The 115,343-nt window shown below is 31.8% G+C and carries 105 protein-coding genes and 3 tRNA genes (1 of these 108 running past the window's edge); 61 read left to right on the top strand and 47 right to left on the bottom strand.

The window, feature by feature from the left end; genetic code table 11:
• The coding region (locus tag ABDH49_03965) for an adenylate/guanylate cyclase domain-containing protein (protein MEN3046122.1) at positions 1–648 on the bottom strand (648 nt) is incomplete at its 3' end.
• Between the two features lie 99 nt (positions 649–747).
• On the opposite strand from ABDH49_03965, the gene ABDH49_03970 reads away from it, so the two are divergent.
• Together ABDH49_03970 and ABDH49_03975 are read left to right on the top strand one after the other, a co-directional pair.
• Positions 748–2,922 (top strand): penicillin acylase family protein, encoded by a 2,175-nt coding sequence (locus ABDH49_03970; protein MEN3046123.1) that lies wholly within the window; start codon positions 748–750, stop codon positions 2,920–2,922.
• A 114-nt stretch (positions 2,923–3,036) separates the two neighbouring features.
• Entirely contained in the window at positions 3,037–3,165 is a 129-nt protein-coding gene (locus ABDH49_03975) for a hypothetical protein (GenBank protein ID MEN3046124.1), read from the top strand.
• Positions 3,166–3,323: 158 nt separating this feature from the next.
• Here ABDH49_03975 and ABDH49_03980 read toward each other — a convergent pair whose 3' ends face one another.
• A complete protein-coding gene (locus ABDH49_03980) occupies positions 3,324–5,975 on the bottom strand; it encodes a hypothetical protein (GenBank protein MEN3046125.1) in 2,652 nt (883 codons plus the stop codon).
• 38 nt (positions 5,976–6,013) lie between these two features.
• On the opposite strand from ABDH49_03980, the gene ABDH49_03985 reads away from it, so the two are divergent.
• Genes ABDH49_03985 through truD form a run of 3 tightly spaced genes read left to right on the top strand, consistent with a single transcriptional unit; the run spans position 6,014 to position 10,253 of the window.
• The gene (locus tag ABDH49_03985; GenBank protein ID MEN3046126.1) at positions 6,014–7,093 is read left to right on the top strand and encodes a hypothetical protein; all 1,080 of its coding nucleotides are present in this window, start codon (positions 6,014–6,016) and stop codon (positions 7,091–7,093) included.
• Positions 7,081–9,066: a hypothetical protein gene (locus tag ABDH49_03990; protein MEN3046127.1), complete on the top strand. Its 1,986-nt coding sequence runs from the start codon at positions 7,081–7,083 to the stop codon at positions 9,064–9,066. Before ABDH49_03985 ends, ABDH49_03990 begins: the two co-directional genes overlap by 13 nt.
• Entirely contained in the window at positions 9,066–10,253 is a 1,188-nt protein-coding gene (gene truD, locus ABDH49_03995) for a tRNA pseudouridine(13) synthase TruD (GenBank protein MEN3046128.1), read from the top strand. Before ABDH49_03990 ends, truD begins: the two co-directional genes overlap by 1 nt.
• Here the strand turns inward: truD and ABDH49_04000 are convergent.
• The gene (locus ABDH49_04000; protein MEN3046129.1) at positions 10,197–10,613 is read right to left on the bottom strand and encodes an EamA family transporter; all 417 of its coding nucleotides are present in this window, start codon (positions 10,611–10,613) and stop codon (positions 10,197–10,199) included. The two genes, truD and ABDH49_04000, sit on opposite strands and share 57 nt — an antisense overlap.
• Before the next feature lie 48 nt (positions 10,614–10,661).
• On the opposite strand from ABDH49_04000, the gene ABDH49_04005 reads away from it, so the two are divergent.
• Genes ABDH49_04005 through ABDH49_04060 form a run of 12 tightly spaced genes read left to right on the top strand, consistent with a single transcriptional unit; the run spans position 10,662 to position 23,576 of the window.
• Entirely contained in the window at positions 10,662–11,894 is a 1,233-nt protein-coding gene (locus ABDH49_04005; GenBank protein ID MEN3046130.1) for an aminotransferase class I/II-fold pyridoxal phosphate-dependent enzyme, read from the top strand.
• Positions 11,895–11,896: 2 nt separating this feature from the next.
• On the top strand, positions 11,897–12,292 hold the full coding sequence (locus tag ABDH49_04010) for a PH domain-containing protein (GenBank protein MEN3046131.1): 396 nt from the start codon (positions 11,897–11,899) through the stop codon (positions 12,290–12,292).
• Positions 12,261–12,944 carry a YggS family pyridoxal phosphate-dependent enzyme gene (locus ABDH49_04015; protein ID MEN3046132.1) on the top strand — a complete coding sequence of 228 codons (684 nt, stop codon included), beginning with the start codon at positions 12,261–12,263 and terminating at the stop codon, positions 12,942–12,944. The genes ABDH49_04010 and ABDH49_04015 overlap by 32 nt, the downstream gene beginning before the upstream one ends.
• Positions 12,945–12,974: 30 nt before the next feature.
• A complete protein-coding gene (locus ABDH49_04020; protein ID MEN3046133.1) occupies positions 12,975–13,454 on the top strand; it encodes a DivIVA domain-containing protein in 480 nt (159 codons plus the stop codon).
• Positions 13,451–14,239, top strand: coding sequence for a purine-nucleoside phosphorylase (locus ABDH49_04025; GenBank protein MEN3046134.1), 789 nt, complete (start codon positions 13,451–13,453; stop codon positions 14,237–14,239). Before ABDH49_04020 ends, ABDH49_04025 begins: the two co-directional genes overlap by 4 nt.
• On the top strand, positions 14,215–15,081 hold the full coding sequence (locus ABDH49_04030; protein MEN3046135.1) for a hypothetical protein: 867 nt from the start codon (positions 14,215–14,217) through the stop codon (positions 15,079–15,081). Before ABDH49_04025 ends, ABDH49_04030 begins: the two co-directional genes overlap by 25 nt.
• Position 15,082: 1 nt before the next feature.
• A complete protein-coding gene (gene asnS / locus ABDH49_04035; protein MEN3046136.1) occupies positions 15,083–16,375 on the top strand; it encodes an asparagine--tRNA ligase in 1,293 nt (430 codons plus the stop codon).
• Entirely contained in the window at positions 16,372–19,539 is a 3,168-nt protein-coding gene (locus ABDH49_04040) for a hypothetical protein (protein MEN3046137.1), read from the top strand. The genes asnS and ABDH49_04040 overlap by 4 nt, the downstream gene beginning before the upstream one ends.
• Positions 19,536–20,288 (top strand): polyprenol monophosphomannose synthase, encoded by a 753-nt coding sequence (locus tag ABDH49_04045; protein MEN3046138.1) that lies wholly within the window; start codon positions 19,536–19,538, stop codon positions 20,286–20,288. The genes ABDH49_04040 and ABDH49_04045 overlap by 4 nt, the downstream gene beginning before the upstream one ends.
• Positions 20,276–20,701 (top strand): SLBB domain-containing protein, encoded by a 426-nt coding sequence (locus tag ABDH49_04050; GenBank protein MEN3046139.1) that lies wholly within the window; start codon positions 20,276–20,278, stop codon positions 20,699–20,701. Before ABDH49_04045 ends, ABDH49_04050 begins: the two co-directional genes overlap by 13 nt.
• Positions 20,698–22,827 (top strand): polysaccharide biosynthesis tyrosine autokinase, encoded by a 2,130-nt coding sequence (locus ABDH49_04055; protein MEN3046140.1) that lies wholly within the window; start codon positions 20,698–20,700, stop codon positions 22,825–22,827. The genes ABDH49_04050 and ABDH49_04055 overlap by 4 nt, the downstream gene beginning before the upstream one ends.
• Before the next feature lie 5 nt (positions 22,828–22,832).
• On the top strand, positions 22,833–23,576 hold the full coding sequence (locus ABDH49_04060) for an MBL fold metallo-hydrolase (GenBank protein MEN3046141.1): 744 nt from the start codon (positions 22,833–22,835) through the stop codon (positions 23,574–23,576).
• Here the strand turns inward: ABDH49_04060 and ABDH49_04065 are convergent, their stop codons facing one another.
• The 5 genes from ABDH49_04065 to ABDH49_04085 form a co-directional block, all read right to left on the bottom strand.
• Positions 23,577–24,323: a hemolysin family protein gene (locus ABDH49_04065; GenBank protein ID MEN3046142.1), complete on the bottom strand. Its 747-nt coding sequence runs from the start codon at positions 24,321–24,323 to the stop codon at positions 23,577–23,579.
• The gene (locus ABDH49_04070; GenBank protein ID MEN3046143.1) at positions 24,298–24,858 is read right to left on the bottom strand and encodes a DUF502 domain-containing protein; all 561 of its coding nucleotides are present in this window, start codon (positions 24,856–24,858) and stop codon (positions 24,298–24,300) included. Before ABDH49_04070 ends, ABDH49_04065 begins: the two co-directional genes overlap by 26 nt.
• Positions 24,859–24,948: 90 nt before the next feature.
• On the bottom strand, positions 24,949–25,440 hold the full coding sequence (locus tag ABDH49_04075) for a BCAM0308 family protein (protein ID MEN3046144.1): 492 nt from the start codon (positions 25,438–25,440) through the stop codon (positions 24,949–24,951).
• A gap of 40 nt (positions 25,441–25,480) precedes the next feature.
• On the bottom strand, positions 25,481–28,444 hold the full coding sequence (secA, locus tag ABDH49_04080; protein ID MEN3046145.1) for a preprotein translocase subunit SecA: 2,964 nt from the start codon (positions 28,442–28,444) through the stop codon (positions 25,481–25,483).
• Entirely contained in the window at positions 28,437–29,411 is a 975-nt protein-coding gene (locus ABDH49_04085) for an HD domain-containing protein (GenBank protein ID MEN3046146.1), read from the bottom strand. Before ABDH49_04085 ends, secA begins: the two co-directional genes overlap by 8 nt.
• A gap of 142 nt (positions 29,412–29,553) precedes the next feature.
• Between ABDH49_04085 and ABDH49_04090 the strand changes: the two genes are divergently transcribed.
• From ABDH49_04090 to ABDH49_04205, 24 genes are all read left to right on the top strand, one after another.
• On the top strand, positions 29,554–30,141 hold the full coding sequence (locus ABDH49_04090) for a hypothetical protein (protein ID MEN3046147.1): 588 nt from the start codon (positions 29,554–29,556) through the stop codon (positions 30,139–30,141).
• 14 nt (positions 30,142–30,155) lie between these two features.
• Positions 30,156–31,859: a type IV pilus secretin PilQ gene (gene pilQ, locus ABDH49_04095; GenBank protein ID MEN3046148.1), complete on the top strand. Its 1,704-nt coding sequence runs from the start codon at positions 30,156–30,158 to the stop codon at positions 31,857–31,859.
• Positions 31,860–32,266: 407 nt separating this feature from the next.
• Positions 32,267–32,968 (top strand): glycosyltransferase family 4 protein, encoded by a 702-nt coding sequence (locus ABDH49_04100; protein MEN3046149.1) that lies wholly within the window; start codon positions 32,267–32,269, stop codon positions 32,966–32,968.
• 2 nt (positions 32,969–32,970) lie between these two features.
• On the top strand, positions 32,971–34,203 hold the full coding sequence (locus ABDH49_04105) for a pitrilysin family protein (protein MEN3046150.1): 1,233 nt from the start codon (positions 32,971–32,973) through the stop codon (positions 34,201–34,203).
• Positions 34,197–35,492 carry a pitrilysin family protein gene (locus ABDH49_04110; GenBank protein MEN3046151.1) on the top strand — a complete coding sequence of 432 codons (1,296 nt, stop codon included), beginning with the start codon at positions 34,197–34,199 and terminating at the stop codon, positions 35,490–35,492. The genes ABDH49_04105 and ABDH49_04110 overlap by 7 nt, the downstream gene beginning before the upstream one ends.
• A gap of 107 nt (positions 35,493–35,599) precedes the next feature.
• Positions 35,600–35,857 carry a hypothetical protein gene (locus ABDH49_04115; GenBank protein MEN3046152.1) on the top strand — a complete coding sequence of 86 codons (258 nt, stop codon included), beginning with the start codon at positions 35,600–35,602 and terminating at the stop codon, positions 35,855–35,857.
• Positions 35,802–36,341: a hypothetical protein gene (locus ABDH49_04120; GenBank protein ID MEN3046153.1), complete on the top strand. Its 540-nt coding sequence runs from the start codon at positions 35,802–35,804 to the stop codon at positions 36,339–36,341. Before ABDH49_04115 ends, ABDH49_04120 begins: the two co-directional genes overlap by 56 nt.
• 110 nt (positions 36,342–36,451) lie before the next feature.
• Positions 36,452–36,865 (top strand): cytochrome c maturation protein CcmE, encoded by a 414-nt coding sequence (locus tag ABDH49_04125; GenBank protein ID MEN3046154.1) that lies wholly within the window; start codon positions 36,452–36,454, stop codon positions 36,863–36,865.
• A 42-nt stretch (positions 36,866–36,907) separates the two neighbouring features.
• The gene (locus ABDH49_04130; GenBank protein ID MEN3046155.1) at positions 36,908–38,608 is read left to right on the top strand and encodes a HAMP domain-containing sensor histidine kinase; all 1,701 of its coding nucleotides are present in this window, start codon (positions 36,908–36,910) and stop codon (positions 38,606–38,608) included.
• Between the two features lie 55 nt (positions 38,609–38,663).
• A complete protein-coding gene (gene rplU / locus ABDH49_04135) occupies positions 38,664–38,984 on the top strand; it encodes a 50S ribosomal protein L21 (GenBank protein ID MEN3046156.1) in 321 nt (106 codons plus the stop codon).
• Positions 38,985–38,997: 13 nt separating this feature from the next.
• Entirely contained in the window at positions 38,998–39,264 is a 267-nt protein-coding gene (gene rpmA / locus ABDH49_04140) for a 50S ribosomal protein L27 (protein MEN3046157.1), read from the top strand.
• Positions 39,261–39,812: a cob(I)yrinic acid a,c-diamide adenosyltransferase gene (locus ABDH49_04145; GenBank protein MEN3046158.1), complete on the top strand. Its 552-nt coding sequence runs from the start codon at positions 39,261–39,263 to the stop codon at positions 39,810–39,812. Before rpmA ends, ABDH49_04145 begins: the two co-directional genes overlap by 4 nt.
• The gene (locus ABDH49_04150) at positions 39,781–41,868 is read left to right on the top strand and encodes an acetate--CoA ligase family protein (protein ID MEN3046159.1); all 2,088 of its coding nucleotides are present in this window, start codon (positions 39,781–39,783) and stop codon (positions 41,866–41,868) included. Before ABDH49_04145 ends, ABDH49_04150 begins: the two co-directional genes overlap by 32 nt.
• Positions 41,869–41,929: 61 nt before the next feature.
• Positions 41,930–42,004, top strand: a tRNA-His gene (locus tag ABDH49_04155).
• A 12-nt stretch (positions 42,005–42,016) separates the two neighbouring features.
• Positions 42,017–42,092 (top strand) — tRNA-Arg (locus ABDH49_04160).
• A gap of 18 nt (positions 42,093–42,110) precedes the next feature.
• A complete protein-coding gene (locus ABDH49_04165) occupies positions 42,111–43,832 on the top strand; it encodes a succinate dehydrogenase/fumarate reductase flavoprotein subunit (protein ID MEN3046160.1) in 1,722 nt (573 codons plus the stop codon).
• Positions 43,833–43,845: 13 nt separating this feature from the next.
• A complete protein-coding gene (locus ABDH49_04170) occupies positions 43,846–44,298 on the top strand; it encodes a hypothetical protein (protein ID MEN3046161.1) in 453 nt (150 codons plus the stop codon).
• Positions 44,299–44,307: 9 nt separating this feature from the next.
• Positions 44,308–44,667: a hypothetical protein gene (locus ABDH49_04175; protein ID MEN3046162.1), complete on the top strand. Its 360-nt coding sequence runs from the start codon at positions 44,308–44,310 to the stop codon at positions 44,665–44,667.
• Positions 44,664–45,476, top strand: a complete 813-nt coding sequence (locus ABDH49_04180) for a succinate dehydrogenase iron-sulfur subunit (protein MEN3046163.1) — start codon at positions 44,664–44,666, stop codon at positions 45,474–45,476. The genes ABDH49_04175 and ABDH49_04180 overlap by 4 nt, the downstream gene beginning before the upstream one ends.
• An 8-nt stretch (positions 45,477–45,484) precedes the next feature.
• A complete protein-coding gene (locus ABDH49_04185) occupies positions 45,485–46,195 on the top strand; it encodes a DUF3108 domain-containing protein (GenBank protein MEN3046164.1) in 711 nt (236 codons plus the stop codon).
• On the top strand, positions 46,185–47,105 hold the full coding sequence (locus tag ABDH49_04190) for a spermidine synthase (protein ID MEN3046165.1): 921 nt from the start codon (positions 46,185–46,187) through the stop codon (positions 47,103–47,105). The genes ABDH49_04185 and ABDH49_04190 overlap by 11 nt, the downstream gene beginning before the upstream one ends.
• The gene (locus ABDH49_04195; GenBank protein MEN3046166.1) at positions 47,098–47,550 is read left to right on the top strand and encodes an arginine decarboxylase, pyruvoyl-dependent; all 453 of its coding nucleotides are present in this window, start codon (positions 47,098–47,100) and stop codon (positions 47,548–47,550) included. The genes ABDH49_04190 and ABDH49_04195 overlap by 8 nt, the downstream gene beginning before the upstream one ends.
• Positions 47,551–47,620: 70 nt before the next feature.
• Positions 47,621–48,769 (top strand): methionine adenosyltransferase, encoded by a 1,149-nt coding sequence (gene metK, locus ABDH49_04200; GenBank protein ID MEN3046167.1) that lies wholly within the window; start codon positions 47,621–47,623, stop codon positions 48,767–48,769.
• Between the two features lie 585 nt (positions 48,770–49,354).
• The gene (locus tag ABDH49_04205) at positions 49,355–52,561 is read left to right on the top strand and encodes a T9SS type A sorting domain-containing protein (GenBank protein MEN3046168.1); all 3,207 of its coding nucleotides are present in this window, start codon (positions 49,355–49,357) and stop codon (positions 52,559–52,561) included.
• A gap of 17 nt (positions 52,562–52,578) precedes the next feature.
• Here ABDH49_04205 and ABDH49_04210 read toward each other — a convergent pair whose 3' ends face one another.
• The 5 genes from ABDH49_04210 to ABDH49_04230 all read right to left on the bottom strand — a co-directional run bounded on the left by ABDH49_04210 (position 52,579) and on the right by ABDH49_04230 (position 57,780).
• Positions 52,579–53,373 carry a phosphatidate cytidylyltransferase gene (locus tag ABDH49_04210; protein MEN3046169.1) on the bottom strand — a complete coding sequence of 265 codons (795 nt, stop codon included), beginning with the start codon at positions 53,371–53,373 and terminating at the stop codon, positions 52,579–52,581.
• On the bottom strand, positions 53,354–54,040 hold the full coding sequence (locus ABDH49_04215; GenBank protein ID MEN3046170.1) for an isoprenyl transferase: 687 nt from the start codon (positions 54,038–54,040) through the stop codon (positions 53,354–53,356). The genes ABDH49_04210 and ABDH49_04215 overlap by 20 nt, the downstream gene beginning before the upstream one ends.
• Complete coding sequence (gene frr, locus ABDH49_04220) at positions 54,037–54,591, bottom strand: ribosome recycling factor (protein MEN3046171.1); 555 nt, start codon at positions 54,589–54,591, stop codon at positions 54,037–54,039. The genes ABDH49_04215 and frr overlap by 4 nt, the downstream gene beginning before the upstream one ends.
• 64 nt (positions 54,592–54,655) lie before the next feature.
• Positions 54,656–55,510 carry a spore photoproduct lyase family protein gene (locus ABDH49_04225; protein MEN3046172.1) on the bottom strand — a complete coding sequence of 285 codons (855 nt, stop codon included), beginning with the start codon at positions 55,508–55,510 and terminating at the stop codon, positions 54,656–54,658.
• Complete coding sequence (locus ABDH49_04230) at positions 55,507–57,780, bottom strand: AAA family ATPase (GenBank protein MEN3046173.1); 2,274 nt, start codon at positions 57,778–57,780, stop codon at positions 55,507–55,509. The genes ABDH49_04225 and ABDH49_04230 overlap by 4 nt, the downstream gene beginning before the upstream one ends.
• Before the next feature lie 44 nt (positions 57,781–57,824).
• Here ABDH49_04230 and ABDH49_04235 point away from each other — a divergent pair, with 44 nt between their 5' ends.
• Positions 57,825–59,159 (top strand): undecaprenyl-phosphate glucose phosphotransferase, encoded by a 1,335-nt coding sequence (locus ABDH49_04235; GenBank protein ID MEN3046174.1) that lies wholly within the window; start codon positions 57,825–57,827, stop codon positions 59,157–59,159.
• On the opposite strand, the gene ABDH49_04240 is transcribed toward ABDH49_04235, so the two are convergent.
• Entirely contained in the window at positions 59,156–60,448 is a 1,293-nt protein-coding gene (locus ABDH49_04240) for an oligosaccharide flippase family protein (GenBank protein ID MEN3046175.1), read from the bottom strand. The two genes, ABDH49_04235 and ABDH49_04240, sit on opposite strands and share 4 nt — an antisense overlap.
• Positions 60,449–60,465: 17 nt before the next feature.
• On the opposite strand from ABDH49_04240, the gene thiE reads away from it, so the two are divergent.
• The 4 genes from thiE to ABDH49_04260 all read left to right on the top strand — a co-directional run bounded on the left by thiE (position 60,466) and on the right by ABDH49_04260 (position 62,886).
• Positions 60,466–61,101, top strand: coding sequence for a thiamine phosphate synthase (gene thiE / locus ABDH49_04245; protein ID MEN3046176.1), 636 nt, complete (start codon positions 60,466–60,468; stop codon positions 61,099–61,101).
• Positions 61,079–61,912: a 4-(cytidine 5'-diphospho)-2-C-methyl-D-erythritol kinase gene (gene ispE / locus ABDH49_04250; protein ID MEN3046177.1), complete on the top strand. Its 834-nt coding sequence runs from the start codon at positions 61,079–61,081 to the stop codon at positions 61,910–61,912. The genes thiE and ispE overlap by 23 nt, the downstream gene beginning before the upstream one ends.
• Positions 61,898–61,969 (top strand) — tRNA-Gln (locus ABDH49_04255). The genes ispE and ABDH49_04255 overlap by 15 nt, the downstream gene beginning before the upstream one ends.
• A gap of 17 nt (positions 61,970–61,986) precedes the next feature.
• Positions 61,987–62,886 carry a hypothetical protein gene (locus ABDH49_04260; GenBank protein MEN3046178.1) on the top strand — a complete coding sequence of 300 codons (900 nt, stop codon included), beginning with the start codon at positions 61,987–61,989 and terminating at the stop codon, positions 62,884–62,886.
• On the opposite strand, the gene ABDH49_04265 is transcribed toward ABDH49_04260, so the two are convergent.
• Positions 62,872–63,168 (bottom strand): hypothetical protein, encoded by a 297-nt coding sequence (locus ABDH49_04265; protein ID MEN3046179.1) that lies wholly within the window; start codon positions 63,166–63,168, stop codon positions 62,872–62,874. The genes ABDH49_04260 and ABDH49_04265 overlap by 15 nt on opposite strands.
• Positions 63,169–63,303: 135 nt before the next feature.
• On the opposite strand from ABDH49_04265, the gene ABDH49_04270 reads away from it, so the two are divergent.
• From ABDH49_04270 to ABDH49_04280, 3 genes are all read left to right on the top strand, one after another.
• Positions 63,304–63,924, top strand: coding sequence for a V-type ATP synthase subunit D (locus ABDH49_04270; protein ID MEN3046180.1), 621 nt, complete (start codon positions 63,304–63,306; stop codon positions 63,922–63,924).
• A 10-nt stretch (positions 63,925–63,934) separates the two neighbouring features.
• Positions 63,935–65,689, top strand: a complete 1,755-nt coding sequence (locus ABDH49_04275) for a SurA N-terminal domain-containing protein (GenBank protein MEN3046181.1) — start codon at positions 63,935–63,937, stop codon at positions 65,687–65,689.
• Positions 65,690–65,870: 181 nt separating this feature from the next.
• A complete protein-coding gene (locus ABDH49_04280; GenBank protein MEN3046182.1) occupies positions 65,871–67,367 on the top strand; it encodes a BamA/TamA family outer membrane protein in 1,497 nt (498 codons plus the stop codon).
• Positions 67,368–67,395: 28 nt separating this feature from the next.
• Here the strand turns inward: ABDH49_04280 and ftsZ are convergent, their stop codons facing one another.
• The 15 genes from ftsZ to ABDH49_04355 are packed head-to-tail and all read right to left on the bottom strand — an operon-like array spanning position 67,396 to position 82,572.
• Positions 67,396–68,478 carry a cell division protein FtsZ gene (ftsZ, locus tag ABDH49_04285; GenBank protein ID MEN3046183.1) on the bottom strand — a complete coding sequence of 361 codons (1,083 nt, stop codon included), beginning with the start codon at positions 68,476–68,478 and terminating at the stop codon, positions 67,396–67,398.
• A 40-nt stretch (positions 68,479–68,518) separates the two neighbouring features.
• Positions 68,519–69,754: a cell division protein FtsA gene (gene ftsA, locus ABDH49_04290; protein ID MEN3046184.1), complete on the bottom strand. Its 1,236-nt coding sequence runs from the start codon at positions 69,752–69,754 to the stop codon at positions 68,519–68,521.
• A gap of 3 nt (positions 69,755–69,757) precedes the next feature.
• Positions 69,758–70,237, bottom strand: a complete 480-nt coding sequence (locus ABDH49_04295) for a hypothetical protein (protein MEN3046185.1) — start codon at positions 70,235–70,237, stop codon at positions 69,758–69,760.
• The gene (murB, locus tag ABDH49_04300; GenBank protein MEN3046186.1) at positions 70,227–71,111 is read right to left on the bottom strand and encodes a UDP-N-acetylmuramate dehydrogenase; all 885 of its coding nucleotides are present in this window, start codon (positions 71,109–71,111) and stop codon (positions 70,227–70,229) included. Before murB ends, ABDH49_04295 begins: the two co-directional genes overlap by 11 nt.
• Positions 71,095–72,501 (bottom strand): UDP-N-acetylmuramate--L-alanine ligase, encoded by a 1,407-nt coding sequence (murC, locus tag ABDH49_04305; GenBank protein ID MEN3046187.1) that lies wholly within the window; start codon positions 72,499–72,501, stop codon positions 71,095–71,097. The genes murB and murC overlap by 17 nt, the downstream gene beginning before the upstream one ends.
• Positions 72,444–73,475, bottom strand: coding sequence for a UDP-N-acetylglucosamine--N-acetylmuramyl-(pentapeptide) pyrophosphoryl-undecaprenol N-acetylglucosamine transferase (locus ABDH49_04310; GenBank protein ID MEN3046188.1), 1,032 nt, complete (start codon positions 73,473–73,475; stop codon positions 72,444–72,446). The genes murC and ABDH49_04310 overlap by 58 nt, the downstream gene beginning before the upstream one ends.
• Positions 73,457–74,551, bottom strand: coding sequence for an FtsW/RodA/SpoVE family cell cycle protein (locus ABDH49_04315; GenBank protein MEN3046189.1), 1,095 nt, complete (start codon positions 74,549–74,551; stop codon positions 73,457–73,459). The genes ABDH49_04310 and ABDH49_04315 overlap by 19 nt, the downstream gene beginning before the upstream one ends.
• Entirely contained in the window at positions 74,533–75,789 is a 1,257-nt protein-coding gene (gene murD, locus ABDH49_04320; GenBank protein MEN3046190.1) for a UDP-N-acetylmuramoyl-L-alanine--D-glutamate ligase, read from the bottom strand. Before murD ends, ABDH49_04315 begins: the two co-directional genes overlap by 19 nt.
• A complete protein-coding gene (mraY, locus tag ABDH49_04325; GenBank protein ID MEN3046191.1) occupies positions 75,786–76,862 on the bottom strand; it encodes a phospho-N-acetylmuramoyl-pentapeptide-transferase in 1,077 nt (358 codons plus the stop codon). Before mraY ends, murD begins: the two co-directional genes overlap by 4 nt.
• Positions 76,852–78,138: a UDP-N-acetylmuramoyl-tripeptide--D-alanyl-D-alanine ligase gene (gene murF, locus ABDH49_04330; protein ID MEN3046192.1), complete on the bottom strand. Its 1,287-nt coding sequence runs from the start codon at positions 78,136–78,138 to the stop codon at positions 76,852–76,854. Before murF ends, mraY begins: the two co-directional genes overlap by 11 nt.
• Complete coding sequence (locus ABDH49_04335) at positions 78,119–79,588, bottom strand: UDP-N-acetylmuramoyl-L-alanyl-D-glutamate--2,6-diaminopimelate ligase (protein ID MEN3046193.1); 1,470 nt, start codon at positions 79,586–79,588, stop codon at positions 78,119–78,121. The genes murF and ABDH49_04335 overlap by 20 nt, the downstream gene beginning before the upstream one ends.
• On the bottom strand, positions 79,566–81,071 hold the full coding sequence (locus ABDH49_04340; protein MEN3046194.1) for a penicillin-binding protein 2: 1,506 nt from the start codon (positions 81,069–81,071) through the stop codon (positions 79,566–79,568). Before ABDH49_04340 ends, ABDH49_04335 begins: the two co-directional genes overlap by 23 nt.
• Positions 81,058–81,279, bottom strand: coding sequence for a hypothetical protein (locus ABDH49_04345; GenBank protein MEN3046195.1), 222 nt, complete (start codon positions 81,277–81,279; stop codon positions 81,058–81,060). The genes ABDH49_04340 and ABDH49_04345 overlap by 14 nt, the downstream gene beginning before the upstream one ends.
• On the bottom strand, positions 81,276–82,163 hold the full coding sequence (rsmH, locus tag ABDH49_04350) for a 16S rRNA (cytosine(1402)-N(4))-methyltransferase RsmH (protein MEN3046196.1): 888 nt from the start codon (positions 82,161–82,163) through the stop codon (positions 81,276–81,278). Before rsmH ends, ABDH49_04345 begins: the two co-directional genes overlap by 4 nt.
• Entirely contained in the window at positions 82,132–82,572 is a 441-nt protein-coding gene (locus ABDH49_04355; protein MEN3046197.1) for a division/cell wall cluster transcriptional repressor MraZ, read from the bottom strand. Before ABDH49_04355 ends, rsmH begins: the two co-directional genes overlap by 32 nt.
• A gap of 145 nt (positions 82,573–82,717) precedes the next feature.
• On the opposite strand from ABDH49_04355, the gene ABDH49_04360 reads away from it, so the two are divergent.
• The 6 genes from ABDH49_04360 to ABDH49_04385 all read left to right on the top strand — a co-directional run bounded on the left by ABDH49_04360 (position 82,718) and on the right by ABDH49_04385 (position 90,324).
• A complete protein-coding gene (locus ABDH49_04360; protein MEN3046198.1) occupies positions 82,718–85,123 on the top strand; it encodes a TonB-dependent receptor in 2,406 nt (801 codons plus the stop codon).
• 18 nt (positions 85,124–85,141) lie between these two features.
• Positions 85,142–85,897, top strand: a complete 756-nt coding sequence (locus tag ABDH49_04365) for a hypothetical protein (GenBank protein ID MEN3046199.1) — start codon at positions 85,142–85,144, stop codon at positions 85,895–85,897.
• A gap of 2 nt (positions 85,898–85,899) precedes the next feature.
• Entirely contained in the window at positions 85,900–87,303 is a 1,404-nt protein-coding gene (locus tag ABDH49_04370) for an HD domain-containing protein (GenBank protein MEN3046200.1), read from the top strand.
• Between the two features lie 65 nt (positions 87,304–87,368).
• Entirely contained in the window at positions 87,369–88,148 is a 780-nt protein-coding gene (locus tag ABDH49_04375) for an enoyl-CoA hydratase-related protein (GenBank protein ID MEN3046201.1), read from the top strand.
• Entirely contained in the window at positions 88,130–89,611 is a 1,482-nt protein-coding gene (locus tag ABDH49_04380; protein ID MEN3046202.1) for a transglutaminase domain-containing protein, read from the top strand. Before ABDH49_04375 ends, ABDH49_04380 begins: the two co-directional genes overlap by 19 nt.
• On the top strand, positions 89,611–90,324 hold the full coding sequence (locus tag ABDH49_04385) for an ABC transporter ATP-binding protein (protein MEN3046203.1): 714 nt from the start codon (positions 89,611–89,613) through the stop codon (positions 90,322–90,324). The genes ABDH49_04380 and ABDH49_04385 overlap by 1 nt, the downstream gene beginning before the upstream one ends.
• A 15-nt stretch (positions 90,325–90,339) precedes the next feature.
• Here the strand turns inward: ABDH49_04385 and ABDH49_04390 are convergent, their stop codons facing one another.
• The 6 genes from ABDH49_04390 to ABDH49_04415 all read right to left on the bottom strand — a co-directional run bounded on the left by ABDH49_04390 (position 90,340) and on the right by ABDH49_04415 (position 95,475).
• Positions 90,340–91,128 (bottom strand): metal ABC transporter permease, encoded by a 789-nt coding sequence (locus ABDH49_04390; GenBank protein MEN3046204.1) that lies wholly within the window; start codon positions 91,126–91,128, stop codon positions 90,340–90,342.
• Positions 91,125–91,994, bottom strand: a complete 870-nt coding sequence (locus tag ABDH49_04395) for a metal ABC transporter substrate-binding protein (protein MEN3046205.1) — start codon at positions 91,992–91,994, stop codon at positions 91,125–91,127. Before ABDH49_04395 ends, ABDH49_04390 begins: the two co-directional genes overlap by 4 nt.
• Positions 91,995–92,015: 21 nt before the next feature.
• Positions 92,016–92,945, bottom strand: a complete 930-nt coding sequence (locus ABDH49_04400) for a hypothetical protein (protein MEN3046206.1) — start codon at positions 92,943–92,945, stop codon at positions 92,016–92,018.
• A gap of 395 nt (positions 92,946–93,340) precedes the next feature.
• On the bottom strand, positions 93,341–94,189 hold the full coding sequence (locus ABDH49_04405) for a hypothetical protein (GenBank protein ID MEN3046207.1): 849 nt from the start codon (positions 94,187–94,189) through the stop codon (positions 93,341–93,343).
• 116 nt (positions 94,190–94,305) lie between these two features.
• Positions 94,306–94,635: a hypothetical protein gene (locus tag ABDH49_04410; protein MEN3046208.1), complete on the bottom strand. Its 330-nt coding sequence runs from the start codon at positions 94,633–94,635 to the stop codon at positions 94,306–94,308.
• A gap of 105 nt (positions 94,636–94,740) precedes the next feature.
• The gene (locus tag ABDH49_04415) at positions 94,741–95,475 is read right to left on the bottom strand and encodes a ZIP family metal transporter (GenBank protein MEN3046209.1); all 735 of its coding nucleotides are present in this window, start codon (positions 95,473–95,475) and stop codon (positions 94,741–94,743) included.
• A gap of 27 nt (positions 95,476–95,502) precedes the next feature.
• Between ABDH49_04415 and ABDH49_04420 the strand changes: the two genes are divergently transcribed.
• Positions 95,503–96,687, top strand: a complete 1,185-nt coding sequence (locus ABDH49_04420) for a DegT/DnrJ/EryC1/StrS family aminotransferase (protein ID MEN3046210.1) — start codon at positions 95,503–95,505, stop codon at positions 96,685–96,687.
• Here the strand turns inward: ABDH49_04420 and ABDH49_04425 are convergent.
• The 4 genes from ABDH49_04425 to ABDH49_04440 are packed head-to-tail and all read right to left on the bottom strand — an operon-like array spanning position 96,666 to position 102,691.
• Positions 96,666–98,045 (bottom strand): NAD-dependent epimerase/dehydratase family protein, encoded by a 1,380-nt coding sequence (locus ABDH49_04425; GenBank protein ID MEN3046211.1) that lies wholly within the window; start codon positions 98,043–98,045, stop codon positions 96,666–96,668. The two genes, ABDH49_04420 and ABDH49_04425, sit on opposite strands and share 22 nt — an antisense overlap.
• Positions 98,045–98,644 carry a TIGR00296 family protein gene (locus ABDH49_04430; GenBank protein MEN3046212.1) on the bottom strand — a complete coding sequence of 200 codons (600 nt, stop codon included), beginning with the start codon at positions 98,642–98,644 and terminating at the stop codon, positions 98,045–98,047. Before ABDH49_04430 ends, ABDH49_04425 begins: the two co-directional genes overlap by 1 nt.
• Complete coding sequence (locus ABDH49_04435; protein ID MEN3046213.1) at positions 98,631–101,630, bottom strand: hypothetical protein; 3,000 nt, start codon at positions 101,628–101,630, stop codon at positions 98,631–98,633. The genes ABDH49_04430 and ABDH49_04435 overlap by 14 nt, the downstream gene beginning before the upstream one ends.
• Entirely contained in the window at positions 101,627–102,691 is a 1,065-nt protein-coding gene (locus ABDH49_04440) for a glucose-1-phosphate thymidylyltransferase (GenBank protein ID MEN3046214.1), read from the bottom strand. The genes ABDH49_04435 and ABDH49_04440 overlap by 4 nt, the downstream gene beginning before the upstream one ends.
• A gap of 115 nt (positions 102,692–102,806) precedes the next feature.
• On the opposite strand from ABDH49_04440, the gene ABDH49_04445 reads away from it, so the two are divergent.
• Complete coding sequence (locus ABDH49_04445; protein ID MEN3046215.1) at positions 102,807–103,355, top strand: flavin reductase family protein; 549 nt, start codon at positions 102,807–102,809, stop codon at positions 103,353–103,355.
• Between the two features lie 21 nt (positions 103,356–103,376).
• Here the strand turns inward: ABDH49_04445 and ABDH49_04450 are convergent, their stop codons facing one another.
• Positions 103,377–104,300: a radical SAM protein gene (locus ABDH49_04450; protein ID MEN3046216.1), complete on the bottom strand. Its 924-nt coding sequence runs from the start codon at positions 104,298–104,300 to the stop codon at positions 103,377–103,379.
• Positions 104,301–104,882, bottom strand: a complete 582-nt coding sequence (locus ABDH49_04455) for a SagB/ThcOx family dehydrogenase (protein MEN3046217.1) — start codon at positions 104,880–104,882, stop codon at positions 104,301–104,303. It lies immediately after the preceding gene.
• A gap of 21 nt (positions 104,883–104,903) precedes the next feature.
• Here ABDH49_04455 and ABDH49_04460 point away from each other — a divergent pair, with 21 nt between their 5' ends.
• Genes ABDH49_04460 through ABDH49_04475 form a run of 4 tightly spaced genes read left to right on the top strand, consistent with a single transcriptional unit; the run spans position 104,904 to position 110,432 of the window.
• Positions 104,904–106,313 carry an OmpA family protein gene (locus ABDH49_04460; GenBank protein ID MEN3046218.1) on the top strand — a complete coding sequence of 470 codons (1,410 nt, stop codon included), beginning with the start codon at positions 104,904–104,906 and terminating at the stop codon, positions 106,311–106,313.
• Positions 106,314–106,318: 5 nt separating this feature from the next.
• Entirely contained in the window at positions 106,319–108,040 is a 1,722-nt protein-coding gene (locus ABDH49_04465; protein MEN3046219.1) for an ABC transporter ATP-binding protein, read from the top strand.
• Positions 108,040–109,776, top strand: a complete 1,737-nt coding sequence (locus ABDH49_04470) for an ABC transporter ATP-binding protein (GenBank protein ID MEN3046220.1) — start codon at positions 108,040–108,042, stop codon at positions 109,774–109,776. The genes ABDH49_04465 and ABDH49_04470 overlap by 1 nt, the downstream gene beginning before the upstream one ends.
• Entirely contained in the window at positions 109,776–110,432 is a 657-nt protein-coding gene (locus ABDH49_04475) for a DUF92 domain-containing protein (protein MEN3046221.1), read from the top strand. The genes ABDH49_04470 and ABDH49_04475 overlap by 1 nt, the downstream gene beginning before the upstream one ends.
• Here the strand turns inward: ABDH49_04475 and rimI are convergent.
• The 5 genes in view from rimI to hprK are tightly spaced (at most 32 nt apart) and all read right to left on the bottom strand, a layout consistent with a single transcriptional unit that may run on beyond the window.
• The gene (gene rimI / locus ABDH49_04480; protein ID MEN3046222.1) at positions 110,379–110,843 is read right to left on the bottom strand and encodes a ribosomal protein S18-alanine N-acetyltransferase; all 465 of its coding nucleotides are present in this window, start codon (positions 110,841–110,843) and stop codon (positions 110,379–110,381) included. The genes ABDH49_04475 and rimI overlap by 54 nt on opposite strands.
• Positions 110,812–111,417, bottom strand: coding sequence for a hypothetical protein (locus ABDH49_04485; GenBank protein ID MEN3046223.1), 606 nt, complete (start codon positions 111,415–111,417; stop codon positions 110,812–110,814). The genes rimI and ABDH49_04485 overlap by 32 nt, the downstream gene beginning before the upstream one ends.
• Positions 111,405–113,240, bottom strand: coding sequence for an Ig-like domain-containing protein (locus ABDH49_04490; protein ID MEN3046224.1), 1,836 nt, complete (start codon positions 113,238–113,240; stop codon positions 111,405–111,407). Before ABDH49_04490 ends, ABDH49_04485 begins: the two co-directional genes overlap by 13 nt.
• Positions 113,237–114,868, bottom strand: coding sequence for a transglycosylase SLT domain-containing protein (locus ABDH49_04495; protein MEN3046225.1), 1,632 nt, complete (start codon positions 114,866–114,868; stop codon positions 113,237–113,239). The genes ABDH49_04490 and ABDH49_04495 overlap by 4 nt, the downstream gene beginning before the upstream one ends.
• 32 nt (positions 114,869–114,900) lie before the next feature.
• Positions 114,901–115,343, bottom strand: partial view of an HPr(Ser) kinase/phosphatase gene (hprK, locus tag ABDH49_04500; protein MEN3046226.1) — the 3' portion only. Its footprint extends 508 nt past the window's final position; the window shows 443 of its 951 coding nt (coding positions 509–951); its start codon lies off the right edge, out of view; its stop codon occupies positions 114,901–114,903.

Genomic DNA, 115,343 nt, shown 5'->3' on the forward strand with positions numbered 1-115,343 from the left:
TGGTTCAATAACTTTATATAAATTTATTTCTTCTTTTTTGCCTTTAAGTAAAAATTTCCCTTTTTCTTTTAATTCAAAAATTTTTGAAAGCTTTTTTGAAAGGGCTTCTGTTATGACTATTTCATCTTCTCCTGCTACCTCCTTAACTCTTTGAGCTGTATTTACGGTGTCCCCTATTAAGGTATATTCTTTATAGTCTTTGTTTCCTAAAAGGCATAGAACTGCCTCTCCATAGTGTACCCCTGCCTTTATAGATATATTTACATTCTTTATATTAGATATCTCTTTTATCTTATTTTTGATATCAAATATTGATAGGATAACCCTTTCATAGGGATTTTCAACTATCTTTGGAGCACCAAACCATATCATAATCTCTGGCCACATAAATTTACCAACTTTACCTTCATATTTTTCAACTGAAGAATTTATTTCTTGGGAGAGGATTAATAAGAAATCCTTAAATTCCTCTTCAAGTATAAATTCATCTTTTAAATCTTCATAATTTGAGATTTCAAGAAAAGAAATACAACACCTTTTTATTTCTCCTTTTAGTTCAACTTCTTCTAATTTTGTTCCACAGCCAGAACAATACTTTGCTTCGTATACATTTTTAAAACCACACCTTGCACATATTTTAAAATTCATTGTTAAAAAGCACCTATCTCAAAGTCTAAAAGAATAATGTATTAAGAATTTCAGATTGCATTTTTAAAATTCTAAAGGATTATAATTAAAATTATTCATATGTTGAGGAAAGTGCTTACTTTTATCTTTCTTTTCTTTATATTTTTAATTATATTCTTGTCCTTTTATTTTCATTTAACCCTTCCAAAAAGGGAAGGTTCTTTAATCCTCAAAGGATTAAAAGATACTGTTATTGTAAGATTTAACGAATACGGTATTCCATGGATTCAGGCAAAAAGTGCTCATGACCTTTTCTTTGCTCAAGGCTTTATTCACGCCCAAGATAGACTCTTTCAAATGGACATTTGGCGAAGAATTTGTGAAGGAAAACTCTCCGAAATATTCGGCGAAAAATTATTTAAAACTGATTCCTTCTTTAGATTAATTGGAATAAAAAGAAACAGTGAGTCGTTATTTGAAAATTTGTATCCTCTTGAAAGGGAGATCCTTAAAAGCTACTCAGAGGGTGTAAACGCTTTTATAGAAAGAAGTAAGAAACTTTTGCCCATTGAATTTTTAATTTTAAGATATTCTCCAGAAAGATGGGAGCCAGTTCACTCAATAGAAATAGGTAAATTAATAAGCTGGAGTCTAAACTTCTCTTTTTTGGGTGACCTTCTCTTTTCAACAATAAAAAATAAAAAGGGTGAAGAGGTCTTAAAAAAAGTTTTACCTTATTATCCGGAAGATGCACCATTTGTGAGTGATGTTAACTTTGAAAGGGAAATAGAAGAAATTAAAGATATTTCACTAAATTTGAGAAATTTTTACTATTTTGATATGTCGTCAAACGCATGTGCTGTAAAAAATCCCACTTTTCTTTTAAATGATCCTCACCTTGCCTTTACATTTCCTCCTATTTGGTATTTCAATATTTTACAAATCGATACCTTGATTTTAATGGGTTTTTCTATTCCAGGAATCCCAATAATTATAGTAGGGAAAAATTCAAAAATTGCTGTCGGAGTTACCTCTTTAATTCTTGATGAAGGCGACTTTATAAAAATAAAAAAAGAAAACATAGATACAATCTTCGAAGAGATAAGAGTTAAAGATAAAACTAAAAAAATAAAAATTTTATTAAAAGAAAACTTACCTGTTATAAAAGAAGAAAAAGATTATGTCCTTTGTTATTTTTGGCGTGGATTTCTTTTATCCCATGAATTTTTCTCAATTTATAACCTATACCTATCAAAGAATGTTTTTGAGGCAAAAGGATCACTCAGAGAATTTAGATCTCCTTCTCTGAATTTTATTATCGCTGATAACTCAGGAAACATTCTATACACTCCATGCGCCTGGATCGAAAGAAAAAGGGAAATGTCTATTTTAGAAAGAGAGAGCATTCCAAAAGATTTCTTATCACCTGATGAAATTCCGTATATCTTAAATCCTCCTTATCTTTTTTCTACAAATAATCCACCATTTAGAGGTTTCCCCTATTATCTTTCTATTTATTTCTCCTTTTCTGCTCGGGCAAAAAGATACGAAAAAAATTTAAGGAGAATGAAGGAGATAAATCTTGACTCTTTAAAAAATATTCAAAACGATATTAAAAGTGAATTTTCAAAATTCGTTCTTGAAAAAGTTTTTAAAGCCTGTGAAAAAATAAACTTAAATGAAAAGGAAAAGGAGATTTTAGAGCTCCTTAAAAATTGGGATCATTCTTTCGATAAAAATAAGGTCGAACCATACTTATACACAAAACTAATTTTAAAAATTATGGAAGAATACTTTAGACCACTCTTAGGCGATACTCTCTATAAGGAATTTATGGATTTTTCCTCTATACCTTTTTCTTCCTTTGAAATAAACCTAGAAAATGGAAATATAAATGATGAAATTATTGTATCAGCATTTAGGAAGCTTGCAAAAGAAGTAAAATTTGAAAAATATGGGAAATATGCAAAGGCTAAATTTAGACATCCCTTTTCAAACATTTTCTTTCTTGAAAAATTCTTTACAAAGGGACCTTTGAGTGTTTCTGGAAGTTTAGAGACACCAAATAAAATGGGTTATTCTCTTTTAAAACCCTTTGAAATAATTGAGGGACCCTCGATGAGAATGATTGTTGATCTAAAAAACGACGACATTTATATAGTGCTGCCACCAGGTCAAAGCGGAAATTTTATTGATAAAAACTCTTCTGACCAACTTAAATTGTGGGAAAGGAGAGAATATATAAAGATTGAAGAAAAAGACTTTACGAAAGTTCTAAAGCTTTTACCTAAGTAATTAATAGCGTTTGAGAGAAAAAAGATTACAAATTTAGGTGTTTTATTGTTCGTAATTCGGCAAACTTCAGTTTTTTGTTTAAACTCAATTCATCCTTTTTATTTGAAAGGGAAAATGGAAATAAAAATTTTCGAGGTCTTAGATAATGTAGAGAAACTTGGAAGAATAATTTCAAAGTTAGAGAGTGTTAAAATAGATAGGAACGAGATCAAAGAGTGGATAGATGCAAAAATAAGAAAATAAATAATAAAGGGAAAAGAAGGAGAAAATTCGAAGAGTTTGAGTAAGTTCATTACTCGTAAGTCACCTGTTTTTCTATGCGAAGTGCTAATCAAAAGAGAATTTCGGATTCTTCATGTAACAGATCAAGAAAGATAACCTCTTTTAAAAATTGAAATTACTTAATTTATGTCTTTTAAGAGCCATTGCAAATAGTAATTTTTTTCAGCTGCTTTAATTTCCCTTAATTTTTCTTCAACTTCCTTGTACTTTTTAAATTTATTTAAACCCCTTATCGCCTCAGCCCTCAATCTTGCACTGCCACTATTTAAAAAACTTAAAAAAATTTTAGCTATATCCAAAGTTGTATCCTTAACTCCCTGAAGAATCCTTAAATAATGAAAAAGAACTCTTTCTTCACTCTCTTTTTCCATACTTTTGATGATAAAGTCCCTAATAGAATCTGCATTACTAAATAAAACTTTTTCTGTAGCAAATCTTATCAGAGCATTTTCATCCTTCAAAAGATGCAAAATTTTTAATAAGAACTTTTTCTTCTTTATCTCGCCAGCAGCCCTTATCACCGAAATCCTTAAATCTAAATTTTTTTCTTTTAAATAACTAAGAAAATTTTCATAATCATCAGTCTTGATTTTAGATAGCGAATAAATGATATTTGCTTTTATATGATCCTTCTTTTCCCTTTTTAAAGTTTCCCATAAATCTTGTTCCATTTCCTCTAACTCAACCTCACCAACAAGATATATAACATTCTGCTTTATAGTATCATTTCCACTTTTTAAGGCATCCCTAAGATACGGCACGCTTATTTCTTTATTATTTTTAATAACTTCTCTGATAGTCCTAAGCTCTAAGCCCTTCAAAGTTTTTATCTTTTTTTCAAAAATATAATCTAAAGCTTCTTTTTTTCTTTCAGAAAGCTTTTTTCTTGCTTCAGGAACAATTTTTTTATAAATTCCGACCTCCCACTCTGAGGCAATCTTAAAAAGAGAGTCAATCTCCAAATTCTCCGGTATCTCCATAAAAATTCCCTCTTCCTCTTCGTAAAGTGTTTTAAGTGTATCGGTATCTAAACCAAATCCTAACTCTCCCCTTGTCCATATAAAAGGTTCATTTTTAAAATACTCCCCCTTGTAATTATCTTTTCCTTTTAAATCCACAAAAAGTCCTATTCCTATTTTTCCCCTTGACATTTTACCCCCTCCTTGACCAAACTCTTCAGTTGTAACGTAAATGTCATTTCCCTCCGAATCTATAAATATTCCAACTGAAGTATTTAGACCTATCCCTTGCCCCCCAGAAACTTTATAAGTATCATGACCCCTTTTATCAACTAAAATTCCAACGGAGTAATCATGGCCTGTGCCTTGAGCCGGTCCAAATCTTGAAACATAATCATCATCTCCATCCAAATCAAATAATCCTCCAACTGCTAAGTGAATACCTGCTCCTTGACCGTACTCTGCAATGTGATAAAGATCATTCCCCTCTCCATCTATTAAAATCCCTGAACCATAGAAGTAACCGCAACCCTGGCCATATACCTCACAGTAATAAACGTCATTACCTTCTCTATCAATTAGAAAAGAAACACCTCCTCCAAGATAGGGCCTTATCCCTAAAGAAAAACCTTGTGCAAATGACTTACTTTCATCTGGCAATAAAGGTATAAAAAAATTTTTTCCGTAAGCTATATAGGAATCGTTTCCCTTTTTGTCAAAAAGTATCGAAAAGCCCTCTGTGCTTGAAAAACTCTGTCCCATCTCGGTTAGCCTATATATATCATCACCATCTAACTCAAAAAGCAAAGATTTACCGAAAAAGGAAGAGGCTTGAGAAAAAAAATCTGATTCATAAATATCTTTTCCATTTTTATCCAAAAGGAGAGATATACCGAACATTGAAGAGGAGCTAGAAAAAGCTTTGCCTCTTCTAATGTCATCTCCCTCTAGGTCAAAGCTAACTGAAACTCCGAAGAAAGATGAGGTGATTGCAAGAATCTTGTTAGAAAAGTAGAAATCGTTACCCTCTTTGTCAATAGTTATAGAAAATGGCACGGAATAGAAAAGAGAGGAAGTACCTACTCTACCTAAGTATTTATCTTCACCTTTTAGGTCAAAAATAATAAAAAAGCTATCACCATCATAGACATTGTTTTCTTTTTTTAAGTTTATTAATATATATCCTAACTCAGTTTTTATAAGCGTATCTCTAAGGTTTTCGGTTGTCAAGAGAGAGTAAGCTAAATTTAAAAGGTTAATAAAGGCAAGATTAAGTCCTTCAAAAAGTTTATTTTTATCGATTTTTAAAAGATATTCAGAGATTTTCTTTTCATCCCATATTATTTCATCTATTTTCTTTTTCTTTTCTTTCTCAAAGGCTGCGTACAGCTCCTTTTTTTCCTTACTTTTTTCCTCAGCAAATAAACTTGTTAAATTAAGGATTAAAGTATCTAACTTTTCTTTTTTTATCTTGTCAACAGATTCTTTAATTAAAGTTTTGGCTCTTTTTAGATCTTTCAATGAGCCCGGCAGAAGTTCATAGAAATTTTTTTTCTCTATCTTGAAATTAAAAATTCTTTCCAAAATTAGCTTTTCTTCTTTGAAATTTTTATAGAAACTCTCCGAAAACAGAGCAAATTTTATCGGATCTTTGAGAAAACTTAAAGTTAAAGTGTCCTTAAGATTTGTATATATACTTTTATCCTTTTCAAAACCTAAGTCCTTAATTTCAAGAAATTGATAGGAAAGTAAGTCTTTTAAAGTTTCGATTTCGTTCTCCGAAATGAATAGAAAAATCAAAAAGACTATCATATTTAAATTTTAAGGCGCCTATCTTTAAAATATCTTTTATGAGACTAAGAGAAATTCCGATTGGTTCTGATTACTATTTTGAGTTTCCCTTTTTATTTAAGAGAAAAAATAAAATTTTCTCTTTTTGGAAAGGTTTTTTGAAAAAAATAAAACTTTTCTTTTCTGGAAGAGATGCACTCCGCTTTCTTTTAAGTGAGATTGGAGATAAATACTTTTTTCTTTTACCAAGTTACACATGCTATGAAGTAATTAGACCTTTTGAAGAATTTAATCTAAATTTTGATTTTTATAGAATTAACTTTAAACCAGAGCCAGAAATTGATTTTGATGATTTAGAAAAATTGGCCTCTAAGCGCAAAAATCCGATTGTCTTAATAATAGAATACTTTGGTTTTCCTCAAAACTACCAGCTTCATATCCCTTTTATACTTGATATTAGCCACTCCCTTTTAACCTTTAAAAAAAGAAAATTTAAGATTAATCCAACTTACATTTTTGGATCACTGAGAAAAATACTCCCTATACCAGATGGCGGCATCCTCCTTTATAACGATAAAATTTCTGGTAAAACAAGAAGTTATAACAAAATTTATTTTACCTTAAAGTTAGCCTCAAGTCTAATAAAAAATATACACTATTTAATACCTGGAAAAACCCAATTTCTGCTTCCTTTTTCCTATTTTCAATTAGATAAAAGATTTGAAAACTATCTTTCTTACAAAAGAGTTCCTGAAAGAATTTCTTCTATCTCGAAATTCATGTTAAAGAGTATTCCCTATAACTTTTTAATTAAAAGAAGAAGAGAAAATTTTTTGTACTTTTTAAAAACTCTCTCTTTTGATGAAATAAAACCGCTTTATAGCTCTTTACCAAGCGCGGTTTGTCCACTAAACTTTCCCTTTTTTACTAACTCTAAGAAAAAAATCAAAGAAATCTTAATTAAAAATAGAATATTTCCCCCAACCATCTGGGATTATGTTCCGCCTATAATTAATAAAGAAAAATTCCCTGAGATACATACAATTCCTGAGAGAATCCTCTCTTTACCAATAGATCATCGCTATAATATTAAACATATGGATAAAATAAAGAAAACTTTAGAAAAATGCTTGAAATAGTCTTAATTTTTCACATATTTAAATTTAACAACTTCACACACTCCGATTCATTCTTTTCTTTTTACTTAAGAAACGATACTCTTTTTATAGCAGCTGACCGTGGACTTTATATTGCTAATACAGAAAAAGATTCTGTAATAAACAAGTTTACAAACTCTGACTCAATTCCCCCGCATCCATACTATTCAGTTTACCTTCATGATAAACTTTTAATTTTTACTACTCCTGAAAATCTTGTTTACTTTGACTTAGAGAATCAAAAAAAGTATTTCTATCCACCACTTTTTTTAGAAAAAGACATTTATAGAGTAATTTTAATAGAAAAAGATACTGTTTTTATTGGCGGAAATAAGGGGCTAAAAGGCATAAAGAGAAATAGTACACTAGATACCTATGATGATATTATCTTTTTTGAACGGAGAAATTACTTTCCAAATGACACAATTTACTCTCTTTTATCAAGGGGAGATTCTATTTTTATAGGTACAAAAAGAGGCTTATATAAGGTAAAAAGGAGCCAACTGGGGACTTTACCTCCAACTCTACATACCGGCATAAAAAAGGGAAAAATTAAAATTTTAAGAGAATTTGACAAAAAGATATTTGTCTCCGCTGACAGTTTCCTATACATTTATCCAGACTCACTTATAACGGTTTTCCCCTCAACCATAAACTCGATGTTTTTTAGATTTGATACGATATTTGTGGGAACAGATGAAGGTATTTTTATTTTCTATAACAATCAAAAAATAAAACTGGCGGATTTATACGTAAATTCCTTAGCTAAATTTGAGAACAAAATATACGTAGGGGGTCTTGGAGTTAAAGTATATGACTATGGTAGAAATAGTTTTTTAAACTTCAAAAATCTTTATAAAGAGCTTTCTTCAAACAATGTTTCATCTTTGAAAAAATTTGGAAAATACTATATTGTATCAACTGATAATGGTATCGATATTTTCAATGAAAAATATGAAAGAGTAGGTAACCTATTATCAGGATGGATTAGAACTTTTGACATAAGTAAAAATAATATGATAGCCTCGGTTTGGTGCGGAAATCTTTATAAGATTGATTCTTTGTTCCAAGTTTATGACACTACAAATCTTTTATTCTGTATTCAACTTTTGAAATTTATCGATGATTCAACCTTTTTTGTCTTAAAACCTGCCCAAGGCTCTATAGAAATAAGAAATTTAAAAGATAAAGTGCTACACGAAATTCCTAACCTCATGTATTCTACGGATATAGAAATTTTTAACGGAGTCTACTATGTTTCAAATACAGATGGAGACGTTTTTAGCATAGATAAAAACCTGAGAGCAACACTTTTACATACCTTAAGTTATCCTATCTATGACATTTATATAAATGGGAATAAAATTTATTTGGCAACCAATTCAGGTCTTTTTAGATATAGTTTCCCTGATTTTAGATTTGAGAAATTATACCAGACACAAGATCCGTACACTACCTCAGTTATTGGTGATAGATCTGGAAATATATACGCTTTAGCAAGAGGGGGGCTTTTATTTATATCAAATAGTGATGAAACAAATATCTTAGAATATGGTCCAAATAGTATTCTGAGTACTAAAAACATAGATTTTAATTCACAATGCTCTGCCTCACTTTTATATTACGAAGCTACTAAGAATGAGATTTTAATCGGCACAAATGACGGATTCTCTATATTAACTATAATAGAAGATACTTATACCTTACCGACAGAAGAAATAGTAATATTTCCAAATCCCATCAAAAAAGAAGATAAACAGTTTTTTATAAAAACAAATAGAGAAATAAAGGAGATCTATATTTACTCACCCTCCGGACTATATAAAAAACTAGATTTTCTTAAATTGGATAAGGAAAAGTATTCAATAGGCACTTTGGGGATCGAAAGAGGCTTTTTTATACTTTATGTTAAATTTATTGATGGGGCAAGGCCTTTTAAAATAATATGTGAGTGATGAAATTTAAGGTTTTCCCTGAAGATTTTTTTGTAGAGGAAGTCCTAAAGGAGGGAGTTTTAAAAGAAAAAGGCATATTTAAGCTTTATAAGGCTAAAAAAGTTTTTTTAGAAAGTTTTTATCTAAAAAAATTAATCGAGAGAGCTTTTAATGTTAAAATTAGCTTGGCAGGTTTAAAGGATAAAAAATCAGTTAGCATCTTTTACTTTACTGCAAAGGGAAATTTACCAAACTTTATCAAGTTTAAGGATTTCTCAGCAGAACTTGTTGGTTTTTCAGATAAGGAGCTCTCTGGTAGTGACATAGAAAAGAATAATTTTAAGATAACTATGAGAGAAATAAATGAGGAAGAACTAGAAAGTTTAATAGAGGTAATTGAAGATTTAAAAGTGAACGGGTTTCCTAACTACTTTGATATTCAGAGATTGTCATACGAGCCGGCAAGTCTCTTTTTTCCTTATATTTTAAAAAGAGATTATAAAGAGGCAATTAAAGTTCACCTTTTATCTCTTTCGCCAGAATCAAGAAAAAATTTAAGAAGATTTAAGAAAATTTTAAAAAGATCTTTTTATGAACCAGCAAAGCTAATTTATTTTGCACCATCAAAAAAAGAAAGAGAAATAATAAATAAATTAATAAAAGGAAAATACATAGAAATTTTAAAAAGTATTGAACCTGAAATTTTAAAAATTTACTTTGAAAAATTCTCTTCTTACCTCTGGAATAAATGTGCAAGTAAATTTCTTTCAAAAGGTAAAATAAGTGGTAAAGTTGGTTTTAAATTAAAAATAAAGAATGTCTATCTTTTTGTACCAGAAAAAATTAACGAAAGCGCAAAAAGGATTGTTGAAAGCTCCCTTTTTCCAGTTCTTGGTACAGATAAACTTGTTTCCCATCCCGAATTTGAAGAAATCTTAATAAAGGAATTAAGAAAAGAAAACATAGATTATCCACTAAATATTCCAGATTTTCTACGTAATTTCTCTTATAAAAGTTATCCGAGAAAATTATGGATATATCCACAAAACTTAAGTTATGACTATAAAGATAAAAATTTAATTCTAAATTTTTCACTTGATCCTGGTGCTTATGCCACTCTTTTTATAAAATTACTTATAAAAAAACTTAAACTATGTATCCTCCGACGAAAGAATAAAAATGGCAATGATTGCAAGAATTATTCCTAAGGATTTCCTTAGTGTTAACTCTTCTTTTAAAAAAAATTTTGCAAGAATAACGGTAAAGGCAGGATATAGTGAAGTGAGAGGAACAATTATTGAAGCCTTCCCTTTTGTAAGCGCTAAGTAGAAGGTTATTGTCCCTGTTGAGCCAGTAAAAAGCGCAAGAAATAAATATAAAATTCCCTCTATTTTTAAACTTATTTCATTCCTAAAAGCAAAGAAAAGACAAAGAGAGAAAAAAAGGGATATTATAGTAGAAAAAATATAATATTCATACCACTTAAAAAATTTCGTCGATATCTTTGAAAAAAAACCCCAAAGCCCCCAACCCAAAAGAGTAATAAAAGGCAAAATTATATTACCCATAACAAATTTTACGCTATCTTATCTTATAATAACAAAAAGGAGGCTATCATGGGAACTGAAAGACTAAGAAACGCCTTAATGAGAGAATATGAAAAACTTAAAGATGAAGGAAGGCTTAAGGGAAAAGAGTTTATTATCACTGATATAAAAAAGCCAGAAAACGGCAGGGGACCTAGGTATATCCTTAAAGGTTTTAAGGATAAAGAGTTCATCAGGATGAATTCTAACTCTTACCTCGGGATGTCCCTTCATGAAGAGATAATAAAAACTGATGAAGAATACGTAAGAAAATTTGGTGTAGGACCAGGAGCAGTAAGATTCATAAGCGGAACCTTCGAACCACATAGGTTACTTGAAAAAAAATTAGCAGAATTTCATAAAAGAGAAGACTGCATGATCTACAGCGCTGCCTACGTAACAGTAATCGGAGTACTCGCCGCTCTCATAACAAATGAAACAATTGTTCTAAGTGATGAGTTAAATCACAACTGTATTATTAATGCTATAAGACTTTCAAGACCAAAAGAAAAATTTATCTATAAACATCTTGACATGGTAGACCTTGAAGAAAAAGTAAAAAATTCAATCGGTAAAGCAAAAAGACTCATTATTGTCACAGATGGTGTATTTAGTATGAGAGGGGACTTTGCTCCCCTGAAAGAGATTGAAGAAATCTCTAATAAATATGATAAGTATTTTGAAGAAAATATTATTGTAGTAGTGGACGATTCTCACGGTGTGGGAGCCTTTGGAGAAACAGGAAGGGGAACTGAAGAGTACACAGGTTCAAGATGCGACATACTAATTGGCACACTTGGTAAAGCTTTTGGAGTTAACGGTGGATATGTTGTTTCCGATGAAATCATAATAAATTATCTTAAGGAAACAGCAATTACCTACGTTTATTCAAATCCCATTACACCAGCAGAAGCAGCTTGCTGTCTTAAAGTTCTTGAGTTTCTCGACAGTGAAGAGGGAAGAAATAGACTAAAGTATCTAAGAGAAATAACGAGATATTTTAGAGAGGGAGTTATTAAACTAGGATATGAAACTATTATGAGTGACCATCCGATTGTGCCTCTTTTAATTCGTGACACTTGGAAGACAAAAAAACTCGTTGATTACTTAGTAGAGCACGGCGTTTTAGTAACAGGTCTTACCTATCCTGTGGTTCCAAGAGGTGACGAGACAATAAGATTTCAAATAAACGCAGATCACACCTATTATGATATCGATTATGTCCTTGGTGTTCTAAGAAAGTTTAAGGAAGAAAATACTTAAATATGGAGTGGAGGGTTTGGCTCTTAGCTGAGCACAAATTAAAAGGTATACTTGTCTCCTTACTAGTCCTCCTTGTTTCATTTTTAATTTTTATTTCATTCGGTAAGTTTTTTTCGTTTCTATCACTTTTAATTCTTGTTTCCTCACTTAGTAACTTTTTCTTTCCCATTAAATATAAGATAGATAACGATAAAATAGTAGTTGAAAAACCTTTTTGGAGAAGAGAAATAAGTTTAAAAGAAATAAAGAGGGTAGAGAAAATAAAGGCTGGAATTTTTGTTTCCCCCTATAAAAAAAGCGGAATTTTAGATAATTTTAGAGGACTTATTATAATAACCAAGGAAAAAGATACTGTATATGGATTTATTGAAAAAGCTAGAACGTCTCACAATACCTGAGAGAATTGAAATTATAAAAGAAATTATTGAAAAAGAAGCTGAGTATCCTGATAAAGTTAAGATACTTGGGGCAACAAAGGGAATAGACCTTGAGAGAATAAAAGTTGCCTTTGAACATGGCATAAAACTCTTTGGAGAAAATAGAATCAAAGAGGCTGAGACAAAAATAAGTAGCTTCAGAGAACCAGAGTGGCACATGATCGGACACTTACAGACAAATAAGGTTAAAAGAGCCTTAGAACTATTCGAAGTGATTGAAAGCGTAGATTCCTTTAGACTACTGGATGAGATTGATAAAAGAGCCGCAGTCTCTAAAAAGATAGTAAAAATCTTAATTGAAGTAAATACCTCCTGCGAACCAACAAAGTTTGGTTTTAAAAAAGAGGAACTCCTTGAAAATTTCCATAAATTTTTTGAATATAAAAACGTATCTATAAAGGGTCTTTTTACAGTAGGCCCCTATCCGGTAAACGAAAAAGCTACAAGGAAAAGTTTTTCTGATCTAAGAGAGTTGAGAGATAAACTAAACAGCGAGTATAATGTAAACTTGGAGGAGCTATCAATGGGGATGAGTGAGGATTTTGTATTTGCCCTGAAAGAGGGAGCAACAATAATAAGGCTTGGTAGAATTTTATTTGGAGAAAGGAATTAGGGTTCAAATCCCAATTCTACTGGAATTTGTATGAAAATTGCACCAATTGAAATAAGAAACGCAGAGTTCCCTAGAACTTTAAGGGGTTATGATCCTGAAAAAGTAAGAGAGTTTTTAAGAACTGTAGCAGATCAGATGGAGGAACTTGTAAGAGAAAATTTAACTTTAAACGAAAGGATAAGAGATCTAGATAGTAAGGTTGAAGACTATAGGAGAATGGAAAATATTATGAAAGAAGCACTCCTTACGACCCAGAAAACTACAGAAGAGCTTAAAAGGAATGCACAAAAGGAAGCAGAACTTTTAATATCAAATGCTAAAATTGAATCAGAAAAGATCTTAGAAAACACAAGAAAAGAGCTGAAGAAGTTAAAGGAAGAAATTGAGTTTCTAAAATCAAAAAAAGAAGGGTTTCTTTGGGAACTAAAATCACTCCTTGACACTCAAATTGAATGGCTAAACGCTCAATTTAGACTACTTGAGGAACAAAAGAGAAAATCTGATCGATGAAAAATATAGTTGAATTCCTGAAAGATAATGGTATTTCAAAAGCTGAAATCGGAATTTTGGCTGGTTCCGGCTGGTCTAAATTAGAAGACTTTATAAATCCTCAGAAACGATTAAAATACTCTGAAATTCGAGACTTTCCCATAAGTAAAGTAAAAGGTCATAAGGGAGAACTTATATATGGAACTATAGGTGGAAAAAGGGTGGTTTTATTTTCAGGAAGATTTCATTACTATGAGGGTTACAGCATGGAAGAAGTTACCTTACCCGTGAAAATTCTAAAGGAGCTCGGTGGAAAAGTGCTTATAGTGACAAATGCTGCTGGTGGTTTAAATCCTTCCTTCGATGTTGGAGATTTAATGATAATAACTGATCATATAAATTTGTTTCCTGAAAACCCATTAAGGGGAAACCCTATATTCCCATCTATGCTTGAGGCCTATGACGGTAAGATAATAGAGGAGATTGAGAGTATAGCGAATAAAAAAAATATAAAAATAAAAAGGGGGGTATATGTAGGTTGGCAGGGGCCTTCGCTTGAAACAAAGGCAGAGTATAAGTTTTTAAGGATAATAGGGGCAGATGCCGTGGGACTTTCCACTGTTCCTGAAGTTATCATGGCTAGAGCCTTAGGCCTAAAAGTTATAGGTTTTTCAGCTATAACAAATATGGGCTTAGGCGAAAAGGCTAAAGACGTTACACACGATGAGGTTTTGAAAGTAGCAGAGGAGTGTGCTAAAATGGCTGGAGAAATTATAAAAACATGGATAGAGGAGCACTTTTCCTGATTTCTCTTATTCTCTTTAGTTGCTCTAACCCAATAGAAAGGAGTAAAAGACTTCTAGAAAAGGGAAGATATAATGAGGCTGAAGGTATTCTTCTTTATTCTTTAAAAAAGGGAGAGAGTTCTCAAGAGATTTTTCTTTTGCTTGGCGAGATCTATGTTAAAAAAGGACATTATCTTTCGGCTATCAACTATTTTGAGAAAATTCTAGATAAGAAAAAATATAAAGATAGGTTAGTGAAGAATTTGAGAGAGATTTTTAACGAAACAAAAAGTAGGGGATCTGAAATTGCAAAAAGGGCAATTTCTTTAATTTTTTTAATATCTCCTGAAAGTTTAACTTTTGATGAAAAAAAATTTGTTGCTTACTTACTTATCGAAAAAGAGCAGTCCGAACTTTACACTTTTATTGAGAATCTCTTAAGTGAAAAATTTGATGATGAACTTTACTTAACTTACATAAAATTTCTGTACGAAAAAGGAAAAAATAGTAGTATTTTTTACGTTTTTGATAAGTTTAAAAACAATGTCTTGAATTCAGAGCTTAGATTAAGTATCTTATTTTATGTAGGAACAGCCTACTATAAAGAAGGTGAAAGATGTTTTGATCAAGGAAAAGTTGATTCTTCAAATTACTATTTGTCAAAATATATTGAAATGGGGGTTCCCGAAATCTATTTGCCTAAAGCCTATTTTCTAAGAGGAAAATTAAATTTAATAAAAGAGGACACCATGCTCGCCCTCTATGATCTTAGAAAGGTTATCGAAATTTTACCATTTAAAAACTCTGATATTGCTCAAGAAGCACGCGAACTAATTAAAGAACTGAAACTAAAGGGTTTTTAACATGGAATTTATAGACATAGCTAGTGCCGGTAAATATTTAGGTAAACTGGTAAGTATAAAGGGCTGGCTATATAACAAAAGATCTAAGGGGAAAATTCATTTTCTCATAATAAGGGATGGGACAGGCTTCATCCAGGGTATCGTTGAAAAAAACGAAGTTGAAGAGAGAGTATTCAGAATTTATGATGAACTAACACAAGAATCCTCAATTATTGTAAGTGGAATTATAAGGGAAGATGAGAGGTCTCCCTATCGCTACGAAATCTCTGTGAAAGATATAAAACTAGTTCAGAAATCTCATGACTATCCAATACAAAAAAAGGAACACAGCGTTGGATTTCTCTTACCACATAGACACCTATGGTTAAGATCAAAGAAACAATGGGCTATAATGAGAGTAAGGCATGAAATAATAAGAGCAATAAGAGATTTTTTTGATAACGAAGGTTTCGTGTTGATAGATGCCCCTATTTTAACGCCTTCTGCCTGTGAGGGAACTACAACCCTTTTTGAAACAGACTATTTTGGAGAAAAGGCCTATCTTTCTCAATCAGGGCAACTTTATATGGAAGCAGCCTGTATGGCTCACAAAAAGGTCTATTGCTTTGGCCCTACCTTTAGAGCCGAAAAAAGCAAAACTAAGAGACACCTAATGGAGTTTTGGATGGTTGAACCTGAGATTGCCTATGCTGAACTTGATGATATAATTGAACTTTCTGAAAGATTTGTAACTTACATTGTCGCAAGAGTCTTAGACAAAAAAAGAGAGGAACTTAAACTGCTCGAGAGAGACACTACACTGCTTGAAAAGGTGTCTCCACCTTTCCCAAAAATAACTTATACTGAGGCAGTTAATAAATTAAAAGAGAAATTTCCCAAATTTGAGTGGGGAGAGGATTTTGGAGCTCCCCATGAATACTTCCTTTCGACACTTTATGAGAAACCACTTGTAATAACGAGATATCCTAAAAAAGTAAAGGCTTTCTATATGAAACCTGATCCACAAAATAGTGAAACAGTTTTATGTATGGATGTTTTGGCACCAGAAGGTTATGGCGAAATAATAGGAGGTAGTCAAAGAGAGGATGACTACGATGCCCTTTTAAAGAGAATGGAAGAGGAAAATATGCCAATTGAATACTATAGGTGGTATTTAGAACTAAGAAAATATGGTTCTGTTCCCCATTCTGGCTTTGGACTTGGTCTTGAAAGAACAGTTAGTTGGGTCTGTGGACTCGAGCATATAAGAGAAGCAATACCTTTTCCTCGTTTACTCGAAAAAATCTATCCTTGATACTTTTTTTAATAATTATTCAGGCTCTTATAAAACCAGGACACTTTGATAAAAAAATCCTTAATTTTCAAAGAAAAGTTGAAATTGTTGAAAGAAAATTTTTAAAGTTTTTCCCGTACTCTGCAGTAAAAGATAATTACATGCCTTTTAAAAATAAAAAAGTTGAGTTAGATTTAAAAAAGACCCAAGATACAGTTAAGTTCAATATTCTTGCGATCAGAGTTGGTTTTCAAAAAGAGGAGCCAGACGATCCCTATACAACTGGAAATGGTTGGTTTGATTTTTCTAAAAGGGGTAACCCTGACTCAGTGCCCTTTTTTTCTGAGCCTCCCCATGATAAAAAGTTTTTTGAAACTTACCTTGAATCACTTAAGGCATATCTATCTTCAGTTGGATACGGAAAAATTAAACTTGAAAAATTTGTAGTTAAACCAGATAAAAACGATTCTTTCTATATTTTACCTTATCCAATAAGATATTATGGTAATCCAATTTATTTTGAAGAGGGGCTCATCAGACTCTTTGTTGATGCTATGCATCTTGCAGATTTAGATGAAAGCATAAGTTTTATGGACATTGACAATAATGGGATTAAAGATTATAAAGAGGGAAAAAAAGATGTATATATAATTTTTCACGCCGGTTCAACTTGGCAAAGTGACTTAGGGGATACTCCATATGATATAGCAACTGTAACTATACCGCAAGGTGCAATTTATTACTATACTAAAGAAAATTACATAATTCTTAATGGAGGTAGAGATACTGTTACCTCAGGAATAATTCTTCCAGAGCAACCTTCTCAGGATGGTTTAGAGGTAGAACTTCAAGGGCTTCTCTTTCATGAGTTTTTCCATGATGGCTTCTATGCTACAGATTTATACGGTGTCAATGGATTATCCTCTGGAGTTGGTTCCTTTTGTATTATGGGAACAGGAGGATGGAACGAGGCCCTTTCAAAAAATCTAAACGGTGAGTACCAATCAGTTTTTGGTGTTATCCCCTCTTTCCCTTCTGCATGGATGAGAATGTGGATTGATTACATTGTCCAAGTAATACCTCAGAGATTTTTTGTTCCAGAGGAGTGGTCTAAGATTCCTATTGTGCCGTTGTGGGGTTTTCCAATTTATAGCGGCATGGTTGACACTTTTGTACCTAACTTAGAAAAAAGAAAATTTAAAATTTATGAGGCTACTGAAGTTTCCACTGATACGATTAACTTTTTACCTGATTCAATCAGATTTCCAAAGATAATTTTTATACCTATTGATGACTATGAGTATTATCTTATAGAATACAGAAATGAGTTTTTATTTTCAGATAATCAAATTAAGGGTTTTTTCAAAAATGGAACTTTAGTTTCTCCAAATGGGAATTGGGACTACCTTTTACCGGGTTCAGGGCTTCTTATTTGGCATATTGATGAAAAAACTATAATTGAGCATTATCATGAGGTAAACTCTTATCCGCCTTATAAGGGAGTTGACGTTGTAGAAGCGGATGGTGTTCAAGATTTTGATAAATGGACAGAGTCTCCTGAAACTTTCTACGGAAGTGAATTTGATTTATTTTTTAAAGGTTATAAAGATGAGTTTTCCTATAAAACTTTTCCGTCGTCAAAAGCAAAATCAGGTGGAAATACCTTTATTGAAGTAATTGAGATTGGTGAAAGAAGAAAACGTAAGGTTGAATTTAATTTAAAAAATAGTTTTTTAAAGCTACACATAAGAAACTATTTGCCCCAGTATACAAGGCCCTTACATGGTTTTGTGGCAAGAAAGGGGAAGTTTATAGTTTCGTTAATAGGAGGCTTTTTGAATTTTGATGGGGATACAGTGTATTTTACTGATGGCTTAAATAATTATTATTCCGCCTTTTTTATATTTGATACTTTCTCAAATCTTTTAAAAGAAATTTATTTAAAACCTATAATTGAAAAGCCCTTTGCTCTCACAGATATCGACAATGATTCAGTTTATGATATACTTTATTTAAAAGATAGAAAGTTAAGTCGAATAAAACTTAATCAAAGTTTTGACACTATAACTTATAAAAATTTACCTTTATTTTCCTCTGTTCCAGCAGTTTATGATGTAGATAAAGACAACATAAAGGAGATCTTTTTAGTGGGTGAGGATTATTTTTTATACTTATTAAGTGGAAAAAAGTTAGATAGTGTTATTAAAAGAGAGTATGCTGGTTCAAAGTCTTTATATGGTGTTTCAATTTCAGAAAATCCAAATATTATTTACTTTACTGGGACTGAAGGGATTCTTAGAGTTTTTGATTATACTTTAAATAAAGTTGGTGAAGTTTTTAGTCCACTTTATGATATAACGAGTTTGCCTTCAATAGTTGCTGATTACGACGGTGATGGTTTCAAAGAAATAATGGGTATTAGAGGGAAAGACATCATCTTTTATTTTGACTATTTAGAAAATGAATTTTATGAGAGAAAAGTAGAGGATGAAATTAAAAGCTTTCCTTGTATCTTTGATTCTGACGGTAACGGTCTCCCCGATTTTGTTTTTAAAACAGCAAATAATGTATATTCTTTTAACTACTTGCTTGCACTAAATAGTGGTTTTCCTCTAAAAGTTTTGAATACTCCAGAAAATTCAAATTATAGTTCAATTTTGTCAACTGAGACCGATTTTATCTATTTAGAGAAAAATCGTTTAAATTCGTTAAAACAGAATGAAGAACTTAATATAGCTGTTTCAAGTTTTGGTCTTAAAGATATGGCTTTTGACGAAAATGGTGACTTATATCTTTTGTTAGGGACTGGTGAGATCAAAGTCTTAAGTTTTAACGTCACTCCCCTTTATTTTACTTACGGAGTGAATTTTGAAAGAAACTTCCTATTTGATAAAAGACTTGAGTATAAAAATTACGATAAAAAAGTTTATCTTATTATCTACCCCTCAGTAATAAAAAACAAAAGCGGATATATAAGAATTTTTGCGAAGGAGCGTGGTGAACTAAATTTGAGTTTTTACACTTTTTCAGGACATAAAATTAAAGACTCAAAAATTTACATAAACGATACAAATATAGAAAGGGATATTCCTTACGATTTTTCCTTTTTAACTCCTGGCCCATATATCTTAAGATGGAATTTAGGGCAAAATAGCGGTATTTTTAAATTTTTTGTAGAAAAGTGAAGATTCTTGTGATTATTCCGACATTTAACGAAAGGGAAAATATTTTTGAGTTAATAAATAAAATTTTTTCTCTTGGAATTGATCTTGATATTTTAGTAGTTGATGATAATTCCCCAGATAGGACATGGGAGGTGGTTCAAGATTTGACTAAAAAGTACAGTAAACTTAATTTACTTTTAAGAAAAAAGAAAGAAGGTCTTGGTTATGCCTATAGAGATGGTTTTAGGTGGGCAATTGAGAGAGATTATGATATTATAATTCATCTTGATGCTGACTTTTCACATGATCCTTCAGAAATACCAAATTTTATAAAGAAAATTAACGAAGGCTATGATGTTGTTGTAGGCTCTAGATATGTAAATGGTGTCAGAGTTATAAATTGGCCTATAAAAAGACTACTTCTTTCGTATTTTGCAAATTTGTATGCAAGAATTTTAACAGGAGTGAAAATAAAAGATCTAACCTCTGGTTATAAAGCTTTTAAAAGAGAGGTTGTTGTCAATATCCCTTGGAAAGAAGTTTCATCTGGCGGATACGGTTTTCAAATAGAGACAGTATTTTATCCTTATTTTTTAGGATACAAAATACATGAAATTCCAATTGTTTTTATAGAAAGGAGAAAAGGAAAATCTAAGATGTCTAAAAGAATTATAGTAGAAGCTTTTTTTCTTGTTATTAAGCTTTTTTTGAAAAGATTTTTCAAAAGATTATATAATAAAAAATATAATAAAAAATTATGTTTTTTTTAGTTTTTTTAGCACAGATTATTTCTGGTCCATCACCCTATGTACCCGAGTATTATGTTTTTCCTACAGAAGATAAGGTATTGATAGAGGTGCAATTATGGGGACACATCGCCAAACCCGGTCTTTATCAAGTTCCTTTAAGGACAGATTTGGTTAAGCTTATTTCTCTTGCAGGTGGACCTCTTCCCAGTGCTGATCTTAAAAAAGTTAGAATAATAAGAAATGGAGAAAATAGGACTGTTAACGTAGAGAAAATTTTTGAGGCAAATAAGATCTATGTTGAGCCTGGAGATGTGATTATTGTTCCCATGAATACTTCTACTAAATTTAGAGATTTTATAAATTTTTTACAAAGTACTATCACTTTATTGGCACAGGTAATACTTATATACACTTTTGTTAAGGCACAGAAATGACGCCGGAAACCTATACCCCTATTGATGTTAGAAAATACCTTGATGCGCTATGGAAGAGGAAATGGGTTTTTCTTTTGTTTTTCTTAGGAGTACCAGTGGTTACAATGATTTTTACCTTTGCAACAAAGCCTGTTTACGAAGCAAAATCTGTATTAATTGTTAGAACTCAAGAGACTAACCCTCTTAATTTAGGAACCTATCAGAATCCAATAAAAAATCAGATTTATATTTTAAATACTTTAAATTTTGCCGAAAAAGTTTGGAATAGAATAAATGAAGACGAGAACTTAAAAAAGAGCTTTACCTTTTTTTTGAAAGATGGAGATCCAGTTTCTAATATAAGATCAAGAATATCCTACACCTTTGATGAGCAAAATAATCTCTTATATATCAAAGTAAGAGGTAATTTACCTAAGGAAACAGCTATCCTTTGTAATCTTGCTGCTGATGTTTTTGTAAAGACTTCTGAAGAGATAGCTAAGTCATCTGCTCAAGAAGTTGTAAATTTTTTGGAAGAGCAGATACCAAAGGTTGAGGCTAATCTCCAGAAAATCCAGGATTCGCTTAAAAATTTCAAGATTAGAGAGAAAATAACAGACATTAAGCTCCAGGGTGAATACTTAAGTAGTAAGATGAAGTTAATTGATGAGATGTCTGCTGAAGTAGAGGTAGATATTAAAGAAAAAGAGGGGATTTTAAGAGCCTGGGAGAAAAGAAGGGAAGATTTAGTGAAAAAAATTTCAGAGGGTGAGGGGAGTGGTACAAAAGAGATAATAAATGCTCTTTATGAAAAAATTGTAAAGCTTGAAACGCAGAAAACTTCCCTTTTACTTGAGGGGTTTAACGAAAATAGTAAAGAAATTAGAGAACTTGAGGAAGGAATAAGGCAAGTCAAAAAAGAACTTAAGGAAAAACTTGAAGAGAGTGCCTTTAAAGAAGTTAGTGTTACCGAACCTATTAATGAGATCTCGGAGGTTATAAAAAATATAGTCTCTTTAAGTGCAGAATTAAGAGCTCTTCAGGCAAAAAGGGAAGCTCTATTTTTCTATAAGGAGTCTTTAATGAAGGAGTTCTCAAAATTTCCTGAAAAAGAAATAACTTATTTAACTTTGCAAAGAGATTTTAATATAAATGAAGAAATTTTGATGATGCTTAAAAAAAGGTATGAAGAGGCAAAACTCCAAGAGGTTGGTCAAGTTTCAAGTTTTGTTATTGTAGAGCCTTCTGTACCTCCGAGGTTTCCTGTTTATCCTAAAAAAAGACAGAATTTACTATTTGCTATTGTCATTGGTTTTGGTCTTGCTCTCTCCCTTGTTTTCTTACTTGAGTATCTTGATACAAAAATAAGGGACGTAAATGAAATTAAGACAATTTATCCGGATTTCCCTATCCTTGCTACCATTCCTTTTATAAGGATAAACACCAAGGAAAAAACTTTACTGATCTCTCATAAGAAGGGATCGCTATATATGGAGAGTTTCAGAACTTTAAGAAGTAATCTAAAATTTTTAAAAGTAGGTGAAGAAGTTAAATCAATTTTGGTAACAAGTAGCCAACCTAATGAGGGTAAGACCACAGTCTCTGCTAATCTTTCAATAATTTTTCAGATGACAAATACCAAAGCTGTGATTATTGAGGGTGATCTAAGAAAACCTGGTCTTCCTCAGATATTTGGAGAAAAAGAAAAGGGACTTACAGAGTATCTAATTGGAGAAGCAGAGATTAATGAAATTATTTATGATACTTATCTAGAGAATTTGTATTACGTTCCCCCAGGCAAGATTCCTCCTAATCCAACAGAACTTATTTCCTCTGAAAAGTTTAGAAACTTAATAGAGGAGTTAAAGAAAAGATTTGATATTATAGTGATTGACTCACCTCCCTTGACTCTTTTTGTTGATGCAGCTGTAATTGCTTCACAGGTTGATGGTTCCCTTATAGTTTTGCAATTTGAACACACAAGAAGAGAAACCCTCGAATATACAGTCTCTTCCCTTTTAAGATCGGGAGGAAAAATTTTAGGATTTGTAGCTAATAAAGTTACCCCCTCACCCTTTAAAACAAGGGGTTATTATTATTCCTATTATAAACCTTACAAAGATTACGGATATAACGTTGAATATTAGGTTGTGTGAGTAAAGTAATTTTTTTAGGAACAGGTGGGGGAAGAGTAGTAGTTTTTCAGGGTTTAAGATCAAGTGGAGGTTTATTGATAAGTAATAAAGATTTTCTAATTCACATAGATCCTGGACCAGGTGCTTTAAGCGCACTTTTGAAAAATGGGATTTATCCAAATAAGATAGACTGTATTTGGATAACACATAAGGATTTAGATCATACAGGCGAATTAAACATCATAGTAGAGGGGATGACAGAGGGAGGATTAAAGAAAAGAGGAACCCTATACACTCCTGAAGAAGTCTTAAAAGAGCATGTACTCCTTGACTATTTGAGAGATTATCTAAACGAAATTGTAGTTATTAAGAATGAAAGTGTTTATCATATAAAAGATTACAGATTTATCACTTCACCACCACACAATCATAGGGGGGTAGAATGTTACGGCTTTATTATCGAGAATTACTCCTTTGGGTACCTTGTTGATACACGACCAGAAGAAAAAATTTTAAACTTTTATAGGGGCTTAAATTATTTGGTTGTAAATTGTGTTCTTTTAGAACCAAAAGAGGACGTATATCACATTAGCTTAAAAGATGTTCCTTATATATATGAGATTGCAAAACCTAAAAAATTAATTTTGAACCATTTTGGAATGAGACTTTTAAAGTATGGCTATAAAAACATTTCAGACTATCTCAATAAATTTAACATTCCCTTTTTAATAGCTTATGATAATATGAAGATTGAACTGTAATTACTTTACTTTTGAAATTTTAATCTTCTTTATGCGTGATTCAGAGGCATCAAGTATTTCAAAAATATATTTCCCTATCTGAATTTTCTCACCCTTTGAAGGAATTCTCTTTATCTTTTTAATTATATAACCTGCTGCTGTCACAACCTCCTCTTCATCTTCTTTTTCTAACTCAATTAAATTTGAAAGCTCTTCTATTGAAATTCTACCAGGTATTATATATCCATCTTTAGTTTTTTGAGGTTTTTCAATAGGTTCTCTATCAAACTCACTAGCTATGTCACCCACTATTTCCTCAACAAGATCTTCTAAGGTTACAAATCCAGTTACACTTCCAAATTCATCAACAACAAGTGCAAAATGAATTTTATTATTTCTCATTTCCTTTAGTGCTTCAAGCGAATTCTTATTTTCCGTAAAGTAGAAGGGAACCTTCATAATTTCAGTGACCTTTTTGGTTTCATATTCATTGAAATCAATCAAAAGTAGTTCTTTAAAAAAAAGAATACCTATTACTTCATCTTTATCTTCTTTTATTACAGGTATTCGTGAGTAGGGATGTTTTCTAAACACCTCAAGTGCTTCTTTAAGAGTCGCATTATGTTTTATACATACCATATCTATCCTAGGAGTCATTACCTCTTCTATTCTTTTTTCAGAAAGTCTTTTTATTCCCTCTATAAAATCTTCTACTTTTTCTTTTTCTAGTGTTTTTTGTTTTTTATTTCTTTTGAATATTTTGAACATATTCCTTAATTAAGTTAAAGATGTTTTTATTATCAGGTAAAACTATTCCTGCAGAAACTATAGCTTTAAGAGCATCTTCTACAGAAAGGTCAAGGTAAATTATTTTATCTTCAGGGACAATTAAATACCAGCCGCTTGTTGGGTTAGGTGCAGTTGGAATAAATATATTCAAATAATTTTTACCGTTAATTTGCCATTTTTTCTCTGAGGTAACAAAGGCAAACGTATAGTTGCCTTCTTTTGGAAATTCAACAAGAATAACCTTTTTAAAAGCTGTCTTTTCTGAAAATATAGCATCAGTTAATTTTTTAGAGGCTGAGTAAAAACTTCTAATAAAAGGGAGCTTTGTTAAAAGATTTTCACCATAATCTAGTATTTTCTTACCTATTATAGTTGTTACAAAAAAACCAATGGCATATATAAAAATAAAGGATAGAACTAATCCTGTTAATGTTGTGATTAAAACATTTTTTGTTTTGATTAGCCCAATGTCTACGAGTATTTCCCCAATATTTGTACCTAAAATTTTTATCAAAAACAAAATTATATATAAAGTTACAAAAAAGGGAAGAATTACAACGATACCGGTTATTAAGTATTTTTTAATTTTTAAATTTGCCCCCTTCTACTCACTAACAAAGACTCTTACAAATTTATCAGTTTCTGAGAAAATGATTTTTATATTTTTTTTAAATGTCTTAGCTATATTCTTTCCAATTTTTTCAGCAAGGTGCTCTGTAGTTGTTTCAATTGTAATCTTATCTCCCTCTTCTTTTACATCAATTATTCTTTCAAGTGGATTATGTATGTATTCGTCTGCTGCTATATGTTTTACCCGTGAGTGAATTTCCTCATTTTTTTTAATAACAAAATCTCCCCTTATTTCCACTATGCCAAGAGGATATTTATCTTTTATTTTTCTGCAAGCAGGACAGTCCTTATGTTCAACCCTTTTTTCATTCTCTTTAATTTTTTTTAATAATTCTGGATTATTCACCCATCTTTTCTTATGGTAAATAAGACCGCACGTCGGGCATATAGTAGGATCTGAGTATAAGCTCTTATCCATATACGGATCCCTAAGTTTATAGGTAAATCTCTTATCGGTTCTCCTCATTTTTTACCTCCTTCCCGTTAATAACAAATAAGTTACTTTTTCAAATATTTCTACCATGACACTTTTTATATTTTTTCCCACTACCACACGGACAAGGATCATTTCTCCCAACTTTTGCAAATTCTCTTCTATAAGTTAAATTTTGTGCCACAGGCTTTATTTCTTCCTCACCTTTTTCCTTTAAAGTTGTTAAAGATCTCACAAGCTCTGGTCTTAACTCTCTTAACTTACCTATATCTAATCTTCTTTCTGACTCTACAATTCTACTGTGGAAGATTCTGTTAATCGTTTCGTTCCTTATTCTTCTTAAAAGCTCATCAAACATCTTGTACGCCTCTTGCTTGTATTCTAAAAGTGGTTCTTTTTGTCCATAAGCCCTTAAATATATACCTTCTCTTAAATTATCAAGAGAGTAAAGGTGTTCTCTCCAAGCCGTATCTAGCGTAAAAAGTAGAGCTGCCCTCTCAAGCTCCCTCATTCTCTCTTTCCCAAAAAGCTCTTCTCTTGCTTCATACAGCTCCCTTATCTTCATCAGGATGAATTCTTTTATTTTATGCTTTTCATCATAATTTTTAATTTCTGAGAAATCTGAAAGAAAATGATAATAAAGCTCGGATAAAAGCTCATTTATGTTCCACTCCTCCTTAAACTCACCTTTTAGGTATTTTTCAGTTAATTCCTCCACCAAATCATTAACATACTCATTTAAAATAAGTTCCTTCATGTCCTCGCCTTCAAGGATTTCATTTCTTAGTCCGTATATAACTTCTCTTTGTTTATTCATTACGTCATCATATTCTAATAATCTCTTTCTTATTTCAAAATTTTGCATCTCTACCCTTTTTTGTGCTGTTTCAAGGGCTTTAGTAACAAGTTTACTTTCAATGGGACCTTCGTCTTTTTTTCCAAATCTTTCCATAAGCTCTTTTACTTTATCTGAGCCAAAAAGCCTCAAGAGATCATCTTCAAGAGAGAGGAAAAATCTTGTTGTTCCAGGATCTCCTTGTCTTCCTGCTCTACCCCTCAACTGTCTATCGATTCTTCTTGCCTCATGTTTTTCTGTTCCAATTATATAAAGGCCACCAAGCTCCCTTACACCTTCTCCGAGTTTTATATCAGTTCCTCTTCCTGCCATGTTTGTAGCGATTGTCACTGCGTATTTTTGACCTGCTCTTGCAACAATTTCAGCTTCCTGTTGATGATATTTAGCATTTAACACATGGTGTGGAATTCCCTCTCTTTTTAACATTCTGGAGAGAAGCTCTGATACCTCCACTGAAGTTGTGCCTACAAGAACAGGTCTTCCTATCTTAAAGTTTTTCTTAATTTCATCTATAACAGCCTGATATTTTTCTTTTTTAGTTTTGAAAATAATATCTGGAAGATCCACTCTTATTACAGGTTTATTTGTAGGTATTGAAACGACATCAAGCTTATATATTTCCCAGAATTCCTGAGCCTCAGTTGTGGCAGTTCCCGTCATGCCAGCAAGTTTCTCATACATTCTGAAATAATTTTGAAGGGTAATAGTTGCAAGAGTTTGAGTTTCCCTTTGTATTTCAACACCCTCTTTAGCCTCTATTGCCTCATGTAATCCATCTGACCATCTTCTTCCAGGCATCAGTCTACCTGTAAACTCGTCAACTATAATAACTTTACCGTCCATAACAACGTATTCATCGTCTTTTTCAAAAAGAGAATAGGCCTTAAGAAGTTGTTTAATCGCATGAATCTTTTCAGACTTTTCGGAGTATTCTCTTATTATTTTTTCCTTTTCGTAAAATTTTTCTCTTGCAGACAAAGCCTCGTCCCTGTCGATTTTGGAAAGTTCAACCGATAGGTCAGGTAAAGTGAATAGCTCCTTATCAACGCTCAAAAATTCCCTTCTTCCCTTTTCCGTAAGATCCACGGTGTTTGATTTTTCATCTATAACGTAGAATAACTCACTTTCAAACTCTCTTAGCCTTTTTTCCTTTAAAAGTTCAAGTTCAATTTTTTCTGTGAGTTTAAGTATATCTGGTTCTTGTAAAAGTTTAAAGAGTTTTCTTGATTTTGGAGCTCCCTTTTTGGCAAGAAGCACCTTTCTTGCAGTTTCCTCTAAGTTACCATCTTTTAAACTCTTCTCTGCTTCATTTAAAACACTATTTATAAGTAAAGTTTGTTTTTTGACAACTCTTTCTACGTGGGGCTTCATTTGCTTATATAAGTAGTTACTCGTTCTTTCCACAGGTCCAGAGATTATAAGAGGTGTTCTTGCTTCATCTATAAGTATAGAATCTACCTCATCGATTATGGCGTATATGTGTCCCCTTTGCACCTTGTCTTCTTTTCTAAACACCATGTTATCTCTTAAATAGTCAAAACCAAATTCATTATTTGTTCCATAAGTTATATCTTTGTTATATTCAGGCTTTCTTTCGTGTGGCTCCATACCGCCTTGGATTACCCCTACTTCAAGTCCGAGCATCTCGTATACAGGGCCCATCCATTCTCTATCTCTTCTTGCCAGGTAATCGTTTACTGTTACGAGGTGATTTACCCCCCTTGGAGAGCCGTTCACCAGAAACCTTTTATCACCCTTTAGTCCTCTTGCTCTTCCTATTATTGCGTTTAGGTAAAGTGGCATGGTAGCAACGAGTGTTTTTCCCTCTCCTGTTGCCATTTCAGCAATTTTACCCTGGTGCAAAACCACTGCACCTATTATCTGGACATCAAAGGGAATCATATCCCACTCGTAATCAATCCCTGTTATTTTCCATCTTTTCCCGACAAGTCTTCTGCAGGCCTCTTTTACTAAGGCAAAGGCTTCAGGAAGAATGCTACTATCAGGTTCGCCATCTCTAATTCTATACGTAAATTCCTCAGTCTTTTTTATTAGATCCTCTGGTTTAAGATGGTGGTAGGTATTATAGATCTCGTTTACTTTTTTGACGATTGGCCAGATTTTCCTTATTACCCTCTCGTTCCTAGAGACAAATATTTTTTTAAAGATTTTACTAATCATTTTCTTTTTTACCTCCTAAAAAGATTGATTTTTTTAATTTATTATGGAAAGGGGTCCACCTATCGCCCTCTTGGCTCATTTTTATTGCTTCCTCAAATTTATAGATCTCTGCGTCAAGTAAATCTGCTATGTGTAAAATATATGCCTCTTTAGTCATTGGTTCTGTGAGTGAACCCTTCTTTTTTGAACCATGGTGAGATGCAAGAAGATGTAAAAGGTTTAATCTGAGATCCTCAGGGAATTTAGTGGGAAAAAGTTCATTTGATGAAAGTTCCCTATTTAATTTTTCTATTTCTTCGTCAACTTTTTTCATTCCCAGGTAAATATGATCAAGGAGTTTTCCCTCGTCCGTCATTTTTAATTTAAAACCTATCTTATAGGTTAAAACTTTTCCGATATCATGTAAAATTGCCCCTGCAATAAGTAAATCGGTATTTAACTCTTTATAGCAGCCTGATATGGTTTTAACTAATTTTAAGACATTCAGTGTGTGTTCTGCTAAACCTCCTAAGTAGGCATGATGATATTTAAAGGCAGCGGGTGCCTCCACGAAACTTTCAATGAACTTTTCATCAAAAATTCTTAAAAGCAGTTTCTTTAAAAATTCATTTTTAATGTTATTTATTTCCTCTAAAATCTTTCTTTTTAACATTTCTTTTGGAATTTCCGAGCTTGGAAGAAGTTCCATTTTTATAGAATCATAATCCTCAACTTTTTCAGCTTCCTTTATAATAACTCTTCTTTCCTCATTAAAACTTCCCGCTTCCCCTTTTATTTTATAAACCCCCTCTTCTATGACCACATCCAGATTAAACAAAAAAGCCTTTAATTCTCCAGTTTTGTCAGAAATTACAAGCTCTATATATTCACCCTTTCTTCCTACGTTGTTTCTTAGGGTGTGAAGGATAAAATAATCTTCAAAAATCCCATCATATTTTTGTAAATCACTAACATATATTTTTTTCATTTAGATTCGTAGTCTGTCTTTAATAAAAGATAAAGCATTTTTTTATAAATTTCAAGTTGACAAAATAAATTACTTACTTTAAAATTTTAAAATAAAAGCGCCGGAAACTGGTTCAAACCCTGCTTGTAGAAGGGAGGGTAGTGTGAAGAAAATTCTTATTATAGTTTCCAGTTTACTCTTATTTCTTTCCTGTAGAGAAAGGGAGGGGCAATTTATTTTGAGAGTATCTCTACGAAATTATAAGTTGGGAATTGATGTTGTAAAAGTAATTGATTCTATATACGTTTTCACTTATGATACAATTTCCGCAAGTTTTACTTTTGAGGCGGTAAACACCACTTTAGAAGAGACTGAACCTGTGCTTATAGTTGATAGCTTTAAAATTGAGTTTTTTGATCTTTCTTCTTCTCCTCCACAAAAGATATCCTTTGATGTTTCCCCACCCTATAGAGACAGCGTCTCTATTACTACATATCCTTATTTACTTTACAAACTTCCTTTTGAGGTTTTGCTTAATGAAACAGTTACTTTACCAATACCTGTTTTACCATCTTATGTTAAGCGTATGTATCAACCCTTTTATAATTTATGGCATAATCGAGATCCACAGGTATTAAATTTAAAGGCCGTTTATACTTTTTATTCCCATGAACACTATACAGGTAAAAAACTTGATCCTGTGAACTTGGAATTAACTCTTGAAGTTTCTGATTTTGCTGACGAAGAATAAAAAAGGGGGTTTTTATGCACAAATTAACACAAAAGTTAATAATTTTAAATTTTATTTATTTATCTCTGCTTTACGGTCAGTTATCTGACATTAGAATTTTTGGTGAAAAATCAAATACTGTTATAAACATACAAGTAACAGAGGAGATCTCATATACAGTTTTTAGACCTACACCTACTGTTATAGCTATAGATGTACATACAAACAAAGTTATGGTTGCACCAGGTTCCTACGAATTTAAAAGGGGTGGAGTAGAAAGAATTACTCTTGAAACTTTTCAGCGTGTTCCTCTGACTAGGATTTTTATTTATATGACTTCGTCTTACGAAAATTACGATGTAAGGACAAAAGATGGCATATCTTTTTATCTTGTGAATACCGGAGGTATTGGGGAGGCTTATTCACTAAAGGGTGAAAAACCTGAGTTTATCACTGAAAAAAAAGAAGAAAGAGTTCTTGAGAGAGTAGCCATTCAGAGAGCTGAACCAAAAGAGCAGAGAATTTCCCTTAATCTTGAAAATGCAGATGTTGTAACTGTTATAAACGGTATAGCAGAATATGTAGGTTTAAACGTGATATATACAACTGATGTTAAAGGGAAGGTTACAGTGATGGTTAGTGATATACCTTGGAGAACAGCTCTTGATCTTGTTTTAAAAACGGTTGGTCTTTCTTATATAGAGGAAGATGGGGTTTTAAGGATAGCTCCTCCTGACAAATTGAAAAGAGAAGAAATAGAAAGGAGAAAGGCTGAACAGGAAGCACTGTTACTTAAGCCTTTAATTACAAGACTTTACAGACTTGAGTTTACAAAGCCAGAAGAGGTAGCGACGTCAATTCAAAAGCTTTTAACAGAAAGGGGTAAGATAGAAAAGGATGTACATACAAATTCAATTGTAGTAACAGATGTAGAGGATATTCATCAAAAGATTGAGCAGCTAATTAAACACCTTGATGTAAGGACTCCGCAAGTTGCTATTGAGGCTAAAATTGTAGAAATTAATACAAGGAAACTAAAAGAACTCGGAATCAGATGGGGTGCACGATACACAGGTATAATTCAGAGAGATCCCTCTCAAAAGGTCTACGTTGGAGAAAATCCAAGTGAAAGTCCTACAGCACCTCCTCCTCAAGGAACAGACTATGCAAAATTTGGAACTGTTGCATTACCAGCTGCACCATCTTTGAAATTCACAGTAGGTTATCTTGGCCCACAGATAGATCTTTACTCAACCTTAGCAACCCTTGAGTCTGATGAATATGCAAGAGTTATATCATCTCCCAAGATAACAGTTGCAGATAATAAACAGGCAAGAATTGTTGGTGGAGTTAAGATACCTTATATTACTACAGATATAGGAGGTAACCCTATTACAAGACTTGTTGATGTTGGTATAAAGCTTGAGGTTACTCCTCACGTTAATTCTCAGAACCAAGTTACCCTTGATTTAAGAACAGAGGTTTCTCAAGCTGGTGAACCAACTCCTACAGGTCAGCTTACGATTCTTACAAATGAGGCAGAAACAAGAATTTTACTCGGAAACGGAGAAACCGCTGTGATTGGAGGACTTGTAAGTGCTAAAAGATCAAGAGCTTCAGCTGGTGTACCGATATTAAGGCACATTCCAATAATTGGCACTCTTCTTGGTGGTAAATCTGCTTCAGTAGAAGAAAGAGAGATTGTAATTTTTATAACACCACACATTATAGCTGATTAATTAATCGTCTTTTTATTTTAAATCACGCCTCCTTACTTAAAAGAAACCGTGAGGTCTTTCATTTTTTAAAAAAATATGTAAGGGAGATAAAAATTTTTATTCCCTTTAAGTGGAAAGGTTCTCTTGGTGAAATTAGTAGGGTAAGGGCAAAATTCGTCGAAAATGAAAGTGAAGTAATACCTATAAACTGGCGTTATTTTAAAAACATTCAACTTCAATATATATCATTAGGTTCTCTTAGGTTAATAAAAAAATTAAAACCGGATTTTGTTATCTTTTTAGAGGAAAGTTACTCAACTTCAACTTTTGAGTTTGCCACTATTTTCAAGGACATACCATTTGTGTTTTTTTCAGCTCAAAATATAAACAAAAAATTTCCCTTACCAATAAGGATTATTCAAAACTATGTGTTCAGAAAATCTAAGGGGGCTCTCACTCTCTCTCAAGAAGGCGAAGAAGTCTTGAGAAAATGGGGATATGATAAAAAAATTTTTAGGTTTTACTTAGGAATCGATCCTAAAAACTTTGAAAAAACAGAAAAATATCCACTTGTTGAAAAATTGGATAGGCCAATTTTCTCGTATATAGGAAGGTTTACCAAAAAAAAGGGTATATATGTACTAATAGCAGCCTTTGAAAAATTTTACCGAAAATATAAAAGGGGAACACTGCTTTTGGTAGGTGAGGGAGAAGAAAGGGAAAATTTGAGAAGGGAGTTAGAATCAAAAAAATTAAATTTTTACATTTTACCTTATGTTTCCCATGATGAAATTTATTCAGTTTATAAGAGTATTGATTGTCTTGTTTTGCCCTCACTTACTACAAAAAGTTGGAAAGAACAGTTTGGAAGAGTTTTAGTTGAAGCAATGTGTGCGAAAGTTCCTGTAATAGGATCTAGTTCTGGAGCAATACCTGAAGTGATAGGTGATGCAGGACTTATATTTAAAGAAGCTGATCCAGATGATCTTTTTATTTCCATGGAAAAACTGTATCTTGATGAAAATTTAAGAAAAAATCTTATAGAAAAAGGTTTTGAAAGAGTAAGGGAGAATTTTACCTATGAAGTAATTGCCGAAAAGCTATATAATTTCTTAAAATCCTTGATTTAAAAATGAAACTTAAATTTAAAGTTAAAAAATTTACCCTTGATAATGGATTAAAAGTTATACTTGTGCCATTTGATAGGGAAATAACAAGTTTTTATCTGATATACAAGGTAGGTTCAAAGTACGAATACGAGGGGAAAAGGGGAATTTCACATTTTCTTGAGCATATGATGTTTAAAGGCACAAAGAGGCTAAAACCTGAAGAATTTTCAAGAATTATTCAAAGGATGGGAGGTGTTGATAACGCCTTTACAACTGAAGATTTCACCTTTTATCATTCAACAGTTCCAAAAGATGAGATATATAAAGTTATAAAGCTAGAAGCTGATAGGATGGAATACGTTACTTTCAAAGAATTTGAGTCAGAGAAAAAAGTTATAATTGAAGAAAGAAGGGAAAGTGTTGAAAATTCACCCTATGGTAAGTTTTGGGAAAATTTTCTACTTCTTTCCTATGTTGTACATCCCTATCGATATCCAATTATAGGCTTTGAGCCAGATATCCTAAGTATTACTAAAAACGATTTAAGAAATTGGTATAATAAATTTTATACTCCTTCAAATGCCTTTATCGTTATATCAGGAGGAATAGATGAGAAAAAAATTATAAGGTCTATTGAAAGGAATTTTTCGAAAATAGATAAAAAGGACAGGGTAGAAAGAAGGGAGTTTTATGAGCCGGAGCAGAATTTTGAAAGAAAAATGGTTTTAAAACTTTTTGGTTCTATTAAAATACTGGGAATGAGCTTTCATTCAGTTCCCTTTAGTCACCCTGATTTTATAAAACTTAACTTATTTTCTGCTTTACTTGGAGGAATTGAAAGTTCAAGATTGTATAAGACCCTTGTACTTGAAAGAAATCTCTGTAACGAAGTTTCTACTTTTTGCGAAGAGAAAGTAGACAAGGGACTTTTTATATTTTACTGTGTATTAAATAAAGATGCTGAATTTGATGAAGTTATAGATATCTTTTGGAAGGAGGTTGAAAAAATTTTTCAAAATTCTATAGAGGAAAGTGAGCTTATTAAGGTTAAAAATATAATTTCAGCTGAGTTTCTATATAAAATGCAGAGTACAGCAGGAAGAGGTAGAATCGTTTCTGTTTTTGAACTAAACGGTATTTTTGATAAAATTTTCTCTTACTTAGATGAGTTAGAAAGTTTAAAGGCTGAAGAAATAATTGAAACCGCCAAAAAATATATAAAAAAAGAACGTTGTAACTATTTGATGCTATGTTAAAAAGAGTTTATAAAGTTGAGTTAGAAAATAAAATTAAAATTCTTTATGCTGAAAATAAAGAACTTCCAATAGTTTCTTTTGCAATTGGATTTGATACAGGTAGTTATTTGGATCCGATCGGTAAAGAGGGACTCTTTTACTTAACGTCAAATTTGATAGATAAAGGGAGCAATCTATACTCCTCCTATAGCATAAGAGAGTTTTTTGATAGTCTTGGGGCTAAGTTTAATATCATAACTTCAAAAAATTTCCTAATTTTTAAAATACTTTGTAAGGCGGAAGATTTTGAAAAGATCGTTGATTTTTTAGAGAATATTCTATTTTATCCTTCCTTTGATGAAGTAGAGATTGATAAAGAGAAAGATGCTATTATTTCGGAGATTTTGCAGGACGAGGATGAGCCAGAGGCTATAATTTCAAAAAAGTTTTATGAAGTTTTATATAAAGATACTCCCCTATATCACCCTGTTGATGGATATGTAAACACCATAAGAGAAATTAGTAAAAGTGACATAGAAAATTTTTATAGAGAAAAAATTTTAGGAAGAAAAGTATTTGTTGCAGGTTCAGGTTATTTAAACTTTGATAAATTCTTAAAAAAATTTGAAAAACTGTTTAAGAATTATAAAGTTCTCTCAGATAATTACCCTGAAATAAAGAAAAATAAAACTGAGAGAAAAATCTTGATAATAAAAAAGAGGGTAAATCAGGTTTTTTTAAGAATTGGGCATTTTTCAATAAAAAGGAAAGATAAGAATTTTCATTATCTGATCATTTCAAATTATATTCTTGGGGGTGGTGCCTTTGCATCTAGGCTATTTAATAAGATAAGAAACGAACTTGGATTTGTCTATTCTATTTACTCTAAATTCAACACTCTTGACCCTTTTATCGGCTCCTACTCATATATCTTTCAAACTAGCGAAAATAACTTTAAAGACGCTTTGAAAAAACTTGTTGAAGAAATAAAGAAGTTTAAATTAAAGGGAGCAACTAAAAGAGAACTAAGTGATGCAAAAGGATTTTATAAGGGCTATATTCCAAGAGAACTTGAAACCTATTCTCAAGTTACAAATCACCTACTTTCTGCCTTACAATACGGACTTAAACACTCCTATGTTTTCGAGACACTAAAGAAAATTTTAGATACAAAAATTGAAAATTTAAACACTTTTATAAAAAATTTCTATGACTATGAGAATTTAAGTGGAGTTATTTTAGTCCCAAATGAATATGATTTTAGCTTTTTAAGAAACATCTTTTCACAGCATACCTTTGAAGTACTGTGACAAATTTCAAATTAATATTCTTGCCAGAACTTTAGCTCATTTCAAAGACTTTGAAAGGGTTTTAAGCCCTCTAAAAGTCAAGGAGGTTTAAAATATTTTTATTTTATATGTATTTAATCATTATTGCGGCTGAAGAATATAAAATACACAAAAATAAAGTTATTATTAATAAGTCTGACACTTTAATTGGTGATATTTCTGTAATTGGTAGGGACGTGGAAGTTCGTGGAGGAATTAAAGGCGATCTTGCGGTTATAGGAGGAAATCTTAAGGTAGATGGTTTTGTTCAGGGTAACGCTGTAGTTATAGGTGGAGATTGTAGAGTTAGCGGGCAAAGTTTATATCGAAGAGGGTGCAAAAGTTGAAGGCGGAAAAGTAATTCTTAATCCTGGACCTATATTCTCTCTTTTGAAAATTTTGAGTTTTATTGGAAAGGGTGTTTTTATTAAAAGAGAAAAGCCTGAAAGTGTAGTGGAAGAAAAAGAAGAAATAGAAGAATATCTATCAGTGGAGACAGAAGAACTTCCCTCTAAAAATTTTTTCAATTTTCTTTGGTTTATCATTTTAGTTCTCTTTTATTCTTTCTTAGTTTTTTTAGTCAAGATTATTTTTCCTGGAACTGTTGAAAATATGAAAAGGGAACTTGAGTTAAGACCATTTCTATCTTTAGCCCTTGGTTTTTTAGTACAAATTCTTTATTTTCCCATTATACTCATTTTAATTGTATCTATTCTCGGTATACCTCTTGCCTTAATGATACTTCTTTTGACCCCTTTCTTTTTAATTTATGGCTCTTCACCTTTTTATTTTTATACTTCGATTACAGGGGTTTCTTTTATAATCTTATAAAATTCTTTCTCCTTTTCTTCACCTTTGCTGCTGGAATTATTTTTTCGGCAAAGCTTGGTATAAGATAATTAATCCTTGAAAAACTTAAAAGTATAATCTATAATAAAGCTATGAAAGACAGAAATATAAAAATAGCGATTATAGGTATTCTTTTTGTGGTTGGCATCATATATTTAATCTTAAGTGGATTGAAAAGAACCTGGGTTTATTACTATACAGTTGATGAGTTTTTTCAAAAGAACCCCTCTGTTGATGGAAAGGTAATTAGACTTCAAGGCAAAGTTATAGAAGGAACTGTAAAAAAAACAGGAAATCAGGTTGAATTTAAAATTGGAACAAAAGAAAGGGGAATTAAAGTTATATATAAGGGAACAGTACCTGATATGTTATATCAGCCCGAAGCACAAGTCGTTGTTGAAGGGGTCTATTTAAAGGTTGAAAACACATTCAAAGCTCACTTTCTTTTAACTCAATGCCCTACAAAGTATCAAGCTGAAGAAGGAGTAAACAAAAAGGACAAATAAGTCTAATTTCTTTTAGAATAAATAGCTGAGAGCTGAGATATAATGCGATTTTATAAATTTATTTTTCTTAAATTCTTTTTGATTACATTTACCTTAATTTTAATTTTTCTGTTGAGATTCAAAGAAGAGAGGGAGATCAAAAAAGAAGCAGGCGAATTAATTGACCTTTTTGAACCGCTCTTTGAATCAATTTTGAGTGCCTCCTATTATATTGATGATCTTTATTTTAAAAACCTGGAAGGATTATCTAAACTTATCGTTCCTGATCTTAGAAGCGATTCAATTATGAAAATTGCACTTTCAAGCGGTTTCTACGAAATAACTATTTTAGATAAAAACTTAAAAGTAATAAAATCAACAAGCAGAAAAATTAATCAATTTTTAGAAAGCGAAATTCTAAGAAAAGCTAGAGACGAGATGATAAATAACGACTCTCTATTTTATCTTGTGGAAAAAGAAGGCTATTATGTTTTTATGATAAAGAACATAAAAGATTTGATAGAAAAAAAGAGAGAAGCGGGATTAAAAAAAGTTTTAGAAAGGTTAGGTCAAGAAAAAAAAGTTGAATACGTTGCCCTGGAATCAGAAGGTGAAATAGTATTTTCTTCAAAAAAGATTTCTCCAATTAAGGATAAAAAAATTTTTTCCGATATAATAAATCAAAACAAAGTAGTTGTAAAAAAGGCAAAAATAAATGAGGAAGAAGTCGTTGAGGTTTTAAAACCCTTCTTCTTTAAAAACAGCCCAGTCGGGATACTAAGACTAGGAATATCTATGGATAGTCTAAAAACAAAATTTCTTTTAATTAACTGGATAATAGCCCTCAATATTACTATCTTCCTAATTTTATTTGGCTTAGTGCTCTATTACTTTTTCGGAGGCAAAAAGTATATTTTAAGTGACGTTGTTGATGATCTCTCTATCTATAAAATTTACGATTCTCAGATAAGAAAAATTTATGGCAAAAGTCTCCCACTTCTAAGTTCTGATTTTAAAGATAAAAGTCAGTTTTTATACCGCTCTGGCAACGACTATTATCTTGCGATAAGAAGTAAAGACTTAATACTCTTTTTTAAAATAAACGAGTTTATGAAGATTTTCTTAGAAAAAGAAAAGAAAAAAGAAGAAGAAAGCATTTTGAGAATATTATCTTCTTTTGCTCATGAATTAAAGAATCCACTAAATTCCCTAAAACTGATGGTCTATAGACTAAAAGAAAAGCTTAAGGACGAATATCCACAACTTGAATCTGCTATTAACTCTCTAACAGTCTCAATTGAAGAGTTTATGAACTTACTTAGACCCTTTTATTTAAACAAGGAAAAAGTGATGATAAAAGAATTCATAGAAAAAATAATTAAAAAAATGGAGCCAGAATTAAGGGAAAATAGGATCGAGGTCAACTTAAAGGGTATAGATAAAGAACTACTTTTCGATCCTATTCAAATGGAAAAAGTTTTTTTGAATCTATTTAAAAATGCCATAGAAGCCCAACCAGAAGGAGGAAAAATAGACATAGAAATTTATGAAAAAGATAGCACTGTTTTTATAAAGATAAAAGATTACGGCATCGGAATAAAAAAAGAGAATTTAGAAAGAATTTTTGAACCCTACTTTACAACTAAAAAGAAAGGAACAGGTCTTGGCCTTTTCACCGTAAAAAAAATAATTGAAAGCCATGGATTCGAAATCTTCGTAAGTTCAGAAGAGGGCAAGGGAACAGAATTTATCATAAAAACCTAAAACACTTGAAATCTTAACTAATTTTCTTTATAATTTTCTTTAAAAAGGAGTAACCATGTGGGCAGTAATCGAATTTAAAAACTCACAGTACTACGTAAAAGAAGGAAAAAAAATTGATTTACCACTTCTAAAAGGCGTTAAGGAAGGGGAGGAGGTTCTTATCGACAAAGTTTTATTGCTCAAAGAAAATGGAAACCTCAGAATTGGTTATCCTTACTTACCTAACGTAAGAGTTAAAGCAAGAGTAACAAACCCACTTAAAAAACTGAAAAAAATAATAGTTTTTAAGATGAAACCTAAAAAAAATTATAGAAGAAAAAAGGGACATAGACAAAAGGTTACTGAAGCTATTATAGAAAAAATAGAAATTATTTAAAAAAGGAGGGGAGATGGCACATAAAAAAGGAATGGGATCTTCTAAAAATGGAAGGGACTCAAATGCCAAATATCTCGGTATAAAAAGATGGGAAAATATGTTTGTAAAGTGTGGCGAAGTCCTTGTTAGACAAAGAGGAACAAAGTTTTGGCCTGGTTGGAACGTAAAAAGAGGGGGAGATGACACTCTCTACGCTACAAAAGATGGATACGTAAAATTTGAGAAAAGAAAAAATAGAGTATACGTCTCTGTCTACGAAAAAAGTGAATTACCTCATTGAGAATAACAAAGGTTTTCACAGGAAAAGGAGACGAAGGTTTCTCTTATTACTGGAAAGATAAGAAAAAAAGAAAAGACGATAAAATTTTTGACGCACTCGGAGACCTTGATGAATTAAATTCAATTTTAGGTTTCTGCTATTTTTATAGTAAAGATGATGACGTAAAAGAGGAAGTCGAAAAGATCCAAAGATTAATTTTTATTGCTTCTGCCCAGCTTATAATACCTGAGGAAGAAAAAGGCCCTGTTATTGAAGATAAAATCCTTACTGAATTGGAAGAAAAAATTGAAAAACTTAGTAAAAGTTTAGGTCCACTTAAGGAATTTATCATTCCTTCGGGAACCCTATCTTCTCTTTACTTTCATCTCGCAAGAACCGTTGCAAGAAGAGCAGAAAGGAGTGTAGCCTCTCTTTTAGACGAGCACAAGTCTGCACAGGTTGTCCTTAAATTTTTAAATAGACTCTCAGATTATCTCTTTTTACTTGGTAGGGAAGTAAATAAAAGGGAGGGGGGAATTGAAAGAAATCTACAAGCTTTTAAACCCTAAAAGTGTCGTCCTTATTGGTGCATCAAGAAAGGAAGGAAGTGTAGGATATGTTACCCTAAAAAATCTAATACTCGCGGGTTACAAGGGAACTATTTACGTTGTGAATCCCACAGCTGAAAGTATTTTAGGATATAAATGTTACAAGAAAATTTCAGACTTAGAAGAAGTCCCGGATGTTGCCTGTATTTTAGTACCAGCTGCTTATGTACCTCAGGTTCTAAAGGAAAGTGCAATTAAGGGAATTAAAGTCTCAATCATAATAAGTGCCGGATTTAAAGAATCTGGACCCGAAGGTGAAAAGCTTGAAAAGGAAGTTGAAAAGATATCAAAAGAGTTTGGAATAAGAGTTTTAGGTCCAAATTGTATTGGAGTTATAAATACCGATCCCAATGTGAGATTTACTACAAATTTTGCAAGTGATATGCCAAAAGAAGGAAATATTTCCCTTATATCTCAAAGTGGTGCTATCTGTGTATCTATTCTTGATTTTGCAAAATCAAGAGGAATCGGTTTTTCAAAAGTCATCAGCATGGGCAACCGTGTTGATATAGACGAAGTTGAACTCCTTGAATACCTTGGTGAAGATGAAAAAACAAAAGTAATCTTAATGTATATAGAGGAACTAAAAAGGGGAAGAGAATTTATCGAAGTTGCAAAGAATGTCTCGAAAAAGAAACCAATTTTGGCTCTAAAGGCAGGAGTAAGTCCTGAGGGTGCAAGAGCCGTTTCTTCTCATACTGGATCACTTGCAGGTGAACCAGTTGTCTATAGGGCTGTTTTTAGACAAGCAGGAGTCATAGAAGTTCAATCACCTTTAGAACTTTTTGAGTATGCCTCACTTCTTGCTTCTCAACCTTATCCAAAAGGTAACAGAGTCGGAATAATTACTAACGCAGGTGGTCCAGGAATTGTTGCAACTGACTCTTTGATTGAAAGCGGTTTAGTAGTGAATGAACTCTCAGATTCTACTAAAAACAATATAAGACCATTTGTTTCACCTCATGCATCTTTAAAAAATCCCGTTGATCTTTTAGCTGAGGCTGATGCGGAAAAATTTGAAGTTGCTATTAAGGCCCTTTATAACGACAAAAATATTGATGCGATTTACTTTCTGATGGCACCTCAAAGAATGATAGATATAGAAAAAGTAGCAGAGGTAATTTCAAAGTATGCAAACAAAAAAGAAAAAACTTTTGTTACTGTTTTAATGGGAGTTGTTGATGTTGAAAAGGGAGCTGAGGTCTTAAGAAAAGAGGGTGTCCCCTTCTATAGATTTCCAGATGTGGCTGCAAAGTCTCTCTCTATTATGCTAAGATATTCAAATTTCATAAAAAAAAGAAAAGAAACTTATAAAGATTTTAGTTTTCCTTCAAATTTAAAAGATTTTCTAAAGCCAGAAACAGATACAGGTTTTATTGATCTTGACATATGTTTTAAAGTTCTTGAAGAAGCAGGTTTTAATGTAGTTCCATGGTTTAAAGTAGAAAGTGAGGATGACCTCTTGGAGGGCGCAAAAAAGTTAGGTTTTCCCCTTGTCCTAAAAATAGCATCTGGAGAAGTTGTTCATAAGATGGATGCTGGAGGGGTTATACTTAATATTGAAGATGAGGAAAATCTCTTTAAGGCCTATGAAAGTCTAAAAAGTAGATTTAAGAGAAAAATCAAAAAATTTAAAAAGGCAGTTTTACAAAAAATGGTCAAAGAAAGTCACAAAGAGATAATAATAGGACTAAAGAAAGATGATAGGTTTGGTTATCTTTTACTTTTTGGTTTAGGTGGTATTTTTGTAGAAATCTTTAAGGATGTTACTTTTAGGTTAGTTCCTGTTTCAGTTGAAGAAACTGAGGAAATGTTGAGGGAGATCAAATTTTATCCTCTTCTTAAAGGTTTTAGAGGTGAAAAAGAGTCAGATCTTGAGAAAATAAAGGAGTTTATTTTAAGAGTTTCTTCTTTTGCAGAATTTATGGGAGAAATTAAAGAAATGGATTTAAATCCTATTTTTGTTTTTGAAAAGGGAAAGGGTGCACTTATTGCGGATGCGAGGATAAGAGTTTGACTTTATGTAATTTTAGAAAGTATATCTTATAATAAAAAATAGGGTCTGGGGAAGGGAGGTGGTGGGCGTAGCTCAAGTTGGTTAGAGCACTGGACTGTGGCTCCAGAGGTTGGGGGTTCGAGTCCCCTCGCCCACCCCTTTTTAAAATGCCCCCGTAGCTCAATTGGATAAAGAGCGCCTGGCTTCGGACCAGGAGGTTGCGGGTTCAAGTCCCGCTGGGGGCCCATAAATAAAATTTTAAAATGCAAGTTTACTATTACGATCTTATTATCATCGGATCTGGACTTGCCGGTCTAAGAGCAGCTCTTGAGGCATTGAGAAAATCAGACGATAAAGTAAAAGTAGCCCTAATTTCAAAGGTTCACCTTATGAGATCTCATAGCGTATGCGCCGAAGGAGGAACAGGAGCCGCTCTTAACTACGCAGACGGAGATTCAACATTGCTTCATGCCTGGGACACTGTAAAAGGCTCTGATTTTCTCGCTGACCAAGACGTCGTATTTAGATTCGTTGAAAAAATTATTGAAGAGATATATTTACTTGAACATTGGGGCATTCCATGGTCAAGAAAAAAAGACGGAAGAATTGATCAAAGACCATTTGGAGGCCACTCCTATCCAAGAGCTGTGTTTGCAGAAGATAAAACTGGATTTTTTGAGATGCATACACTTTATAACAGGTTACAAAAATATAATAATTGGGATAGGTTCGATGAATTTTTTGTTACTAAACTTTTAATAAAAGATAAAAGATTCCACGGATGCGTAGCCTATGACATGAAAGGTGGAGAAATGGTAGTATTTTATGGAAAAACTGGTATAATAGCGACAGGAGGCGCAGGAAGAATATACTCCTTTACAACTTTCTCCCACACAGTAACTGGTGATGGACAAGCTCTTGCTTTCAGAGAAGGAATACCACTTAAGGACATGGAATTTATGCAATTTCACCCAACTGGTCTTGTTCCCTCCGGAATTCTCATTACAGAGGGAGCAAGAGGTGAAGGAGGTCACTTGAAAAATAATAAAGGAGAAAGATTTATGGAAAGGTATGCCCCAAAAATGATGGAACTTGCACCTAGAGACATTGTTTCAAGAGCAATGATGAGCGAAATTAGAGAAGGTAGGGGCTTTGAAAGATCTGATGGATTAAATTACTTACATCTTGATCTTACCCACCTTGGTAGGGAGAAGATTTTAGAAAGATTACCTCTTGTTAGAGAAGTAGGGATTAAATATTTAGGTTTAGATATAATAGATAAACCGCTACCTGTGAGACCTGTTCAACATTATAGTATGGGTGGTATACATTGTGACATTGACGGTAAGGTTCACGGTATAGATAATATGTGGGCTGCTGGTGAAGTTGCTTGTACTTCACTTCATGGAGCAAATAGGTTAGGTACTAATTCAACAGCCGAGTGCCTTGTCTGGGGTGCAATTACTGCTCAAAAAGCTCTTGAATTTTTAAAATCAGATGGAGGAGAACCGAAAAAAGTGGATGAAGTTGTAAAAGATGAGGTTGATAGAGTATTTAATAGATTGTTAAATAAAAACGGTAAAGAAAACTTATACGAGATAAGAAGAGAATTGAGGAGAACCATGGATTCAAATGTGGGGGTTTTCAGGGAGAAAAGGGGACTTGAGGAAGCCATTAAGAAAATTAAAGAGCTAAAGGAAAGATTTAAAGATATAAAAATTCACGATAAAAGTAAGATATATAATACTGAGCTTATTAATGCATTAGAACTTGAAAATATGCTAGATGTTTCAGAGGTAGTAGCAATTTCAGCTTTGAAAAGAGAGGAGTCAAGGGGAGCACATGCAAGACTTGATTTTCCAGAGAGAAACGATAAGGATTTTTTAAAACATACGCTAGCTTTTAGAGATGAAAAAGGTGAGGTAAGAATTGAGTATATTCCAGTAACAATCACTTACTGGAAACCAGAAGAAAGAAAATATTAATTGGGGGGTAATTATGATGAAAAAAAACTATAAAGGAATGAAATCTTGGTTTTTTCCAGGTTTTAAGGTAAATATTGAAAGATGGCTTTTTTCTTTCCATAGATTAACTGGAATTATACTTGTTTTTTATCTATGTCTCCATATTATAGTCGTGGGATCAAGAGCCTATGGCAAAGATGCTTGGATAAGAACGATGAAAATTGTAGGAGTAATGGGCGAGGGTTTCTATCGCAACCTTGTTCATTTTTTTGAATATTTACTTGTTCTTGCCGTTGGTTTTCACGCGCTAAATGGGTTAAGACTACTTATAACAGAGTTTGGATTTTTACTTGGAAAACCGAGAAGGCCTGAGTATCCCTATGTTGCTCTCTCCTTGAAAGGCCCCCGAGCCTTTCTCTATTTTTTAATGATTTGTTTTTTTGTGTATCTGATATTAGGATTTAAAGAGTTTTTTATTTTTAAGTAGGGGGTTAAAATGAGGGAGAAATATTGGGTCCTTCACTATTTATCAGGGGCTTTCCTCTTTTTTTTGCTTTTAAGTCACATATTAATTATGCACTTTTATAAAATTTTAGAGAGATTGGGATTTTACCAGAATCCTCTTGATTGGGAAAAAGTAGTAGAAAGGGCTAGTAATGTGACACTTACTTTTATTTATATTCTTTTTTTGATGTTTGCCCTTTTTCATGGATTTTACGGTTTAAAAAATATACTTTCAGAAACAGGTTTTGGAAAAAAATATAAAAAACACATTGTTATATTTCTTTGGTTTTTAGGTTTAATTTTGTTCTTTTATGGAACTTTTACAACAGTTAAGGCAGGAGGAATAAGGTGAAAATCAAGGTAGCTATTAAAAGGTACGTTCCCGAAATTAATAAAGAAGGTTTTGAAATTTTTGAAATAGATTATGAGGAGGGAATGACTGTTCTTGATGCTCTTCTTAAAATTAAAGAAAATTTTGATTCAACACTTGCATTTCGCTACTCCTGTAGGATGGGTATATGCGGATCCTGTGGCATGATTATAAACGATAAGCCTGATCTTGCATGCCATACACAAGTTAAAGAGGTGGCTAAAAAGGGTGTTATAAAAGTTGAACCAATCCCAAATTTATTATTAATTAAAGATCTTGTCCCTGATTTCACCAGTATCTTTGAAAATTATAAAAAAATTAAGCCTTATTTAATAAGAAAGGATGAAAAAGAACAAGAAAATCCAACAAGAGAATACACTCAAACTCCGGATGAGCTTTTAGAATACTTACAGTTTAGTTACTGTATACAATGCGGTCTTTGTATATCCTCCTGTCCTGTATCTTCCTCTGATGAGTTTTTCTTTCAACCCCTTGTTTTGGCACAAGCTTATAGGTTTTCAGCAGACAAAAGGGATGAAGGAGTTTTGGAGAGGTTAAATGCTGTAACTAAAGATCACGGAGTTTTTAACTGTCATTTTGCCGGTGGGTGCTCAATGGCATGTCCTAAGGGTGTTGATCCTGCTTTAGCAATTCAAATGCTCAAGAGACTTGTTCTTAAGAAATCTCTTGGGCTTTTAAAAGAGAGAAAAGGTAGAGAAGTTGTCCCACCGTATCCAGAGGGGCCTAACAGGGACAAGATTCCAAAAGCTCCCCCGAAAACTGTAGAGTAAGAGGTTCTATGCTTTTACTTTTCCTATTTAGTCTTGCCTTTTCTGAGGGAGAAGAACTTGTATTTCATGTTTTCTATGGTTTTATGGGTGCAGGTATTGCCTATTTGAGAGTTTTAAGGCAGGATTCCCTATATCATTTTCAAGCTCAAGGTCATACCAACAAATTTTTTTCTCTTATTTTTTATGTAAACGATAGAATAGATACTTATACTGATAAAAATTTTTTACCCATAAGACAAGAGAAAGACTTACATGAAGGAACATGGAAGAAAAAAATGTGGTATAAGTTTGATTATGACAGTTTAAAAGTTTACGATTCGGATGGTAAAATAAGTAAACTTGAGAAAGGAGCATTTGATGTTTTATCAATTTTTTATAAATTAAGAAACGAAGAATTTAAAGTAGGGGATACATTAGATCTTTTACTTTTTGCGGACAGAAAAATTTATAAAATTTATGCCTTAGTTGAGAAAAAGGATACACTTAATACTTCACTTGGAAAGAGAGAAGCTTATAAAGTAGTTCTGATAATGGAAAAATCTGGTGAATATAGGGGAAAATCTGGTTTGGAAGCAATTTTTGGTGGAAAGGGAGGTTTAGAGATCTGGGTCTCTAATGACGAGAAAAAGGTACCACTTTACATTTCTACAAAAGTTTGGTTTGGTTCTATAAGAGCAATCTTAAAAGAAATGAGGAACAGGAAAAGAAATGATAATTAATGAATTTTACGTTGAATCCTTTTTAAATAAGATCCTATTTTACTATAAAATAGACGAGATTTTATACACAGGATTTACTAAATACCAAAAAGTTGATATTGTAAGGCTTGCAATTTTTGGAAAAACTGTTTTTCTTGATGAAAAGATTCAAAGCTCAGAGTGTGACGAGTTTATATTTCATGAAGCCCTTGTGCATCCTGCCCTGTTTTTACATAATAATCCTGAGTATGTGTATTTGGCGGGTGGAGGAGAGGGTGCAACTTTGAGAGAAATCTTAAAACATGAGGGGGTTAAAAAAGTTAGAATGTGTGACCTAGATGAAGAGTTCGTAAACCTCTCTAAAATTTATCTTCCTGAGTGGCATAAAAACTCCTTTTACGATAGTAGAGTAGAGCTTATTTTCTGTGATGCAAGAAAGGATGTTGAAGCACTTGGAGATGATACAATCGATGTTTACATTTCTGATCTTACTGAACCAATTGAAGGTGGTCCATCGACACTTTTATTCACTAAGGAGTTCTTTGAGATTTTGTATCGTAAACTGAGAGAAGGAGGAATATGTGCTTTTCAAGCTGGATCTACCGTCATTTATTATAATAGCTTTATCATTTCTCTTTTTAAAACCTTAAAAACTATTTTCCCCTCTGTTTTTGTTTACGAGGTCTTTGTTCCCTCATTTAATATGTCTTGGGGATTTGTTATTTCCTTAAAAGAAATTTTAAATATGGAGGAAATTTTCAAAAGATTTGACAAAAGGAGAGAAGATAAGGTTTTTAAGACGTGTAGGTTCTTAAATTCTGAATATATTAAAAAAATTTTTAGTTTACCTAGTTATTTGGAATCTTCTTTGAGAGAAAGTGGTAGAATTATAACAGATAAAGACCCATTTATTTGGGAGAAAAGTGTTTAAGTATTACTTTTTAACGAAGGGGTACGGGGTTGGTGATAAGAAACTTTTATCATTTGATAGGGCTTTAATAAGTGCTAAAATAGGCAATTTTAATCTTGTTAAAGTTTCAAGCATATTACCACCTGGAGTTAAAAGGTCAAGAAAAATACATTTACCTTTTTCTTCAATCCTTCATATTGCTTATGGATATTTAATTTCCGATAAAAAAGGAGAAACTATTTCAGCTGTATGTGGTGTAGCTATTCCTCAGAAAGAAGAGGAAATAGGTTTAATAATGGAGTGGAGTTCTTACGGAGAAAAATTTAAGGGTATAGAGGAGGTAAAAAGTATGCTTGAAAAATCGATGTCAGATAGAAATATAAAAATAAAAAAAATTGAGATTGTTTCAATTGAAAAAAAAGTAAAGGAGTATACGTGTGTTTTTGCTGGTTGCGCAATATTTTAATTAGATTAGTTATAATAAAAATGTTTAATAAAGGGTTCAAATTCCCTTTAAAAAGAATGGAGTTAGTAAGTTGAGAAAAACAAAAGGTCTCTCTTATTTTACTTCAGAGTCTGTAACAGAGGGTCATCCAGATAAACTTTGTGATCAGGTTTCTGATGCGATCCTTGATGCTATAATTGAAAAAGATCCTGATGCAAGAGTAGCCTGTGAGGCTATGACAACAAGGGGAATATTCATTATTGCTGGAGAGATAACAACTGAGTGTTATGTAGAGATACCAGATATTGTGAGAGAAACTATAAGAGAAGCTGGATATACTAATCCTGCCTACGGGCTTGATTATGAAACAGTGGCTGTTTTAACAGCAATTCAATCTCAGGCCCCAGACATTGCCATGGGTGTAGATATAGGAGGAGCAGGTGACCAAGGAATGATGTTCGGATTTGCCATAAGAGAAACTGAAGAACTAATGCCTCTTCCCATAATGCTCTCCCATAAACTTGTTAAAAGACTTGCAGACGTGAGGAAAAATGGAACCTTGCCCTATTTAAGACCAGATGGAAAATCTCAAATAACTGTTAGGTATGTTGACGGTAAACCCGACAAAGTTACTGCAATAGTACTTTCTGCTCAACATGATCCTGATATTTCTATAAAAGAGTTAAGAGAAGACTTACTAGAAGTTGTTATAGAAAAGGTTATTCCAAGGGAGATGATGGATGATAATGTTAAGATTTTTATAAATCCCACAGGAAGATTTGTGATAGGGGGGCCTCAAGCTGATACTGGATTAACAGGAAGAAAAATTATGGTAGATACTTACGGTGGTTATGCACGACATGGTGGTGGCTGTTTTTCTGGAAAAGATCCTACAAAAGTTGATAGGTCAGCTACATACATGGCAAGATATCTTGCTAAAAACATAGTTGCCTCTGGTATAGCTGACATTTGTGAAGTACAACTTGCTTATGCAATTGGAGTCCCAGAGCCTGTTGCAGTTTATGTAAATACATACGATACCGGTAAAGTTCCTGAGGAAAGAATTATTAAATTTATAAAAGAGAGATTTGATCTAACCCCAAGAGGAATAATTAACTTTCTAGATCTTAGAAGACCCATATTTAAAAGGACAGCCTGTTATGGCCATTTTGGTAGAGAAGAGGAGGGTTTTACCTGGGAGAGATTGGATAGTAAAGAAGAATTTAAAGAATTGTTGTAATTGTTTTGATACAAACATTATTATGTATTGTATAAAAGGAGGTAGAGTAGGTGGTGGTTACTCTTAACACTTAGTATAGGCGATTTAATAAGGTTTGAGCTAAAGGACATCACTCAAGAGTTTGAAATTGATACGTTTATAACAAGGAGAATTGCTCATACTGCTCTTCAAAGATTTCTTGATATTACGTATAATTATGTTGATCGGGAGTTTCTTATTGTTTGGGCAGATGCAAGATCTGGACAGTATGAAATTTATGGAACCATAATAAATGAAAGAGGAAAAGAAAAAATTAGAGGGGGTTTTAAGATATCACCTGGAAGAGGAGATTTTCCCTCCTGTGCTTTTGATGGAGAAAACTACTTAGTTGTTTATATAGATTACAGATTTGATGCTAATGGTGATGTATACGCTGTCAGAGTAAAAAGAGATGGGAGTATAATCGATAATAATGGTATATTAATAAACTACGGAATTTCATTTCTAGATAGAACTGATGTTGCTTTCACTAATGGGTATTATCTTGCAGTTTGGGATGAAGCAGATGCATCAATTAGAGGAGCAAGAATCCTACCTAATGGAAATGTGTTAGATCCTGGCTCTATTTTAATAATTGATGCAGCAAATGCCCAATATGGAGCAAGCGTTGATGGAGATGGAACACGATTTCTAATTGCTTGGCAGGATTATAGAAATGGTGCAAACTGGGATTTATATGCTACCTTTTTAGATCCGGTAACAGGTTCTCTATCTCATCCTTCGGGTTTTCCCATTATGGCAACAGGTTCGCACTCTGTATGGCCAAAGGTTACCTTTCATCCAGTTTTAAATAGATACGGAGTTGCCTTTATGGATAATACCCCTGGTTACTATCAGATTTATGGATGTATAATTAGAAGGGATGCTACTATTGCTCTAGCTCCAAAAAGAATAACAACAACTACCACTAATGATCAATTTGGGTTTCTTGTTCCTCTATATAATAAAAACTTTTTGCTTGCTGTTACTCAGGGTTATAGTATAAGCGCTTCCGGTGAAGTATACGTAGGAATTACTGACTCCCTCTTGAATATGCTTGGTATCCAGGTTTTAACCTCAACTACGTATAATGAGGGGTATGAAAACTATACTTTACCTTTTGCTACTACTTTAGATTCTGTAATAATTATAGGTTACAATGTTTATCATTCAGGAAATTACCAAGAAGTTGGCATTGCTAAAATTTTACCAACTTTAACAGTACGTTTTACCGATTTTTACATGGGGTGGCAAGCACCAAGTCAATCTGGAATAAGAGCTGCAAGAGCAGGAGATAGGCTTATAGTTGTTTATTCACAAGTCGGTCCAGCTGGAAATTTGGATATATATGGTCGTATTTACAGTTTTTCAGGATTGCCTTTAACAGGACCTTTTGTAATCTCGAGCGCTGCACACGATCAAAGGAATCCAGTTGTCACTTACAATCCAGTCACAGACAACTTTGTTTGTGTTTGGGAAGATTATAGAAACGGTAACTGGGATATATACGGTACTAGAATTTCTCCATCTGGTGTTGTAATTGATCCAGCTGGTTTTTCAGTTGTTGCCTTTACACAGGACCAATTGAGACCATCTATAGCTGTAAGTTCCTTAGATGGTAATTTCTTTGTTTCATGGTCCGATTATAGAGCTGGTTGGTGGGATCTGTATGGAAAACTTTTTAGTTCAACTGGATCTCCTTTAACTGGTGATCTGATTCTCTCAAATGCAGGTGGAACTCAAGATTATTCAACAGTCACATTTATTCCTGCCTATAATAGATACTTTATAATCTATGAAACTGATCAAAATGGAAGATGGGATCTTTACTTTAATGCTGTAAGTGGAGCTGGATCTGTTCTATACGGTTCTGGTGGTTCACCTCTTTTCACGTTGTATTCTCAAAAAAGGTTTCCTTCTTCTATTTTTAATGGCATAAATATAGTTTTGACTTGGAGTGATTATAGAAGTGGTAACTGGGATATATATGCAGCAAGAGTTTCACCATTTGGCGCCTTACTCGATGGAGATGGAATTCCAGTTTCAAGAGGTTCTTGGCAAGAGGCTGTTTCAACTGTTGTTAATTTAGGTGATCATCTACTTATTATTTGGCAGGATTCTAGAAGCGGTAGAATGGATATATATGGAAAAATTCTTGATTTTACTTTAAACCAACTCCCTGAAGAATATTTACTCTCTAATCTAAGAGTTAATGGTTTTATATTTTCACCTAATGATTATCCAATACAGATTGCTAATTTGGTACCTTTGACTGACTCAACTTTCGCACTTGTATATGAGAGATTTAAAACTTCACCTTACAATAATAAAAGAGCTCACATAATTCTTTTTAGGGATAATTCACCCTCCTTTTCAATTTTACCTTTCGCTGATACTTTTCTATACACAAATCAAGTTGCAAACATAAGGTGGACAACAAGGGGTTTGATAGAGAGAGTTTCTCTTTTATATTCCCCTGATAACTGTCAAAATTTCTTCTATTTAAAAAGTGATACTTTAAATACTGGTAATTTTAATTATATTGTTCCTCAAACTCCAACCAGAAATTTCTTCCTAAAGCTTGAAAGTAGAGGAATGTGGAATATCTTTAGGATATCAAGGAGATTATATGTCTCAGATAAGATAGATATTACTTATCCTAACTCTCTATCTGATACCTTACAAATTGGAAATTCTTACATTATAAAATGGAAAAAGAGTGGTATAGGTGGATTCGTAAAAATAGAGATTTCCTATGATGGAGGATCAACATTTTCAATTATTGAGAGTGCTTGTCCAGATACAGGTGAATACCTTTGGAACTGCCAAGGAATCCCAACAAATAACGCTGTTTTAAGAATCACTCATAATGAATTTATGCAAAATAGAGATGTTTCAGGTAAGTTTGTAATAAAAGGTATTCAACCTCCTTCTCCTTATATACAAGTATTGAATCCAAATACAAGGATAACAAAATATGTTGGTGATACTCTTAATATAAGGTGGAGTTATGCAAATGTAAACAATTTTAGAATACTTTTAACTCCTGATAGTTCATTAAGTTATGTAGTGATTAGTCCTTCAATATCAGGTACGAGTAATTACGTATGGACTGTTTCTAATTATGAGACCCCCTTTGCTAAAATTAGAGTTGAAAATCTTAATGATCCTTTAATTTATGATGAAAGTGACGATTACTTTATAATAAAGCAGCCGATTTTAATCACTTCACCCTCTACCGGTGATACCTTTTTAGGTGGAAGTAACCTGAATATCACTTGGAGTATTTTAGAACCTCGACTTGTTGATACTGTAGATATTTTTATCTCTTACGATGGAGGTAAAAATTTCCTGTTAATAGGGAATGATATTGAAGCTTCACAATCTTCCTTTAGTTTCCTATTACCTAATCAAAACTATGATTCCTGTAAAATTAAAATAGTACACCATAAAAGAGAATGGTTAATCAAAAAGGAAAGCGAAGGTTATTTTAAAATTATTGCGGCTTTAAATGTATCTGAAAAAGATGCTAAAGAGCTCTTTATAAACTGCACCTATGATAAAGACTTTATACTCCTTTACCTTGACTCAGATAGAAAACTCTCTTTTGAGATTTATGACACTGGTGGAAGGAAAGTGTTAAAAGGCTCACGATTATTTGAAAAAGGTGAAAATAAGATTGATCTAAAAGGTTTGAGACAAGGTTTATATATCCTTAAAGTTTATCATGGAAAAGATCAAATTTATGAATCTAAATTTATTAAAGTTAATTAAAGGAATTTTATAAGGGGTTAGGGCAAAGGATATAAAACTACAAGGTATAAGAAATAAAAGTAAGTAGAAAATATTAAGGAATCTACTCTGTCAAGAAAGCCGCCGTGACCCGGTAAAAAGTTTGAAGAATCCTTAACACCCATTTCTCTTTTAAACATTGATTCCCATAAGTCTCCCGCAAGCGCCGATAAAGAAATAAAAGTCGCGGGTATTAATCTTTTAAGTAAGTTTTCTCTTAGTAAAATAGCAAAAATTATAGAAAAAACTAAGGTTGAAAAAAATCCACCTATTAAACCCTCTATAGTTTTACCTGGCGATACTCTTTCCCATAGTTTTCTTTTACCAAAATATATACCAGTAAAGTAAGAAAAAGAATCAAAAACCCACACAGATCCAAAAAGAAAAAATATTTCTTTAATTCCGTATATTACCTTTAACTGAAAAATTAGATAAGACGGTATTACTAAATAAAAAACTGAAACTAAGGCACAGGATACAAAGTTTAAACCCTTTCTTTTTTCTGCGTAAACTAGAGAGATTATGAAAAATATGAAGATTAAAGAGAAAGTTAAGAGAATTCTAATATTTGGGAGCAAAATCAATAGGGGAAAAAAGATTAGATTTAGTATAAGAATAAGATGAGGTTTAATTATAAACTCAGCTCTTTTAAGAATGCTTAAAAATTCGAAAAGAGAGAAAAAGAGAAATATGTACAAAAGAATAAAAAAAGTAAAGTTACCTAAGAGTGTTAGGGCTAAAGTTAGAGCAATACTGATGACAGCCGTCAGTAATCTAAGGGATAACTTCTCCAAATCTTCTTACTCTTTTTGAGTATTCTTCAATTGCATTTAAAAAATCTTCTCTTCTAAATTCAGGCCAATTCTTCTTCGTAAAATAAAGTTCAGTATAAGAAAGCTGAAAAAGAAAAAAGTTAGAAATTCTCATTTCTCCACTTGTTCTAATCAGAAGATCTGGATCAGGAATATCCGGTATATAAAGATACTTTCTGAAATCTTCCTCATTTATCTCCTTTTTTCCATTTTTTAAAATTTTATTCACCGCATCTATAACTTCTCTTTTTCCACCATAGTTTATCGCAAGAATAAGAACCATATCTTTATTTTCCTTAGTTTTTTCAATTACTTCCTCAATGACTTTTTTTGTACTTTCGGGTAACTCATCTATTCTTCCCATCACCATTACTCTTATTCCGTTTTCAATAAGATTCTTAAGTTCTTTTCTTGCAACAGACTCAAGTAAATTAAAGAGTCCCTTAATTTCTTCTTCTGATCTTTTCCAATTTTCTGTTGAAAAGGTAAAAAGTGTGAGGTATTTTATCCCAAGTTCTCTTGCTGCTTTTATTATCTCTCTTACTGATTCTACTCCTTCTTTATGTCCAAGAAGTCGCGGTAAATTTCTTTCTTTTGCCCATCTTCCGTTCCCATCCATTACAATTGCCACATGTTCCGGGATTTTCATTCTTCCATTATTTCCCTTTCTTTAATCTTAATTATTTCCTCTATTTCTCCTATCTTTTTCTCCGTTAAACTTTCAATCCTTTTTTTCAAAATTTCTGCTTCATCTTCTGATATTTCCCCATTTTCCTTTTTTTGTTTTATTTTCTCCATTAGATCTCTTCTTATATTTCTTAAGGCAATTTTTGATTCCTCACCAAATTTTTTAACAAGTTTAACAAGTTCTTTTCTTCTTTCTTCTGATAAAGGAGGAATTGGAATTTTTATTATACCACCTTCAACCTTTGGGGTAAGACCTATTCCACTTTTAAGTATTGCCTTTTCAATCTCTGATACAATATTTTTGTCGTAGGGCTTTATTACAATCATCTTAGGTTCAGGAACACCTATTCCTGCAATCTGAATAATCGGAATCTCTTGACCATAATAATTAACTTTTATGCTCTCTAATATATGGGGTGAAGCCCTTCCTGTTCTTAACTTTTTCAGCTCCTCCTTTAAAGTATTTATACTTTTCTGCATCCGATTTTCACCGTCCTTTATTATTTCTTCCATTTTGATCTAATTTTTAAAAGGGACTTGAACCTTCCATTCATTTTATCAAAAATATCCCCCTATTTCAACTGAAATAAACTTCAAAAATAGGATCACATGACTTTGTGTTTTTTAATTTATCTATTCCTTCTCTACATAAGCCTATCTTCTCTGTGAAATTTTTTGCTTCTTCCATAAGCTCTTCTAATATCTCTCTTCTATAACTATAACTTAAGTACTTGTAACCTCTTAATGCTTTCTCTTTCCACGGAAAATTTTCAATACTAGGGAAAATCTTCTTAATCCTTAAAAAATTGTCAGGCTTTGCCTTATAAGTTGAAAAAACCACCATAAATATACCTTCTAAATCTCTTAAAATATTTCTGACAACTTCTCTCTTGTCATTATATAAAGGTATAATAGGATCAATTCTTATGCATACTTTGACTTTTTCCCTTAAGAGTTTTTTCGCTGCTTCTATCCTTTCACTCACTGGGGGAGCATTTGGTTCAACTTTTCTTGCAGCTTCGTCAGAATAATGGGTTATAGTGAAAGAAACAGTGGCATCTAATTCTTTTATTATATCAATATCTCTTAGTACTAGCGGTGATTTGGTTATTATTGAAACTTTAAAATCTCTCTCACGTAAAAGCAAAAGTGTTTTTCTTGTTAAAAGCATAAAACTTTCTATTTTAGGATAAGGATCAGATGATGAAGATAAATTTACTGGATGCTTTTCTTTTATTTTTTCAATTTCTCTTTTTAAATTTTCTATCAAATTTTGCTTAGGTCTTATTTCAAATCCATCTTTTATGTAGCTTGTTATATAGCAGTAAGAGCACTTATGATTACAACCTGTATAAGGATTTATTGTATATTTCCTCTCACAGCTACATAAAGTTTTACTTTTGAAGGGATCAAAAAAGTTAAAATATTTCATAACTCAGTTTTAAGAATTTTATAATACCTTTTAAGTTTTGTAATGACCCTTTTATGAACTATCTCAGGCTTTTTATTGAAAAGAACTTTTATAGCTTCGTCAATATTTTTAATTGCAATAAGTTTTAATACTCTTTTTTTGATCAAATCAAAAACCTCATCTTGAAGACATAGATTTTTTAAATTAGACTCAGGGAAAAGGATATTAAAAGTACCTTTATAGTCAATGTATCTAAGAGCCTTTGCAATTCCTTCAATTTTCTCATTTATCCCACCTATCGCTTGTATCTCTCCAAATTGGTTAATTGAACCAGTTATTGCACAGTTTTGACGTATTGGGAGTTCTGAAAGAGAAGATATTATTGCTACAAGCTCAGCAGCTTGTGCACTATCTCCCTCAACTCCAACATATGTCTGTTCAAAGACAATTCTTGCAGTCATATATATAGGTATTTTCTGCCCGTACTTATACCCTAAGTAACCACAGAGTATCTGTGTTCCCTTGGTATGAATGGGTCCTGATAATTCTGCCTCTCTTTCAATATCTATAACTCCCTCTTTACCTGCAAAGCAGGTAGCTGTAATTTTAACTGGCCTACCAAAGCTTATTTCTCCGTAACTTAAAACTGTAAGTCCATTAACCGTGCCTATTTTTTCTCCCTCGAAATTAATTGATATTACTCCATTTTTAATCCACTCAAAATAGGTTTCTTCTATTTCACTTTCTTTAAATCTATTTTTTAAAACTTCTATTACGTGACTCTTTTCTATTTTTGTTTTATTTTCTTTTCTGGCAAAAAAATCAGCTTCTCGTAGAAGATCACATATTGCACCAAAGTTAGTCGAAAGTTTACTTTGATCACCAGCTAATCTCGATGAGTACCACACTATTTTCTTTAAGGCTTTTCTGTCGGGATATAAAAGATTTTCTTTATCACAGAATGTCTTTATAAATCTCATATAGTCATTTAGATTTTCTCTGTTTAAATCCATTGAAGACTTAAACTCCACATGGACTTTAAAGAGTTCGTTAAAGTCTGGATCGTTCTCTTTCAAATTAAAGAAAGTAGAGGATGAACCTATAAGAATTACTTTTCCATTAAAAGGTATTGATTCAGGTTTTATTGTTTTTGTTGTGTGGATGTTTTCTTCTTCAGATACATTTTCTATGAGGATTTTACCTGATTTTAATGTCCACTTTAAGAATGTATAGGCAGGTTCAATTTTTAATAACTCTTCGGCAGGTATTATTAGAAAGCCACCGTTAGCTTTGTGGAAGGCACCAGGTATTATGCCCGAAAAATCTAGTGTAGGATTTTCAAGAGTTCTTTCTATTCTACCTATTAACCTTGAAAGTGTTGGGTGAGTCTCAAGGATAATTGGTGCTCCTCTTAAATTAGAGTTATCTATAAATAAGTGTACTTTGTATTTTTCTATAAAATAGTGGTAAGCCTCTTCTGGTTTAGATGTAATATAGTCAATATTTTCCAGTATATCTTGAACTGAATTAAGGATAAATTTTACAATTTCCCTATTATTTAGATATTTTCCGATAAGTGGGGGAAAAATTGATGAAAGCGTTTTTGCCCCAAAATTTGATAGTAAATCTCTTATTTTAATTTTGAAATTTAGATTAAGATTTTCTATTTCGCTTAAAACTCTATTTAATTCTTTTCTTATTTCACCGACTTTCCTATCAAACTCTTCTGGTGTTAATATTTTTCCCCTTGTAGTTAAGGGTAAAAAGTCAAAACCGTCCCCTTTCTGTTTTATAAAAATTCCAAGTTCAGTTGCTTTTTTTCTTAAGTTACCTAAAAGACTTTCTCGCTGAATGTTAAAATTTTCTATAATTTTTTCCTTTTCCTCCTTGAATTCTTTAATTTTTGTTATTGCTATCACCTCATCGAGACTTTCCCTTATTGTATCTTCCATATCCTTTTTAAACTTTTTGCCTTGTCCAGTTTCAAGAAATATAGCTTTAGGTGAGTAAGGATTCTCGTGAGAATACACATAAATAACATCAGCTGGAGGCGGCATTTTTTCTGCTACTTTTGAAACATACTCAAGTACCATACTTGTTCTTCCACTTCCAGGCTTACCCGATACAAAAATATGATGCGATTTTGAGCTTATCTTTAGTCCAAACTCCATACTCCTTACTGCCTCTTTCTGTCCTATAAATCCCTCAAGTGGCAGAAGTTTACTTATACTTTTCCTTGGAATATCGATTTTTTCTATAAAATTTAAGTCTTTTATTTTAGGAACTCTCATATAATTTTATTTTATAATAATTTTATATGGGATTAAAAGGAAATTTGAGTGAAAAAATTACCCTTATTTTTTTGGATGCTTTAGCTCTTTTTCTCGGTTTTAAAACAGCTTATTGGCTTCGTTTTGAGAGTTCATTAATTCCCATCTGGAGAAAATCTGTTCCCTACGAAATTTACTTTAAGTCTTTTTTAGTAGTTTTTATAATGGGACTCCTTCTTTACCTATCTAAAGGTTTTTACGAAAAAGAAAAAACCCTCACAACCTTTGATTTATTTTTCGAACTTGTTAAAGTTAATTTTTTATATCTTCTTTTTGTAACCTTTGTTTCGTTTTATTATAGACAAATTGTATACTCTCGTCTTACAGTTGCTTTTTATTTTTTATTTATCACTTTATACCAATTGCTTTTCAGAGTTTTGTTTAGAAATTTTTTAAAAATTTTATTTAAAAGGGGAATCTGGAAAAAGGAAGCAATTGTTGTTGGTGAGGGTGATATATTAAGGGCTTTAACAACAAGAATCAAAGAAAGACCAGATTTGGGATTAAATATCTCAAAAATTTACACTGTAGATGAGTTCTTTGAAAAAAACGTTAATCCTAAAGAGGAGACCATTTTAATTTTAGCTCTTCCCTTTGAAAAGCAAAATTTAATACCTGGGATTCTAAAAAAAATAGAAAAGAAAAGACTTGAAGTTTATTTTATTCCAGATATATACGAACTTATGCTTATGGGAGTCGAAACTTTCTATCTTAACGGCATACCCTTTTTGAAATTAAAAGAAAAAGGATTAAATCTCTTTCAGAGATTTATTAAAAGATCGTTTGATATTATTTTTTCATTACTTTTCCTAATTATTTTTTCTCCTATATTTATTTTGGTAGCTATACTTATAAAGCTTACTTCCAAAGGTCCTGTGTTTTACAAGCAAGACAGAGTTGGTAAAGACGGTAAAATTTTTAAATTGTATAAATTTAGAACCATGTATGTAGGAGCAGATAATGAAAAGGAGCCAAAATTTACAACTCCTTGTGATCCGAGAGTAACTAAAATAGGTAGAATTTTAAGAAGGTTCAGTATTGATGAAATTCCTCAATTTATAAATGTTTTAAAGGGTGACATGAGTATTGTGGGTCCAAGACCAGAAAGGCCTTACTTTGTTGAAAAGTTTAAAAAAGAAATACCGCGATATGACGAAAGACATAGAGTTAAGGGAGGAATAACAGGTTGGGCTCAGGTCCATGGCTGGAGAGGAGATACTTCAATAGAAGAGAGATTAAGATACGATCTATATTATATCGATAATTACTCCTTTCTCCTCGATTTAAAAATAATTCTAAAAACTATAGTTATATTTTTCTCTCAGAAAAACGCCTACTAGAAAATTTTCTCAAATATTAAAAAGTGCAAAAATGAAAAAGTTAAAAAAATAGAGAAACTTTTTAACAATTTAAATTTTATGAATCTGTGAGATATAAAAATTGTAATTAATGTAAAGAGAGTTTGTAATATAAGAAAAGAAATGGCAGCTCCCTTAAGGCCAAATTTGGGAATTAAAATCGAATTTAAGATTACTGAAAGAGGCAAAAGTATAATCTGATAGGGAATAATATAAAAATGCCTATTTTCTGCAATTAAGAAAGAATAGAAGAAAAAGCTTAAAGTCGAAAAGGGAATAAACTCAAGCAAAAGCTTTAAAAGCGGTAACGCTGGTTTATATTTATGTAAAAGATTGTTTATTATAAAACATATTACCGGATTTAAAGCTATAATTAAAACAGAGATAAATATAAGATAAACAATGATTAAAAAATCTCTTCTGATAAAGCTTTCCAAAGAACCTTCTAATGCTTTTTTTCTTGTCAAAAAAGGAAGAAGAACAACAGCAAAGGCTATGGGAACTTGAGAAATTAAATTCAAGAAATTTAGTGCCATAGCATACACACCAAAACCCTCCCTACCAAAGGTTCCAAGTATAAATAATCTATCAATTGAAAATAAAAAAACATTGAGAACTCCAATAAAAAAAATTGGAAATCCTACTTTTAAAAGTAATTTTATATCTTCAAGATTAAATTTTAATCCATAGAAAATTTTCTTAGTTATAAAAAAGCTCAAAATAAAAAAAATAAGGTGTGAAAAAGCAAAACCAAAAATAGCCCCTTCTGCATCAAATAAAATTGAAAAAATTATGGCGAAAGAAATAATGCTCAGAGAATCAAAAATGTTCAAAATTGAAAGTCCTATAAAATTCTCTAAACCCTTTAAAGAAAATTTGAAAAGCTCCTTAAAGAAATAAAGCGGAACAAATGGCATCGTCAAAATAAAAACTTTCTTAAAAAAGGAAGAAGAATTAATAGAAAAGATGAAAATTATAAAAATTCCAATAAGAGAAATAAAAAGTGTAAAAGAAAAAACTGAATTCAAAATTGAATTAAGCCTTTCACGCTTTCCCAAAGCCTTTACACACGGAATCTCTCTCTGAAGACCCTGAAAAACCCCAAGTTGAAGATTTACAATATAAGATATAATCAACTTATAAGCTGAGTATCCTCCGTATCCCCCTGGCCCCAGAATCTTTGCTATAAAAAGAGTTCCTAAAGCAGCTAAAATAATTGAAAAAACATTAGAAGCGGCTAAAATGAAGGTATCCTTGATTATTCTTCTCATTTTTTGTATATTTAAATGTGAGAAAGTTACCCTTATTATACGGCATTTGGGACGCACAAGATGATAATTACCTCTACAAAATTGAAAGATCTTTCCTCGGTGGTGTAGGAATTTTTCAACTTAGAGTTAAAGGTAAAGATAGGGGTTATCTTATCAATTTAGCAAGAGAAATTAAAAAAATAACAAAGTTTTATGGCGTAATCTTTATTATAAACGATTACTATGATATCTGCCTTGAAGTAGATGCAGATGGTGTACATATAGGTAAAGAGGATGAGGAAATATCTATAGTGAGAAAAAAAATCGGTAATAAAATTTTAGGTGTCTCTTGCTATGATAGTATTGAAAGAGCTATAGAAGCTCAAGCTAAAGGCGCCAATTATGTATCCTTTTCTTCACCCTACACTTCTCCATCTAAAGCAGATAAAAAAATTGTTCCTTTTTCTATACTAAAAAGGGCAAGAGAAATTTTAAGTATTCCAATGTATGTAATAGGAGGAATAAACGTAGATAATATTTCTAATTTACTCAGAGAAGTTAAATGTGGAGTATGTTCAATATCTGGAATTTATAAAAGTGAAGATCCTTTTTTTAATGTACATAAAATGAAAGAGGAGCTACTTTTCTACCATGAAGGTTCTATCACCTTCTAAAGTTAATTTCGGTTTATGGATTTTGTATAAAAGAAGTGATGGTTTCCATGAGATAAGATCTGTTTTTTTACCTATAGATTTGTGTGATGAGATTGAAATAAAAGAGTCCGAATTAACAAAAGTAGTTGCAACCGAAGGTCCAGAGGGAGATCAAAATATAGTTTTTAAAGCGTTAAAAGTTATGAGCGAAGAGTTAGGTGAATTTTTTAGCGCCGATATTTTTATAAAAAAGAGAATTCCCATAGGAGGGGGACTAGGAGGCGGAAGTTCAAATGCAGCAACTGTTATAAAGGCAATTAATGAAATTTATAAACTTAACCTTGATAATGAAAAACTTTTAAGTATAGCTTCAAAAGTAGGTTCTGATGTTCCCTTTTTTATTTTACAAGAACCTGCAATCGTAATGGGAAGAGGTGATAAGATTGAAAGGCTAAATATTAAATTTCCCTACTATTTTTTAATTCATTATCCTGGTTTTAAAATAGATACAGGTTGGGCTTACAGCATGATTTCAGAATTTCTTTGTAACAATTATGAAGTCAAGGAGAAAAACTTTGAAATTTTAGTTTCTCTACTAAAAGATAGTAAATTCATTGAGGCTCTTTCTGTTTTAGAAAATGATTTTGAGAAAGTTATTTTTGATAAATTTCCCGATTATTTGGACTTAATTAGTTTTTATAGAAAAAAGGGCGCAATAAAGAGTTTTTTAACAGGGAGTGGGTCTTGCCTTGTTTCTATCTTTGAGGATAAAATTAATATAGAAGGGAAGGTGGGAAGGTGTTACTGGTGCAAACAGTGGGGCGTCGTCTAATTGGCAGGACATGGGATTTTGGATCCCAGTGTGGTGGTTCGAGTCCACCCGCCCCAGCTTTTAATACAAAGTAAATGAAATTATTTTTCATTTTTTTTCTCTTTAAAAGTTTAGATTCTCCTTTCAAAGAACTTTTACCACCAGATTCATTTGACTTTGCGGTTGCCCTTATCTCTGATGTAGGTAATAACTTTGAACCTTGCGGGTGTGGAAATCCACCTTTTAGAGGTGGTGAACTTTCAAAAAGAGCTTATGTAGCAAAGAAACTCCATGAAAAATATAATACAAAGATTTTGATTTTCGATACAGGTAACTACGTAAGCCCATCCTCAAATAGAGAATTCTTAAAAATCTTTAGAGATATACTTAAAATCATGAAAGTGAAAGCAATGGCTCTTGGAGAAAGAGAAGCGTTTTCAAGTAAAGAAGATATTGAATATTTGGTCAAAGAACTTAAATACCCCTTTGTAAATATGAATTCTGATTTTAAGGAACTTTTAAAACCCTATGAGATTTTTCAAATTGGTAAAACAAAAATTTATTTTACATCTTATAATCCTCCAAGAATATCTAACGGATTTTCTGATTATGAATTATCTGTATTTGAAAAACTAAAGAAAGAATTAAAAAACAAAAATTCGATTTTACTTATCGTTACTCCGTTTTTCACCGAGTTACCTTTTGATACTAATCTATGCGTTTTTAACATTATAGGAAACTCTATTAATTTTGAGGTAAGCTTAAAAAAAGAAAAAGGTATATACACCTTGACAGTGTCAAGATATGGCATATATTTACCAATTATATTTTTCTCAAACAAAAATGGAGTGATAAATGTTAAAAAAGTCGTCAACATTCCATTAGATAATAGGATAGAGAAAGATTCAGAGATAGAAAAATTGAGAGAAAGTTGGGAAAAAAAGAAAAAAAGAGAAATAGAGAAGTTGAAAAAAAGGCTTTTAAGGGGTAATTAATTTTCTCTTTTTTTTAGGAATTGTGTCAATCCTTTGTGTATCCTTTATTATTCCAAAAATTTCAAACACTTTTGATGTACCTAGGTTTTCCCATCTATCAAGAGCCTGGAAAGTAATTTCATATTTATTGTATGGCGGAGATATTAAAAATTCATAGGGAGGGATCGAATCAATTTGAGATTCCTTACCGTCTATTAATAATTTTACCCATAATATTTTGGATTTATCTTCTACAGAAACAGTTATTTTAAAAGAATCTCTTATAGTATCTTTTTCCCTCAAATTTAAGACATTTATTATTGGTGCCTCTAGGTCTGGTTTACCTGGAGGAGGGGCTTTATAACCACAGCAAAAGAGAAATAAGGTTAAAAGTTTTATTTTGGAAAATTTCATTTTATATAGTATATAATAAAGAAAATGGAAAATGTCGCTCCTACGCGAATGGTAATGCTTTTAAAGAAAAGGCAAATAAAGGTTGCAGAAAGTGGGGTAGCTCTTTTAAAAAACAAAAGAGATGCTCTCCTATCTGAATTTCTAAATCTAATAAAGCCACTTTTAAGGGAGTATAAGGAGTTAGATAGGACTACTAAAAAGGCTATGAATACCCTTATACTTGCTATTGGAAAGGATGGTTCAGAAGAGTTAAGATCTGCAGCCCTTTTGTCATCTAAAGAAATTGTACTAAAAATGAAAGAGAGAAAACTTTGGGGAGTTTCTATCCCAGAAATTGAAAAAAAAGATGGAAAAAAAACAATTTCCTCAAGGTTTTTAAGTCCCTTCTCTGTTACAACAAGAATAGATGGGACTACCTCAGTCTTTGAAACTTTAATAGACAAGATTCTTTCAATCGTTCCACTTGAGATTAAGTTTAAAAGAATAGGAGAAGAAATAAAAAAAACTACAAGAAGAGTAAACGCTCTTGAACAAAAGATAATACCAAGACTTAAGGAGGAGGTTAATTACATAAGAAGAGCCCTTGAAGATAGAGAGAGGGAAGATAAGTTCAGAATGAAACTTTTGAAAAGGAAGAGGTCGTAAAATGCCTTTGATGCAATCAATAAGAAAGAATGCAAGAGTTATCTTGTTTTTAATGGCTATTACTTTTATTTTATGGATTTTCCTTGAACTCGGAATGGATATTGCTGGTTATGAAATTACAAAACCCTATCAGAGAGGAATAATAGCTGAAATTGATGGAGTCCAGGTGAGTTTTGATACTTATCAAGATTTATTAAACGAACTTATTGAGAGAGAAAGAAACTTAAGAGGCGATTTAACCGATAGAGATATTGCACTAATTGAGTCAAGGGCTTTTGATGAGCTTTTGTTTAGAACAAGATTTTCTGAAATCAGAAAGAAAAGAAAATTAATTGTTGATGATAATCTTTTAAATACAATAATTTTGAATGCACCACCCCCGGAAGTTTTACAAGACAGTTCCTTTTGGATAAAAGATAGCTTTGATATTAATAAATACAGACAATTTTTGGAGGATCCCTCAAACAGAGAAATTGTTTTAAACTACGCAAAAAATATAATAGAGTCTTATCCTGTTGAACTTATGAATCTTGATATTACCTCAATGCTACATATATCTAAGGATGAAATAGAGAAAGAACTCTTTAATAGATTAACGAATTTTACTTTTAAATATTATCAGGTTCTTTATCTTCAGATTCCTGATACTCAAATTAAATTTAACGATGACAGCTTAAGGTACTTTTATAATAAAAATAAAAAGGATTTTAAAAGGGAGGGCTTTTACAAGATAGGCTATGTAAAGATTGAACTGAAACCTTCAAAGTCTGACAGCGCCCTAGTGCTAGAAGATTTAAAAGAAATAAGAGAACTTTTAATTAATAATAAAATTGACATATTTGAGGCAAATAAAACCTACAACAGAATATTGAGATATAAAAAGGATACGGTATTTAGTACAAAAGAGGGCTCAAAGGTTTACGAAATTTTGGTTAACTATAAGGAAAAAGAAATAACAGAGCCTGTAATAATAGGAGATACCGCCTTTGTTTTCTTTATGGAGAGTAAAGGAGAAAAGGAGATAAAGTATAGAGTTTTAGTTTCGTCTATAGTGACAACAAGTTACGAAACAAGAATGAATTTAAAAGATAAAGCGACCAATCTATTCAAAGAGGCAAAAGAAAGGGGTTTAAAAGTTGCGGCAGAATCTTATAAAGTTGAATACAGGGAAAGTGGAGAAATTACCTATGATTTACCATTTATTCCTGGAATAGGAGAAAATGATGCTATAAGAGAGTGGATTAAAAAATCACGTAAGGGCTCTATTCAAAAGTTTTGGACACCAGAAGGATTTTACATTATAGAGATTCTTGATAAAACAAAGCCAAAAATCGAAAATTTTGAAGAAGTTAAAAGTAAGGTGAAGTTTATGTATTTAAAATCAAAAAAAGAAAAAATTGGATTAAATATTTCTGAAAAAATCTTAAAAGGAGAAGTTTTTGATACAAGTTTTGTGATCAAAAAAGAGTTTAAAGATATAAATTTCTATGATAGAGCGTTTGGATTACAGTACCCTGATAGAGTATATGGACTACTTGTACGCATGAACGTGGGTGAGAAAAAGAGAATCTCTGTTCCTGGATCTATAATAATAGTTGAACTTTTAGATAAAAGAGAACCATCTACAGAGGAGGTGTCCGTAAAGCTAAATGAGTATTATGAACGTCACCTCACGAGTTTGCAAAATAAAGTATTTAGCTCCTTTTACCAGGAGTTAAAAAGCAGGGAAGGCGTTAAAGATTATAGGTCTAGTTTTTTCGAGTAAATTAATTCTTTTACTTTTTAGTAAGCTCACATCTTATACGTTTAATGACATTTATTTTATAAATTCTCATAGTTTTAGCAATAAAACTTTAATAAAAATTTCGGGCATTCCAATTGGAAGAGAAACAAAAGATGTTACAGTCTTAAATGGATTACAAAGAGTTACAACTTTTTACAAATCAATGGGTTTTCTCGATTTCAGAATAATTGATTATAAAATTACAAAAAAAGAGAGCTTTCACTACCTTTACGTATATGTTTATGAGGGAACAAGAAAAATAATAAAAGAAATTTTTATAGATCCTGACACATTCAGTTTTTTATTAAAATTTTTGAAAAAAAAATTACCAACTTTTTATTCAGAGGATTTTTTACACAGTTTTGAAGAAAAAGTATATAGTTATTTTACAGAGAACGGTTTTTTTTTCTTTAATTATGAAAGATTAGTTGAGAGAAGTTCTGATACACTGAAAATTATTTATAAACTGAGGCCAGGAAAAAAAGTAAAGATAAGAGAAATAAAAATAGAGGGTCTATCACCAAAAACAAGAAAAAAAATAATTTTAGATGCGATTGAACTAAAAGAAGGTGATTATCTTTTGCTTGATAAACTTTATCTATCGGTTAAGAATGTATATTCAATGGGAATAATAAGAAGTTTAGATTACAAGGTTATACCAAACTCTGATTCTACTGAGGTTGATATTCATTTTAACGTAAAAGAGGAGAAGATGAGAGCCTTAAGGTCAGGATATGGTTATTCAAGTGATGGATTTTCACAGTTTAGGTTAGAGCTCGAGCACTTAAATGTTTTTAATAATGCTCAGAGATTAGCTCTTTTAGCTAAATCTTACTTTAATGCTAAGTCATTTTTACACTGGGAGTTTTCTTTAAGATATCAAGATCCAAATTTTGTTATAAAGAAAAATATCCTTGAGTTGCTTCCCTTTTATTATTTTGATAAATTAGAGGATGTAATTAGGTTTGGATTTGAATCAAGGTATATGATAAAAAGGGGTGCATGGATTTTTGAAACAAATTTAATTTGGCAAAATGTTAGAACTATTTATAAATCAAAGGAACTCTTTTACTTAAATGGTTTAGGGTTTTCTTATACACAAGATAAAAGGGATAACATATTAGATACAAAAGAAGGTTATCGTATATATAAGTTTATAAATGCTTATGGTTCAGTTTTTGGGGGAACTGAAAACCTTTTAAAACTAGGCTATGATTTTTCTTTTTTTGAAACTTTTAAAACTTATACAATTGCCTTTAGATTTACAGGTGGAAGTATTGTTCCCTATCCTCCTTCAGAAATTGTTCCTTACTCTGAAAGATTTCTACTTGGCGGAGAGGGTTCTCTAAGAGGTGTAAAAAGATATTCGGTTGGTGATTATGATATAAGGGGTATAAAAAGTGGAACGAACTTTTATCTTATAAATTTTGAAATTAGAAAGGTTTTAACGAGTTACTTAAAATTTGTAATTTTTTTCGATACCGGAACTTGTTCAAACATATTTTCGTATAAATCCTTTAAGAATAACGCCTTTGGTTTTGGAATGGGTTTTAGATATTTTTTTGGAATATTACCCTTTAGAGTTGATTTAGGTACTAATAATTATTTTCTCAGAACAAAGGAGCTTTTCCTATATCTTGGATTAGGTCATTATTTTTAATTTAACCTTATAGAGGTAGTGTTTATTTTTATATGTTTAATGATTGAGCTCTTCTAAAAAAGGTTGGTATTTCTAAGTCTCCATTTTCATTAAGGTGTTGAAGATTTTTTTCTTTAAATGGGGTAAATAAACTTTCCCTTTTTTCAACAGCATCTGGTATACCTGCAGCAACTATAGTAACTTCGACTTTTCCATTCATCTCATCGGTGTAATCTAGTCCAGTTATAATCTCTGGATTTTCATTTTCATTTTCAGCTGAAACAATACTCATTATCTCTTGAATTTCCTTTAAGGTTAAATCATTTCCTCCAGCTATATTTAAAAGAATTCCTTTAGCATGTTTTATACCATCACTATCAATAAGAGGGGAATGTATTGCGTTCATTACTGCGTCTTTAGCTTTTGTGTCGCCTTCTCCTATTCCTATACCCATTACAGATTTTCCACCATATTTTAGTATACTTCTAATATCGGCAAAGTCAACGTTTACATATTGTGGCTTTTGTATGATGTTTACGATACCCTTAACAGCCTGAAACAGCACTTCATCTACCTTTTTAAATCCTTCTCTGAGTGATAAATTCTCATTTCCATTTGTTAAAAGTCTATCGTTAGGAATTACTATATAGGAGTTAACGTATTTTTTTAATTCATGTAAAGATTCGATTGCTCTTCTTTGTCTTAGAGGTCCTTCCATAGAAAAGGGTAGCGTTACCACAGCTGAAGTAAGTATATTTAGGTCTTCTTTACATAGTTTAGCAATAATTGGTATTCCACCACTTCCTGTACCTCCTCCAAGTCCAGCTGCAAGAAATACCATATCAGCGTCTTTTAATAAACTTTTTATTTCTTCGATAGATTCTTCAACAGCTCTTTTTCCTATCTCTGGATCACCTCCTGAACCTTGTCCTTTTGTTATGTTTTTTCCCAATTGAATTTTAATATTAACGGGAATTCTGCTTAGGGCTTGAATATCTGTATTTGCCACCATAAGCTCTATGTTTTCCATTCCTTTTTCAGCCATGAACTTTACAGCATTTGAACCTCCGCCTCCTATTCCTAAAACTTTAATTCTTATTTGTCTAATTCCGCTGTCATGTAACCTAATCATAACTCTGTTTTTTCCTTTAATTTTTTGGATTTGAACCCCATTAAAAGTTTTCAAAAAATTCTTTTATACTTTTCAATATACCTCCCGAGAAAAAGCCTTTCTGTTTTGCTTTACTATCGCCATATTTTATATTTCTTAGAATAAAGCCTAATCTCAAGGCACCTAAAGACGCAGAGTAGGAGGGATCATTAACTAAATCTTCGGATAATCCTCTGAAATCCTTTGGTTTACCAACTATACATGGAAGATTAAATACACTTTCCACCATTTCTGTAATCCCCTTTAATTTTGCTACCCCCCCTACAAGAACAATTCCAGCTGATAATTTGTTAAGGTCAACTACTTTGTCTAATTGCCACTTCGTAAGTGAGAGTAATTCCTCTACTCTTGCATAAATCGTTTCTATTATTAAAGAAACCTTAAATTTCTTAGAGGGACGTTCTCCTATTCCCTTTAGCTCTATTTCTTCATTTTTATCATCGATTTTATCGAAGGATTCAAGGATTTCTTTTGCTGTTTTATTTGGTATCCTTAAAATTTTAATTAAATCATTTATAATAAGTTTTCCACCCAATAAGAAGGAATTTGCATAAAGAAGGGCTCCCTTATTCCAGACAGCTACATCTATTGTTCCCATTCCAATATCCATAAGAATAACACCTTGATTTATTTCTTCTTCTTCAAGAACAGCATAAGAGGAAGCAATCGGAGAATAGACAAAATTTTCAACGTTGAAGCCGCTCCTTTCAACTACTTTCCTTAAAGTACTTAAAACATTTCTTTTAGCCTTTAAGATAAACGTTTCAACCTCGAGCTTAGAACCAATCATCCCCACAGGCTCTTTTATACCCCTTAAGTCATCGACTATGTATTCGTTTGGATGGACATAAATTATTGATCTATCGAGGGTATCTACTTTTTGAATTGATGTGTTTATAACTCTTATTCTATCACTTTCATGTATTTCTCCGTCAGAATCATGTACCTTAACAAAACCTTTCTCTATTTCACTTTCAATGTAATTACCGTTTATTACTAAAATTAATCTTGTTTTTTTCTTTGGAACCTCACCCTTTAATCTAAAAGCTTCTTCTACAGCTAATTTTATCGTATTTGAAACTTTTTCAATGTTTTGAACTACCCCTGATTCGATTCCCTGTGACTCAATTTTGGATGAGTAACCCTCAACTTTTATTGTTTTCTTTTCTTCTATTCCGAAAACTGCTAACACTTTAGAGGTACCTAGATCTACACAGACAATTCTCCTATTTTCCACTTTTTACCTCCGTTCTAAAAAAGATAAAATTTCTAAGTTCAAAGTATCTTTAAAATCCTCTATTTCTGTTAAATATCTTATTTTTTTGTCAAATCTACCAAGACCAAATATAATTAACTTTTCGTTATGTGTATAAATTGAGATTTTAAGTGGTTCAACATACTTAATTTCAGAGTAAAACTTGCTTTCGGTGTCTTTTATCCTTTTTAGTAACTCCGAAACCGGGTATAAAAATGAATTCATCCTGAAGCTATCATGTTCATTACTCATATCCACCCCGATAATCTCAGGTAAGTTCTTCTTAGATAAACTATCGATAATTCTTTTATCACTAATCTTTAATAAAAATCCTTTAGAGGTTAAAAATAAGTTTCCATCATATTTTGCTAAAATTTCACCATGATAACTCACACCGATTTTTTCGTTCCTCTTAAAACCGAATAGAAATAAAATTAAAAGTATATATTTTCTTTTACCCCTCATGGAGGATTTCCTCTAAATATAAAATTTCTCTTTCAAGCAAGATTCCAAATTTTTCGTAAACTTTTTCTTGGATTATTTTTATAATCTCCCTTATATCCTTAGCTTTTGCATTTCCTACATTTATAATAAAGTTTGCATGTTTTCTCGAGACTTCTGCTCCACCAACTCTGAATCCCTTAAGTCCTGCAAGTTCAATAAGTTTACCTGCAGGATTATCCTTTGAGGGATTCTTGAATACACACCCAGCTGAAGGGTACTCAAGAGGCTGTGTTAGCTTCTTTTTACTTAAAATAGAGAAAATTTCCTCTTCTATTTTTTCTCTGCTTTTTCTCTCAAGTTTAAAATAAGCGCTTATTATTAAACCCCCTTTGTAGCCCTTTCTATATGAAAATTCAATCTCATTCTTCTTTATTCTTCTAAATCCATTTTTTTCATATACAAAAATTTCATCTAAATAGTCCGATATACTTTTTCCCATGCTCCCTAAGTTCATACAAATTGCTCCTCCCACTGTTGCGGGTATCCCCGCTGTGAATTCAAGCCCTCCCATCTCTACTTTCTTTAATTTAGGAATTATTTTTGAAAATTTTACACCTGCATCAACTATCACGCCGTCATCAGTTAAAGTGATTTCCTTTAAATTTTCTGTCGAAATTATTAGAGCCTCAAAAAACCCATCTGGAAAGAGTATGTTTGAACCTCCCCCTAAAAATGCATAGGGTATACCTCTTTTTTGTGCAAAATTTATTACATACAAGATCTCCTCTATATTAGATGGTTCAGCATATAATGAGCAAACTGAATGAATTTTTAGTGTATTTTTATTTTTTAAATTTACCTTTCTTTTCAAAATTTTATTAGCCAAGGATATCATTATAAACCTCCTCTACGATTTTATAAACATTTCCTGCTCCAACTGAACATATGAGATCCTTCTCCCTTACGATTTTCATCAATTTTTCTTTAAGATTTTTCTCTCCATCTATAACCTCTACCCCTTTTTTTCTTAATTCATCAACAATAAGTTTGTGAGAAACCCCTTTTATCCTTTTTTCTCCCGCTGGATATATAGGTAAAACTACAACAACATCTGCACCTTGTAAACTCTCGGCAATTTCTTTCCAAAGTAACTTTGTTCTTGAGTATCTGTGAGGTTGGAATATAACTATTAGCCTTCCATCTTCCCAAAAATTACGAGCTGTTTTCAAAAATTCTCTTATTTCTGTTGGATGATGTGCGTAATCATCAATAAGACCTATTCCCTTTTTTACTCCTTTAAACTCAAATCTCCTTTTAACCCCCTTAAATTCATAAAGTGTTCTTTTTACAATATAAAAGGGTATTCTTAAAAAGTGGGCAACTGAGATAGTAGCTAATGCGTTGTATACGTTATGAAGACCCGGTATATTCATTTCAAATTTGCCTATATTTTCTCCCTTAATGCTAACCTCAAACTCACTTCCCACTTTTTTAAGGTTTATATTATATGCGTAAACGTCATTTGATTTTTTTAAACCGTAACTTATTTTTTTCCTTTCAATTGATTGAGCAAGTTTTCTTAAATTTTTATCATCTCCACAATAAATTATCGCTCCATAAAATGGTATCTTTAGCATAAACTCTTTAAAGGCATTTTTTAAAGCTTTCATTGTCTTATAAGTATCAAGATGTTCCTTGTCAATGTTTGTTATTACACCTATGCTTGGAAAAAGTTGTAAGAAAGATTTATCTGATTCGTCTGCCTCAGCAACTAAAAATTGACCCCACCCGAATACCCCTCCTGTGTCTAATCCCCTTACTATTCCACCAACTATAAAAGTAGGTTCAAGTCCTGCATCTTTTAATAGGTTTGATATCATCGTTGTAGTTGTAGATTTTCCATGGGCTCCAGTAACGCATATAGAGAACTTTATTTTTGTAAGTTCTGAAAGCATTTCAGCGCGTCTTATTACTGGAATTCCCTTAGATTTTGCCTCTTTAATTTCTATGTTTGAAAGTGGTACCGCAGAAGAATAAACTACAAGATCTGGATTATTTATATTTTCTTTTCTATGTCCATAGAAAACTTTAATTCCGAGAGATTCGAGTCTCTGTGTAATTTCACTTTTTTTAATGTCACTTCCTGTTATTTCAAAACCGAGAAGTTTTAGTACTTCTGCAAGACCTGACATACCAGCTCCGCCTATGCCTACAAAATGAATTCTTCTTATTCCGGTATGGATGAAAAGCATATCTTTAGCTCCTTTTTTAAAACTTCTTTCCAATTTGGTAATTCTTTAAATTCATCTTTCTTTTTCAAAAGATCCTCTATTTCGTTTTTTAAAGTGTTAGGATCGATCTTTTCTTCTTCTATTACTTTAAGGGTTCCGTAATTTTTTGCAAAAAGGGCGTTGTAGTATTGATGGTTGTCTTTTGCATAGGGGTAGGGAATAAAAATGGCTTTTTTCTTTAATTTTAATATCTCAAAGACTGCACCGGATCCTGCTCTTGATACTACTATGTCAGAAGCTGAGTAAAAAATCTCTATATCATCTCTAAAAGGAAAGAGGAAGAAATTTTCGCCTTTTAGCTTTTCCCTATATTCGTCAAAGAGCTTACCAGCCATAACTAAAACAGTACCATCTTTTAATTTTGAATATAGGTAAGAAAGTTCTATAAGTTTTTTTGCACCTTGACTTCCACCTAAAAATAAAACAGTCTCTTTGTTTTCGGGAATCCTTAGAATTTTTCGAGCCTCTTCTTTTGGAATTTCTTTTAACTCTCTTATCGGATTTCCAAGGAATATACATTTCTTTTTTAGGAATTTTTCGGTTTCTCTGAAACTGATGAAAATTCTATGGGCGAACTTACTGAAAAATCTTGTTATAAGCCCTGGAATTGAATTCTGTTCAAATACAAAGATTTTTTTTCCTGTTATAAGAGAAGGTACAAAAAAGGGAGAAGAAGCATAACTCCCAAATACGAATATAAAATTGGGTCTTAGTTTTAAGATTAAATAAAAGGCAAAAACTGTACTCTTTAGAATTTTATATAGGTTATAAAGAAAATGAGTTATGTTTTTTAACTCTAAGGGAGCAGAATCAAACTTATAGTCGTAAGCTATTTTCTTATTAAAATGAGCTTTTGGTGAGATAATTAAATAAGTTTTTATTTTCATATTTTCAAGAAAATCTCTTACCTCTATAGCAGGAAAGATGTGACCGCCTGTTCCACCTGTAACTATGAAAACCTTGACCATAGCACGAAATTCTCCTCTTTGCTGTGACCTACCTCACTTTTGATGATGTTAAGGGAGACTCCTAGAAGAAAAGAATAGGTTATTCCAGAAGAACCACCGTAAGATAAAAGAGGAAGAGGAACTCCTGTAACCGGTAATAAGCCTAGATTTACTGATATATGAACAAAAACGTTAAAGAATATAAAAAGCCCTGTTCCAAACAGAAAATTTCTATAAAATTCATCACTTATTAAAATTGCACTATCAAAAAGAGTCTTAATTATCAAAGAATATATTAGAATTAAAATAAAGACGCCAAGGAGGCCTGTTTCTTCGGCTATATGAGAGAATAAGAAGTCCTTTGATACTTCAGGTAAAAACTTATACTTAATCTTTCCCTTACCTATTCCTACCCCTAAGATACCCCCTCTTGAAATAGCTATCTTTGCCTGTTTTACCTGATAAACAGTCTCCCCACTCATGTGTTTCTCTATTCGACTTATTACATATCCTCTTTTAAGGCTAAGTAAAGCTATGATAATTAAAAGGGAGATAGAAAGTGGCAAAAGAAGGTGATTCAGTTTGACACCGTTTATAAAAAGTAGGGAAAAAGTTACAAAAATTATTGAAATTATCATAGAAAAGTGGGGAATATTGTATAGTAAAAAAATTGAGAGGAGTATGTAGAAAATTGTTCCTATAAACTTTAATAGGTTATACGGTTCACTTAAAAAGTGAGACATCTGAAGTAGAAAGCCAATTTTAAAAATTTCAGAGGGCTGGAGCGTAAAGTCTCCAATGGTTAACCACCTGTGAGTATTTTTTATTGAGATATCTAATATTATAGGCACTGAAAGTAAAATCAAAAGGGTCCAGGCTATGAAAAATCTAAATTTTTTAAAGATAGCTATGGGGAATATAAGACCAATTAGAAAGAAAATTACATTCAAGATATTTCTTGATATAATTTTCATAAGATCTTCGAAGAAAATTTCTTCTCCTACAAATATCCAAGAATAAAAACTAGATGAAAATAAGAAGATAAATGAAAGAAGCGAGAGTGTAAGGACAAAAAATATTAAATTTCTCTCACCCATTTTTTGAAATCCTCGCCTCTTTGTGCATAGTTTTTGTATTGATCAAAACTTGATAAACCTGGAGAGAAAAGAATAATATCACCTCTTTCTGCCACTTCTTTCGCCTTTATTACAGCTTCTCTTACAGTGTTTACCTTAAACATCTCTTTGATACCACCTAAGTCACTCTCAAGAAAATCCTTAGCCTCACCGTACAGGATTATCTTTTTTACTTTATTCTTAACTTCTTCTTTAATTATTCTGAAACTTATATTTTTATTCTTACCGCCCAGTATAAGTATTATGTTTTTACTATTGAATGATTTTAAAGCGTATAAAACTGAGTGAGGATTTGTTGATTTTGAATCGTTTATCCAAAGAATATCATCTTCTTTTTTTACAGGCTCAAGGCGGTGAGGTAAAGGTTCAAGCTTACTTAACGCATTAATTATATTTTCCTTATCAACACCTAACAGAAAACTAACTAAAATCGCAAAGGCAATGTTGTACCTATTTCCCTCCCCAATAAACTTTTCAAATCGATCCTCTATTTTCTCCTCTATGTTATCTAAACTTATCACAAATTTGTCCTTTGAGTAATAAACGCCTCTTACTTTTTCATAAAGAGAGACGCGCAGTGTTTTAACGCTGGTTGCTTTTATATCTTTTAAATTTTCATCATCCTGATTTATTATTAAAATACCGTTTCCATCCATATTTTTGAATATCTTTAATTTAGCTTCTTTGTATTCTTCGAAAGAACTATGAGAGTCAAGGTGATCTTCGGAAATGTTTAAAATACAGGCTATGTTAGGTTTAAACCTTTTAATAAATTGAAGTTGAAAGCTTGATACCTCCATTACAAAAATTCCTTCTCTTAAATAAAGATCTGTTATTGGCTTTCCTACGTTACCACAGAGATAAACTTTTTTATCTTTGAAGAATTCCTTTAATATGCTATATACAAGATAGGATGTTGTTGTTTTCCCATTAGTTCCAGTTATAGCAACAATTTCTCCTCTTATTAATTTATAACCAAATTCAAGCTCAGGAATAATAGTTTTTTCATCTTCAATTAGATTTTTTAATTTTACGCTATTTAAAGGAATACCCGGAGAAAGAACTATTTTATCAAAAAGTGGTATAAGGTGTTCATTCTCTAACTTTTTGTCTATAATAAATGGTTTATAGCCCTCTTTTGTCATGAAGGAATATACGGATTTTCCCGATGAACCGAAACCCCATATGGCTACTTTCATCTTATTTTAAGAGTGCTTACTGCAATTAAAGAGAAAACAAGAGAAAGTATCCAAAATCTTACAACAATTTTAGATTCAGGTAAACCTTTTTTCTCAAAATGATGATGAATTGGTGCAATTAGAAAAACTCTTTTGCCGAACCTTCTATAAGATACAACTTGTATTATTACACTCATTGCTTCAATTACTAAAACAAAACCTGCTATGGGAAGTAAAAGCTCTTGCTTAGTGAGTGCTGCCATAGATGCAACTCCTGCCCCTAAGGCATGGGATCCTGTATCACCCATAAATATTTCAGCAGGATGTGAATTAAACCATAGAAAGCCTACTACTGAACCCAAGAGGGCAGACCCAAATACAGTTAATTCCCAGGATTTTGGAATGAAAAGTATGTTAAGGTAATCTGCGATTTTAGCATGTCCACCGGTGTAAGCAAGAACTGTATAAGCAAAAATTATTGGAGCCAATACTCCTACTGCAAGTCCATCAAGTCCATCTGTTAAATTTACTGAATTTATTGTGCCAAGATACATATAAAAAAGAAAGAAAGGATAGAAAAGTCCAAGAGGTATCAAGATATTTTTGAAAAATAGCATTTGTGTTTTAAATCTTATGTCAGGACTAAAAAGGAAAAAGTAAAATGAAAGAGTAAGTAGTGTTAAGATGACCTGTAGAATAAACTTAGGCACCTGTCTAAGACCTTTTTTCTTTTTTCTTTTTGTTAGGTCATCGAGAAATCCAATTAAAGAAAAGCCCACAAAGGGGAAAATAGTTGCATATAAAAATATATTTCTTAAATCTCCCCAGATTAAAAGAGATAAAATTACAGATATAACAATGATTATTCCACCTGCTGTGGGAGTACCTTCTTTTTTTCTATGCTCTGTAGGAACATCTTCTCTAATATTTTCTCTAAGGTTATATTTGTAACAGAGCTTTATATAATAGGGCGTTAAAATTAAAGTTAAAAGAAAAGATGTAACTGCGGCATAAGCTGCTCTGAATGTAACGTAACCTAAAAGATTAAAGGGGGAAAAGTAAACTTTTAAGGGATAAATGAATTCAAGTATCATTTCTTAATCCCTCCAGAATTTTTTCCATTTCCATTTTTCTTGATCCTTTTATAATAACAAGTGAGTCTCTCTGAGTTACCTCAACCAGCTTTTCTCTCATTTTTTCTCTGTTATCAAAGTGGATGGAGTAGAGTCCTACCTTTTGTGCTTCCTCAAAAGTAAATCTTGAGTTTTCTCCGATTGTGAAGACAGCGTTATAATTTTTGGATTTAAGTAAACGGGCAATTTCTCTATGATAAGCTTCTGAGTATTCCCCAAGCTCTAACATATCACCCATGAATAGGTATTTTTCTTTTTTCTTAAAGAACGTACCTGTTTTTATGGTATCTTCCATAGAAAGAGGATTTGCATTATAAGAGTCAAGAATAATTAAGGCATTCTTGTATTTAATAATTTCCATTCTTAAATCTGGAAATTTGAAATCTGAGAAAATATCTTTATAGGTTTCGAGTTTTAGTATAGTAGCAGTTTTAAAGGCAGCAATAGCGTTTTCCATCATGCCAAAACTTGGAACACTTAGAGATATTTCAAATTCTCCACTATATATAAATTTCTCATTATCCCATATTGCGTTTTTACTATCGAGTTCAAAGTAAACTATCCTTGCCTTTGTTTTAAGTTTTTCTAAAAAAGGTATATTTTTGTTAATAACAAGATATCCAGTAGATGGAATATCCTTAGCGATTTTAAATTTTTCTTCTGCAACCTTTGCTATGCTTTTAAGACCTTCAAGATGTCCGGGTCCTACTTTTGTTATTATAGCAATGTCTGGTTTAATAATACCAGAAAGCACCTCCATCTCTCCTTCCCTGTTTATTCCTGCCTCAGCAACTATATACTCTGAATCTGGGGGTGCATTAAGGAAGGTTAGAGAAACTCCAATAAAATTATTATAGCTTTTTGGTGAAGGATAATTTTTTCTATTATTTTTGTTCATTATGTGAGAGAGCATGAATTTAAGTGTAGTTTTTCCCACTGTTCCTGTTATTCCTATTACTTTTCCCTTAAATTCTTCTCTTTTTCTCTTTGCAAGTTCCATTAAAAATTTCAGTGTGTCTTTAACAAATATTACTCTGTCTTTAAGGTCAACTTTATCTTTAAATTCTTCAGGTAATATACAGAGTTTAGCTCCTCTTTCTAGTGCGGATTTATAAAAATAGGCACCATGAGTTTTTTCTCCCTCAAGAGCAATGAAGATGTCATCTTTTTCAACTTCTTGAGAGTTTATCTTTACGGCTTTAAGATCTTTTAAAATTTCATCTATCAGTTCTTTCATTTTTTTCCTTTAAGATTTCAAGTACTACATCTTTATCTTTGAAGGGAATTTTTTCGCCCTTTACTTCCATGTACTCTTCATGTCCCTTTCCTGCAACAAGGAGCAGATCCCCTTCTTCAGCTATTTCAATTCCCTTTTCTATTGCCTTTTTTCTATCACTTATGACTATAACTTTGTTTAATTCACCCTCTGGTATTCCTGACTTTATGTCTTCTATTATTTTAATTGGATCCTCAAACCTTGGGTTGTCAGTTGTTATAATTACAATATCAGAAAATTCTGCTGCTATTCGTCCCATTAGTGGTCTTTTTTCCTTGTCCCTATTGCCCCCAGCTCCGAAGATAGTTATGATTCTTCTTGGCTGTAAACTCCTTAGAGTTTCAAGAACAGCTCCAATAGCATCTGGTGTATGGGCATAGTCTATAAATATGTCAAATCCTCTCTTAGTTTTTATCTTTTCCAGTCTTCCTTCCACTCCCTCGAATTCACCCATATATTTTGTAAAGCTTTCTTCATCAAATCCAAGTTCTTTTAAAATAGCAAACACAGAACATATGTTGTAAGCGTTAAATTTGCCTATTAGTTTTGTCTCAAATTCTACTTTTTTATTATCGTATTCTATTTTTAGTCCCATACCGTTTGTTGATAAGTATCTTATGAAAACCCTATAGTCAAGGTTTTCAAGGTACATGCCGTAACTTTTTTTATTTTTACGTTCAATTTCTTCGAAAACCCTTTTTCCATATATGTTTTCGATGTTTATTATTGAGGGTGCTTCTTCTTTTAAAAGATTAAAGGCTTTCTTTTTAGCGTTATAATAATTTTCCATAGTCTTGTGAAAGTCAAGGTGATCTTGAGTAATGCCAGTGTAAATAAGCCCGTCAATTTCTATGTTATATATCCTTTTTTGTTCTAAACCATGGGAAGTAATTTCCATAAAGAGGTACTCTATTTTTTCTTTATTCATTTCGTGAAAAATTTTATATAGGTGTGTAGAAGGTGGAGTTGTGTATCCCTGGTATATAATCCTTTCTCCTACTCTTGAATTTAAAGTACCTATTACTCCATTTTTAATTCCCATTTTGCTAAAAACAAAGGATAATAAATTTGTTGTTGTTGTTTTACCGTTTGTTCCGGTTACACCTATAATTTTGAATTCTGGTTTTCCGTAAAATCTTTTCAGTATTTCGTGCATTACTTCAAGGGGTTTTTCTGTGATAAACTGAGTTATGTTAAGGTTTTCGAATTTCTCATCTGTTACTATACAAATGGCTCCGTTTTTAATTGCTTCATCAATATGGTTTTTACCGTGTGTTTTAAGTCCAGGAAGAGCTACAAATATATAATTTTTCTTCACTTCCTTAGAGTTTTCAGCAATTCCCTCAACTTCTATCTCTTTATAGTTCAAAAATTCACCATTTAAGGATTTAAATAGCTCCCCCAATTTCATAGATATTTTCTCCGTTTATAGCTTCTATATTTTCCACTATTTTTTTAAACATTTCTGGTATAATCTCGGATGAGAATCTCACATTCTGTGGTTCATCTAGTCCAATGTAGATTAAATAATTTGGGTTTTCTTGTGGATAAAAGCCAACAAAGCTCATTACAGATAACTCTTTTGAGTATTTTCCGTTTATCACTTTTTGGGAGGTTCCAGTTTTACCACATATACTTAATCCCTCTATTTTTGCCTTTTTCCCGCTTCCTTTTTCTACAACTTTTCTTAAGAAATTTTTGATGATGTATATTTCTCTGTTATCAAAAATTTTTCTAACGACAATTTTACTTCTAAATTCTTTAAATTTATTTTCTTTAGTTATGCCCTTTAAAATGATGGGGTGAAGGAGGTAGCCGTCGTTAGCAATAGCTGAATAAAAAAGAGCGATCTGAAGTGGTGTAACAAGTAAGCCCTGTCCAAAAGAAAATGATAAAAGGTCTACTTTATTCATCTTCTTCTTTATTAAACCTTTACCCTCTCCTGGAAAAAGTATACCTGTAGGAGTGCCGAATCCACATTTTTTGGCAAAGTTTATAAGTTCATCTGTATTACACCTTTCAGATATCTTTGATATTCCTATGTTAGACGAATAGACAATGATGTCTTCAATTGTGAATTCATTTTTCTTCTTTTTTTCAATTTCAGGATCTTCTATGATTACGTCTTTTATAACGATAGGTTTAGATACATCGAATAATTCATCAATTTTAATTTTTGAATGTCTTATTGCGAATATGGCAGTAAGGACTTTAAAGACAGAGCCAGGTTCAAATAGGTACTGCACGTTATTATTTCTGTAGTTTTCGTCGGTGTAGTTATAAAAGTTTTCGGGATCAAAAAAGGGATAAGAAGAAAGGGCTAGGATTTCTCCGTTTTGAGGATTTAACACCGTAACCCAGCCCTTTTTTGCCCTGTATTTTAGAGCATACTCCTTAAGAACTTCGGAGCAAATCTTTTGAATCTTAATGTCTATTGTAAGAATGATATCACTTCCATTTTGGGGAGGAATGATTTTACTTTCAGGTAGCACAGTATAGTTACCGTCAGCTGTTCTAAAAAGTTCAATTTTACCGTCTTTTCCTTTTAAGATTTTGTTAAATTCAAACTCAATTCCTTCAACTCCTTCGTTGTCGATGTTTACAAAGCCTATTAAGTTACTTGTTATCCAACCAAAGGGATATTTTCTTTTCCAGTCGTAGTTATCTGGCAAGGTAAGGGTTAGAGGGATTAAGTTCCTATCGTAGATTTCTCCCCTTTTTCCCTTAATTGTTCTTATTTTAATAAATACTTTATTACCTTCCCTTTTATAAACTTCGCTTGCTGGAGAGAGACCTAAGTTTGAGGCTTTAAAAAATATTAATAAGAAAGAAAAGAGAATTAATTGTTTGTAAAACTTAGTTCTTATCGGTATTTTTCTATTATCTCCCCGCATAGCTTTTTTCTTCTACTTGCTTATTTAGGAGTGCATTAAAAAATTCGATTTTGGCATTTATAGTTCTATGGTAGAGTTCAAGGATTTCTCTTTCTTTCTTATAAACCTCTCTTGATTTTTCGAGGACTTTTCCTCTTAAAAAGAGTAAAAACAGAATATACATAAACAAAAGCAGAATTATTTTAGTTTTCTTGAATTTTCCTTTCATAGTTTTTCAGCAGCCCTCAATTTACATGACCTGCAGTTTGGTTTTAATTTTATTTCTTCTTCGGTTGGTAAAAGTGGTTTTTTGGTTAAAATTTTAAATTCCTTATTTTTCAGAAAATTCTTTACGAGTCTATCCTCTATTGAGTGGTAGGATAGGAAAATTACTCTTCCCCCCTTTTCAATTATCTGTGGTAAGAAGGAAAAGACAGTTTGTATATTTTTTATTTCATCGTTTATCCAGATTCTGAATGCCTGATAAACCTTCTGAAGGATTTTTTCTTTATTTCCCCTTATTTTATCGAGAATTGCCTCGTTGAGCTCCTCCGTGTACTTTATTTCCCTTGCCCTTAATTTTTTAAAAATGTTGATCGCTATCTTTTTATAATTTTTTAATTCTCCATAATTTTTAAGTATGTCCTCTAGCTCACTTATGTTTAATTTTTTAATTTTTTTGTATAGTGGTTCATCTACTAAGGGATTATAACGCATATCGAGGATTTCATTTTTTTTGAAGGAAAAGCCCCTTTTTGAGGATGAGATGTGATAAAAAGATACTCCAAAATCAAAGATGATTCCATCAATTTTTTCTATTTTTTCTTCTTTGAGCACATTTGGAATTTCGGTAAAGCTTTTATTGAATATCTTAGTATTTTCAAATTCTTTTAAGATCTTTTTGGCTCTTTCGTAGAGGAAGGGGTCTACTTCAAAGGCAAAAAGGTTTCCCTTTGTATTTTTTATAATTTCTAACGAGTGTCCCCCTGTTCCAAATGTAGCATCAACGATTACTTTTCTTTTGTAGGGTTCAAGGATTTCAATAATTTCCTTTGTCATGCAAGGTGGATGAATTTTAATTTCAGAATTTAAGGTTAGTGAGGTATTCATCATAGTTTATTTCATCTTTTATTTTTTCGACAGTTTCTTCATACCTTTGAGGATCCCATATTTCAATCCATGCGAACATTCGAACAAATCTACAACTTTTTTTTATACCTGCGTATTCAGCTAAGTGTCCTGGCAACAAGATTCTTCCGTGACTATCGAATTCAGTTTCAACTGCGTCACCTGTTAAAAGTCTAATAAGATTTCTATTTTTAAGATCTCCAATACCTCTTTCTCTTAGGGCTGTTTCAAAATTTTTCCATTCCTTCTCAGAAAATATCCATATACATCCATCAGGTCCTCTTGTCAATATTATTTTTCCGTCCCCCTCTGGAGTAAGCATTTTCCGAAGATCATGGGGAACCGAGACTCTTCCCTTTGGATCAACCGGATTTATTCTGTTATTTCTGGACACTTTTTCCCACTTTTTGACACAATTATTATATGTTTAGAGCCTATAAATGTCAAGTTTTTCCTTAAAATGTGGATAAGTTTGTGGAAATTTGTGTGGAAAACTTTAAAACATGGAACTTTGTCTTTAATTTTTTCGTCTTTATTTAATGAAGAGGATTAAATTTTTCTCAGTTTTGTTTTCTGTTTCAGTTCTTTTTTCTTTTGATATTCCTAAGCAAAATCTAAAAAGGGGTTCTGTTGTATACGGATACGTTATAGATTCAAAAACAAAGCAGGCTCTCTCTTATGCTACATGTCTCATCTATAGAAAAAATGAAGATAAGATCTTAAAAGGTGTTCTTGCAGATGAGAAGGGTTTTTTCCTTTTCGATGGTATATCCCCAGGTATTTACACCTTAAAGTTTGACTTTGTAGGTTATAAACAAAAGGTAATATCTGATCTTAGGGTAAATCAAGGTGATTCTGTTATAGATCTTGGTAAGATAGAATTGGAGGCTACCTATTATGAAACAGAGCCAATTGAGACTAGGGTTGATCCTATTCCTCTAAAATTTGAAGTTGATAAAAAGGTTATAAATGTTAGTGAACTCCAAACTTTTCGGGCTGGGTCTGTTCTTGATGTGTTAAAAAATGTTCCCTCCATAAATGTAGATGTTGAGGGAAATGTTACCTTTAGAGGAAGTGAAAATTTCCAAGTTTTTATAGATGGAAGAAAAACAGCGGTTCAGCCCTCTATTTTGTTGCAGCAAATTCCTGCTAATTTAGTTGATAGAATAGAAATAATCACAAATCCCTCGGCTAAATATGATCCTGAGGGAACGGCAGGAATTATAAACATAGTACTTAAAAGAGAAAAAAGTGAAGATTTTAACATAATTTCAAATTTAAATTTTGGGATGTTCAAAAATTACGGTGGAGATATTCTTGTAAACAAAAATTTTAACAATTTAAACTTTTATGTCTCTCTAAACTATAACAGGAGGGTATTTCTCAATTCTATTGAGTTTGAAAGGACTTTAAATAATAGGACTTTCTTTTCTAAAGGTGAATATACAAGAGGTCATTCTCCCTTTGGATTACGATCAGGCTTAGAGTATCTTTTTAAGAATAATACGTTAGGTTTTAGCATTTCACTTGGAGAATGGTCTATGCATAATACTCATAGTTCAAATTACTTTGATATAAATAGAACTTCTCTACTTTTTGTGACAGAAACTGATCATAGAAGGAAAAGTCCCTATGTTGAGACATCTATTTATGATAAAACAAAACTGAAGTCTGAAAAAGAATTTTTATTTGATTTATCTTATAGCTTTAGAGGGGGTGAGGAATACACCGAAACTTTCAAAAAAGGCTTAGATGGGAAAATTCTTGATGGTTATAAATCAGAGGAAAGTGGTCCTTCTGAAAGATTAGCCACAAGGTTAAACTATAATCAAAATATATTCAAAAATACAGGACTTGAAGTAGGCTTAGAAGGCGAATTTTCTAGATCCAAAGACATCAATAAATTTCTTATTTACGACACACTGAGTGATAATTTTCTCTTGACAAAAGGTTCCAAAAAAGAGGTTTCTTATAGTGATATAGTTTTTGCTCCCTACTTTCTAATTAGAGGCAATTTTTCTAAAACAACTTTTCAGATAGGCTTTAGAGAAGAATTTACCGATAGAAGAATAAATTTAAAAGATAGTTCATTCAATTATACACTTAAAAGATGGGATTATTTCCCCACGATCCATATATCTCACAATTTAAAAGAAAATATTAAATTGAACTCAAGTTATACAAGAAGGATAAGAAGACCAAGGAGTTTTATGCTTGAGCCCTTTGTTACCTGGCTTGACCCCTACAATGTAAGGAAGGGAAATCCAGAATTAAAACCTGAATATATTGATAGCTACGAATTTGGCACTTTACTGCCGTTTTTAAAGGGAAGTCTAACTTTAGAGTCTTATTTTAGAAATGTTTATAACAATATGCATATGGTAAGAGTGCCCTATAATGACTCTGTTTTCATGATGACAAACTATAACACGGGAAGTTCAAGATCCTTAGGATTTGAGCTTGTTTACGATCTTTCCCTCTTTAGGTTTTTAAATCTCAGTTTACTTTATGATATCTATTATTCAAAACAAAGAGGTAATTTGTTTAATGAAGAGTTCACGAGGGAATCTTTTAACTATAACTTTAAATTTAATCTTAACTCCTTCATCACGAGAAATGTAAGAATTCAGTTAAATTTTAATTATGAGAGTCCTACCAAGACTCCCCAAGGAGAAAGAAGTAGAGTTTATTCTCTAGATGTTTCTTTTCAAAGTTTTTTTGCTAAGAGAAAGTTTATTTTGAGCGTACAAATAAAAGATCTTTTTTCGTCATCTTATCATATTTTTAGGGGGAAAGGTGTAAATTATTCTTTTGTCCAGGGGTTTTATCCCAAGACCCCTATACTCTATTTTGCTCTCACCTATAATTTAAATAGTATGAGTTATGAAAAAAGAAAAAAGAGAGAAAATGAAGAAAGACTAATTTTAGAAGAAATGGAGTATTAGATTTTCTTATAATTGTTTATGCTATTTTTTCTAATTTCGCTTCTTTTTCCTGAGAGGCCATTATCGCCCCAAGTTATGATTGGTTCTCACATTTCAGTTAACAATTCTCCTTTTGCAGTCTTTTATCAACCTGCGCTACTACCAGAAAAATTATCTTTTGCATTTTCTTATGCAAAACCTTATGAAGGTTTACCTATAAACTTTTTTGAATCTGCCATTTCTTTTTCCCTTTTTAAGTTAAGGTGGGGGTTAGGTTTTTCGCATTTTGGTGAAGAAATCTATAGAGAAGATTTAATTATTTTATCTTTAAGTTATAAAAATAGTCTTTTTTCAATTGGTTCAAATTTCAAGTTACTATCACTTTATATCCCTGAAGTTATAAGTCATAACGAACCTTCTTTGGATTTTGGTACAGTTTTTTATTTTCCTTTTGATATTAAAGTAGGTGCTTTTACAAGGAATTTTTATAGGTCTAAAGAATATAAAACTCATATCCCTTCACTTTTTGCTCTATCCTTTGGAGTTACTCATAAAGCTCTAGAGTTTTTCTTTGATCTTATATCTGAGGAAGACCATCCCTTTACATACAGTATAGGTTTTAAAATTAATCTTTTAGAATCCTTTTATTTAAGAGGTGGTTTAAGAAGTGAAGAAAAAATTATAGGTGTAGGCTTTGGTATTACTCCTGGTTTTGTTTCTTTAGAGGGTTTTTACAGGGTACATCCCTTTTTAGGTTCGTCTTTCTCTCTTTCTTTATCTTTATATAAGAATTAAACTTGAGAAACTTCGAGAATTTTATAAATTTTTTAAATCGTTCCCCATTTAACGAAGTAATTAAATTTTTTGTAGATAGAGAAATTGATTTTTATATAGTTGGTGGAGCTTTAAGAGATTTCCTTGTTGGCAGGAATGAAATAAAAGATCTTGATGTTTTAGTTCCCATTGATCCTCAGATTATGATAAGGGATCTTTCAAAAAAAATAGGAGCCTCTTATATTTTACTTGACAAAAAAGAGAAGGAGTGGAGAGTAATTATTAATAAAAACTTTACGCTCGATATAAAGGAGATAAAAGAAGATATTAATTACGATCTTTTAGAGAGGGATTTTACAATAAATTCATTAGCATTAAAATACAAGGATAAGTCTATAGTTGATATTACGGGCGGCTTAAATGATATAAAAAATAGGATAGTAAGGGCAGTTAAAAGAGAAAATCTTATAGAGGATCCCTTGAGAATGCTAAGAGCTTTTCGATTTATGGCAACCTTAAATTATGAGATAGATGAAGATACGCTGGAATTTATAAAGAAAAATAGTGATAAAATTGTTCAATCGGCAAGAGAAAGAATAAACAAAGAACTTTTCTTAATTTTTTCTGAGGGAAAAATTATTCATAAGACTCTGCTTAAAATTAAAGAAACAGGTTTACTTTTTGTTTTAATTCCCGAACTAAAGAGTATGGAGGGCTGTCTTCAGATCTACAAGAATAGATCTCTTGATATTCTCCAGCATACGCTAAACTGTGTCTATTATTTAGAAAAGTTCTATAAAAATTACAAAAAAACTTTTTTTGGAGAATACGAGAATTATGTAGAAGAGATATTTTATCCTGAAAATAGAGTCTTGCTTTTTCTTTCTATAATCTTTCATGATGTAGGGAAGCCTTTAACAAGGACTCAAGAGGGAGATAGAACAAGGTTTATTGGGCACGATAGAATCGGTGCTAATATAGCTTATAGATGGGCAAAAGAGATGAGATTCTCAGAAAAGTTTTCAAGAAAGTTAAGAGATATGGTGTATTTCCATATGTATCCTCATCTACTCGGAAGAGAGGAAGAAATAACGAAAAGGGCAATTTACAGATATTTAAAAAAAGTAGGAGATCTGTGGCTTTTACTTATAGTTCACGCATACGCCGATTTTAGGGCAACTCCACCGGGTAAAGACTCCAGTTATCTTAAGAGACTATTAAAAAACATACATGAATTCAAATTAGAGAGCGAAAGAGAAAAGTTAAAACCTTTGATTAATGGATATGATCTAATTGATCTTGGTCTGAAACCTGGCCCCATTTTTAAAGTGATTCTAAACGAAGTAGAAGAACTGAGAGCAGAGGGAATTTTAAAAACAAAAGAGGAAGCCTTAGAGTTTGTTAAGAAAAATTATATTGAGCGATAAATTTTTAAAGATATATAATTAACTTTCAATAGGTTCGATTCCTTCCTTTTTTAAAACGCTTTGCTATGGAATATAAATATTTAAAAATTGAGGATAAAAAATCATATGCTATAATTTTTCTATCAAGACCACCGGTTAATGCTTTGTCTCCGGAACTACTAGAAGAGTTAGAAAACGCAGTTCTAAGTATCTCTAAAGATAAAGAAAAGAGAGCTATAATAATAGCAGGAGAGGGTAAATCTTTTTGTGCTGGTGCTGACATAAAAGTTATGAAAGATTTTAACTCGATAGAGGCAAGAGAGTTTGCCTTAAAGGGTCAAAATGTTCTTCAAAATATTGAAAATGCCGAAATACCCATTATTGCAGCAATTCATGGATACGCTCTCGGCGGAGGCTGTGAACTTGCCCTTGCCTGTGACTTAAGAGTTGTAACAAAGGATGCACAAATTGGTCAACCTGAAGTAAAACTTGGTCTTATACCTGGATTTGCCGGAACTCAACGGCTCTCAAGACTTATTGGTATTGGCAGAGCAAAGTGGATGATTTATACAGGTGAGATGATTTCTGGAGAAAAGGCTTATGAATGGGGTTTTGCTGAGGTTCTTGCTGAAAAAGATAAGCATATCGAGGAGGCTGAAAAGCTTGTCAAGATGATTCTTGAAATGGGTCCAACGGCGATAAGACTTGTAAAGTCAGTTATTAACAGGGGAATTGATTCAACTTTTAAAACTGCAACCAGTTACGAAGCTGAAAGCTTTGGACTTGTTTTTTCAACCGGTGAACCTAAAGAGGGAATCGAAGCATTCTTAGAAAAAAGGAAGGCAAAATGGCAAAAAGAAGATTAGTTATTATTACAGCTTTAGGAATAATTTTTTTAATATTACTTTTTTATTATTTAAAGCCGGGAACTGCCCCCTATATAGTAAAAGAGGAAGAGCTTGAGAAAATTCCGACAGAGGAAGCGATATTTGGCTACGAAAAAACAGATGAACTATGGATGGGTGTTTATGTGGGAGATAAAAAGGTAGGTTATGCTTATACGCGGCTAAAAAGAAAAGAGAAAACAAGAGAGATCTATCAAAAAATGTACTTAAAGGTTATCCAACTTGGTCAAGTTCAAGAGCTTTTTGCCACAACTATAGTTAATACTGATGAGAACTACACTCCTAAGAATTTTGATTTTATTTTAGAGTCCCTACAACAGAAAATGAAAGTAAGAGGTTTTTTTAAAAAGGATAAACTTTTTCTTAATGTTGAAACTCCTGAATTTAAAAGAGATCTAACTCTTGATGTTCATGGGATTTCACAACTTCCTGTGACACTTGAAAAGTTAATAGAGGAGGGCAAAATAAAGAACAAAATGGAATTTTCTTATTTTGATCCAACCACTTTTAAAATGGAAAAGGGAGTAGTGGAATATTTAGGTAAATCGGAAGTTGATTATAAGGGAAAGAAAATTTTGGCTGATCACTATAGGATGAAGGTTTCAGTGCTTGTTACCGATGTGTGGTTAGATGAAAAGGGAATTTTACGTCAAGAAACTCAGCCTCAAATGGTTTTTTTAAGGGAAAGCCCAGATGAGGCAGTTAAGATAGAGGGTAGACCATTAAATATTCTTCTTAGATTTGCAGTTAAGCCTGAAGGAAAAAAGATAGACGAATCAAAGAGAGATAACTATAAAAGAGCTGTTTATCGTTTAAGTAACATAGATTTATCTGCATTAGATATTGAGCTTGCTTCACAAAGGATTTTAGAGAAAGGAGAGGATTATGTAGTGATAGAGACTTTTAAAGATGAAGTGAGGGACGTTTCTAAGATCGACACTACAGGTGTTTCAAAGTATTTAAAACCATCTGCTTTTATTCAATCTGATGATCCTCTTATTATTGATTTTGCTAAAAAGGGAGCTAAAACTTTTTCTAATTACAAAGAGGCTGCTAAAAACTTAACTTTTTATGTATATAATTATCTTGAGAAAAAAGCAGTTGTGTCTTTTCCTTCGGCTCTGGATGTTTTAAAGATGAAAAAGGGTGATTGTAATGAGCATTCAGTTCTTTTTACAGCTTCAGCAAGAGCTTTGGGGATTCCCTCTGAAATAGCTGTAGGACTTGTTTTTACAGAGGGCTACTTTTATTATCATGCCTGGAATGCTATTTATCTTGATAAGTGGATATTTGTAGATCCCACTTTTGGCCAATTTCCAGCAGATCCCCTTCATATAATGTTAAAGCTTGGCGGAGTAGAAAAGCAGGCAGACGTTATGGCAGTTGTTGGAAAAATTAAAATAGAAGTAATAGAGCTAAAATAATGTTTCTTCTTAAGTTATCAAACATAATAAAAAAGTTCGAAAGATTCCAACTTGGACCGATTAATTTAACGATAAATGAGGGTGAAATTTACGGTCTTATTGGTCCAAACGGTTCAGGTAAAACAACGACCCTGAAGATAATAACGGGCCTTCTGATACCTGATGATGGAGAGATTTTTTTTAGGGAAAGAGTAATAGAAAGATTTGATGATTTTAAAAAAAACTTAGGTTTTGTGCCTGACAATCCCTTTGTATATCCCTATCTTTCAGGTTACGAGCATCTGCTTTATACAGCAAGGCTCTATAAGTTAGAAGATGAATATATAAAAGAGAGAATAGCTTACTACTCAAAACTGTTTGATATGGAAAGTTGGATTGATACTCAGTCAAGGTTTTATTCTTATGGTATGAAGCAAAAAATATCTATTACATCGGCTCTTTTACATGATCCTGAGCTTCTTATTGTAGATGAGCCTATTACAGCCTTAGATCCTGTATCGGTTTACAGGTTCAAAAAGCATCTTATAGAGCGTAAAAAATTGGGGAAATCGACTTTACTTGCTACGCACTCTTTATTTTTTACCGAGGAGCTTTGTGATAGGGTTGGTATCATCTTTGGTGGCAAAATTTTTAGGGAGGACTCACCTCAAAATTTGAAAAAAGAGACTAATTCAGTTTCTTTAGAAGAAGCTTTTATCAAAATCGTTGCTTAAAAATTTTTAATTAGATTAGAGGTAAACTTCCTTCTTTTTTTTAAACATATTAAAAATAGTAAAGAAACCGAGAAAAATTGTAAGCACTGTTACGATGGCAGGGCTTGTGGGAATATCAAGGATGTAAGAGATAACAGCACCGAGCACTGAAGATAAGATACCTATTGTCCATCCAAAAATAAGTTTGTAAATAAAGTTTTTAAAAAGTAGAGTTGAAATAAGAGGGGGAATTATAAGAAAAGAAAAAACAAGTAGGACACCTGCCGTTTGAACAGAGTGAGTGACGGCGAAAGCAAAGGTAGAAAAAAATAAAATGTCAAGTAATAGATTCTTTTCTTTACCTTCTGATAGATTTAGGAATTTTTTCCAAAGTAAAAGGTGTAGGAGGCCTATTAAAAGGTAGAAAAAAAATATTTTAAGGAGTTTACTATAGGTAATCCAAAGGAGACTGCCTGAGAAAAGTTCTCTTAGTGCCTCTTCTCCGTGGGGAGCTTTTTCTAAAAAAAGGATCGTAAGGGCTGTAGCAGCAACGTAGCTTATTCCTATAAGTGCCTCCTGTATAGTCTTGTTATCATAGGTTCTATATGTAGATAAAAGAACTGAGCCCAATAGACCAAAAAGTAAGGAAGAAAAGAAGTGATTTAGATTGAAAAGAAAAGCGAAGGCAACACCCATTGCCACTATTTGAGCAATGGCAAGGTCAGCAAAGATAATTCCCCTTTTTAAGATATGAATACCAAAATACGTATGAATTCCCACGAGTATAAACGATGAGATTAATATAGGTAAAAGTATATCGATCATTTTTTTGATTTGTTCAAAACGTTCAGAATTTCCCTCATAAGATCAAAGTAATTTTTAATGTTATCAAAGCTATTTATGTCATGTGGAAGCACTACATAATCCACACCTGTTAGTTCTGAAATTTTCTGTGGAGCCTTTTTATCATAATAAACTGAGGTTATTATAAGAGAAACCCCTTCACTTTTTATTTTATCTACTAGATTCTTAATATGGTGAGCTGAAGGTGGAATACCGGGATTAGGTTCAATATAGTCTACAAAGTAGAACCCAAACCTTTTTGCTGTATACTCATAGAGTTTATGATAACTTACAAATTTTTTACCTTTGAGATTGCTATAACGGTCAAGCCAAATATTTAAACTGTCGCTTAGTTCTTTTTTCAGCTTTTCTCCATTTTTTATGTAAATTTCCTTGTTCTTATAATCTAATTCTTGTAATCTCTTTGTTAGTGAATCAGTTATGTAGATAAGGTTTAATGGATCAAAGTGGTAGTGGGGGTTTCCGAACGGATGAACATCGCCCATTGCTCTTGTAACAGGGCTTTCTATTTTTTCGATCACTTCGGGAATAAATTTTGATAAGTTTATGTGTCCTTTTTGCCCAGGCATTATTTTTGGATTACCGCTTCTTTCAATTAGGTAGGGCAGGTAAGCTATTTCAAGGTCAAGACCGTTATAAATAAGCACATCAGCCTTTTTTATCTCGACTATCATACTTGGTTTTGTATTTATGTTGTGTGGATCTGATCTTCCGTCTACTAAGGTATAGACTAAGACCTTATCACCTCCTATTTCTTTTGTTAGCCATCCAATCCATGGTAAGGTTACAAAAATTTTTAATGTAGAAAAGAGAAAAATTGTAGTCATGGTTTCCTCCTCTTTTAATTTTTAAAAGGGATGAGCACCATGAGGGCCGACACTGAAATTAAACTCAAAGTAAACTTTTTTCTCCTCTGTCTCATAGCCTATTCTAAATCTTGAAAACTCTGTCGGGCTAAAGTCAACCATAGCCATATTTTTTCTTTGTTCTTTATTTTCCTCTTCTAAGAAATCAAATCTATAACCTACTCTCCATCTAGGTATAAATTTAAAGACAAAATCAAAATAAAAAGATCTAAAGTGAGCGTTTTGAGAATAACTAGCTGTGATCAGTAAGCCCCTTAATCTTTCTTCTCCTGGTTTTATTCTTTTAAAAGCAATTTCTGTTCCGAACCATTTAATTGTATCTTTTTTAATTCCTGTAAAGGAAGATATCCACAGGGTTATATTAAAGGGTATTTCGCTAGAAAAGTGGAGGTAACCAATATAATTATCATATCTCCCTATATCACCTTTAAAAACTTCTATGCCCGGTTCAATAAATAATTTGAAGGGGAAAATGTAGGATAGGCCTATGCCAAGTCCGCTTATTTCTTCATGTTTGTGGTTAGTTATTTCATGGTGAGGGTGGATGTGATTATGGTTTTCTTTAGTTAAAGTTAGGTGTTTATACATCATGGGAAGTTCGGGGAAGTCATAAAAGTGTGGATGGAATGTGTTTAGTCTTGTGAATCTGCTTCTAAATTTTCCGATTAGGATTTCAACGGGTAGTGTTAAAGTTTTAGCGTATCCTTCTTCTAGCTCGATTCCTGCTTCGGTTAATGGAAAAAAGCCGAAAAAGATGAAATATGGATCTATGGCTCCTTTTATATTGAATTCAAAGGAAAAATCATTTTTTATTGTGTCTCTCTTTTTTTGAATTTTTAAATATAGTACACCCCCGAATTCGGGGTTAAAGTATGGTTGTAAAAGTTGAGTTAAAACTAAAATTTTTAACATTTCTACCTCCTTTTTTAAATCAAAAATTATAAAAAGGTTTTGGTAAAATTAAGTTAAATTAAGTTATTTTTATAAGAGAGAAGGAGGGGCTCTTGAGAAAGGGCAAAATAGATTTTGAGAATCAAAATTTTTTAATAGTGAATTTTTAAGAAATCCTTCTTTATTTTTATTGTTAAAAATTACTATTTCTTCTTTTTTTGTTTGCTCAGAATGAAAAGTGTTTAATACGCAAAGTTTGCAATTTTCACTTTTTGTTTCAAAATGATTATGATTTGAAAAATTTAAAAATGTTAAACATACAAAAGTTAATTTTAGTAAAAAAATTTGCTTTAGTTTTATAAAGATTTTTAAGGTTTAAAAAGATGGGAGTTGAACCCCATTTTCTAATCTATTTTCTAGCGGGCTAGTGCAATTGGTACTCCGTTATAATCGGCAGTGTAGCTGTTGCAGCTATATGTTATAGTAATGTAGTTGTGACCGTCTGTTACTTTAACTTTACCTCTATCAGGGTATTCGCAGTCTTTATTTTCATCAAAATGTAAATCTTCACCTATTACTCTTAGAGCATAAGTAACTCCTGCATATTTAATTTCAAAGTCTGCAGCATAGTTAAACGTTCCAGCAACCCATGGTTCACCAGGATTATCCGGAGTGTAGTCAATGTCAAGGTCTATTGACCATGAAATTTCTTCTGTAGTGATGAATTTATACTCATAATAAATGTGGCCAGAAAAATCTGTTCCTATTTTATCTATGTCGTAACGAGAATTTGACCTGATAGTATATTGTGGTGTATTTCCTTGAATAAATTTAAATTCAAAATTGTTAACCTCGATATAAAAACCTGATGTAGAGTCGTTATCGTCTTTATCCTTTATTATGAATTCTCCGCTGAAAACAAGTGAAGAATTTGGATCGTCCGGATATTGAACTGTGCAGTTATAAGTCATTTTAGCATCTTTAAAATAACCGTCTCCATCTGAGTCAGTGGTGTCTCCAGATATTTCTACGCAAGGAGTCTTATTTGCTCCTATTTTTCCAAAGGGTGAAATAGTTAACGTATCAGGTTCAAACATCGTATAGATAAGAAATCCAAATCCTTGAGCAACAATAGGGGCGATTGCTTGTGCAGTTTGTTGATTCAGTTGTGTCTGAGGCTTTGGTTCTGTCTTTTTCTCCTTTTTACAGTTGTAAAGTAACACCAGACCTATTATTATGCCACCTAGTAGAAACACTTTTTTCATTTTTTTATACTGTTTTTAACCCGAATCGAACGGTTCTTTAATTTTAAATCCATAATTAAAATCTTTTCAAATTAAGTGGGAGAAAGGGCCCAAAATTTATTTTTATTTATTAGATTTTATTTACTTTGTGGTTCACCTTCGACCTCTATTGTGAATGTTCCGATCGTGAAGTAACCTAAGATTAAACCAATCACTACATCAACGGCATCCATATAACACCTCGCTTTTACATTTTTTAAATTATACTTTGCTATTAAATCTGCTGTTGAATTATCTGTAAGTGGAACAAGACCATAAAGAATAAACCATACCTTTTTTGATACCTTTACTTTACCCACATCAACTTCGCTCATAACTTTTACATCTGATTGAGGTGGGGCAACAAATTTGATATTATAGCAGGATACGAAGCCTATTAAAGTTATTATAGCTAAAATTTTCTTCATATTTTACCCTCCTTTTCTTTTTATTTTATTTTGCCCCTTCTCCCACTTTTAAAAATATAATCCGATTTTAAGTTAAGAAAAATTTAATTTGCAATCGATGACTTTTTATTCAAAGATTAACTTTAGGGCAAATACTATGAAAATACCAGCAATAAAAAGAAAAAACGAATTTATTGATTTTTTAAAGTCTCTTTCACTGTGAAGTTCTGGAACAAGGTCTGATGCTGATATATATAAAAAATTACCAGCCACAAAAGGTAATAGGTAATAAATTAAATTTGATTCTTTAAAGAAAAAAAATCCAAAAATCCCACCAATAACTGCTGTAATACTTGTCAAAAAATTTAAAAAAAGTGCTTTCTCCTTAGACACCCCTCCAAAAATCAAAATCGCATAGTCTCCAAGTTCCTGTGGCACTTCATGAGCTAAAACTACTAAGGTCGTAACTATACCAAACTTTATATCCACTAGAAACGAAGTTGCAATAATTACCCCATCTATTAAGTTATGAAGAGAATCACCAATAAGACTTAAATAAGTTACAGGGTGTACTTCACATCCTAATTCATGACAGTGTCTCCATCTAAATATTCTCTCTAACATAAAAAAGAAAACAAATCCAAGAATAAAAAGCCAAGAAGCTACCAAAGGCTCAATTTTCTCAAGCGAATGTGGTAAAAGATGAATTAAGGAACCACCAAGCAAAGCTCCTGTTGCAAGCGATATAAGAAAAAATATTATTTTGGCAAAGATTTCTCTTTTTAAAATTAAAAAAATTACTCCTATAAGCGATATCAAACTTACAAGAGTCGTAGAAATTATTACACTTATAAGCACCATCTTTGCCTTTTATATTATAATAAAACAATGAAAAAACCTGCTATTTTAGGAGGCTCTCCTGCGTTTAATACTCTTTTGCCTATAAGTAGACCCTTTTGTCCAAAAGTAAAAGATTTAAAAGAAAAACTCTCAGATATATTTTCAACTGGTCAAATTACAAACAGTAAATACGTTAGAGAGTTTGAAGAAATGATATGTGATTACATTAATGTTCCATATGCCATATGTGTTTCAAGTTGCACATTGGGACTTGTTCTAACTTTAAAAGCCCTATCACTTGAAGGCTCTAAGTTTATTGTTCCATCCTTTACCTTTCCTGTCACAGTTACATCGCTTTTATGGAATAACATTGAACCAAAATTTGCAGATATTGACCCTGAGACACTTAACATTTCTACTCAAAGTATTGAAAAAAATATTGATGAAGACACAAGGGGTATCCTTGGAGTTCACGTGTATGGTACACCTTGTGAGGTTGAGTATCTTGAAGAGCTAGCTAAAAGGTATAATCTTTTTCTTTTATTTGATGCTGCTCATGCTTTTGGAGCTAAGTATAGGGGAAAATTAATAGGTTGTTTTGGAGATGCTGAAATTTTCAGTTTAAGTCCCACTAAAACAGTTATGGCAGGTGAGGGTGGTGTAGTGACCACAAATAATAGGGAACTTGCTGAAAAAATAAAGATTTTGAGAAATTATGGCGATCCTGGTACAAACGATTTTGAATATATAGGACTTAACTCAAGAATGAGTGAACTTCACGCCATTCTTGGAATTTTTTCTCTAAAGAGAGTTGAGGAAGAAGTAGAGATAAGGAACGAGTTGGCAAACATTTATATGGAAAACCTCAAGGAATTACCTGGTATAAGTTTCCAAAAGGTCAAAGAGCATGTAAGGTCAACTTTTAAGGATTTTTCAATTATTTTAGACGAAGAAAAATTTGGTCTTAAAAGGGATATTGTAAAGTTGGCTCTTGAAAAAGAAAATATACAGGTAAAAAGGTATTTTTATCCTCCCTGTCATAAACAAAAATTTTTTGGTGAAAGATTCAAAGATTTAAACTTAAAAGTAACCGAAAAAATTTCAAATAGCGTTATAAGTTTGCCTATCTACTCTTCTTTAAAGAAAAAAGATGTTATTAAAATTTGCGAATGTATAAAGAGAATTTATGATTTTAAAGAAGAGATAAAAAATTACATTTCACTTAAGGAGTAGTAGTTGCTATAGATCTTATTGTAGAAATTTTTAATTTTACCTTTTTCGAAAGCCTCACTTATTTCCTTTACTGCTTGTTCAATTCCGTACTTTGCCTTAAATTTTAAAGTTTTTCTAATTTTTTCAAAGGAAACAAAATAATTCCTGTTGTCCTCTTTTTCTTTTAAAAGAACAATCTTAGATTCAGGAACCATTTCCCTTATTTTTTCAGCAACCTCTAAAATACTTAAATTTAGGTTATCAGAGCCTACGTTAAAGATTTCTCCACCTACTTTAAAGTCAGGAGCCTCTATTACCTTAATTATTGCCCTTGCAATATCTTTAACATGCATAAAAGGTCTAATCTGTTTACCATCTCCATACACCGTAATTTTCTTTTCTTTTAAAGCCTTTGCAATTAAAAGATTTACCACAAGATCAAAGCGCATTCTTGGTGAATATCCAAAAGCTGTGGCAAATCTAAGTATTACAGGAGAAAAACCATCTCCCTTTAGATCAAGTAGTGCTTTCTCTGAAAATAGCTTTGTTTCTGCATAAAGTGAAAGTGGAGAAGGTTCTGTTTCTTCTGTGCATTTTTCCTCTTTATATCCATAAACGCTACAGGTAGATGCAAATATGAGCTTGCCTATTCCAAAATATTTTGCTATTTCACCTAAATTTTTTGTTGAAAAATAATTAATTTCAAGAGTTTCTCTAGGTCTAAGCTTACTTGACGGATCCCCTACTATTGCAGCTAGGTGAACCACAAGATCTACATCTTGAATGGCCTCTACTATATCTCTTGTATTTATCAAGTCACCCCTGAAAAATTTAAATTTTTTACTATTTATATCTATAATTCCCTGATCACCATAGAGTAAGTTATCAAAAACTTTTACCTTGTAACCTCTTTTAAGGAGCATTCGCACAAGAACGGAGCCTATGTATCCTGCCCCACCGATAACAAGCACTTTTTTCGTTTTTTTCAATTTTTTCGGAATAGAGTCAAAGAAGAAATTACCCTTTGGCTCTATAGTTACAATTCTTTTAATTTTTTTATTTCTTGATAAAACAGGTACAATTAAGCTTTTTGATTTTGGAATTTTATTTTCCTCTCTTAGTTTTTGTATTAATACCAAAATCTTGTCTCTATTCCAATCTTCATAGAATTTAATAGGTTTTTTATTCATTATTTTTTCGATTTTATCAGTTAGACTTACTCCTTTGAGTAAGGCTCTTCTTATGTCTCCGTCACTTACTACTCCTTTTAGTCTTTCCTTGCTGTCTACAACAAAAGCTAAACCTAAACCAGTTTCATTTATCATGTGCATAGTCTCTTTTAAAGTTTTACTTTTGTGAATTAGAGGTAACTTATCCATTATAACTCGACTATAACTTCTCCATCTGGTTTTAATTCTTTTATTTTTATACTCTCAAAGGTATAAACTTCTGTTTCCTTATTTTTCCATTCGTTATAAGAAAGACCAGCTTTAACACAAGTCTCAGATAAAAACGTTTCTTCATCAAAACCATATTCTACTGCAACTTGAGGAAGTAAAAGTCCCCTTTTTGTTCCCCTTTTAACAAGAAGACCTGTTTTTCCTATTTTGATATATTTTTTGTATTTTGTAGGATTTACCTTTAAAAGTTTTGGTTCACTTAGTATAGTTATCTCCATAGTTAAATTTGAAAGTTCCTCTTCGGTTTTTATTGGAGAAAATCTTGGGTCATAAAAGGCTGATTCAATGGAGGTTATTATTACGTTTTCCCATATGGGAGTATTTGGATAAGGATTTCCTATGCATCCTCTTAGGGTTTTTTTTGGATAAGTATAAAGTGTTGTAAAGACTCCCATTTTTTCTGAGAATTTTGACTTTATGTCCTCACTTGCTGTAACGTTTTCTCCTTTAAGGTATTTGACAATAGCTTCACGTGCAAGCTCTATAAGTTTTTTTCCGTCTTCTTTACTTATCTTCAAATCTTTCAAGCTTTTCATAGTATTTTAAAATTATTTCTTTTAAATCTGGAGAAAATTTTTCATCATTTAAAAGTTCTCTTTTTCCTTCAAGTATTTTAAAGAAATTTTTAAAAGTAATTTCTTTAGGTATAGAAATTTCATAGGGTTTTGGCCTTTCTGCGTATCTTTTTTTCACAAATTCTCTTTTTCTTACGCTTTTTTGTGCCTGTAAAAGCCTAGATGTTATTCTTTTCTGAAGATCTTTTAGCCTTTCGGTAACCTCAAATCTTTCTAATTTTTCTTTAGATTCTTCCATGTCTTTTGCTGCGCCTTCAAGGATATTTCTTATATCTGACCCAGCGCCCTTTTCCTTAAGCTTTTCAATTAATTCTGAGAGCTCTTTTAATAATTCGCCTTGCTCTTTTGCTAATTCTTGCAGAAGTCTCTTTTCTTCTTCAGAAAGTTTAAGAGGTTGTGGTAAAGATAAAATAGAAAGTGCTAATCTATTTATGTTTTCTTGTCTTTTTATTAGTTCAGAAAGTTTTTGTATTAAGTTTTCCATCATTTCACCCTCACTTCCTTGAGTACTTGAAATTTCTCTAGAGAAATTTAGAATAATGTAGGAAGATTTTGAAAGTTGAGCTCTAATGTCCCTTAATATCTCTTCTGCTTGGTATTTTCCTCCGTATTTAACCTTATTTAAATACTCATCCATTAAAAAGGCAGCTACTTTCATTTCTCTTATTGCTTCATGTGGGAAAAGTAAAGTATTTCTAGTTTCTAAAGTTATCTCTTCTACAAATTTTCTGTAGGCGATGTTGTAGTCTTGGTCGAAGTTATCTATTTCTTTTAGGAATCCCATAAGGCCCCAAAAGGCTTTTTCAATTAATTTAAACGAAAACTCAAGATTTCTTTTTAAATAATTCTGTAGTGCCATCTCAAGATTCTCTCTCATCTTCTTTGTTTTTTTATATCCTTCCTTTAGATTTTTCCTATCAATCTCACTTAACGAAGCTTTCCCCTCTTTTATGGCCTCCTCAATATTTAGCTTAGTTTCATCGGTGTACTCATCCTTTATATCCTCCATCTCTTTTATTATATTACTAAGTTCTTTCTTGTTTTCATTTATATTTTTTTCACTAGGTTCTCTTAGTGACTCAAATAATTTATTTTCCAGATTTTTTGCGCTCTCAACAAGTTTTTTAAGCTGATATTCTTTTTTTATTCTCTCAAGTAGAGAAATTGTTCTCTCTAAATTTTCTTTCCATATTTCTCTTTTTTGAATCAGTTCTTTTAAACTTTTCTCGAGTTGTTCTCTATTTTCTAATTTAATAGCTCTTTCTAAATCTTCATAAACTTTTTTAAGCTCTTCGCTAAATAGTTCTTTCATTAATTCTGTTATTTTATGTATTTTTTCGTTTAGCTCTGGATCAATTGAGATTAAATTTTCTTCAAAAGATTTAATTTTGTTTTCAATTTCTTCTAATTTCTGAGTTAACTCTTCAAGAGATTTTCTAATTTCAGCAGTTTCTCTAGTTAATTCGCTTTTTGCTATATTCTCACTTATTTTTTCTCTTAATTCTTTAATTTCTCTTAAAATGTTTGATGCCTCTTTTTTTATTGGCAATAGTTCCTCTCTAAATTTTTCTGTCTCTTTTTTTACCTCCTCGTATATCTCCTCAAATGTGGGCATGTGAATTAAAATCTTTCTAGAATCCGAAAATTTTTTAGTTTCGTCTTTATCATAAACTCTAAAGTGAACATAGAAGTTTTCTCCTGGTCTTGGATTTATGGGATCAAGATCAAGTAGATAATAAAAAGTATCCTCTTTTTTATCTTTAAATTTTTTGACAATTTTCTCAAGAACATATTTATTATCTCTCTGTAAGTAAACGTATGCCTTATCAAGGCCTATATCATCGCTTGCGTATACTAAAAACGGAATTTTCATGTTATCTGGAACCTTAACGTCGCCCTCAGGATATAGGATTTTTACAACAGGTTTTATTTCTTTCATGATTTCTACGTGAATCAAGTTAGGATCAAGGAAACTGTCCTTTTCTAAGTAATGGATAAATCTGATTTTAGAGTTTTCAAAGAACTTAAATTTAAAGCTAAATTCACTTTTATTTTTTAGGATAATTTTTGAACTATTTATTAATATTTTTTCTGAGTCAACGGGGAGAGAAAGGCTTACTTTAAATTCGATTTCTCTATTTTCTTTAATTTTAATGGACGGAAGTGGAAGTTCTTGGCCTTCGCTAAAGGCGCTTATTTTTTTTATCTTAGGTGGATCCAAAAATTTTGTTTTAAGATATGGAGTTTCATCACTTTCAGTTCTTAACTTAAACTCAAAATCACCTGTCTCCGGCTTTATCGTAATAATTACGTTGTTATTATAAACAGGTATACTTTCTTTATAACTTTTACCTCTTTTTTTATAAAGAAAAATTACCTTGTCAATCTTTTTCCCTATTATCTTTGCGTTATAAACAAATGGCTCTGTGGTGTAATAAAAGGGTTTAAGTCTTTTATAAATTATTTTCTCTCTCGGCTCCTTTATGTTGAATAAATTTTTTATAAAATTTTCTCTAAACAGATAGGATCCAATCGTTAATACTGCCAAGGAAAGAATAAAAACTCTAACCTCTTTTCTTAAGCTCCTATTTAACAATTTTTTTAAGTCAATTTTTTCTAATTTACTGAAAATAAAGTCAGAGTAAGCTTTTTCAAATTTATTTTCACTTTTTCTGTAAATAAAAGCTGTGAGTATTTTGCCTTCATATCCTTTCAATAACTTTTCAAACTCCAAAGCGAAGTAACTCTGGCTTTTAAGAAAAATTCTTAGTGGTATTAAAAAAGTAAAAAATGGAAGAATAAGGATGATCTTAAAACCTGTAACACCAAAAAGTGTAATAGACAGAAAAAGAGCCGAGAGAAAGAGAATAAAAAATCTTTTTAGTTCATAGTAAATTAACCTTTTTTTAAATTCTTTTAATTTATTCATTCAATTAGTCTTACGTCTGAATGATCACCTAATATAAATCTATGAATTCTTGGTCTTAAATGATCTTGAAAAATCTTCACTTCCTTTCCAATTATACTCATTTCTATTCTTCCCTTTATATTCTTTATTTCACTTTTTTCCATTATAATTGAGTCTTCAATTTCTGTATTTTCAATATAACAATCTTCCTGAATTGATGTAAAGGGTCCGATATAACTTTTAATAATTTTTGTACCAGCCTTTATAATCACAGGACCCCTTATTAAGCTTTCTATAATCTGAGCCCCTTTTTCCACTTTAACTTTACCTATTATTTTGGAATTAATTATTTTTCCTTCAATTTCAGGTTCTAAGTCTTCAAGAACAAATCTATTTGCCTCTATGAGATCTTCAGGTTTACCAGTATCTTTCCACCATCCTTTTATAAGAAGGGCATCAACGTTTAAATTTTTATCAATTAGCCATTGAATAGCATCGGTAATCTCAAGTTCATTTCTCCAGGAGGGTTTTATTTCCTCACAGGCATTAAATATATTTTTGTCAAAAAAGTATACTCCTACTAAAGCAAACTCAGAAGGGGGATTTTTAGGTTTTTCAACAAGTCTAACGACTTTTCCATTTTTAAGCTCGGCAACCCCAAAGTCCTGTGGATTTGAAACTCTTGAAAGTAAAATAAGTGAATTTAGTTTTTTCTTCTCAAAGTATTCACGGAATTTTTTTAAGTCATCTTTTATTAGGTTATCACCGAGGAATACTATGAAGGGTTCATCTCCTATAAAGTCTTTTGAAATTTTCACTGCATGAGCTAAACCAAGAGGTTTTGGTTGAAAAATGTAAGTTACTTTAACATTAAACTTTGAGCCATCTCCTACAGAATTTTTTATCTCTTCACCTGTTTCACCTATAACTATACCAATATTTTCTATACCAGCATTTCTAACTGCTTCAATTCCATAAAAAAGTATAGGTTTTCCTCCCACAGGGATAAGTTGTTTTGCCGAGGTATGAGTTAATGGTCTTAACCTTGTTCCTCTCCCTCCACTTAAAATTAGTGCTTTCATTTTATCAATCCTATTGTAAGGATTAGAATGATTTTAAATTTAGTCATTATTTTATATTATACGTTAGATTTGGGGGAAATTGAAAATTAAAGTTCTTTTAGTATATACAAAAAATATGTCAGTAAAGCACTTATATCATTGTTATCCGGTAATACCCTGTATATTAGTAGTAAAGCACGGTGATAAGGTTAATGGTATGTCAATTGCTTGGCATTCACCTCTTTCTTTTTCTCCTCCGCTTTATGGTGTTTTAATATCTCCAAAAAGGTATACCTATGAACTCCTTGTAAAGGCAAAGGATTTTACAATTAACTTTGTTGATTATAAAAGTGCTAAGCTTCTTGCAATAATGGGAAGAATAAGTGGTAGAACTAGGGATAAAATAAAAGACTTTAACATAGAGTTAAGTAACTCAAAAAAAGTTAATTCTCCCTACTTAAAGGACGCGTATGCTGTTTACGAGTGTATAAAAGAAAGACAAGTAATTACTGGAGATCACATACTTTTTATAGGTGAAATCGTAGAGGTTCATGAAAGGGAAAAAACTTTTGATGAAGAGGGTTTACCGAATCTCAATGAACTAAAACCTGCCCTCTATCTTGGTAAGGACAGATACTTTACTTTAAAAGAGATAGAGGAACCCAAACTGATTCTACCAGAGTAAGGTAAATTCGGAGTAGAAAAACTATTTTCTGTAGAAATAAAATTCTTTATCTTCTATTATTGTTACCTTAAGTGTGCCCTTTTCTACTTCTTTTAAAAGTTCTTCTCTGAGTTCTTTTTCACTCATTTTTGTTAATTTTTTTATTTCTTCAAGCTCATAAGGTCTTCTCTTTATTGCTTCTAAGATTTCCTCAAAAGTAATTAAGTCTTCACTTGGTTTCTGTTGAGGAAGATAAATAACTTGAGCTTTCTCACTTATTTTTCTAGCAAAATCTAGTGGTTTGTCGTATGGAGGCAACCTAACCCAACTTTCAGCCGGGGGTCTATAAGGGGTATTTATGTAAACTAAGTGAGGGTCAAGCCTTTTCACAAAATCATGTAAGTTTTTTATGTCTTCTTCAGAATCGTTTAGACCTTCTATGTACATAATTTCAAGTTCATATCTTCCCTTAAATTCTTCTCGCATTTTTATAAGGCCCTCTTTTATTTCCTCATACTTTATATCAGGATGCGGTCTTGATACTTTTAAGAAAGTCTCTTCAGTTCCTGCATCAAGGGAAGGACAAAAAATGTCGATATTTTTAATCTCATCCCTTACTTCTTTTCTGTTAAGAAAGGGTGCATGAGTTAGAAGAGCTATTTTCTGATTTGGTAAAAGAAGTTTTAGTTTATCAATCATCTCTCCTAATCTTGAATAAAGAAGTGGTTCTCCAGAACCTGAAAAAGTTAAAACAGAGGGATTAAACCTTTTGACACCTTCTACTACCTCATTTACTACTTCATCAAAAGGTACATACTCTTTTCTTTCATTTGTAAGTCTTTGAGTTCTTCCAAGTTGGCAGAAGACACAATTAAAGTTACAAGTTTTAAGTGGCAAGAGATCTATTCCTAGTGATTTCCCCAGTCTTCTTGAGTTTACAGGTCCGTAAATATATTTAAATTTCAATTAAAATTTTGGATACCCTACTGGAATAATATAAATTGGTTCGTATTCTATCTCAAGAATTTTTTTGATTTTATCATCTTCAAAGGCACCTACGGGACAGGAGGCAAGGTCAAGATAAGTAGCGCATAGCATCAAGTTTTGTGCAGCATGTCCTGCATCAATATAAACGTATCTTTCACCCCTTTTTCCATATCTTGAGGTTGTTCTTTGGAAGTCTGCGGCAATTATAAAAACTACAGGGGCATCTTTAATAAAATCTTGTTCATAGGAAAATTCAGATATTTTATCTCTCAGATCACCCTCTTTTATTTTTATAATTGAATCCTCTTCTGGCAAATACCTAAAAAGGCCCTCCTTATTACAAAAGAATATTTCAAGGGGGTATCTTGCTCCTGCTGAAGGAGCTGCCCTAAGTCCATATTCTTTTTCTGTTATTCCATAGGTAGCCCAGAGCAGAGCAGAGATTTCCTCTATATTCAATTCTTTTTTGGAGTCAAATTCCCTTTTAGTCCTTCTTTTTTCCAAAACCTTAATAAAATCTATATTTTTAATTATGGGCCCCTTTAATTTTATTCTGTTCATGTCCTTATTATAAAATAATTTATGATAAAATTTCTAATTTTTCTTTTTTTTGATTTAAAAGCCTTTTCTTCTGGCTTATCAAATGTAGGTTACTCTTTCCCCTTTTCTCTTTTATTTGAAGAAGATCTTTTAAGACCCTATTTTTCTATTAACACCTTACAGTATAAAAGGGGAATATTTTTAAAGGATGGTTACTATTCTTATTCATCTGGATTCAACATAGATTCAATTAACTCACTCCGTTTTACGCTCTCATCAGAATTTTATCAAGGAAAAGCAAAAGAAACTGATTTTTCCCTTTTAACTGGCACAAAGATTTTATCTTTTCTTTTTGGATACTTAGGCTTTTACGGAGTTATAGAAGATGATCTGCGTCTTATTTCTGGTCTTAGATCTAAAATCCAAAGTCCTCTTTATAAAAGTTTCTTTGAGGGCTTAATAATTGGTCCTGGTGTAAAAGGATTTAATTTAAAATTTATATCAAGAGTTTTTATTACAGAAATTAAAACTTTTAAGAATGTGAGTGTCCAAGCTTTGAGTTTTTCTTTTGGTAAGTTTCAAAAACTTCAAGGTGGTTTTGCCACTGAATTTATAATTAGAGAAAAGATTTTGCCGGGAATTGGCGTCACATGGACAGAAGGAATGCAACCATACCCTTCTATTTTTTTATCCTATTTCACAAACTTCATAGAAAAAACAGACTATTTACTTTCTGCCTCAATTAATTTTCTTCCCAAAAACGATATTAGATATTCTTTTTCTTTTAATGTCTTGATTGGGGACGAAAAGTGGAAAGAAAAGGAATTAAGAAAAAAGAAAATTGAGATGGAAAATCTTAAAAGGCTTATTGCGGAGTCTGAACAAAAATTTAAAGAGGCACAGAAAATTTTTGAGGAAACATCTAAGCTTAACCAAGAAATCGAAAGAAAAAAAAGAGAGATTGATTCTTTAAAAAATATCTTAGAACGTGAAAAGGAGGAGGTAAAAAGGTTGAGAGAGGAGGCTTTAGAAGCTTTAAGGAAAATAGAGGGTTTAAAGATCCAAGAGGAAAAAGAGTTTATTAAAATAACTGCAACTGAAAAGGCTGTTCATTTTGAAATAGGGGGAACAGGTTTAACTGTGGAAAGTATTTTAACACTTAAAAAAATAGCTAATTTCTTAAGGACTTATCCACGCTACAAGGTAAGAGTTGAGGGTCATACAGATAATATTCCAATAGGTCCTCTTTTAAAGTCAAAATTTAAGGATAATCTTGAACTTTCAAAGGCAAGAGCTAAGGCGGTTTGTGACTATTTTATTTTGGTTGAAAACCTATCAAATTTAGAGTTTGAGTATGAGGGATTTGGGGATAAAAGACCAATAGCCTCTAACACTACAGAGGAGGGTAGAGCTCAAAATAGAAGGGTTGAAATAATAATAGAGAAAAAATGAGTTCTTTGATAAAACTTTTTCTTAGATGGAAAAAGAGTTTTTTTATCGGACTTTTTGCTCTTTTTATTGTAGATGGGGCGCAGCTTATATTACCGCTTGTCATAAGAGAAGTAATTCAAGCTATTGAGAAAAATAAGGAGTTTTTCACATTTTTGAAATATTCAATTTTTATTCTCATTTTGTCAATTTTTATTCTCATATTTAGGTTTTTTTGGCGCTACTATATATTGGGGGCAGCTCGAGAAATAGAGGCTTTTTTAAGGAAGAAACTTTATGATCATCTTATAATGCTTCATCCTAACTTTTTTAGCAAAAAGGGCGTTGGAAATCTTATGGCTCATATAACTAATGATCTTGAGGCTATAAAAATAGCCTCTGGCATAGGGATGGTCGCCTTTTTTGACTTTTTGATAATGGTAACTTTTTCTTTTATTATTATGTTTTCAATTTCACCTAAATTAACTCTTTTTGTTCTTGTACCTTTTCCCTTTCTCTCATTACTTATGATTTTCATAGGACCTAAAATTCATAACTCTTTTAAAAAAGTTCAAGAAAAATTCTCAGATTTAACTGAAAAGTCAAAGGAAATTGTTAGTTCTATAAGGATAGTTAAATCTTTTGTTTTAGAAAAGAGTAAACTTAAGGAGTTTTCAGAAGAAAATGAGAAATATTTGAAAGAAAATTTAAATTTAGCCTTTATTTATGGAATTTTTGAAGCTTTAATAATTTTCATATCAGGTCTTTCAATTTTTTTTCTTTTGACACTTGGAGGAAAGAAAGTATTAGACAAGGATCTTAGTCTTGGTGACTTTGTAGCTTTTATATCTTATCTTGATCTACTTGTATGGCCTGTTATGGCGTTAGGTTGGACTTTAAATGCCTTTCAAAGGGCCTCAGCTTCAATGAGTAGAATTAATGCCCTTTTTTTAGAGAAAAATGAGATAGAAGATGGTTACCTAAAAATTGACGAAAATTTAAAGGGTAAAATTGAAATTAAAAATTTGAGCTATAGCTTAAATGGTAGGACTGTTTTAAAAAATATAAATATTACGATTGAACCTAAAAAGATTATTGGTATAACAGGAAAGCCCGGTGGAGGGAAATCAACGCTTTTATATCTTCTCTCAAGAATATATGATCCTCCAGATGGTACTATATTTATAGATGGCATAGACATAAAAAATTACAGAATAGAGGATCTTAGAGAAAATGTTATTTTAGTTGAGCAGGAGCCCTTTATTTTTTCAGCTACAATAAAAGAAAATGCTCTTATTGGTTGTGAGTTTGATTTACCTGAGAGTAGAATTTACGAGGCTCTAGAGTTTTCATGTTTAGAAAGGGACATAAATGACTTTAAGGAGGGGATTTCTACTGTTGTAGGAGAAAAAGGTGTTACTCTTTCTGGGGGTCAGAGGCAGAGGTTAAGTCTATCAAGGATTTTCTTTAAAAAACCAAAGATTTTACTTATTGATGATGCCCTCTCTTCCCTTGATTTTGAAACAGAAGGTAAAGTTTTTGAGAACATTTTAAGAGAATTTGAAGGTATAACGTTAATTTTAGTTTCAACAAGAATAAAAGTTTTGATGAAATGTGATGAAGTTCTTGTTTTTGAAAAGGGAGAAATTGTTGAAAGAGGTACTCCTTTTGAACTTATAAACAAGGGTGGATTTTTCAGTGCTCTTTACGAACTTCAAACAGCCCTGATGAGAGAAGAAATAAAAACGTAATGGAGGATATAAAGCTTCTTCGCTATATAGTAAGATTTGTAAAACCCTATTCAACTCTTTTATTTTTAGCTTTTATAGTTCTTTTAGTTACAACGGCTTGTGATATGTTTTCTCCGATAATATTAAAAGAGACCATTGATAGGGGTATCATACCCTTTTTAAATAATGGAGAAATAAGAAAGCTCTATAAGTATTCAATAATCTATTTACTCTTAGTTTTGCTATCTTCTTTAAGTACCTATTTTTTTATAGTGCTTGTTAACTATATAGGAAACAGTGTAATGATGGATATAAGAAACAGGTTGCTCGATAAGATACTTTCTCTTAAGTTATCTTTTTTCGACAGAAATTCTGTTGGAAAGATCGTAACGAGATTAACAAATGATGTTCAGTCTTTAAATGAGTTTTTTTCTTCAGTTCTTGTTTATCTTTTAAAAGACATTCTTCTTCTTTTTGGAATCTTTTTTGTTATGTTAAAAATGAATACCTTTTTAACTCTTTCAATTTTAATTTTAGTTCCCTCTCTTTTTTATGTCTCTAATAAATTTAGAAGAGTTGCAAGAAAGGCTTATGGAGACATAAGAAAATATATTTCTGAAGTTAACACCTTTGTTCAGGAAAGTTTTTCGGGAATAAAAACTATAAACATTTTTAAAAAAGAAGACTTTTTTAAAGAAAGGTTTGGTAGGATTAATAAGAATCTTTTAGAGGCAAATATAAGGCAGGTTAAAAGTCTTGCGATTTTTAGACCACTTGTTGATTTTCATGAATTTCTGTCTATTTCCTTGATAATTCTTATATCTGGACCTATGATTGTAAGCGGAAATTTTACGATAGGTTCTCTTGTAGCCTTTATTTCTTATGTAAGAATGTTTTATAGACCAATAATGGATCTTTCAGAAAAATATAACATTTTTCAATCAGCTTTAGCAGCACTTGAAAGGATTGACGAAATTTTCAGAGAAATTCCAGAAGTAAAAAGTACTGGAATTGTAAAAAAAATTGAAGGAAATATTGTCTTTAAGGACGTTTATTTTTCTTATGAGGAAAAAGGTGAGTGGGTTTTAAAGGGAATCTCCCTGGAAATTAGAAAAGGTGAAAAAGTTGCTCTTGTCGGTCCAACTGGTTCAGGAAAAAGCACAATTATTAATTTGCTTTTAGGTTTTTATCCAGTGCAGAAGGGCAAAATCCTAATTGATGGAATCGATATAAAAGACTATGATCTTAAAACTTTAAGAAACCAAATAGGAGTTGTTTTACAAGAAAACTTTATTTTCGAGGATACCCTTTTAAATAATATAAAGCTTTATGATAGTATTCCAGATGAGAAAATCAAAGAGGCAATTAAAAGGAGTTATTTATCGTATCTAATTGAAAGGCTACCAAAGGGTTTAATGACAAAGATAAGTTCTAACTCACTTTCTGTTGGTGAAAAGCAGCTTGTTGCGATAGCCAGGATTTTTGCTTTCGATAAAAAGATTGTAATTTTAGATGAAGCGACAAGTAACATTGACTCTTATACAGAGTACCTCATTTACAAGGCAATTGAAGAACTTTTGAAAGATAGAACTTCAATAATAATAGCTCATAGACTTTCAACAATTAAAAACTGTGATAAAATAGTAGTAATTTTTAAGGGAAGAATTGTTGAAATGGGGACTCATCAAGAGCTTCTAGAAATGGACGGGTTTTATAGTAAATTACTAAAAGTTGGAAGACTGGACGTTATTGTTTAATGGGTTTCTTTGACTTTTTATATCTTTACTTCTGCATAATTTTGACTTCTTTTATAGCATTTATTCTTATTTATCTTAAATTTTTTGAAAATAATTCTTTTTTCACTATTGTATTTGTTGGTTCAGCTGTTTTTTACAATTTGGGTTTAAAGGGTGCTTTTGCCGTTATTTTTTTTGTTTTTTCTTCCTTATTTTGGGGTTACTTTAGGAAAGAGAAGCATCCAGCGCGAAACTACAAGCAGGTTTTAGCAAATGGTTTAGTTCCTGCAGTTTTGTCATTCTTTGATTATCATCTTTTTCTCTCTTCACTATCAGCAGTTCTATCAGATACCTGGTCCAGTGAAACAGGGATTGCCTTTTCAAAAAATGCATACACCTTAAAGGGTTTTAAAAAGGTAAAACCTGGTACAGAAGGTGCTGTTTCACTTATAGGAACGATTATGGGAGCGCTTGGTGCCCTTATTTTTTCTTTTTTTTCCCTTAAAACTTCCTATATTCTACCAATTTTTATTTCGGGCTTTTTAGGAAATATTCTAGATTCTATTTTAGGTTCATATTTAGGGGGAAAGTTTAAAATTTTTACCTCAGATTTTATTAATTTTTTAATAACAGTTTTTTCTCCCTTGGTTTTCTTCGTCCTTATTAAGCTTAAGTAAGTATTCATAGGCATCCTCTTTAAAGCTGTAGTATCCCCTTATTAATCTAACTTTTTTAAAACCAAATTTCTCATAAAATTTTATAGCTCTTTCGTTTGTAACTCTTACTTCCAAAAAGATATAACTTTTAAGTTCTCTTTTTGCTTTTTTTATAAGGTCTTCTAAAAGAATTTTGCCGTATCCCATACTTTGAAAGTTTTTTCTTACTGCAATATTTTTTAGGTGATAACTTTTTTCGTACTCGCCAGCTATTAAGTAGCCTATTATCATTCCATCAAGTTCAAGAACTGTAAAGTAGTTTGCTGGGTTTTTTAATTCATAAATAAAAGAGTAGATGGACCAAGGATCAGGAAAAACTTCTCTTTCGATTTTTAGTATTTCAGGTAAATCCCTTAATTTTGCCTTTCTCAATAAGGGATTTTTCATAGGGCAAAAATGAATAAAGAGGTTTTATTTTTTCGTAATCGGCTGTTCTTATTACTTTATCTTTTTTTTGTTCGTAAAATTCATAGATTAGAAAAGGATCTAAAATTATTAGGTTATAGTCATAGTTTATTTGTGCTGGTTCAAATGTAAAAAGAGGAATATCTGGGATAAGCTCTTTTACGATATAAATTTTACTGTCACCTTTTTTTCTAAAAAGAAAGCCTTCACTCCCTTTTTTTAAAAAAATACCGTAGTTCGAAAATTTATTAGAGATCTTATGTTCTATAACGTCAAAGGTAACGAGGGGAACTATTTCTATTTTTCTGGGAATAGCAATGCCAAGAGCAAGGGAAAGTCCGACTCTTAAGGAGGTGAATCTACCAGGTCCTATTGTTATGATTATAAGTTCAACGTTATTAAGATTTATTTCATTTAAAATCTCAAAGAAAAAAGTTGAGTGATTTCCTTCTTTTCCTGAATAATAAACTTTAAAGGTATTTTTTTCTTTAATTCCAATTGATGGAAATTTAGATGAACTTTCGATAACTATTTCTGACATAGAACTACATATAGACCGTTCTGAGAAGCGATAAATAGATAGGGCAGGTTCACAAAGCCCGATTCTACTCCTGAAAGAGGGAGATTTTCTGAGTAAAAATGGATTCCCTCTGTATTCGTATAAACTAACTGGACTGAATTGGGGTTAAATAGCCCAAACACTTTTTTAAGATTTTTTATCATTTTGACGTTTTCTGTATATGAAAGAACATAATTAAGAATTGGTTCTACATATGGGTCGGTGATATAGTATAAAAGCAGATAGTATGGAGGTGGAGAAGGATTAAAAGAATTAATCAAAATGTAGCTTCCTTGTATTTTTATGTTTGTTAAATTTGAAAATTGAGTACTCTTTTTAAAAAGTGAGTAAGGATTTTCTGGTAAGTTTAAAGAAAAAGCTTCAAGGTAGTTACCACCAACTAAATATAAGTTATTATATCCTATATCTCCATCCAAGACTTGAAAACTTGTATATATACTATTTATTTCTGCAAGTGTGTCAGAAATTATTTTTAAGATTTTAAAACCGTAAAGTGTTACGACATATATATAGTTTTCATAAAATAAAACTTCTCTTATAGATCCTGAGCTTAATGAAAATTCATCTAAAAAAGTTAAATCAAGGTTTTCTTTTTTATACAGTCCTAATTTTTTTGGTCCACCACTTCCATATAGAACAAAAATGTAAGGCTTTTTATAATAAACCCTGAACGAAAAATTGGGTAAATCAAAACTTTTAAGATAAATGAGATTTCCGAAATTTTCAGCATATATTTCAAGTTTATTTGGGGCTTTTAAAGCAAAAACCGTATCATGAAATACTTCTATATCTTTATAAAGGCCTTCTATTGAATTTAATAATATTAATTTGGTTTTTTTTACATTAAATTTCCAGATGTTACCAGTTGCTGAATCCCCTTTAGTGTCATATACCTTTACTTGCCAAAAATACTTTAATCCTGGTGTAAGTGAATCAATTATCTTATAAAAAGTGTCTCTTGTTATGATATTTAAAAGGGGATTTATAAAAAAGCTACTTGTATCTAACCTAATTCTAAAATTGAGTGAATCACCATCAGGATCAAAGGAGTAGTAAGATAGTCTTGGAGTGTAATCCACATCAACACTTCCATCAGGAGGTGAAGGATTTGATGGTGGCATTGGTTTACGATTTAAAGGAGGTGTTAAAAAAAAGTAAATAGATGATGTATCCTTAAGTCCAAGGATATCTGATACTATAACCTGCCAATAATATTTTTTGTTTGGAATTAAATTTTCAATTGTAAAGATTGTATCCTTATAATTTTTGACGATTGGTTCTTTAAATATGGGGTAGGGAAATGTATCTAAGTGAATAGTGTAAAGTAAAGTATCAAAAGTGTCTTTATCTTTTCCACTATATATAAAGCTTACTTTATAACTATTAAGAATTGCCCCTGAGTCAGGTTTAATAAGTTTAATTTTAGGTGGATGGTTTGATGAGTAAATTATAAATTTAACATCTTTTGATCTACCAACATTACCTGCAAAATCAAGTGCTTTAGCATATACAGTATGTACAGATGAGTCTTTACTTGTACTACCATCCCATAAAAACTCTCCGTAGCTACTTTCTTTTTTTCCAATTGAAAATCCATCAACAAAAACTTCAATGTAGTCTATCCCTTCGTTGTCCTCTGCTTTTACTTTTATTTTTATAGTATCGGGGAAAAAAGTCTCATTTTCACTTGGGGAAATAATCCATATTCTTGGAGGTTCTTCATCTTTTCTTTTACATAACGAAAAAAGATATATAAAAATTATAAACAATAAAAGCTTTTTCATATTTTTAATTTTAAATTAGGGTAAAGAAATTTGTAAACCAGGTAGTCTGATAAAACGTTAAAAAGGTAATTTCTTGTTTCTTTATAGGGAATGTTATAAAAGATAGAAATATTGTCTTTTGGTAAAAATTCGATCCAATTTTTTACTGCTTCATTTCCAGCGTTATAGGCACAGATGCCAAAATAAAGTCCAAAAGTATCAATTAAAGACTTTAATATTTTTGAACCAATTTCTATGTTATCCTCTAATTTGAATAAGTTGAACTCTCCCTCTTTAACTTTTTTCGCAGTTTCCTCTATTATTTGCATGATTCCTTTTGCGCCTCTTGGAGAGATAGCTAATGAGTCAAAAATTGATTCTCTTCGCATTAAAGCGTATAAAAGTGCAGGATCTAAGCCGTATTTTTCCGATAATTTTAAAACAATATCTTCATATGGTGTTGGAAATAAAATTTTTAAAAATTCTTCATCGAAACAGGTGTCTCCCCTTTCTCTTAGGAAATAGTAATATTTTCTCGCAAGAATTGTGGAAAGATAAAAATTTTTGTTTTCAAAGAAGAACTTTGATAAATATAAAAAATTTTCCTTCTTTTCTATACTTTTTATCTTTTCTTCAATATCATCAATTAGATTTAACTCAAGTAAAAGTTTTATAGTATCGTATAGTGGTTTTGAAGAACTGTCTCTCAGGATAGCTTTAATGCTAGAATCAGGACTTATACAAGGAGACTTATGCTGAAGATAAAAGAAAGAAAGGGGATGTTCTCTTTTAATTTCCTCGAGAATTTTCTCGTCTCTTTTTATAGTATATTCAAGATACATTGCTTTTAGCTCTTTCTTTTCAACAGCGTCTAGAAGTTTTATGACTCTTTTATAATCCCCTTTATCGTAATAAAAGTAAATAATCTCCTCATTCAGAACATTTAGTTTATCAAATATTTTTTCAATTTTTTCTTTAAAGGTATTACTTTTAAGATAAATCAGTCTTAGTTCTCTGAGGGAAGGTTCTAAAAAATGCGAGTTTGCATTAGTATTTCTAGAAAAAGACTTAATTGCTCTTAGAGTATCTCCCTGATATAAAAAACTTATTCCCTTATAGAAGTTAACAAGATCTTTTTTTTCGTATCCACCTAAAAGTGAACTTTTAAAAAACTCTATAGCTTTTTTATAGTTTTTAAGTTTATAGTAGGCGTATCCTATTAAATAATTTAGCTCTGGATTTCTAATTTTTTTGTTTTTAGTTTTTTTTATCATTTCTTTCCACTTTTCTTGAGCGTATAAAACCCTTATTATATCAAGAATTGGCTTTTCTCTTTTTAAGGCTATTTCGAGTGCTTCAGGACTTTTACTATATTTTTTTATTATACTTTTTTCTATTTCTTTACTTTTTTTATAATTTCCTATTTTTCGGTAAAATTTTGCCTTTAGATACAAAATTCTTATTTCTCTTTTAGTTGAAAACTTTTTATGTTTTTTTTCTAAAGCTTCAAAAAAAGAGTCACTATCAGAGATTTTTTCAAGATGTCTAATGAAAGCTTCCTCAAATAATGGAGAGTCTTTATAGTTTTCAATTATTTTTTTGTATTCTCCTTTTATAAATAGTTCTTTTTCTGGAAATTTTAAAATCAAAAAAGGGAGTATAAAAGTTTTTAGAAAAATATTTATCCTCGAAGTTTGCTAAAGAATCTTTCTGCTGAGATGTAGCCCTTTTCCTTAGTGAGGTAATTAAGAGCTACTGCCTCAACAAGAACTGAAATATGCTTTCCAGGATTTAGAGGAAGTTCTATATATGGAACGTTTATACCAAGGATATTAACTTTTTTTTCTTTTAAACCAATCCTCTCGACATCTAGTGTTTCGCTCCAATCTATTAGTTTTATTACAATGTCAATTTTTGTCCTATCAAGACATGAGCTTGGCCCAAAAAGAGAAAGAATATCGAGTATTCCTATGCCCCTAATTTCTAAAAAAGTTTTGACTTCTTCTTTAAAGGCTTCTCCAATAAGAAAATTTTCAGGATGTCTTATTATTTTGACAAGATCATCGCCCACAAGCTTGTGACCTCTTTCTACAAGTTCAAGTGAACACTCTGATTTTCCTATTC

This window comes from Candidatus Hydrothermales bacterium (genome assembly GCA_039630235.1).
Classification (GTDB): Bacteria; Hydrothermota; Hydrothermia; order Hydrothermales; family JAJRUZ01; genus JBCNVI01.

Coding starts and splice junctions, on each gene's coding strand:
- ABDH49_03970 (MEN3046123.1), top strand. CDS start 748: ATGTTGAGGAAAGTGCTTACTTTTATCTTTCTTTTCTTTATATTTTTA.
- ABDH49_03975 (MEN3046124.1), top strand. CDS start 3,037: ATGGAAATAAAAATTTTCGAGGTCTTAGATAATGTAGAGAAACTTGGA.
- ABDH49_03980 (MEN3046125.1), bottom strand. CDS start 5,975: ATGATAGTCTTTTTGATTTTTCTATTCATTTCGGAGAACGAAATCGAA.
- ABDH49_03985 (MEN3046126.1), top strand. CDS start 6,014: ATGAGACTAAGAGAAATTCCGATTGGTTCTGATTACTATTTTGAGTTT.
- ABDH49_03990 (MEN3046127.1), top strand. CDS start 7,081: ATGCTTGAAATAGTCTTAATTTTTCACATATTTAAATTTAACAACTTC.
- truD (MEN3046128.1), top strand. CDS start 9,066: ATGAAATTTAAGGTTTTCCCTGAAGATTTTTTTGTAGAGGAAGTCCTA.
- ABDH49_04000 (MEN3046129.1), bottom strand. CDS start 10,613: ATGGGTAATATAATTTTGCCTTTTATTACTCTTTTGGGTTGGGGGCTT.
- ABDH49_04005 (MEN3046130.1), top strand. CDS start 10,662: ATGGGAACTGAAAGACTAAGAAACGCCTTAATGAGAGAATATGAAAAA.
- ABDH49_04010 (MEN3046131.1), top strand. CDS start 11,897: ATGGAGTGGAGGGTTTGGCTCTTAGCTGAGCACAAATTAAAAGGTATA.
- ABDH49_04020 (MEN3046133.1), top strand. CDS start 12,975: ATGAAAATTGCACCAATTGAAATAAGAAACGCAGAGTTCCCTAGAACT.
- ABDH49_04025 (MEN3046134.1), top strand. CDS start 13,451: ATGAAAAATATAGTTGAATTCCTGAAAGATAATGGTATTTCAAAAGCT.
- ABDH49_04030 (MEN3046135.1), top strand. CDS start 14,215: ATGGATAGAGGAGCACTTTTCCTGATTTCTCTTATTCTCTTTAGTTGC.
- asnS (MEN3046136.1), top strand. CDS start 15,083: ATGGAATTTATAGACATAGCTAGTGCCGGTAAATATTTAGGTAAACTG.
- ABDH49_04050 (MEN3046139.1), top strand. CDS start 20,276: ATGTTTTTTTTAGTTTTTTTAGCACAGATTATTTCTGGTCCATCACCC.
- ABDH49_04055 (MEN3046140.1), top strand. CDS start 20,698: ATGACGCCGGAAACCTATACCCCTATTGATGTTAGAAAATACCTTGAT.
- ABDH49_04065 (MEN3046142.1), bottom strand. CDS start 24,323: ATGTTCAAAATATTCAAAAGAAATAAAAAACAAAAAACACTAGAAAAA.
- ABDH49_04075 (MEN3046144.1), bottom strand. CDS start 25,440: ATGAGGAGAACCGATAAGAGATTTACCTATAAACTTAGGGATCCGTAT.
- secA (MEN3046145.1), bottom strand. CDS start 28,444: ATGATTAGTAAAATCTTTAAAAAAATATTTGTCTCTAGGAACGAGAGG.
- ABDH49_04085 (MEN3046146.1), bottom strand. CDS start 29,411: ATGAAAAAAATATATGTTAGTGATTTACAAAAATATGATGGGATTTTT.
- pilQ (MEN3046148.1), top strand. CDS start 30,156: ATGCACAAATTAACACAAAAGTTAATAATTTTAAATTTTATTTATTTA.
- ABDH49_04105 (MEN3046150.1), top strand. CDS start 32,971: ATGAAACTTAAATTTAAAGTTAAAAAATTTACCCTTGATAATGGATTA.
- ABDH49_04110 (MEN3046151.1), top strand. CDS start 34,197: ATGTTAAAAAGAGTTTATAAAGTTGAGTTAGAAAATAAAATTAAAATT.
- ABDH49_04115 (MEN3046152.1), top strand. CDS start 35,600: ATGTATTTAATCATTATTGCGGCTGAAGAATATAAAATACACAAAAAT.
- ABDH49_04125 (MEN3046154.1), top strand. CDS start 36,452: ATGAAAGACAGAAATATAAAAATAGCGATTATAGGTATTCTTTTTGTG.
- ABDH49_04130 (MEN3046155.1), top strand. CDS start 36,908: ATGCGATTTTATAAATTTATTTTTCTTAAATTCTTTTTGATTACATTT.
- rplU (MEN3046156.1), top strand. CDS start 38,664: ATGTGGGCAGTAATCGAATTTAAAAACTCACAGTACTACGTAAAAGAA.
- rpmA (MEN3046157.1), top strand. CDS start 38,998: ATGGCACATAAAAAAGGAATGGGATCTTCTAAAAATGGAAGGGACTCA.
- ABDH49_04165 (MEN3046160.1), top strand. CDS start 42,111: ATGCAAGTTTACTATTACGATCTTATTATCATCGGATCTGGACTTGCC.
- ABDH49_04170 (MEN3046161.1), top strand. CDS start 43,846: ATGATGAAAAAAAACTATAAAGGAATGAAATCTTGGTTTTTTCCAGGT.
- ABDH49_04175 (MEN3046162.1), top strand. CDS start 44,308: ATGAGGGAGAAATATTGGGTCCTTCACTATTTATCAGGGGCTTTCCTC.
- ABDH49_04185 (MEN3046164.1), top strand. CDS start 45,485: ATGCTTTTACTTTTCCTATTTAGTCTTGCCTTTTCTGAGGGAGAAGAA.
- ABDH49_04190 (MEN3046165.1), top strand. CDS start 46,185: ATGATAATTAATGAATTTTACGTTGAATCCTTTTTAAATAAGATCCTA.
- ABDH49_04215 (MEN3046170.1), bottom strand. CDS start 54,040: ATGAAAATCCCGGAACATGTGGCAATTGTAATGGATGGGAACGGAAGA.
- frr (MEN3046171.1), bottom strand. CDS start 54,591: ATGGAAGAAATAATAAAGGACGGTGAAAATCGGATGCAGAAAAGTATA.
- ABDH49_04225 (MEN3046172.1), bottom strand. CDS start 55,510: ATGAAATATTTTAACTTTTTTGATCCCTTCAAAAGTAAAACTTTATGT.
- ABDH49_04230 (MEN3046173.1), bottom strand. CDS start 57,780: ATGAGAGTTCCTAAAATAAAAGACTTAAATTTTATAGAAAAAATCGAT.
- ABDH49_04240 (MEN3046175.1), bottom strand. CDS start 60,448: ATGAGAAGAATAATCAAGGATACCTTCATTTTAGCCGCTTCTAATGTT.
- ispE (MEN3046177.1), top strand. CDS start 61,079: ATGAAGGTTCTATCACCTTCTAAAGTTAATTTCGGTTTATGGATTTTG.
- ABDH49_04260 (MEN3046178.1), top strand. CDS start 61,987: ATGAAATTATTTTTCATTTTTTTTCTCTTTAAAAGTTTAGATTCTCCT.
- ABDH49_04270 (MEN3046180.1), top strand. CDS start 63,304: ATGGAAAATGTCGCTCCTACGCGAATGGTAATGCTTTTAAAGAAAAGG.
- ABDH49_04275 (MEN3046181.1), top strand. CDS start 63,935: ATGCAATCAATAAGAAAGAATGCAAGAGTTATCTTGTTTTTAATGGCT.
- ABDH49_04280 (MEN3046182.1), top strand. CDS start 65,871: ATGGGTTTTCTCGATTTCAGAATAATTGATTATAAAATTACAAAAAAA.
- ftsZ (MEN3046183.1), bottom strand. CDS start 68,478: ATGATTAGGTTACATGACAGCGGAATTAGACAAATAAGAATTAAAGTT.
- ABDH49_04295 (MEN3046185.1), bottom strand. CDS start 70,237: ATGAGGGGTAAAAGAAAATATATACTTTTAATTTTATTTCTATTCGGT.
- murB (MEN3046186.1), bottom strand. CDS start 71,111: ATGATATCCTTGGCTAATAAAATTTTGAAAAGAAAGGTAAATTTAAAA.
- ABDH49_04310 (MEN3046188.1), bottom strand. CDS start 73,475: ATGGTCAAGGTTTTCATAGTTACAGGTGGAACAGGCGGTCACATCTTT.
- ABDH49_04315 (MEN3046189.1), bottom strand. CDS start 74,551: ATGGGTGAGAGAAATTTAATATTTTTTGTCCTTACACTCTCGCTTCTT.
- murD (MEN3046190.1), bottom strand. CDS start 75,789: ATGAAAGTAGCCATATGGGGTTTCGGTTCATCGGGAAAATCCGTATAT.
- mraY (MEN3046191.1), bottom strand. CDS start 76,862: ATGATACTTGAATTCATTTATCCCTTAAAAGTTTACTTTTCCCCCTTT.
- murF (MEN3046192.1), bottom strand. CDS start 78,138: ATGAAAGAACTGATAGATGAAATTTTAAAAGATCTTAAAGCCGTAAAG.
- ABDH49_04335 (MEN3046193.1), bottom strand. CDS start 79,588: ATGAAATTGGGGGAGCTATTTAAATCCTTAAATGGTGAATTTTTGAAC.
- ABDH49_04340 (MEN3046194.1), bottom strand. CDS start 81,071: ATGCGGGGAGATAATAGAAAAATACCGATAAGAACTAAGTTTTACAAA.
- ABDH49_04345 (MEN3046195.1), bottom strand. CDS start 81,279: ATGAAAGGAAAATTCAAGAAAACTAAAATAATTCTGCTTTTGTTTATG.
- rsmH (MEN3046196.1), bottom strand. CDS start 82,163: ATGATGAATACCTCACTAACCTTAAATTCTGAAATTAAAATTCATCCA.
- ABDH49_04360 (MEN3046198.1), top strand. CDS start 82,718: ATGAAGAGGATTAAATTTTTCTCAGTTTTGTTTTCTGTTTCAGTTCTT.
- ABDH49_04365 (MEN3046199.1), top strand. CDS start 85,142: ATGCTATTTTTTCTAATTTCGCTTCTTTTTCCTGAGAGGCCATTATCG.
- ABDH49_04375 (MEN3046201.1), top strand. CDS start 87,369: ATGGAATATAAATATTTAAAAATTGAGGATAAAAAATCATATGCTATA.
- ABDH49_04380 (MEN3046202.1), top strand. CDS start 88,130: ATGGCAAAAAGAAGATTAGTTATTATTACAGCTTTAGGAATAATTTTT.
- ABDH49_04385 (MEN3046203.1), top strand. CDS start 89,611: ATGTTTCTTCTTAAGTTATCAAACATAATAAAAAAGTTCGAAAGATTC.
- ABDH49_04390 (MEN3046204.1), bottom strand. CDS start 91,128: ATGATCGATATACTTTTACCTATATTAATCTCATCGTTTATACTCGTG.
- ABDH49_04395 (MEN3046205.1), bottom strand. CDS start 91,994: ATGACTACAATTTTTCTCTTTTCTACATTAAAAATTTTTGTAACCTTA.
- ABDH49_04400 (MEN3046206.1), bottom strand. CDS start 92,945: ATGTTAAAAATTTTAGTTTTAACTCAACTTTTACAACCATACTTTAAC.
- ABDH49_04405 (MEN3046207.1), bottom strand. CDS start 94,189: ATGAAAAAAGTGTTTCTACTAGGTGGCATAATAATAGGTCTGGTGTTA.
- ABDH49_04410 (MEN3046208.1), bottom strand. CDS start 94,635: ATGAAGAAAATTTTAGCTATAATAACTTTAATAGGCTTCGTATCCTGC.
- ABDH49_04415 (MEN3046209.1), bottom strand. CDS start 95,475: ATGGTGCTTATAAGTGTAATAATTTCTACGACTCTTGTAAGTTTGATA.
- ABDH49_04420 (MEN3046210.1), top strand. CDS start 95,503: ATGAAAAAACCTGCTATTTTAGGAGGCTCTCCTGCGTTTAATACTCTT.
- ABDH49_04425 (MEN3046211.1), bottom strand. CDS start 98,045: ATGGATAAGTTACCTCTAATTCACAAAAGTAAAACTTTAAAAGAGACT.
- ABDH49_04435 (MEN3046213.1), bottom strand. CDS start 101,630: ATGAATAAATTAAAAGAATTTAAAAAAAGGTTAATTTACTATGAACTA.
- ABDH49_04440 (MEN3046214.1), bottom strand. CDS start 102,691: ATGAAAGCACTAATTTTAAGTGGAGGGAGAGGAACAAGGTTAAGACCA.
- ABDH49_04445 (MEN3046215.1), top strand. CDS start 102,807: ATGTCAGTAAAGCACTTATATCATTGTTATCCGGTAATACCCTGTATA.
- ABDH49_04455 (MEN3046217.1), bottom strand. CDS start 104,882: ATGAACAGAATAAAATTAAAGGGGCCCATAATTAAAAATATAGATTTT.
- ABDH49_04460 (MEN3046218.1), top strand. CDS start 104,904: ATGATAAAATTTCTAATTTTTCTTTTTTTTGATTTAAAAGCCTTTTCT.
- ABDH49_04470 (MEN3046220.1), top strand. CDS start 108,040: ATGGAGGATATAAAGCTTCTTCGCTATATAGTAAGATTTGTAAAACCC.
- ABDH49_04475 (MEN3046221.1), top strand. CDS start 109,776: ATGGGTTTCTTTGACTTTTTATATCTTTACTTCTGCATAATTTTGACT.
- ABDH49_04485 (MEN3046223.1), bottom strand. CDS start 111,417: ATGTCAGAAATAGTTATCGAAAGTTCATCTAAATTTCCATCAATTGGA.
- ABDH49_04490 (MEN3046224.1), bottom strand. CDS start 113,240: ATGAAAAAGCTTTTATTGTTTATAATTTTTATATATCTTTTTTCGTTA.